Raw genomic sequence first — 111,107 nt, forward strand, 5'->3', positions numbered from 1 at the left:
GAGCTGGCGACGGCCGATCTCGACGCGCCGGTCGAGCGGCTCCGGGAGCCGATCGATCGCTACAACGAGGCCGTCCGCGAGGCCTTTCGGGAGTACCGGCTCGCCGCCAGCGCGCGCGAGGTGTTCGACCTGCTCGAGCGGAGCGCGTGGTATCCGTTCGTGACCTACGAGCAGCCGCCCGACGATCTGCTGGGGTACGTCCGCGAGAATCCGGCGGGCGAGTACACGATTCCGGAATTGCTCGATTATGCGGACTACTCCCGGTCGAAGCTCTCTCACTACGTCGACAGCGCGGACGAACTCAAGCGCAACGTCGCGACCCAGCAGACGTACCTCGACGGCATCGACGCCGAACCGCTGACGATCGACTGGCCGCCGGAGCCGGCCGGCGCGCTCCGCCGTCGGCTCCGAGAGTACCGCCCGTTCGTCGCCCGAATCGCCGACGAAGCCGTCGTTTCGGCCCTTCGCGAGGCCCGCCTGCTCGCGACCGATCCCGACTACGACCGGCTCCAGACCGCGGCCCAGGCGGTCGCTCAGCTCACGCCCGCCGAACGCGAGCGACTGACCGACGGTCGCGTCGAGGACGAACTCGAGGAGTTACGGGCCGAGCGGGAGCGACTTGAGGACGCGCTCGAAGTCGACGATCCGGTCTGAGCGCCGATCGGCCTCGAATCCGAATTCTCACTGCACCGTCGCCCCCGTACTTTAGCCGACGCCGGCCGAAGGTCGCGTATGACCAGACACGTTCTCGTCCCGATGGACGGCTCCGACCCGGCGCGAGCGGCCCTCGAGCACGCCCTCGAGTGGGTTCCCGCCGATCGACTGACGGTCGTCTTCGCGGTCGACGACCTCGAGGCGGACTACGGCAGCGTCGTCTCGGGTGACGACGAGCCCGACTTCTTCGCCGACGTCCACGAAATCGCCGACGAGTACGACAGATCGGTCGAGACGACCGTCGCCGAAGGGTCGGGGGTGGCGGACGCGATTCTCGAGTACGCGACCGAATCGGATGTCGATGCGATCGTCATGGGCAGTGAGGGAAAAGCCGGCGTCTCGAGGATGCTGCTCGGCAGCGTCGCGGAGGCGGTCACGCGGCGCGCGGAGATTCCGGTCACGATCGTTCCGTGACGGATAGCCGTAGCCGTTTAAGAGAGATGGTTGTCGAAGGAGTGTCCTGCTATCGTGGCAACACGGGATCGCCACGCCCTCCCCAGCCGATTTCTCCTCACGGGCGCGCAGCGCCCGTTCGGATGGTTCGCGGGACCTCCGGTCCCGCGCTAACGCTCGTTCGCTACGCTCACTCGCTCATCCAATGGAAGACGCATACGCGTCTTCCGAGCCTTTGCTCACTCCGTTCGCAAAGACCTCACACAGCATCGTGCCGCGGTTCATTGGCATTCACCGCGGCCCAGCGTGCGCCACCGCACGCTGGTCGACCAGTGAGGGAAAGACGAAGGTTTCCGTCTCGAGCCTTCGAGCGGCGGTAAAAACGATTTTAGACGTCGGCTTTCGCATCGGCCAGCGCGTCGTACATGTCGTCGACGAGTTCCTCGGCGCGGTCGCCGTCGCGGGCCTCGGCGTAAATCCGGACGAGCGGTTCGGTGCCCGATGGGCGGGCGAGTACCCACGCGTCGCCGTGATCCAGCCGATACCCGTCGCGGGTGTTGAGTTCGGCGTCGGACGACTGCGCGTGGTTGGCCGCCGCGTCGAGCATCGCGTCGCGCTCGGCCGTCGACTCGTACGCGACGTTGCGCCGCACGTTGACGTAGCCGTCGAAGGGCGCGACGATCTCGCTGACCGGTCGCTCGGCGACCAACTCGAGGAAGCGCGCGGCCGTGTAGGCACCATCGCGCGAGAGCCGGTAGTGCGGGAAGAAGATCCCGCCGTTGCCCTCGCCCGCGACCGGCACGCGCTCGCCGTTGGCCTCGAGTTCCTCGATGCGGGTGATGATGTTCGTCGACCCGATCGGGGTCAACTCGAGTTCGGCCCCGGCCTGGGTGACCACGTCGACGAGCCGCTGGGAGACGTTGACCGCGGAGACGGTGGTGTCGCCGGCCTCGAGCTCGGCGGCGGCGAGCGCGGCGAGCGTGGCGTCGCCCTCGACGTAGTCGCCGTTCTCGTCGAAGAAGATCGCGCGGTCGGCGTCGCCGTCGTGGGCGATGCCGACGTCGGCGTCGGTCGCGCGGACGAGTCGGCCGAGGTCCGCGAGGTTGTTCGGAACCGGTTCGGGGTCGCGGCCGGGGAAGTGACCGTCGGGCTGGGCGTTGACGGTGACGACGCGACAGCCGAGTTTCCGGAAGAACTCGGGACTGGTCAGCGATCCCGCACCGTGGCCCGGATCCAGTGCGACGGTGAGGTCCGCGTCGGCGATCGACTCCTGATCGGACGCCGCGAGCAGTTCATCGACGTACTCCCGTCTGACGCCGTCGATCTCGCGGACGCGTCCCGTCTCGTCCCAGGAGGCGACGGCGAACGACTCCGTGAGCAGCGTCTCCTCGATCGTCTCGAGATCGGTGACTGAGAGTTCGACGCCGTCGCTCCCGATGAGTTTGACGCCGTTGTACGGCGGCGGGTTGTGCGAGGCCGTGATGACCACGACCGGCACCCCTTCGCGTTCGGCGTACGCCTGTGCCCCTGGTGTGGGAACGATTCCGAGACGATCGACATCGATTCCCGTACTCGCCAGCCCGCTGGCGGCCGCGTCGGCCAGCATCCGGCCGGTGTGACGAGTGTCGCGGGCGATGGCAACTCGGTCCCCACCGTGACCGTCGCCCCAGGTCGTCCCTGCCGCTTTCGCGACGCGCAGGACGAACGCGGGCGTCAACTCCTCGTTTGCGACGCCCCGCGTCCCACTCGATCCGAAGACTTGCATCACGTGCTACTCTAACCGGACTCCTCAAAGGGATTCCGCAAACGAACGCCGACGCAGCGGTCGCTGTCCGCTCTCGGCCGCACGTGACGGAACGTTTTCGGCCCACCCCCACTACGTTCCCGTATGGATTCGATCGAGGAAAAACGCGTCTACGGCGACCGCGACGGGGCGATCACCGCCTACGTCGCCAGCGCGATGGGTATCGTCCGCGTCCGCGTCGCCGGCGACACCGTCGGCGAGTTCGGCCTCTGCGAACGCTGTTCGGCCCATGATATCGCAGCGGGCCGCGACGCGGTGGCCATCGCGACCGACGAGGACGTCCGCGTGCTCGCGCTCGAGGACGAAGCGGGAACAGACCGCGACGATGACGCGCCGGTCGCGTCCGAGGAGGCGGCGTTCGTCGAGACGGGGTTCGGCCCGGCGGTCGCCGTCGGCTACGACGAGGACGGCGACCTGCTCGCGGCCGATTCGGACGGCCGTGTCGCGTGTCGAGCCGCCGGATCAAATGAGTGGACCACGCTCGCGGACGAAACCGTCGCGGCGGTGCGGGCGATCGACGGCGGCCTCGTCGGGACCGAGGACGGGGTCTACCGCGTACAGGACGGTGAACTCGATCACGCCGGGCTGACGGACGTGCGCGACGTCTCGGCTTCCGGCGCGCCGCTCGCCGCCACCGCGGACGGGCTCTACAAGCTCGGTAACGGCTGGATGGCGGTTCTCGAGGGGGCGTTCGAGACCGTAGACGCCGATCCGCGCTCGGAGCCGGGACGGCTCGTCCGCGCCAATGCGGTCACGGACGAGTCGATCTATGAGTACGCGGCCGACGACGACGCGTGGCGCGAATTCGATCGCTCGAACGAACCCGTGGTCGGATTCGGCTACGCCGGGACGACCTACGCCGTCACGGAACATGGGACGTTCCTCGCGGCGAGCGGCGGAACGTGGCGAACGCGAACGCTCGGTGTCAGAGACGTGACGGGGATCGCGGTTCCGCGACGGGAGTGAGATCGCCCGTCCGGGATGTCGGCGAGTGAGAAACGCTAAGACCGCCGGATCGGGTGCGATGTCTGACGGACGTTTAACTATACGGGATTATTCTCTCTGGATATATGATCAAGCTACCACGACGACGACTGCTGGCCGCGACCGGCACCGTACTCACGGGTGCGGTCGCCGGCTGTATGGGCAGTGACGAGGACACGGGGAACGAGAATGGAAACGGAAACGGGGACGACGATGGGGACGGATCCACTGCTCCCGAAACCAAATCAACCGACGCGACGAGCGGCACGCTCCTCGGGGAAATCTCCGTCGAGAATCTCAACAACGAGCCACACACCGTCGACGTCATCGTCGAGTTCGACGACGATCCCGAACACTGGTCGACCCACGAACTCGCGGCCGACAGCGGCGCGGAGCTCGAGCGAAACTGGTCGACCGAACCGGGAGCGTTCAACGTCATGTTTCGTCTCGACGGCGGAGAGCCGGTTCAGGTCACGCCGGCGAAGTGGAACGATCCGACCTGCATCAACGTCTTCGCGCTGGTCACTCGCAACGGCGAACTGAAGATACTGAGCGACACCGACGGCGGCGCGTGCGGCGACGGCGATGCGACGGTCGACGACGCCGAAGCGTGATTCGATCGGTACGTCGGCGGGTGATCGGCGTCCGACTCGCGATCCGAGAACGAAAACTGGTTTAGCCCCCGGGCTGTCCCACCGACTATGATCGTCAGCGGATCCGCGTCGCAGGCTCTCGCCGCGGCACTCGCCCGCGAACTCGAGGAACCACTCGCCGCCGTCGAATACGACCGCTTTCCCGACGGCGAACTGCTCGCGGCCGTTCCGGGGCTGGCCGACGCCGATCCGGATCGGGCGGTGATCGTCGCCTCGACCGTCTCGAGCGATGCCCACCTCGAGGTGCTCCAGTTACAGGACGCCGCCCGCGAGGCCGGCGTCGAGGAGGTCGTCACCGTCCTGCCGTACATGGGCTACGCTCGGCAGGACGAAGCCTTCGAGGCGGGCCATCCCGTCTCCGCACGAGCGGTTGCCCGCGCGATCTCGACCGGAACGGACCGCGTGCTCACCGTCAATCCCCACGAGGCCGGCATCTGCGAGTTCTTCGAACCGACGGCGACGGCTGTCGACGCGGCGGGCCGACTGGCCGAGCCGCTCCCCGACGACCTCGCGGATCCGGTCTTTCTCTCCCCCGACGCGGGGGCGATCGAGCTCGCCGAAACGGTGCGGGACGCCGCCGGCGCGGGCGAAACCGACTACTTCGAGAAGACCCGTCACTCCGGTACCGACGTCGAAATCTCACCGAGCGACGTCGACGTGGCCGGCCGCGACGTCGTCGTGGTCGACGACATCATCGCGACGGGGTCGACGATGAGCGAAGCCGTCGCCGTCCTCCGGGAGCGGGACGTCGGCCGGGTGTTCGTCACCTGCGTCCACCCGCTGCTGGCTTGCAACGCCGTCACGAAGCTCTCGCGGGCCGGCGTCGAAGCGATCTACGGCACCGACACCATCGAGCGCGGGGTCAGCACCGTCTCGGTCGCACCGACCATCGCGACACACCTGTAAGTAAACGGTTAAGTAGTCTCCAGCTAGTGGTTTAGTTGTTAGCGCGTGGCACGAGACGTCTCGACCGCGTGAGACGCCCGAATAACGGATTGAACTGCTAGATGCACGGAATCGTCCACAAAACCCTCAAAGAGTACGTCGTCGACCTGACCGACGACGAGACGTGGGATACGATCGTCGAGCGTGCCGGCCTCGAGCCGAAGCTATACCTTCCAGTCACGCACTACGAGGACAGCGAGATCGACGCCATCCTCGAGACGCTGAGCGCGATGGCCACCCAGAACAGACGCGCGATCGAACGCGACTTCGGGCGGACGCTCGCGCCCGAACTGTTGTCGACGTTCGGCGCACACTTCCGTCGCGACTGGGACCTGCCGGAACTACTCGACGCATTCGAGGATGTCTCCGGGAACGTCGAAGGCGCGACGGACGGCGCCTTGCTCCCCGATCTCTCCTGTCGCCACGAGTCGGACGCTGCCGCGATCGTCACGTACGAAACCGACCGCGACAACCGGTACTGCGGGCTGGCTCACGGAATTCTCGAGGGTATCGTCGCTTCGTTCGATGCCGATGCAACCGTCACGGAACCGACCTGCGTCACCGACGGTGCCGACGCGTGTCAGTTCCGCGTCGACCTCGAATCGTAACCGTTCTCCGACGAGTCAACCGTCGCCGAGAGTAACCACTGACAGCTGACAGTCAGTATCCAGTCGGTCGCACGGTAGCTGTGCGATCAGTGTGTGAATCGGTTCAGTTGGTGCGATCTCTCTCGAACCGAGTGCCAAGAGCTGAATCGACAATCGCTACTTCCGAACGAGTTCGTCGATAGCGAGGAGCGCACGGTGCGTGCGGTGATCGGGTGTAGCCGTAGACAACAGCTTCCCAGTCAGCTACTCGCGGTCAGCGACGATGAGCCAGTAACACCCCGGAAACGGCCAGTACGAGGGCGGCGAGGGCTGCCGAGACGCCGAATCCGGGGACCCCGTCGGGCGCCGCGGCCGGGCCACCACCGACGCGAACGGTGGCGGTCCGCTCACCGACGGCGATCTGGTACCGGCCCGCCTCGTCGAACTGGAGAGCCGCTTCGACCGTCTTCGACTCACCGGGACGGAGCGCAACGGGCCGCTCGGCGACGACGCCGTCGGCGGTCCGGAACTCGATGACGGCCGCCGCCGGTCGGTCGTCCGCGGAGTCGATCGTCGCGGTCGCCGTCACCGACTCGCCGGGATCGATCGTCTCGGACGAGAGCCGGAAATCGGAGACGGTCACGCTCGCGGCCGAACGGACGACGGCGGTCAGCCGTTCTGAACCGATTCGAACCGTGTACTCGCCGGGTTTCGACGGCGTCCACGAGAGGCGGTGACTCGTCCCCGCGCCGGGCGCGAGCCGTCCCTGCTCGTGATCGACTACCCGGCCGTCGACCTGCAGGGTCGCGTCGTAGGTCCCCTCGCGATCGCCGACGTTGTCGACCGCGACCGGAACCGAGACGGATTCGCCGGCCGGGACCGCAATCACGTTACCGCTCTCGCCGCCAGCCTCGCCCGTTTTCGACGATTTCCAGACCGGCCACTGCTGTCCCGCAACGTCGATCGACTCGCTTTCCAGCCCGTACTCGAAGTCCGCGACGGCCTGCTCGAAGGCCGCCCTGTGCTGGCTCCGACTCCACATTTCGGGGATTGACTCGGTTCGGGTGTACCGTTCGGCGGCGCTCCGAACGTCCGTCCCGCCGGCCTCCTCGAGGAGGCGGAGGAAGTCCGCCTCGGTGATCTCACCCTCGTGGGCGTTCAGCGAACGAAAGATATCTTCGAGGGTCCGATCGCCGTCGGTCGCGAGCCGCAGTCGGCGGTCGAGCTCGCCGTAGACGAGCGCCCCCCTCGCGTAGTGGGTGTCCGGGTCGTTCCACGTCGATCGATCGATCAGTACCCCGTCGGCGTACCGCGACCGCTCCCCCCGCTCGAGGAGGCCGCTGAAGTCCCCGAAATCGGTGCGGCCAGTCTCGAGGGCGAGCAAACCGGCGTAGTAGTCGGCTTGGGCCTCGACGAGCCACTCCACTTCGGCGGCGGTGTCGGCGTCCGAATGCGAGAAGTCCTGGCGAACGTGGACGTACTCGTGGAGCCAGACCGGGTTCGGTTCGTCGAGCGTGGCGTCGTCGACGACCCACGCGTCCGATCGGCCGTACTTGATCCCCCGCGGCCCCCAATCGACGTCGCTGGGCACCGCGACGACGAACACCTCGTCACTTCGCATTCCGACGTCGAGTCGGCTGCTCGCGTCCGTCAGCGCCGCCAGGACCGCTTCGGGAGACTCCCGCAGGTTCGTGGCGTCGGGGACGACCAGCCTGACCGTCTCTCCGTCGACGTCTCGCTGGTACTCCGCGACCTCGCCGAAGAAGGCGATGTCGCCGCCGGTCGCACCCGACCCGTCGACGCGGACCGACTTTTCGATGCCGACCGGCTGGGTGCGGCGCAGCGAGATGCTGACATCGGGCACCTGAACGACGCCCCAGTTACCGGTGTCGACGAACGTGTATCCGTCGCGGGCCGTTCCGACCCCTCGAGTGGCGTCCCCTCGCCGATCCGCCGGCATCGTGTACCGAATCGTCGGCGTATCTGTCGACTCGGTCCACTCGTAGGTCCGCTCGTCCGTCCGCTCGAATCCCGTCGCGGACTCGACGATCGCATCCTTCTGGAGTTGGATCTCGAGTTTCGTGACGGGGTCAGGGACGGTGAACGTCGTTTCCGCCTCGAACAGGTCGGGCTCCGCCGGACGGTGCCGAAGGACGGTCGTCCGGTGGAGGACGTCAGCGGAGTCGGCCGTCGCGGCCACCGATTCGGCGCTCGTTCCGGCCGAGACGAGCGACTCGCTGGGACCGCCCTCGAGACCAGACGTCGCCCCGGAATCCGCGGTTCGTGCCGGCTCGAGCGCACCGACGCCGGCCGGGAGACTTCCGACGAGCAAGGCGACGAACACCAGAACGGCGACCCGAGACTTCACTAGGCATTGCTGGTAAGTCAGCGCTCAATACGTTTATGGCAGTGACACTGTCACGTCTCTGAGAATCAGACGTAAACGAGAACGAACCTGAATGCAAAAACTTGGACCAAAAAGCAGAACGGTCGGCTTCGCCTCCCGTTCTGAGAAACGTCTCAAAACATCTAGTTGCGCTAATCCGACGCTTCCGCGGCCGCCAGCGGCTCGAGCGCGATCTCCATCGTCACACCTTCGACGTCCCACTCCTTCCGGTGACCGTCCTCGACCGCACGGCGTTCGTCGGCGCGAACCTCCTCGTTGATCAGGTCTTCGTGGTCCGCGACGAGATCGGCGATGCGGTCGTCGTCGATCTCGAGATCGAGGGCGATCCGCTCTTCGACGTCGAGATCGAGATCCTTGCGCATCTCCTGCACCCGGCGGATGACCTCGCGGGCGTAGCCCTCGCTCTCGATGTCGTCGGTCAGCGAGGCGTCGACGTAGGCCACGCCGCGGTCGTCGCCGTCGATGCCGAAGGCGGTTCCGGCGACGCCGTCGGGCGTCTGGGTGACGAACGAAACCATCTCGTCGGTGATCTCCTCGCCTTCTTCGAGGACGTCGTCGACGGCGTCCCCGATCGCCTCGAGGCTCGGCTCGTCGATGCGGGCCTCGTTGAGCGCGTTCATGACCCGCCCGGCGCGGTCGCCAAAGGCCGGCCCGAGTTCGCTCATGTCCGCTTCGGCGCTGTATGCGAGTTCGCCCCAGCGGTCGTCGGGTGAGACCAGTTCGATCTCTCGGGCGTTGAGCCGGTCCTCGAGGAGGCCGGTGTGGCGCTCGACGGCGTCGACGACCCGCTGGTCGTCGGCGGCGACGACGACGCGCGGCACGGGCCAGCGCAGCTTGCGGCCGGCCTGCTGGCGCGCGTTCGCGCCGGCTTCCTCGATTCCGCGGAGGATGGCGACGTCCTCCTCGAGCTGTTCGTCCTCCCAGTAGTCGTCGACTGCGGGCCAGTCTTCCATGTGGACGGTGTCGAACCCGTCGTCGTCGGTGAGCGTGCCGTAGATCTGCTCGCTGATGAACGGCGCGTACGGCGCGAGCAGCGCGACGCTCTCCCGGAGCACCCGATAGATCGTCGCGTAGGCCGCCGTCTTCGAGCCGCTGTCCGCTTCGTCCCACATCCGTTCGCGGACCGCCTGCACGTAGAATCGCGAGACGTCCTCAACGACGAACTCGATGAGCGCGTCGACCGCCCTGTCCTGGCGGAACTCCTCGAGGTGGTCGGTCATCTCGGCCTTCGTGGACTGCAGCCGGGCGAGCACCCACTCGTCGATGAGCTCGAGGTCGTCGTCGACTTCGTCCAGCGTCGTCTCCTGCGGGTCGAACTCGTCGAGGCGCATGTACGGCAGCGGGAACCGGAAGACGTTCCACAGCGTTCGGAGGTGGTTCTCCATCGTCTGCATGCCGTCCCAGGAGAAGCGCATGTCGTCGCCCTGGGGGTTGTTCGACAAGAGGAACAGCCGCATGGTGTCCCGTCCGTGGCGGTCGATCGCCTCGTGGGGATCGATCAGGATGTCCTTGGACTTGCTCATCGCGCGGCCGTCGGGCATCAGCGCGTGGCCGTGCATCAGGACCTCCTGATACGGGCTCTCGCCGAGCGCGGCGGTGCCCATCCCCAGCTGGGACCAGAACCAGCCCCGGGTCTGGTCGTGGGCCTCGAGGATGAGGTCGGCGGGCCAGAGTTCGTCGAACCGGCTGTCGTCCGCGGGGTAGTTCAGCGTCCCCCACGACGCGACGGAGGAGTCGAGCCAGACGTCGAACACGTCGGGGACGCGGGTGTAGGTGGTGTCCCCGTCGGTGATCGTCAGGTCGTCGACCGTGTCCTTATGGAGGTCGACCGCGTCGGGATCGACGTCCTGATCGACGCGCTCGGCGAGTTCCTCGCGCGTGGAGACGACGATCATATCTTCGTCGTCGTCCCGGTCTTCCGGCGTCCAGATCGGCAGCGGAATGCCCCAGTAGCGCTGTCGGGAGACGTTCCAGTCGGGAGCCTCCTCGACGAAGTCGCGGAACCGGTTGTCGCGAGCCCACTCGGGGTGCCACTCGCTGTCCTCGATGTTCTCGAGGAGGTCGTCTTTGATGTCCGTGATCGTGATGAACCACTGGTCGGTGACGATCTGGAGGATCCCCGTGTCACAGCGCCAGCAGTGGCCGTAACTGTGCCGGACGGTGCCGGAGGCGAGCAGCGCGCCGTTCTCGTCCAGATCGGCCGTGATCTCGTCGTCCGCGTCCTTGACGAACTGGCCCTCGTATTTGCCCGCTTCCGCGGTGTAAACGCCGTCGCCACCGACCGGACAGAAGATCGGGAAGCCGAGTTCGCGGCCGCGCTCGAAGTCCACCTCACCGTGGCCGGGCGCGGAGTGGACGAGCCCGGTTCCGTCGCCGTCGGTGTCGACGTAGTCGGCGGCGTAGACCTCGAGCGCACCCTCGTGGTCCGGATGATCGGGTACCTCGTCGTCCAGCGGGTGCTCGTAGGACCAACCGATCAGGTCCTCCCCGCTGACTTCTTCCTCAACCTCGTAGTCGTCGTAGCGGCCCTCCCGCAGGACCTCCTCGTGTTTCGCTTCGGCGAGATAGAGCAGTTCCTCCTCGCCGTCCTTTTCGGCGCGAACGCCGACGTAGTCGCCGTCCTCGTCGACCGCGACGAAGGTGTTCGCCGGGACCGTCCACGGGGTCGTCGTCCAGATGACGAGCGAGCCCTCGCGATCCTCGAGGTCGAATTTGACGTAAATCGAGGGGTCCTCGACGTCTTCGTACTCGACCTCGTTGTTCGCGATGGCGGTCTCACAGCGCGGACACTGCGAAATGGAGCGGTGGCCCTTCTCGACCAAGCCGCGGTCGGCGGCCTTCGAAAAGCCCCACCAGGCGGCCTCCATGTACTCCGGGCTGACCGTTCGGTAGGGGTCCTCCCAGTCCATCCAGACGCCGAAGTCCTGAAAGTCGGATTGGAGCCCCTCGAGTTGCTCGTCGGCGTAGTCCTTGCACTCCTGGATGAAGTTCTCCTCGCCGAACTCCTCGATGTCCTTCTTGTTCTCGAAGCCCAGTCGCTCCTCGACGCGGGTCTCGATCGGGAGCCCGTGCATGTCGTAGCCCGGCCGATCGGTGACATCGTACCCCTGCATCCGCAGGAAGCGGATGTAGACGTCCTTCAGCGACTTGTTCCAGGTGGTTCCCATGTGTGCCGATCCCGACGTGTACGGCGGGCCGTCGACGAAGAAGTAGGACTCACCGTCCGCTCGGTGCTCGACCGTCTGCTCGTAGGCGTCGACGTCGTCCCAGTACTCGAAGACCCACTGCTCGAGTTCGTGTGGGTCGTACTGGTCGTCGACCTCGCCGAACCTGCTCATACCTGATCTAATCGCCTCCGGCAGTAAAGAGGAATCGATATTGCAGGTCGCTCGCGTCGTCGGTACCTCGAGAAACCGAACGCTGTCAGTGGCTGCTCAGACGTACTTCGAGAGGACCTTCTGGTAGCCCAGTCCGTACGCGCCAGCATAGAGCATGACGCCGCCGAGAAGGGCCATCCACATCGCGATCATCGCCTCGCCGCCCCCGAGGTGCTGGAGGCTCGCCTGTTCGACGAGGATGCCGCCGACCGTCAACACGCCGGCGACGACGGTGTAGACGACCAGTAAGAGTGCTTCTACGAGTAGTTCCGGATCGAACGTTGGCATTAGCACTCTTCTACCCACCCGCTCAAGGTAAATCTGTCCCCTCGCGCGTGACGCGACCTGACCAACGCTGGGATGGCGCGGACCGACTCGCATATACCGTCTCGGACGTATCTCAGTATGTGCCTGCGACCGACCCCGATACCGACGCCGGGCCCGATTCGGCGACCGCAGAATCTCCGGCCTATCCGAGCGATCGAAACGTCCTCGAGTCCGATTGCACCCGCTGTCCGGCCCTCGCCGAGAGCCGCGAGTGCATTTCGTGGGGGACCGGCGACCTCGACGCTGACGTCGTGGTCGTCGGCGAGGCCCCGGGTCACGGCAACCCCGACGCCGACCCCTGGCGGGGCGGCAACTGGACCGGCAAGGCCTACACCTCGAGACACTCCGGCCGACGCATCCGTCGGATGGTCGAGAGGGTCGGCTACGGCGACGACGCCTACTATACGAACGCGGTGAAGTGTTTTCCCGCCGATCCCGACGATCAGTCAAGCAATCGCGAGCCCACCCCCGAGGAGCGCGCGAACTGCCGGACTCATCTCCTGACCGAACTCGAGGAGATCGATCCGACGGTCGTGCTCGCGACGGGAAAGCACGCGACGAAGACCGTACTCGCGGCCGAAGATCGGACGCTCGAGGGATTCATCGACACCGTGCTCGAGCCGGTGCGGTGCGAGCGACTCGATGTCTGGCTCGTTCCGATTCTGCACCCTTCATATCAGGACGTCTGGATCGGCCGGCTCGGATTCGAGCCCGAGGAGTACCTCGAGGCGATCGGCGAGACGCTGAACGAGCTGTGTGAACCTTCAAGCGAGCGATAGCAGGCTGCGGTGCGGTTAAAACAGGCTGCTGGGCAGCGGGTTCTATCCCTATCGCACTACCGCTTTCGCCGTCCGGCGCACGACCGAAACCGGCAATCGATTCGAGTAGTCGGGTAACCTTCATACGGCGAGCCGACACACACTCGCGTATGAGTACGATCTTCAGCCAGATCGTGGAGGGAGAGATTCCCGCCCGGATCGTGTACGAGGACGAGACGACGATCGCCTTCCTGGATGCCAATCCGCTGGCACCGGGCCACACGCTGGTGATCCCCAAAGACGAGTACGAGCGGCTGAACGACGTCCCCGAGGACGTCGCCGCGGACCTCTACGCGACGATTCATCGCATGGTTCCCGCCGTCGAGGAGGCTGTCGACGCCGACGCGACCACCGTCGCGTTCAACAACGGCGAGGAAGCCGGACAGGAAGTCCCCCACGTTCACTGCCACATCGTCCCCCGCTTCGAGGGCGACGGCGGCGGTCCCATTCACGCCATGTTCGGCGGCCCGGCCGATCTGGAGGACGACGAACTCGACGAGATCGCGGACGAAATCGAGTCTCGAGCCTGAGACGGTCTGCTGTAACGATTTACCGGAGCAACCGCAGGACGATTCGCGGTTGCTCCGGAAATGACTGACAGCAGTCCGTATGACTCGATCGGTGAACGACGCGGTCTCGACGGTGCCGTGACGTTTTTACTCTCCGCGCGTGAGCCTCGCGTATGACCCTCGCCGGCGTCGTCGCCCAGTTGCGCGCCCACCCCGTCGCCACGGTCCTCGAGCTGGGCAGCGTCCTCGTCTGTTGCCTGCTGTTCGCCGGAACGTTCGTCCTCCTCTCGAGTGGCGCGCCGATCGGCAGGGGCGATCCGTGGCTGGCGCTGATCGGTGTCGGTGTCGCGTTTGTCCTATTCTGGACGGTTCTGGTCCCGCTTTACGAGCGAACGTTATAGAGGGGTCAGTAGCAGTAGTCGCGACTGTGACTTCGGTCTCCGGAGAGCACTCCGCAGCCGAGTTGGTGGTCTATAAAGTACAATTGTTTGTTGAGCGGAATATCTTGATAGAGTCTGGTCAGAAAAAGCGTCCTGCTATCGTGGCAACACGGAGGAGCCACGCCCTCCCCAGCCGATTCACTCGGTCACTGCGTTCCCTCGTTCATCCCTCGCACGGCATCGAGCCGCGGTTCACCGATAGTTCACCGCGGCACAGCGCGCGCCACCGCACATCGAGTGGTTAGTTGGGAGCGAGACGGAGTCTTCCGTTAGAACAGCGTGCCCAACAACAAATCGCCGTAGACCAGCGCGATCACCAGCCCGGCGAACACCGGGACGAGGAACGGCGTTCCCGGCGAGATCCAGACCGTCTCTTCCGTCGCGAGCACCTCGAGTCCCTCACGGAGCGTCTCCGGCGTCGTTCCGTACGCCGAGCCGTCGATGTCCTCGAGGAAGGCGTCGGCACCCCACGGATCGTCGTACTCGGGCGCGTCCGAGTCCGCCGCGGGTTCAGGGACAGCGTCGTCGGCGTCCGACTCGAGCGTCCCACCGTCGCCGCGTGGCTGTACGGCCGCAGTCACCGCGCCGTCGGTCGGCGGATTCGGCTCGGCGGGCAGCGTCGTCGGATCGCGGTACCGCTCGGGATCCTCGCGTACGTCGGCCAGCGAGAGTCCGCGCCAGCGGAGGTACATCCGGAGCGCGTCGAGGTCGAGACCGCCTCGAGAGAGTCCCGCCGGCGTCTCGAGCAGGCGGCCGTGGGTCTTCGGAATCCGCTCCCAGGAGACGGGCCAGCCGACGAACATGACCGGGGCGATTCGTCCCGCGGCGGCGTTTCGAATCGCGAGGGCGAGCGGCAGCGCGATCCCCACCAGAACGGCGTTGGTCAGGATCGTAAACGAGAACGTGCCGATGTCGGTCGTCCCGGCGGTCGGGAACGACCACGATCCGAGCGCGTACTCGGGAAAGGTCGGAAAGAGAACGGCCAACACGAGTAGCGCTTTCGCGTCGGCCCCGCCGAAACCGCCGAACCACCAGAACAGGTAGGCGATCGGAACGACCAGTCCCAGACTGATCGCCGTCGGAATCAGAAACTCGTAGGTCCAGGCGTTCCCGCCGGCGCTCCAGGCGAGCCAGCCGTCCCAGCCCAACAACACGGCTCCGAGCAGAGAGAGCGGGATCCAGACGGTACTCGAGACGCGTCTGGTCTCGATATCGCGGTAGGCGGTCCAGGCGAAGACGGGAACGGCGACGAGTCGGAGCAGATCCGGCGCCGTCCCGATGGCACCAACGAGCGTCACGACCGTTTCTCCGAAGCGCGGTGCCGTTACGTTTTCGGCCCGTTCGGAACCGACTCTCGTTACTCGGTCCGCGCTTGAGCGCGTCGGACCGGAGCTGACGGTCGTCGCGGTCGTGTTCGAAACGGCCCTTCTGCGGGGGATAATCCGATGAAAAGTGAACGTCTATCCGTTTGCACTGATAAGCACCGCGCATGAGGGAAGGCGCGGCGTTTTCGACCCTGTACGTCGGCGTGCTGCTCGCGGTTCCGGGGCTACTCGCCTGGGTAACCGGGCAGGCGTTTATCTTTCCGAGTTTAGGGCCCTCCGCTTTTCTGTTAGCGACGGTTCGAGAGGGCGAGGTGACCGCGCCTCGACGAGTGATCGGCGGTCACTGTATCGGCGTCGTGGCCGGTCTGGTCGCATATCACGCGCTCGCACCGGATCTCGGCGTGAGCGTGACCACGGCCGCGCCGGTGCTCGCGACCGCACAGCTTCGGTTCGTCGCCAGCGGTGTGGTCGCCGTCGTCCTCACCTCGGGTGGGATGCTCGCGACCGAGACGGTCCACCCGCCCGCCTGTGCGACGACGCTGATCGTCTCGCTCGGACTCCTCTCCTCGATCGTCGACGGGGCGCTCATCGTATTCGCCGTCGTCGTCCTCGTCGCTGCGCACAAACTCGTGATGCACGGGCGGTCGTTCGGTGACTACGTTCCGCTCGGGCAGTAACCGCGGCAGTCCCGTCGAAAGTTGGCGGAGGCAAACAAATACCAGCGACAGGCTATGGTGCGTCGCTGAACTCGTCGAACAGCGCTGCGACCCGTCCTTCGATCTCGTCGCGGATCTCGCGGACTCGCTCGAGGTCGCGACCGTCGGGATCCTCGAGCGCCCAGTCGCGGATCGCCACGTCCGCGCCGACGTCGCCGACCTCGAGCGTCGAACAGCCCATCGTCGCGACGTAGTCACACGACCGAAGCTCCTCGAGCGTGATCTCTCGGGGCGTTCGGTCGGCGATATCGAACCCCGCCTCGTCCATCACTTCGATCACTTCCTCGTGAACCCCGTCGGCGGGATGGGTGCCGCCGGTCAGGATTTCGACGCGGTCCTCGAGGCCGCGTCGGGCGCGTTCGCGCTCGGCGAACGCGGTCGACAGCTGGGAGCGGCCGGCGTTCTGGACGCACATGAAGGCGATACGAATCGGCTCGTCCGGCGTAGAGGTTGGTGACATGATCGTGGTCGGGGTGGGTGTCAGTCGTCGGTGGGTCAGTCTGGTGTCAGTCGTCGGTGGGTCAGTCTGGTGTCAGTCGTCGGTGGCTCAGTCGTCGGTGGATGAGTCGTCGGTGGATGAGTCGGGCGTCGTCGTCCCGAGGCTACCGCTATCGGATCCGCTCCAGTCGAACCGGCGCCGGAAGAACAGCGCGACGTTGACCAGCGCGAGTAACACTGGAACTTCGATAAGCGGGCCGATGACGGTCGCGAAGGCGACGCCGGAACCGACGCCGAACACCGCCACGGCGACGGCGATGGCCAGTTCGAAGTTGTTCGACGCGGCGGTGAAGCCGATCGCGGTCGTCGTCGAGTAGTCGGCACCGATCCCGCGTCCCATGCCGAAGCTCACGAGGAACATGACGACGAAATAGATCGTCAGCGGGACGGCGATCAGGAGGACGTCCCCCGGCGCGGCGACGATGGTCTCGCCCTGCGTGGCGAACATCACGACGATGGTGAACAGGAGTGCGACGAGCGTCAGCGGGTCGATTGTGGGGACGAACGAGTCGTCGTACCACTCCTCGCCTCTGGTCCGAGTTCCGGCGTAACGGGTGAGAAAGCCGGCGGCGAAGGGAATCCCGAGGAAGATCACGATGGCCTCGAACACCTGCACGGGCGAGACGTCGAAGGTCGTGATCCCGGCGACGAGCGTCTCCATGCCCAGCAGCGGCGGGAGGAAGAGCCCGAAGAACCAGATGTAGACCCCGTAGGTAACAATCTGGAAGAGGCTGTTGAACGCGACCAGTCCGGTCACGTACTCGGTCGACCCCTCCGCGAGTTCATTCCAGACGAGCACCATCGCGATACACCGGGCCATCCCGATGAAGACGAGTCCGAGGAAGTACTCGGGACGAGCCGGGAGTCCGGGAACGAGCCCGCCGAAGAAAACGACCGCCAGCCCGAACATCAGCGTCGGGCCGATGAGCCAGTTCTGGAGCAGGCTCAGTCCGAGCACCCGCCAGTTGCCGAACACCGTCGGGAGCCGCGAGTAGTCCGCCTTCGCCAGCGGCGGATACATCATCGCCACGAGTCCGATCTCCACGAGGTGAAGGTCCCGAATCGGCTCGGTCACTGCCGGCGCGACGTATCCCAGCCCGACGCCGACGGCCATCGCCGCGAAGATCCACACGGTCAGATACTTGTCCAGGAAGTCCATCGACCGCGGATCGCCGCAGCTCTCACAGCCGCAGTTCGGTCCGTGCTCGTGGACTGCGTTACTCATCTCCCACGCTTCCCTCGAGGACGGTCACGAGGGCCACCGCCCGGTTCGTCGCCCGATACTTCTTCCAGCGGCCGTCCTTCCGGCCGTCGACGAGCCCCGCGTCGACGAGTTGGGAGAGGGCGTGGCTGAGTCCGCTCTCGGTCACGTCGACGACCGCGTTCAGTTCGCAGACGCAGAGCTCCTCCCCCGCCGCGACGAGGACCCGCACGAGCGTGTACCGCGTCTCGTTCGCCAGCGCCGAGAGTACCGCGAGTTCGGCGTCGATCTGGTCCGCACCGAGCGCCGCCTCGAGCGTCTCGAGTTCCCCGAGCCGCCGATTGACGTCCTCGTCGCGGCAGGCCTCGAGTTCGTCCTCGAGATATCGTTGTAGCCGTTCCGTCGCGTGTGCCATCAGCAGTTAGTTGAGAGACTGTTCAAGTAATAGTTTCGGTTAGAACCTGTATAGCCAGCTATATAGCGGTTGGTACCGCTTTTACGCAGAATTGTAAAATTGGTTGTTGAGTACTTTCGCAAGTGAAGATGGTGTGGCAACCCCATTCACGACAACCACCACGCAGCACTCGAATCGGGCCAAGGGGCGAGAAGAACTGCACAGTGACCGAGCGATGACTGGGAGTGAACGACTCTCTCAGTCTCACTCGAGCGTCACAAAAACGAACAGACGGCCGGATCACCGTCCATTCGATTCGGACGGCAGAACGGCGAACCGGGTGGTAGTCGGATGGTACGGTTTGGCGGAAGATGTGAAAATACGCCCCGGAGACGGGGGAAGACGATCGCACGTCGAACCCGCTGGTCGCGGTTTAAATGACGCGGTTCTGCAGGTAGTCGAGGTGCTTTGCGTTGTACACGATCTTGACCTCGTCGGTTTCGGCCGATCCGATACAGGTCAGGCGGACGTCCTTCTCCTCGACTTCTTCGTCGGAGAGGATCTGCTGCATGTCCATCTGGATCTCTCCCTCGAAGACGATCGCGGCACAGTTCGCACAGGCACCGGCGCGACACGAGAAGGGCCAGTCGTAGCCCTGTGCTTCGGCCGCCTCGAGGATGTATTCGCCCTCGGCGACGTCGAGCGTGCCGTAGTCCTCCTCGTCGAGGCCGGCATCAGCGGCCTCGCCGAAGAGGTCGTCGTCGTCCATGTCCCAGCCCTGGTCGTCCAGTACTTCGTAATTGAGGTATTCTACCGTGGGCATCACTCTGCGGTTCGTGGCCCGCATTGGTATAGCTTGCTGTTCAGTCCGCAATCAGCTTTGGAACAGAAGTGACCAATTCGAAGGAAAGAATGCGCCGATTCGGTACAAGATCGTGAATCGAACGGGAGAGAAAAAAGAAATGTTCGAACGTAGTCGCAGTACCGGGGCGTTTGTTGCCGGGTTCGGAACTGGTGTCGTGATTCTGACTGGCAGCACGGACACGGACGGAGTCTCACGGCTACCCACTACGCCGTTGTGACAGTCGAACGGGACCGAAAGCAGTCGGTTAGCGGCCCGTCAAAAGCCGAATATCGGCACGAATCGAAACGTGAGATAGGCACCGATCGTCGAGATCGCTGGCACGACGTTCTGCATGAGGATGACGCGGGCCGTCGTCGAGGGATCGAACAGGTCCGACGCCTGAGGGATATCTTCGGGCTCTTCCTCGCCGATCTGGGGGGAGCGTTCGCCCTCCTCCTCGGCGGTCAGCGCACCGACCGAAACGCGCGTTTCCTCGCCGGCTCTGACTCCCGACAGGGTCGTCGTTCGAGTGGCCCGTCCCCAGCCCAGCCCGACGATGCTCATCGTCGCGATGACGACGAAGCTCGCGGGGATACCGATCGACGAGAGCCCCACGACGATCCCCGAACTGATCACGGCGACCACGATCGCCGCCGTCAGCGGGAGGTTCGTGATGTCGTTCCCGAGCGTGTCGAGGGTGCGGCGAGCGATGGTAAAGCACCCGACCGCGACCGCCGCCGACCCGATCAGGATCAGCGGCACCATGTCGACGTCACCGGTGCCGTAGATCGGCGCGATCGCGTTGGCAATGTTACTCGTCCCCGATGCGAAACCCATCAAACAGCCGATACCGACGACGATCATCGCACCCGTGATTTCCCGACGAGTGGCGTCAGCGCCGAATCGGAGTCGCGGGGCGAGCCCCGATCGGTCGATCGTGACCATCGGCCGCCCCTCCTGCGTCCCTTCGATGGCGACCCACGCGTTGATTCGGGGGTAGAAGTACCGCCCGACGACGCCGGCGACCCAGAAGCCGGTGATCGGTGCCACGACCCACCAGATGACGATTTCGCCCAGTACCTCGAGGTCGAGTTCGCCGGTCGCAAAGCCCAGCGCGGCGATCGCTCCGACCGCGGTCATCGACGTCGAGGCGGGGACGCCGGCGTAGTTGCCGACGAACAGCGCGCCGCCGATGAAAAAGAGGACGGCGACGTTCGAGCGCAGCGTGAAGATCGAGGTGTCGGTGACGAGTTCTTCACCGAGCGTGGTGACGACCTGTGGGCCGATGGTGTAGGCCCCGACGAAGAAGAAAATCGACATCAGTCCGGCGGCCATCACCTTCGTGATCACGTTCGCGCCGACAGCCGGCCCGAAAGCGGGACCGGTCGTCGACCCACCGATGTTGTAGCCGACGAAGATCGCCGTGAGTATCCCTATGATAAGCAGTACTTCCGGCACGTTCAGTAGTCACGCGAGCCGACCCTAAAAACGCGACTATTCACGGTCGGTTCGTCGAGTTGTCAGTTGCCGGTACACCGACCGAAACTAGAGGGAAGTGACCCGCTCGAGCGTCGTATCGATGGCTCAGAAATACACCACTCGAACGGACACGAGCCAAAGCAATCGGGGCGAAAACGCCAGCGGCAACGCTCGGCTATGACCTGCGATCCCAAAGGGTTTCACCGAATCGGACCGTGTAGTATAACATCATGTTGTCATGCGTGCACGCAGTCGAGTCGGACGGCGATCCAAAGAACGAGTCTCTCGCCTCGAGGGCTGAGACCGCGCTGATCGAGACGGTCGCGACTGCTGGTCGGCTATGAGACCGGCGCGTATCGACGCGATCATCGATCTCGCGTACGGCGGATTGATTCTGCTCGCTGTCGTCCTCATCGCAACGCTCGATATTCGGGTCGGACTGACGTTTGGGCTCGGCGTGTTCGCTTCGTACGTGCTCCACGTCGTCTGGAAGATGGCCCGGTTCGATCCCGACTGGATGACGTCGACCGTGCAGGAAACCGTCGAGAAGTCGGTCGAGGAAACCGTCGGTGAGACCGTCGAGAAACAGGTCGAAGAAACGGTCGATAAGACCGTCGGAGAGACCGTCGAACAAACCGTCAGTGAGACCGTCGAGGAGACGGTGGACAAGACAGTCGGTGAAACGGTCGAGAAAACGGTGAGCGAGACCGTCGAAGAGACGGTGGATCAGACAGTCGGTGAAACGGTCGAGAAAACGGTGAGTGAGACGGTCGAAGAGACGGTTGGCGATCAACTCGAGGAGGTACAGGCGAAGGTCAACTCCGTCGACGAGCGCGTCGACCGCCGGCCGCGAGAGGATGAAGTCGAGGAACTGCTCGAGGAATCGGCCGACAGCGATCAGGACGACCGTACTGAGGACTGACCGGTTCCAAGGCTGTCATCGGAACGAGAATGCGGGCGATCAACGGCGACCGACGATCGAGAGCAGACTAACCGCTACGGGCCTCAGACGAACGGAACCGCGACGAAGAACCCGTAGGCGAGGATCGTCGACATCGACGGACCGATGATCCACATCGAGACGTACTTCATGATGGCCCGCGGGTTGAAGAGATCGCCCGCGTTCAAGACCTCTTCGGGCTCTTCCTCACCGATCCGCGTGATCGGGGCCTCGGGCTCTGTCTTCAGTGCGCCCATCGACATCTCCGCGTCCACCTGACCGCGAACGGCGTCTCGAGCCGTGACGGGACGGGTGGCTCGCCCCCAGCCGAGGCCGACGATCGTCATCACGGAGGCCATCACGAGGCTGATCGGAATCCCGGCCGCCGAGAGCAGGGTCGTGATCGTCGACGCGGTTATCATGACGACCAGTGCTGCCAGTAACGGGATATCGCTGAGTTCGCTGCCGACGGACTCCATCGTTCGGCGGGCGATAGTGAAACCGCCGATCCCGATCGCGATGGTTGCGATGATTATCGCACTGTCGGCCCCGAGCGCGCCGCTGCTGACCAGCGGCGCAACGGCGTTCGGGACGTTGCTCGCACCGGCGCTGAACGCCATGTAACAGCCGATGATGAGGACGACGATCGTCCCGACGAGTTCCTGACCGGTCGTGTTCGGTCCGAGGTCGATCGACGGAAACGATCCGGTCCGCTCGAGGGTGAGCAACGGCCCCTCGGTCGCCGAGATCTCGAACCGTCGGTTGAGTTCCGGGTAGATGTACCGGCCGACGAACGCGCCGATCCAGAGGGCGAGGATCGGCGTGACGATCCACCACGAGATGATCCAGCCGATGGTCTCGAAGTCGACCGTCCCCGTTGCCAGCCCCAGTCCAGCGATCGCGCCGACAGTTGTCATCGACGTCGGGACGGGGACGCCGAAGATGTTCGCGATGAGAATCCCCAGTCCGATAAAGAAGAGAACGGCGACGCCCGCCGCAAGCGAGATTTCGATCGTGATGATGTCGCCGCTGAGCGTGTCCATCACGTTTCGGCCGACGGTCCAGCCGCCGAGGAAGACGAAGAACGTCATCAGTCCGGCCGCGGACGCCTTGCTGAGGAGCCCGGCGCCCACAGCGGGTCCCCACGCGATCCCGGTCGATGAGCCGCCGATATTGAATCCGACGAAAATCGAGGCGACGATTCCCACCAGCAGAACGGTTTCGACCATTCATCGGTAGTACAGGGATGCTCCTGAAAGAAGTACTGAAAATCGATCCCAGCGAGAGCGCCGCGATACTGCACTCCAGCGACACTGTCGTGGACTATCGGCGCGAACCCCTCGGCCGACGGTTCGGCTGACAGCTCGCGTCACGGCAGTCTGCGGGTCCACTCACACTCCCCAGAAGATCGCGATTCCGAGGACGGTCACGAGAGAGAGCACTAGCTGGAGCGGCGCTCCGATCCGGGCGTAGTCGCCAAAGCGGTAGCCGCCGGGGCCGTAGACGAACAGATTCGTCTGGTAGCCGATCGGGCCCAGAAACGCGGTGCTCGCGGCGAAGGTCACCGCGAGCACGAACGCGAACGGATTCGCGCCGATCCCCGCGGCCGCCGCTGCCGCGACGGGAATCAGGAGGACGACGCTGGCGTTGTTGCTGATGACGTTGGTCAGCAGCGCTGTGAGCAGGTAGAACAACCAGAGAACCACGATTTCGGGAAGCGGTCCCGCGGCCTCGACGACCGCGAACGCGAGCAGCGCCGCTCCGCCGCTCTCCTCGAGGGCGATCCCCAGCGGGATCACGCCCGCCAGCAGGAAGATGATATCCCACTCGACGGCGTCGTAGAGCTCGTTGGGCTCGAGCACGCCCGTGACAACCATCGCGACGACGCCCGCGAGCGCAGAGATGAGGATGGGATATAGTTCGAGGGCGGCGACGACGACGACACCGAGCATGATGGCGACGGCGATCGGTGCCTTCTCCGTGCGGTAGTCGGGCCGGGGCGGTTCGCGGGCGACGATTACGTCGTCCCCGCGGGCGAGTCGGTCGAGCGCGTCCGGCGATGCCTGAACGAGTAGCGTGTCGCCGACGGCGAGGCGCTTGCCGACGATGCGCTCACCGACGAGTTCGCCCCGACTCCGCAACCCGAGCACGGCGGCGTCGAACTCCTCGCGAAACCACTCGAGGTCGAGATGCTCGCCCACGAGTTGCGAATCGAGCGAGACGACCAGTTCCGTGAGGACGCCGTCGGCCGCTGTCATAGCGGCCGTGGCTCCGTCCGGGCGGCCGACCAATTCGACACCGGTGGCGTCCTCGAGAGCCGTAATCGCGTTGCGGTCGGTCCGGACGACGAGGACGTCGCCCTCCTCGAGGGGTGTCCCCTGTCGCGGTGCGATCGACCGCTCCTCGTCGCAGACGACCTGCACCACGTCGATATCGGGGCCGAGCGCTGTGGTCGCATCGCGAACCGTTCCGCCCGCGAGCGGGGAGCCCGGCACGACCGCGACGTCGGCGATGTAGTCCTCGACCGCGTACTCCTCGAGGTAGTCGGTCCGCGGCGGGACTCGCTCGGGTAAGAGATAGTGACCGACGAAGATCAGGTACAGCGAGCCGACGACGACGACGATGGCCCCCAGCTGCGTGAACTCGAACATCGAAAACCGGTGGAGTTCGGGGTACTCGGAGCCGAGTCGTGCGCTGATATCGCTCGCGAGGATGTTCGTCGAGGTGCCGATGAGCGTGAGCATCCCGCCCAGCTGCGAGGCGTAGGAAAGCGGGATCAACAGCTTCGACGGCGACGTGTTCCCCCTGTTCGCGACATCGGTAACGACCGGTACCAGCAACGCGACGACCGGCGTATTGTTCAGAAAGCCGGAAACGGGGGCGGTCGCGGCGACGGTCGCGAACACCTGCTTTCGAGTGCTTTCGCCCGCGAACGCGGCCATCCGACGGCCCAGTTCCTGGACGACTCCGGTCCGGCTGATGCCGCCGCTCAGGATCAACATCGCCAGGACCGTGATCGTCGCCTCGTTCGCAAAGCCCGAGATGCCGGTCTCGGGATCGACGCCGGTCCAGGGCTCGAGCACGACCAGCACCACGATCAGCAAGATCGCGGTCACGTCAATCGGCAGGCGCTCGGTGAGAAAGAGGACGAGCGCGAGACCGACGACGCCGAACACGACGAGCATATCGGTCGTCACGTCGGATCGGGGTACAGTCGCCTGTGCGAGGAAATAGCACGCCGACAGCGGCATGAGACGGCCCACACCGACCATACATGTAATAATTCTGTTGAAAAGACGGACAGTATCGAGGCGATGGTCGTTCCGCGAAACCGTCGCCTTTACTCGCGCCGGCCTCGCGCACTCGAGTATGAGCGACGATACGAGCGGCGAGTTCGAGGGGTTCGAGGTGATTCCGGCGGTCGACATACAGGACGGCGAGGTCGTCCAGCTCGTTCAGGGGGAACGCGGCACGGAGAAGACCTACGGCGATCCCGTCGAGGCCGCTCGGCGGTGGATCGACGCTGGCGCGAGGACGCTGCACCTCGTCGACCTCGACGGCGCATTCGAGGGCGAACGGCGGAATGCGACCGCCATCGACGCGGTGATCGACGCCGTCGACGTCCCGACCCAGTTGGGCGGCGGGATCCGTACCGCCGAGGGCGCGATCGACGTGCTCGAGCGCGGCGTCGACCGCGTCATTCTCGGTACTGCGGCGGTCGAGAACCCAGACATTGTGGCCGAAATCAGCGAAGCACACCCCGATAGCGTGGTCGTCAGCCTCGACGCGAAGGACGGCGAGGTCGTCGTCGAAGGCTGGACCGAGGGTGCGGGAATCTCGCCCGTCGAGGCCGCACAGCGGTACGACGACCTCGGGGCCGCCGCGATCCTCTTTACGAACGTCGACGTCGAGGGGCAACTCGAGGGCGTGGCGACCGATCCCGTCCGCGAACTGGTCGACGCGACCGATATCCCCGTCATCGCCAGCGGCGGTGTGGCGACGCTCGAGGACGTCCGAGCGCTCGAAGCGGCCGGCGCGGCGGCGGTCGTCGTCGGCAGCGCGCTGTACGAGGGGAATTTCACGCTCGAGGAAGCGCAGGCTGCGGTCGACGCCGAATAGGACTGCTCGTTTCGGGCTATTTCCAGCGGCCGGGAGCACGGCTCGAGCAACGCGAGAGCCGTGTGACTCGGGGGAGGGCAGGCGGTTTCCCGATAGTCACCGCGAGCGAGGCCGCAGGCCGAGCGAGCGGGCCGACGACTGATTCGGAGCGAACGAAGTGAGCGGAGAGGAAGGAGGAGTGCTTTTATACTAAATTTTGCCGAGGGCCGCCGAAGGCGGCCCGCAGAGCAAAATTTAGGATCGCCAGAACTCCGGCGTCAACAGGACGAGCACCGGGAGGATCTCGATGCGGCCGATCCACATCATGACGATCATCACGGTGCGAGTGAGCGGCGAGAAGGCTAGGTAGTTGTCGAACGGGCCGGCGACGCCGAACGCGGGGCCGATGTTGAGGAAGATCGAGGCGGCCGCACCGAGGGCGTCGAACTCGTCGACGGGATTGCCGACGCGAGCGGCGTCGACGACGATGACGACCGTCAGCAGGAAGAAGATCACGAGCGCGAGCATAACGTACGTGAAGACGTCCCCGATGGTCTCCTCGTCGACCACCGTGTCGTCGAGACGGAGCGGCCGAACGGCGTCCGGGTGAACGGCGGTAAACAGGTTCCGGCGAAACGCCTTGAGGATGACCAGCCAGCGAAGCGACTTGATCGAGCACGTCGTCGACCCGGCCATCCCGCCGGTGAACATACAGAGGAACAGCATGTGCTTCGCGCCGGGCGACCAGAGATCGAAATTCGCCGAGGCGTAGCCCGTCGTCGTCACCATGGACACCACGTTGAAGAGTCCGTGGCGGATCGTCGGTTCGAGCCCCATCGCGAGATCGGGGTCGAGCACGAGCATGGCGATGACAATCGTCGTAATCGACGCGAGGATGCCGGCGTAAAAGCGAAACTCGGCGGACTCGAGCGGCCGTCGGAAGTCGCCCTGGGTGATGGCATAGAGCAGCACGAAGTTAGTCGCGCCGACGATCATCACCGGAATCAACGTCCACTGGATCGCCGGCGAGAACGCCCCGATGCTGTCGGGTTCGGGTGAGAAACCGGCCGTGGAGACGCTCGTCAGGGCGTGCGAAACGGCGTTGTAGAGGGTCATCTCGGGCGCGAGCCCGACGAGGTGGAGCGCGAAGAGAGCGCCCGTCGTGAGGACTGTCAGCCCGACGTACAGTCCCCAGATGAGGCGAGCGGTCTGGTCAAGGTGGGGATGGAGCTTGTGAACGTTCTGCGTCTGAGACTCGGTCTCCATCAGCTGGGCACCGCCGACGAGCAGATGCGAAAAGAGACCGATCGCGACGATCAGGATTCCGAGACCGCCGAGCCACTGGAGGATCGCCCGCCAGAGCATGATCGCCCGGGAGTGGACGCTGAAATCCGCGATCACGGTCGCGCCGGTCGTCGTCACGCCGCTCGTGCTTTCGAAAACGGCGTTGACCGGCCGCGCGAGCACGCCGTCGCCCGCGACGAGAAACGGAATCGCGCCGACCAGCGCGACGCCGAGCCACGTCAGTGCGACCATCAGGAACGCCTCCCGTTGTCCGATCTCGACGTCGTCGGTCAGCGCCTCGAGCCCGATGCCGAGGACGACGGTAACGACGATGGTGACGGCGAACGGGAGCAGGGCGTCGCCGTCCACCAGCGCGAGCGCGAGCGGCCCGCCTAGCGGAACGGCGAGCCACTTCAGGATCGTTCCGGTGAGGCTACAACTCGAGCGCCAATCGACGCGAAACGCCATCTAGTACCACCACGTTGTTCACGGAAGGGATAACGGTTCGGAACGGGACTGACGAAAACGCGTGGCAATCGGGGAAAACGTGACCGGTAACCGCGAACCGACTCTCAGTGCTGGTTGTAGCCGTGTCCCAGATAGAGCGCGAAGACGTTCGCCGTCAACAGAACGACGAACGCCAGCGTCACCGCCGGATCGCCGAGTCCCTGTGCGAGGAGAGGGAGGTGCACGAAGGGAAGTGCGATAGCGACCCAGAACGAGAGGAACTGGGCAGGACCTTTGACTGACCGGAGTATCCGACTTCGGTCGTGCTGGGGCTCCGACTCAGGGGCTGACGGAGCGAGCGATTCGTTTGAAACGGGGGAGTGATTGGACATCGAGACGAGACACCTTTTCGTATTCACGACATTCACTCTTCGGATCATATAATGGCACGAATATTGTCGTCGTTTCGGGCCGTTTTACCGCAATAGTGTGATCGTACTGTTGTTTTCAAACAGCGTCAGAAACCGTTAGACGTTTTACTATCCATTCTACGCCATTTTCCCGGGATTGCCTCTGAATTAGTCGGGCCCACCCTCAGAGCGGCGGCCGGCGGCCAGCGGGGAGACGAGCGGAATCCCCTTGTACCGGGGGCGGCATGAATTCGTCATGAGCGAGCGAACAGCGACCCGGACGCGCGAGACAGCCGAGACGACGATCGAGTGTACGCTCGAGCTCGACGGCAGCGGTTCGGCCGCGGTCGACACCGGCATTGGCTTCTTCGATCACATGCTGACATCGTTCGCCAAACACGGGCTGTTCAACCTCGAGATCGAGTGCGACGGCGACCTCGAGATCGACGATCACCACACGGTCGAGGACGTGGCGATCGTCCTCGGCGAGGCGTTCGACGAGGCGCTGGGCGACCGATCGGGGATCGTCCGATACGCCGACAGGAGGGTACCCCTGGACGAGGCCGTCGCGGGTGCCGTCGTCGACGTGAGCGGTCGACCGCGGTTTTACTTCGACGGGAGCTTCTCGCAGGCGGAAATCGGCGAGTTCACCAGCGATATGGCGCGGCACTTCGGCGAATCGCTGGCGATGAACGCCGGACTGACGCTCCACCTCGAGGTCACCGGCGAGAACGCCCACCACGAGGTCGAGGCGCTGTTCAAGGCGCTGACCCGAACGCTCGACGACGCGACGCGGATCGACGACCGCCGAGAGGGGACGCCCAGCACGAAGGGCACGCTCTAGTCGGCCGGGTCGCTACGGACGCCGAAGCGCCCCCCGCTTTTCGACGAACTCTCCGTCCTCGATGGCGTAGTCGATGATCGCCTCGACCTCGTGAGCCTCGAGATCGTAGGCTCCGGCAGCGAGCGCCTCGACGTCGCTCCGTTCCATGGGGAACTCGCGGTTCCGAAGGAGCCGGATGACCTTGTTGTAGGTCGCCGGTGGGCGGGTCGACGCGGACGTCGAGTCTCCGTCGTCGGAGTCGGATACCGACTCCGATTGGTCGTCAGCGTCGGCTGCGTCCGCAGTCCCGGTTGCGCCCGTCGAATCGGTAGCAACCGTTTCGGCGTCGGCCGTTTCGGCAGCAGTCGCTGTTTCGGTACCAGCCGCCGGCTCAGCGTCGGCTGCCGGCTCTTCGTCGGGCGCATGCTCGTCGCGCTCGAACGTGATTCCCTCCTCGAGACTCGAGGCGGCGTCCGACTCGTCTTCGGTGCGGGTCGGCTCCGCTTCGTCGGCGTTTGAATCGGCGCTATGGCTGGCAGCACCGTCGGAGACAGTCGCGTTCGAACCGGCGGTTCGAGATCGAGTCGCCGTCGAGTCGTCGACGGTGGCGAGAACCGACTCATCAACAGTGGGTTCCTCGTCGGTCGCATCGAGAGCCTCGGCGTCTGTCATATCGGGCTCGACGTCAGCCGTATTAGTTTCGGCGTCAGCGTCGACGTCGGTCTCGGCACCGGCGCGGGCGAGCAGCGGTTCGAGTAGCGTCTCGAGTCGGTCCCTGCAGTCGGGACAGCAGACGACGCGTCGCTGTTCGGCCTCCGTTGGCTCGAGTTCGGGCGGGACGATTTCGAACGCGCCGACGGCATCGTCGGCGCAGAAATCACAGCTTCGGAGTGCGCGCATAGTATCGGCTCTCGCGGAGACGGTAAAAAAGCATCTGTCAGACGGACGGTCACGCTATCGTTTCATTTCCGCCGCTCGAGATGCGATGGACGACAGCGTGCGAGATCGATCACCGGGCATTATACTGACGGGTGCGTACACCCGACAACGAATGTTCGACGAGATTATGGAGAAGTTCGAGGGGTCGCCGAGTCAGCAGGCCGTAATCCGCCTGCTGCTCGAGCGGGGGTTCTCCGTCAACGACGACGGACGGGTCGTCTCGGGCGGCATCGAAATTCCGAATACAGGAATCGCTCGCGAGATCGGCGTCGACCGACGCGTCGTCGACTCGACGACCGACGTCATCCTCGAGGATCCCGAACTCCGGCGCATCTTCCAGAACATCTCGCAGGTACCGAGCCTGATGGACCTCGCGCCGGTGTTGGATCTGACGGTGCTGTCGATCGCCGTCGACGACGCCGAACAGGAGGGAATCGTCGCGCGGGTCACGGGAACACTCGCGGACAACGGCATCTCGATCCGCCAGACCATCAGCGAGGACCCCGAGTTCACCGACGAGCCCCGACTCTACCTGATCACCGACGAAACGCTTCCGGGCGAGGCGATCACCGAGATCCGCGACCTCGAGTTCGTCCGAAAGATCGAACTCCAGTAGCCCGCGCGGTTCAGTCGTCGGCCTCGCCCATGTCGGGAGCGGTGTCGACGGCGTCCGCGAACTCGTCGAGCACCGACGCGAGCGCGGTCGTGAGTTCCTCGAAGCGCTCGATCGACATGTCGTCCGTCGTCACCCAGATGCCGTGGGGACCCCGGATCACTCGCGAGAGAAAGCCGTTCTCGAACATGCGGATCGTCGCCTCGTACTCGCCGAGTTGCGTGTTTCGGTAGGCCGACTGCGAGTGAAAGCCCAGCCGCTCGTGGTCAGCGAAACCGATGAGATCGGCGGTCTGCTCGAGATCGGATCGGAGGTAGAGCTGTTCGACCTCGTCCTCCGTGAAGTAGGTGATACTCCGTAGTTCGTCTCCGACCGCCGTCCGACAGACGCTGTGAAGTTCCTCCGCGAGCTCGGAATCGATTGCATCGCCATCCATGTGTGCACACATAGCATCCGAGACTAATAGCGTATGGGTGCCAGCGAAACTAACGGAGGGGTGCCGGGGCCGGCGTAGACGGGGATCAACGGGCTCTTTTTGCCGGCAGGCGAATCACCGCCATGCGCAGCGTCGAAACCGAATGGCTCCGAGGGCTCCGCGGTGATCGGTTGTGAGTCGCGCCTACCGGACCGTCGCGACCGCCGCCAGCGCGGAGTTCGTCGTCCAGGGTTCGGAGTTCATCGGCCACGTCCGCCCCGTCGAGTCCGTCGACGCGGCCGAGGCGTTCGTCGACGCCGTTCGCGAGGAGTACGCCGATGCAACCCACAACGTCCCCGCGTATCGCGTGCGAGTCGGCGACGACGAGACCGACGGCCACTTTCTCCGGGAGTACTCGAGCGACGACGGCGAACCCTCCGGCTCGGCCGGCAAACCGGCGCTGAACGTCCTCGCACAGCAGAACCTCGAGAACTGCGCGGTCGTCGTTACGCGCTACTATGGCGGCACGAACCTCGGCGGCGGCGGCCTCGTCCGGGCCTACTCCCGCGCGGTGAAAGCGGCCGTCGAAGCGGCGGAGATCGTCGAGGAACGACCGCACGAACGGGTCTCGATTACCGTCGCGTACGACGACTCGGGGACCGTCCGCTCGATTCTCGAGAGCGAGGGCTACGAGTTCGAGGCCGACTACGAGGTGGACGTCAGCTTCGACGTTCGCGTCCCGATCGCCGACGGCGAGGCGCTACGGGATCGCCTTCGGAGCGCGACGAGCGGTCGAGCCGACCTCGAGTGACTGGAAACAGAACCGGTGATCGATACCGACCGGTTCGAGGCCGCGTTACGGCGTTCCGGGTGCGCCGTTTCCGAGGGACTGACGGTGACGTTCGATCTCCGTCCGTGCGGCCTCGAGGTCGGCGAGTTGGTCGCGCCCGAAGCGCACGTCGAAGAGGCCGCGATCGAGAACGAGTTCGTCCTCGCGCAGTCGGACGTGCGAGATTTCGGACCACCGCACGAGCGACCGCGTGTACGGTCGTTGCTCGACGAGTCCGGCTTCGTGGACGCGGAGTTCGGGCGCGTCGCCCAGCGATCCGACCCGCCACCGCCCCTCGGCGAGGCTGGTAGCCGCCCAGAACAGTGCGAGTCCCGTCCACGTGATCGACAGCAGCCAGTCAGCGGTGACGGCATTGACCGCACCCAGGAGCAGCCACGTGGCGAGAACGATCGCGTCCAGTTTCGGGGTCCCCGGCGGCTCCCACTGCCACGTCGCAGCGGGCTTGTCGTCGGTGAGCGAATCGACGTAGCAGGTCTCTGCCAGCCGCATGACGACGTAACCGGTGACCGCCACGGCGACACCAAGCGCCGCGACGACGATCCGGAGCTCGAGCCAGCCGAGGAGCGCAGCGCCGACAGCGACGCCGAACGGTGTCGCCGAGACGGGAAGGGCAGTCCGTCGAAGCCGGCTTCGGCCGAGGTGCGTCGGGAGCTCGCGGTGACGTCTCGCGAGGACGATGCCCACGAGCGCGCCGCCCAAGAGACCGACCGCGGCCGCCCCGGTGACAGCGATCCGAGTCGGCTCCGTGAGTGTCGTGGCGATCGCGACAAGCCCGGCAACGAGCGTGCCGACGTAGCCGGCGAACGCGAGTCGAAACGCCGCTTTCGCCGTTCCGGTGTGCCGGTCGCCAGTCATAGACGGCCCTACGTCCGTTCGTGTTAAAATGGTATGGTTACTATCGTGGATAGTACTGCTGTGACCGTCCGTTCGATGACCGGTTCGTCTGGATCGATCGACGAGAGATCCCGCAGACTGCGGTGGGGTTCGACCGGAAACGAAGGGGTTGCAAGGGTCATCGATATCCGCGTCTCGCTCCTTCGCCGAAACATGGACAGAAACGTGGGTGGATTCGACCGCCTCGGCCGCGTCATCCTCGCAGCGATACTCCTCGCGGTCGGCTACCAAAACCGAAATCGGACGCTCGGTTCGCTCGTATTCATCGCCGGAAGCGACCTCCTCGCGACCGCAGTCATCCAGCGCTGCCCGGTGAATTCGTTTCTCGGTATCGACACCTGTGGGACCGAGTGACGGCAGCGCAGAGAGCCGAACACGCCGCTCGAGAACGCGCGCTTGCTACCCGCTTACTCGTCAGGGTCGTACGCCACGGCGTCATCGTCGGCCGGCGGAGCACCGATGGCGACGACAGAGACCGAGCCGTCGGCGTCTTCGGGGTTGTAGGCCCGGTGCGGTGCCTCGGGTTCGGCCGCGAACATCGAACCCGCCGGGACCTCGAGTTCGCCCTCGGGGGTCTCGACGTGCAGCGTGCCCGAGAGCACGACGAACGCCTCTTCCTGCGTTTCGTGATAGTGGTAGGCCAGCGGCAGCTGTTCGCCCGGCTCCGCGTCGAAGCGGTTGATCGCGACGTTGTCCATCCCGGCGGCCTCGCTCAGTCGGCGGAGATCGCAGGGTCGTTCATCGACGTGCTCGAGGTCGTCCGGATCGACGACGCTGTAGTTCATGCGGTTCGATTCGGGCCGATCCGCAAAAGTCCGTCGGGGCTCGTCGAGCGGCCCCATGGTAGCCAATTGGTGGGCGATCCGTCAGGTCGTCCGGAACGCCCGGTCGCCGGCGTCGCCGAGGCCGGGGACGATGAAGCCGTCCTCGTCGAGGCGGTCGTCGATCGACACCGTCAGCAGGTCGGCCTCACCGAACTCCTCGTTGACGCGGAGCAGTCCCTCGGGCGCCGAAACCGCCGAGAGGACGATCAGGTTCTCCGGCTGGACCGCGTTGTCGACGATGTGCTCGAGGACGGTACACATCGTACTCCCCGTCGCGAGCATCGGATCGGCGATGATAACCGTGTCCTCCTCGTGGATCTCGGGCAGCTTCACGTAGTCGACCGAGATGGGGAACGAGCCGTCCTCGGCGCGGCCGGCCTCTTCGTTCCGACTCGCGCTGATGACACCCTGTCGCGCTCGCGGGAAGGCCTTCAACAGCCCCTCGACGAACGGCGTCGCGGCGCGCAGGACGTTGATGATCACGACGTCGTCGAGGCCGCGGACGCGCTCGCCCATGGTGGCCTCGAGGGGCGTCTCGATCTCGACGTACTCGGTCTCCATCCGGCCGTCGATGATTTCGTAGCCACAGATTCGGCCGAGCTTGACCAGCCCCTTGCGGAAGCTGACCTGCTCGGTTTCGACGTCGCGCAGGCGCGAGAGCGTGTCCTTCGCCAGTGCGTGCGTGATGAGGTGGGCGTTATCCCGGTCTTCGATCGTCATATTCCAACAGCCACTCGCCGGGTAGTTCACAGTATCGATCAGCCGTGGTCGGGGACCAGTGCGCCGTCTCGAGACACCGCTTGGATATGAGCGGGGCGTTACCACAGTCCAAATACAGGCCGATCGATCGGTTCCACCAGTACAGGCGGGTGACGGCAGAGAAGTTTATACCTGTCCGCACGCTATCAGTCGGCCAGCCGAATGGAAGAGAGCATCTCGGGGTTCAAGGTTCGCGGTGACTGGGGCGACATCGTCGAACACGGCGAGCGGATTACGCGCGCGCTTCGAGACGCCGGCGTCCACGATCCGGATCGGGACGCCGACGCGCGCTACACCGACGCGTTCGACGAATGGGACGAGTGGCGCCCCAAGGCTCACGAAACCCTCGATTCCGACGTCAGCGAAAAGACCGCCGATCAGGCCAGCGTCGAGGAGGGCAAAGGCGAAAAAGCCGGCAAGGAGCCGGACGAAGACATCAAGACCGCCGGCGAGAAACTCTCGGAGTCGTACGAACAACTCGAGGAGGACGACGCTGAGGGCGCGATGGACAACTGGAAGGAGTCGATCGATTACGTCGCGCGGGCGGCCGACTCCGCGAGCCGCAAGGCCCTGCGCCGGGTCGAGGACACGGTTTACCAGAACGTGATGACCCAGCTCGCGCCCTACTACTTCGACAACGAACTCGTCAGCGCCAACGTCCAGCAGTCGACGCGCAACGGCGGCAACGGCGAGCAGTTCGTCTTCGAGGTCAACGTCAACGACGACGAACTCAAGGAGGCGGTCTCCGACCGGCTCGCCGAGTACGAAGACGAGGTCGACCGCTGGCACGTCGAAGTCGAGAAGGACACCGACGCCGCCGAAGCGATCGAGGGCGCGGAGCCGCCACCTGAACCCGATGACAACTCGAGGTCGACGACGAACTGAGCGAGCCGACCGTTGCACGCTGCCAGCGTCCGTTACTGTCGGCCGACAGTCGGCACACACTTGTAGGGGCCGCTAATAGGGACCGGGTAGATGGTCGATATCGCCACGTTCGGTACCTTCGCTGTGGCCGCAGTCGCGAGTCTGTTTATGGCCTGGGCGATCGGTGCCGGCTCGAGCGGGTCCACCCCGTTCGCGCCGGCCGTCGGTGCGAACGCGATTTCGGTAATGCGAGCCGGCTTTCTCGTCGGACTGCTCGGCTTCGCCGGCGCGGTGCTGCAGGGTGCGAACGTCTCCGAGGCGGTCGGGACCGGACTGATCGGTGGCGTGACGCTGTCGTCGCTCGCCGCGACGATCGCCCTGCTCATCGCGGCCGGACTGGTGGCGATCGGGATCTTCACGGGGTATCCGATAGCGACGGCGTTTACGGTCACAGGGGCGGTGATCGGAACCGGGCTTGCCATGGGTGGTGACCCGGCGTGGGCGAAGTACACCGAGATCGCCACGCTGTGGGTGCTGACGCCGTTCGTCGGCGGCGGCATCGCCTACGCGGTTGCCCGGGCCCTCCGCGCCGAAGTGGTCGCCGAGGAGTACCTCATCGTCGTGCTGGCCGCCGTCGTCGGCGCGATCGTCGCTAACATCGAGTTCGCGATTCTCGGCTCGCCGGGCGCCGGTGGAGCATCGATCGCACAGGTTGCGGGCGGTTCGCTCCCTGGCCCGGCGATCGCCGGGACCGCCGCCGCGACGCTTGTCATCGCGGCGGCCTGGGCGGGGGCGATCGCGCTGGATCTCAACAACGGGACCGAACGCGGCGAGCGACACTTCCTGCTCATCCTCGGCGGACTCGTCGCGTTCTCCGCCGGCGGCAGTCAGGTCGGGCTGGCGATCGGTCCGCTGATCCCCCTCTCGGGCGAGCTCGAGCTACCGCTGATCGCGATGCTCGTCGGCGGCGGCTTCGGGCTCCTGATCGGGTCGTGGACCGGCGCACCGCGGATGATCAAGGCGATCTCGCAGGACTACTCCTCGCTCGGGCCGCGGCGCTCGATCGCCGCGCTCATCCCCTCCTTTATCATCGCACAGGCCGCGGTCTTCTACGGCATCCCGGTCTCGTTCAACGAGATCATCGTCAGCGCGATCATCGGCAGCGGCTACGCCGCGGCCGGCGCGGGCGGCGGCGTCAGCCCTCGCAAGATGGGCTTTACCGTGCTCGCGTGGGTCGGCTCGCTTGCCGGCTCGATCGTCGTCTCCTACGTCGGCTACGCTGCAGTCGCTGCGATCTTGCTCTGAGACGGACGACTATAATCAGTTCGGCGCACCCGCGGCCCGCTATGCGAATGCGTCGGTACAGGGACAGCAGACCGTACGAGTCGAGCGACATCGAACGGTCTTTACACGACGGGTCGCGAGTGCGAGTATGGACGAGGACGCCGTCGACGTCACCGAAACCCCCGACGAGACGACGCAGTGGCGACGCGACGCGAGCACCTCGCGCGCTATTCGACTCTGCTGGAGCTTCGGCGTCGGCACCTTCTTCGCCGCGATCGGTACCGTCATCTGCTGGCGACTGTACAGAGTCGCCGGCGAGGTCGGTGGCGGAGCCGTCGTTATCGCCTTCATCGCCGCGCTGGCCGCGACGGTCCTCGCCCTCGCCGCGGCGGACGACACCGAACGCCACCTCGAGCGGCTCACCCGCAGACTCCCCGTTGCCGTCCCGTCGGGGACGAAACTGGATCGTGCGATGGACGCCGCCGTCGGTGCGGTCGTCATGGGAGCGGTCATCGGCGCGCTGATGGGAGTCGGTCGGTACGTCTCGCAAAACGAGCTGCTGGCCGTCGGTGCCGGCCCCTTCACCGGGCTGGCCGCACTGTTGATTCCGTTCGCGCTCGCCGCGCTCGTGCTGGCCTCGTTCCTCCAGTCAGTCGGCACGCTCGACCGAAAAGACCGAACGATCTACCTCTACGAACCCGAGCAGGCGATCGACCTCGCAGTGATCGACGCCGTCTCGATCCGGCCGATCGGAGACGGTGCCGTGCTGACGCTCACGTACGCCCAGCCGGACGGCCAGTACGTCCAGGGGCCGCGACGAATCGTCGTCCCCCTCGCCGTCGCACGCGACGTCGCGGCGCTCGTCGACTCGCAGCACTGATCGGTCACTCGTCGTTCTCGTCGACTTCGAGCGGGGCGGCCCCCGGTTCCTCGTCCGCTTCCGGTTCCGCGTCCGCGATCTCGAGTTTCTTGAGGCGGGCTTTCATGATGCGCGTATTCTCGACGGACTCGACCGTAATGCGGACGCCGTCGTAGGTGATCTCCTCGCCCTCCTCGACGAGTCGCCCCGCGCGGTTGAAGATGAAGCCAGCGATGGTCTCGAACTCCTGGCCCTCGGGGAGGTCGATCTCGAGGGACTCGTTGACGTCCTCGATGTTGACCTCGCCCCGGACGAGGACGGTATCGGCGTCGATCTCCTCGATCGGCTGGTCCTCCCCGCCCTCGAGGATCTCGCCGATGATCTCCTCGATCATGTCCTCCATCGTCACCAGCCCCTCGGTGGTACCGAACTCGTCGATGACGATCGCCATGTGCATCCGGTTTTCGCGCATCTCGGTCAGCAACTCGTCGACGTTCTTCGACTCGGGGACGTGCAGCGTCGGCTGGATGAGATCCGCGAGCTCGAGTTCGTCGTTCTTCGACTCGCCGTAGTTGAGATCGCGGACGAGATCGCGGATGTGGACGACTCCCTGGACGTTGTCGAGACTCCCCTCGTAGACCGGCACGCGGGCGTGGCCGCTCTGGATGCAGGTTTCGATGGCCTCGTCGATCTCGGCGTTTTTCGGGACCGCCGTCATGTCCAGTCGCGGAGTCATCACTTCCTTGACGATCGTGTTGTTGAAGCGGAATATCCGCTGGAGCATCTCGTGTTCTTCCTCCTCGAGGACCCCCTCGCGCTCGCCGGACTCGATCATCTCCTGAATCTCGTTGCGCGTGACGTACGGCGACTCGATCGCGCCCGTCGAGCCGATGAGCCTGTTGATCTGTCGAGTGAGGTAGTCGAAGATGGCGATCAGCGGAAACAGCAGATACTCCGTGGCTTTCAGCGGCTTCGCGATGCGGATCGACCACGTCTCGGTGTTCTCGACGGCGTAGGACTTGGGAACGCTCTCGCCGAACAGCAAGACGAGGGCGGTGATCCCGAACGTCGCCAGTAAGACCCCGACCAGTCCCCCGAAGTGGATCGACAGGATCGCCGTCGCGATCGAAGACATCGCGATGTTGACGATGTTGTTGCCGACCAGAATCGTCACGAGCAGCCGGTGGGGGTCGTCCTTGAGCCCTTTGACCAGATCCGCGCCGGGGATATCGTTCTCGATCATCCCCTCGAGGCGATGTTTCGGCAGGTTGAACATCGCGATCTCCGACGAGGAAAAGAATCCGGAGAGTGCGATGAGGACGGCGATAGCGACCGCCCCGAGAATCGTTACTGTCGACTGATCGAACCCGACACCTACGACTGGGACCTCATAGGCGGCCAACGGAACCACAAACAGCGGAGACAACGCCATTGATGTACAGGCTTATAGCCGGATCGGTTAACCGTTTCCCATTTTACGATCGGTTACGGATATCGCCGCCGGCGACGACACGTTTACCCGGCCCTTTGCCCTAACATTCGTCTATGAGCGAGACCGCCGAGCCACCGATCACGTTCTACCGGCTCCAAGGCTGTCCGTACTGTGAGCGGGTCACCCGGCTGTTGAACGAGTACGACCTCTCGTACCGATCGCGGTTCGTCGAACCGATGCACTCCGAACGGAACGTCGTCAAACGCGTCGCCGGCGTTCGGACCGTTCCCGTCATCGTCGACCAGAATACGGGTGTCACGATGGCGGAGAGCGCCAACATCGTCGGCTACCTTGAGTCGACCTACGGCGAGGGCGACCGCCCCGACGCGGCTGCGGCAGACACCGGAGGTGACGACTGATGCCGGACTTCGAGGTCGTCGAACTCGGCCCGGCGGACCACCCCGAACCCGGCGAGGAAGCCCCCGAATTCACCCGGCCGCTTGTCACCGACGAGTTCTGGGAGGACCGCACGCTGTCGGACCTGGTCGGCGAGGGCGACGGTCGAACGATCCTCGTCTTCACGCCGATGACCGGCTCCTTCGTCGCGAAATACGTCTGGGACGAGATCGCCGAACGCGACTGGGACGAGCGCGCGGGCCAGGTCGTCGGCGTCACGGCATCGACTCCCTACGGTGTCAAGCGCTTTCTGGGGGACAACGACTACCCCTACACCTTCTTCAGCGATCCCGGGAACGAGGTCGCGGCGTCGTACGGGATCGACCACAACCTCGACGGAATGACCGGCGTCAGCGAACCGCGAGTCGCCTTCTTCGCGCTCGACGCGGATCGCACCGTCGAGGGCGCGTGGGTCGCCACCGACTGGCCCGACTTCCCCGACTACGACGCCCTCGAGGACGAACTCGGACTCGAGTAGCGACCGTCTCGCCCGCAGTTCCCGATACCTTTTTGCCCGACATCCGCCGATTTCGAACCGAATGAGCGAACTGGACCGCGCGGCCGACGCGATCGATTCGGGGGCACTCGTCGTCTATCCGACCGAGACCGTCTACGGCCTCGCCGCGGACGCGCTCGAGCCCGAGGCCGTCGAGCGCGTCTTCGAGGTGAAAGGACGCGATCGGTCGAAGCCGCTCTCCTTTGCGGTGCCGTCGGTCCCGTCGGCGCTCCGGTACGTCCGCGCGACCGATCGAGAGCGGCGGTTCATGGCGACGTTTCTCCCCGGCCCCGTGACGGTCCTCTGTCGGCGACGCGAGGCCGTCCCGGACGAGCTCACTGCGGGCCGCGACCGCGTCGGCGTCCGCGTTCCCGACCACGACCTCGCGCTCGCGCTCTGCGAACGGGCCGGGACGCCGATCACCGCGACGAGCGCGAACGTCAGCGGCCGGGAAAGCGTCCGAAAGCTTGCGGATCTCGATCCCGAGATCCGGGAGGCCGCAGCAGTCGTCCTCGACGGGGGCGAAACCGCCGGCACCGAAAGCACCGTCGTCGACGTCTCGAGCGAGACGATCCACCGACGCGGGGCGCAGGCCGCCGAGATTGAAGCATGGCTCGAGGAGGCATAACGGTTTGAAGGGAATGTGGAGATCCCTGTATCGCACAGTCTGATCACCTGTCATGCGGTGGCGCGCGCTGTCGGCTGGCCGAACGAGAGTGAGGCCAGCCGACGATATTGCGCGAGGGATGAGCGAACGAACGTATGTGAGTGAGTGAATCGGCTGGGGAGGGTGTGGCCTCTCCATGTTGCCACGATAGCAGGAAACCCTCTTTTCCTCCCAATTATCCTCGAGCGAACCGTTCTATTTACGCGCCTATCGAGTGGCTCGCCTTGAGCCGTCTTCATCGTTCGAAACCGTACCACGTCACTGTCCGAAATCGTCTATCCAAAACCGAGAAGCGACCGCAACGTCCGCGTCTTGACCCCGCATTCAGCCGCGAACTCGCAGGACTCGCACTTCGAGCGATTGTTCGTCCGCGCTGGCGGGCCGTCCAACTCGCGAACCGCCCGGAGCGCGCTCCGATACTGCGCCTTCCGTCGCGTCGTCAGATCGATCGATCGGATCACGCCGTAGGCCGGATACTCGAGCCAGGCCCGCTCTACCGACACCTGTTGCTCCCAGGCCAGCGCCTTCGCGGCCGCGACCGCATGGACCGACTGGGACTTCCAGACGCCGTTTTCGGGCGGTTTCCCCGACGAAATCAGCGCCGGCTCGAGCGGGTCCGCGAGCACTTTGTGGACGATGCCCCGACAGTGCCGGCCGGTCGCGAACACCGCCCGATCGACGGGCTCACAGAGGCGTTCCCACTGGCCCCTCCCCTCGAGTCGATCCCGGGTCGCCGCCAGCCGATCGCGGTAGCGAACGGACGGGACGGCGATCGGTTCGGATTCGAGGACTCCCGGCGGGGCCTCGAGTAACTCGTCGTACCGAGTGGCGAGCGCTCGAATCGACTCGACCTCGGGCGGCGGCCCGCGGTCCTCGTCCGGCAGTCGCTGCTGATAGTAACACTTGCGGGGGCAGTAGGCGGCAGTCCGCAGGTCGCTGAACGAGACGAGGGCTCGAGTCATAGGCCGTCTGGCCGCGCGTTCGTATAAGAAGTCTCGTCCAAAATGGCGGTGCAGTCAGTTGCACCGAGCGCGCCGTCAACGCGCTTGGCCTGTTTGCATCGAGGTTGTTGGCAGTGCGGGACCAGCGGTTCGCGTGACGTGCGGACGGACGCATAGCGCCCGTGAGAAGCCCGGTATCTCGATCGCTGTGCTCGCTCGAACCCGGTCAAAACCGTCGGTCGTTAGAACTCGACTTCGGTCTCCATTCCCTCCGTCGCGTCCTCGAGACCGTCCTCGCGGAGATCGGATGTCAGCTGCTCAGTGAGATCGGCGTCGGCGAGAATGCTGTCGAACTCGTCGCGGTAGCGGTCGTTCGCCGCACGGGACTGGTCCTTCGCTTCGGCGACGCGGCGGTAGCGGCGGATCCGATCCTCGCTCACCTCGTACTCCTCGGCCAGCGTCGCGTCGTCCTCCTCGCGGTCACGGATCGCCGCGAGGTCGACTTCGTCCGCATCGTCCTTGCCGACGAGGTGCAACGAGAGTCGGGCCTCGAAGACCTCCTCAGCGTCGACGCCCAGCTCCTCGGCGATCTCCTCGTCGCTTTTCTCGTCGTAGAAGCCCCTGGCGACCGTGATCAGGTCGTCGTCCGATAACCCCGTCTCGAACTCATATCGCTCGCGCATCTGCTGGACGACGCTCTCGAGGCGCTCCTCGTCCGATCGCTCGTCTCGCTCGAGAGAGCCGCGAGTGTTTTCCTGTGATTCGGTTACGGTTTCCTCGCCATCGGTGACGTCCGTGAAGAGATCCCGGAGTTCTTCGGTTTTTTCGTTCATGGATGCACACTCCAGACGGGAGTCTATTTAAGCCTGTTGCCAGATCACGTTGGGCCGAAACGCCGAGCAGAGACGGCGTTATAAACTCGAAATAAAGGGAAAATTTCCGCAACACGGCGGCGGGGTTGTATTGCATCCGGTGGGCAAGAATTAAGTTAGAGCCCTGCCCGTCAATGGATATGAACACCATCGCACAGACGAGGGAGACGTACTGGGGGATCACCAGCGTCGAATACGCGGTGTTCTACCTCCTCGCAGCTATTGCTGTCATCGTTCTAGCATACGGCGTCTACCAGCGATTCGCTCGCTACGCCGAGGGGGATGACGATTCGTTCGCTCGAGTCGACGACCTGCAGAACCGTATCCTGAACGCGTCGAAGATCGTGCTCTCGAACGAGAAGCAGTTCAACAGGGACCTCTACGGCGGACTGATGCACTCGTTTATCATGTGGGGATTCCTGACGCTGCTGATCGCGACCCTGATTATCATGGCCGACGAGTACGCTGCCCAGAAGATCTTCCAGATGACGTTCTGGGAGGGCGACTTCTACCTCGCCTACTCGTTCATCGTCGATGCGATGGGGCTGCTGTTCGTCGTCGGACTCGGGATGGCGATCTACCGTCGCTACTGGGTTCGCAACCACCGCCTCTGGGATCGCCACACCTCTGCCGAGGACGACGTCTTCATCTGGACGCTGTTCGCGCTCGGAATTGGCGGCTTCCTCCTTGAGGGACTTCGAATCTACAGCGCCGGCATGCCCGACCACGAGATCGTCAGCTTCGTCGGCTACGGACTGGCGCTCGGCTTCAACGGGATCGGCCTCGCGACGCTGGGTACCGAGCAGGCCGGGCTCAACGGAGCCGGCCTCAACGTCGAGAACCTCCACTGGCTCGCGTGGTGGTCCCACTCGCTGCTCGCCTTCTTCTTCATCGCGTGGATCCCCTACGCCAAGCCGTTCCACATGCTCTCCTCCTTTGCAAACGTCGTCACCCGCGACGAGAAAGCGGGTCAGCGGCTTCCGAACGTCCCCTCGGATCTGGACGCGACCAACGCGGAGTCCATCGACGACTTCACCTGGAAAGAAATCCTCGATCAGGACGCCTGTACCAAGTGCGGCCGGTGTTCCTCCGTCTGTCCCGCCAAAGCGTCCGATCGCCCGCTCGACCCGCGCAACGTCATCCTCGACCTGAAGTCCTATCGCGAGGATCTCGACGCCGGCGGTGAGGAACAACCGATTATCGCGGACGGTGGCACTTCAGTGATCAACGCGGAGACGATGGAGTCCTGCATGGCCTGTATGGCCTGCATGGACGCCTGCCCCGTCGAGATCGAGCACCTCAAGAGCTTCACCCGGCTCAACCGCCAGATGACTGACCAGGGCGACGTCGCCCCCAGCATGCAGGACGTCTTCCAGAACGTGATGCAAAACGGCAACACGTTCGGCGACTCGCCGCGCAACCGGGCTGACTGGAGCGAGGACCTCGAGTTCGACGTCACAGACGCCCGCGAGGAGAAAGTCGACTACCTCTGGTACGTCGGGGACTTCCCGAGCTACGACGAGCGCAACAAGCAGGTCGCGCGCTCGCTAGCGACCATCCTCAAAGAAGCGGACGTCAGCTTCGGGATCCTCTTCGACGATGAGAAGTTCGACGGCAACGACATCCGCCGCGTCGGCGAAGAGTTGCTCTACGTCGAACTGGCCGGCCACCACGTCGAGACCTGGGAGGACTGCGAGTTCGACAAAATCGTCTGTACGGACCCCCACTCCTACAACACGTTCAAAAACGAGTACCCCGAGGTCAACTTCGACGAGTTCGCGGACGATCCGATGATGCCATTCGACTACGACGAGCAGTGGAACGAAGACGGCGAGATCGACGTCTACCACTGGACGCAGGCGGTCGAAGAGCTCGTTGCTGACGGGAAACTCGACCTGACCGGCACTGAACTCGACTACACGGTCACCTACCACGACCCCTGCCATCTGGGCCGGTACAACGACGAGTACGAGGCTCCGCGCGAACTCATCAAAGCCACGGGTTGTACGCTCGACGAGATGCCCCGCAACCGCAGCAACTCCTTCTGCTGTGGCGGCGGTGGTGGCGGCCTCTGGATGGACTTCGAGGAAGAACCGAAGCCCAGCGAAGAACGGATTCGGGAAGCGCTCGAGGACACGGACGCCGGCAGCGGCGTCGAGAAGTTCGTCGTCGCCTGTCCGATGTGCATGACGATGTACGAGGACGGCCGCAAGACCGGCGGCTACGAGGACGAGATCGAGGTCGTCGACGTCGCCGAACTCATCGTTGAGGCGATCGGGAAAGCCGACGAAGCACAGGTAGAAGTCGCCGCGGACTGATCGACTCGCAGTCAGTTCGATCCCGGTGATGCGCGCGTTTCGGTCGCGTTCTCCTGCGGACTGACGTGCTTGTTACGGAGCCGTGCACTCACTGTCCGGTTACGACTCCAAATCGTCACGAACAGCTCGATCGCCTCGTCTTTCGACTCGGAGGCATCCCGAATTATCTGTTCGAATACCATCGATTTGGGGACGGTCCGTCCGGTTTCGCGGCGGATCTCCGCCTGAAGCTCCTCGAGCCGGCCGTTCGTGGTTTCCGTGAGCTCGACCGATGGAGCCATATGTCCTTATTTTGACTTCTCTCGGGAGAATATTTTTGCTGGGTTCCTTTCCGAACCGTCAGTAGCCGGCAGAAGACACCGGACGGAACGGAACACCGCTTCAGTCGGAACGACTGACCGAAGCCGATGCGTCGGCAGTGGTATCGATACGCTTGACCTCGCGAACGAACTCGAGGAAGTTGTCGAACACTATTTTTGCCTCGCAGGCCCGTTGATAGTTTTCTTCGGTGATTTCGCCGAGGATCGACTCGAGGCGTTCGTCGGAGAGTTCCTTTCGATGAACGAGTTCGCGGGCGGTCTTCGTATCGTACTCGGGGTGGAATTGGACGCCGAAAACGCGATCCTTGCGGAAGCCGTGGTTGGAGTAGTCGTTCTCGGCGAGGGGCTCGGCACCGGGCGGTAGCTCCGCGACCTCGTCGGAGTGGCTGGTGAAGGCGGTGAACGTCTCGTCGATGCCGTCGAACAGTCGCGACTCCGCATCCGCGACCTGCTCGATCTCGCTGTAGCCGACCTCGTAGACGCCCATGTCCGCGACGGTGCCGTCGAGGACGTCGGCGAGCAGTTGGTGGCCCCAACAGACCCCGAAGAAGGGGATTCCGCGATCGATCGCTTCGCCGACCCACTCCTTGACCGGCTGCATCCACTCGTCATCCCAGTACACCGACGCTCGAGAGCCGGTGACCACAGCACCGTCGTAGTCGAAGTCGTCGGGGACCGTGCCATCGGTGGCGTCGAACTCCGCTAGCGAGGCGTCGAGTTCGCGTCGGAAGTTCCGCGTCGTGTTCTCGTCCTGATGAGCCGCGTTCAGAACGGCGATTCGGAGCTGACTCATTGGGCACTAGTGGCAACTCGACGGGAATAGGCCTTCCGCCCAGTGCCGACGTTGCCGCGACCGCTGACGGCTCGCTTGTCCCGGGCTCGAGTCCGAATCGAGGGAACGGAAACCGGTCGCGGTCGACGGACGAAATTTCACTGCAGATAGTAGCTCCCGGACGCGTCGCGGCGGAATCGCTCGCCGGAATCGAACCAGCCGTCCGTGAACCGACCGCGATCGCCGCTCTCGTCGTACTCTCGGCTCTCGATTTCGGCGGGTTCGTACCAGTTCTCGTCGTTGGTCCCGGCAGCGTCGACGTAGCCGTCGGCGACCATCGGCCCGGAGAGCTGAAGGGTCCCGTCAGCCGCGCCCTCGAAAACCGCGCCGTCGTCGTCGACCAACCGGGCACGGCAGTCCGGTACCGGTCGACCGACACCGGATTCGTCGTCGGCACTGGACGAATCGTCCGCGAACCGCTGGCTCAGCGCGGTCGGGCACTCGAGGCGGCCGTAGACCCGCGCGACCGGCACGCCGCAATCTCGGTAGGCCGCGACCACGTCGTCACCGACTGGGGCTCCGCAGATCGCTCGCTCGAGCGACCCGACGGCGTCCTCGAAGCCGGATTCGGCCGCGAGATCTCGGAGGACGGTCTCCCGACCCGGCAACAGCGTTGCTCCTTCCTGTTCGATCGCGGTCAGCGCATCGCCGGGGTCGAATGCCCGATCGAGCAGGAGCGTGCCGCCGGCGTACAGCACCGACAGCGCGACGCGAACGAGGCCGGCCGGGGTCGACAGCGGCGCGGTGAGGGGGACGACGTCGTTCGCGGCGAGTCCCCAGGCCGCGACGCCGGTGGTGCAGTTGTGCTCGATGGCGTCGGGCGAGTAGCCGGCGACCGGACGCCCCGTCTCGCCGTGGAGGGCGAGCAGCGGGTTTTCCATCGACGGTCGCTCCTCGGTATCGACATCGTCGCGGTCCGTTTCGGATAGTTCCTCGAGCGTCACCGACCGATCGAACGGGATCGACCTGACAAGATCCCGTTGAGCGGCCTCCGAGACGACCAGTTCGGGCTCGAGGACATCGAACGGGCGCTCGACGGAGGCCGGTGTCAAGAGGTGAGAAATCGGCGCGAAGGTCGCACCGAGCCGCCGACAGGCGAAAAACAGCGCGAGCGCGGCGACCCGGTTTCGCGTGAGGAGACAGACGGTGTCCCCGGGGCCGACGTCCAGGGTCGAGAGCCGCTCGGTCGTCCGCTCTGCGATCGTCGATAGCTCGCCGTAGGAGACCCGTTCCTCGTGAATCGTCTCCGCGGGGGCGTACAGCCGCTGCTCCGAGATATCGACGACCGCCGTCCGATCCGGAAAGCGCTCGGCTCGGCGAGCCAGCGAGAGAGTCACGGCGGGAACTTCCACGCTCGAGTACGTAGTAGATGGGGGGTCAAGCGCAAGCACGGAAGGCGATGGGCGGCGAGGATCGAGGACACCCCCCGTGAGACGGTCGAGCTACCGCAGTCACCGTCTCGGCGCGCTGTGCAGCGATGAGCGACCAGCGAATCGCTGCTCGAAGCGCGAGGGATGAGTGAGCGACCGACGGGAGCAAACGAATCGGTTGGGGAGGACGTGGCGATCCCTAGTTGCCACGATACGTCGGTAGTGATGTGAGAGGTGAAATCAATACTCGGACTGATCTACAAATCCGACTGCTGTATTACATCGAATCGTCCGTCTGTGCCTCGAGAAAGCCCAACAACAGGTCGTTGACCGTCCGCGAGCGCTCGACGAAAGCCAGATGGCCGGCCCCCTCGAGTTCCAGAAACTCTCCGCGCGGAAGTCCACGAGCGAGCCCCTCCCCAGCAGCGGGCGAAACCAGTTCGTCCGCACCGCCGTGAATCACCCGCGTCGGCTGGGTCACCTCGACCAGCCACTCCGTCGCGTCGAAGCCCTCGAGCGCCGCGACCTGGGCGTCCCACCCCTCGCGGTCGGCGTCGCCGTCCGCCCGCCAGTCCGCGATCCCGTCCAGCACGTCGGGCTGGTCCTCGAGAAAGTCATTGGAGAGTCCCGCCGCGATCGATCGGCGAAGTGCGTCCCGATCGTCCGGCGGGGCAAAGAGCGGCTCGAGGTCGTACTCGTCCCCTCGAGCGGCGGTTCCAAAGAGCGTCAGCGTCGCCACGCGACTCGAGGTCCGGGCCGCCGCGAGCGCGATCACACCGCCGAGTCCGCAGCCGACGAGGTGCGCGTTGCGGATCTCGCACTCCGCGAGGACCGCCTCGAGATCGGCGACGAGCGTCTCGAGGGAGTACGGTCCGGGCGGTGCGTCCGAGCGGCCCGTCCCCCGGAGGTCCCAGACGATGGCCTCGTGAGGGCCGGCGACGGCGGCGTGTTGCCAGCCCCAGAGCCAGCCGCCGAGGCCGGCTTCGGGGACGAAGACGACGGGTTCGCCCTCACCGGCGCGGTCGTAGTACAGCGAGACCGATCTGTTCGATGCGGTCGGCATGGGTCGATCGTCGTGACGCGGACCGAAAGAAGGGGTGGATTTCGACTCGAGTCAGAATGTCAGGCGTTCAAGACCTGCCGCAACACGTCGGGCGCGTCCTCGAGCGCCTCATCGAGATCCGCGACGTTGGGGCCGCCGCCCTGCGCGAAGTCCGGCGGGCCGCCGCCGCCGCCGCCGACTCTCGAGGCGAGTTCGCCGACGACCTCGCCCGCGTTGACGCCGACGCCGTCCGGGACGGCGACGACGAACTGGGCGCCGCTCTCGCCGCTGCCCAGCACGGCGATCGTCCCCTCCTCGACGAGGGCGTTTGCGGTCGCTCGTAGTTCGCCCATATCTGCGTCGAGGCGCTGGACGACGGCCGTCGTATCGCCGACCTCGACCTCCTCGCCGCCGCCTCCGCCGCCGGCGCGGGCCGCGGCGAGCTGTTCCTTCAGGTCCTCGATTTCCTTGCCTCGGCCCTTCCACTCCTCGAAGAACCGTTCGGCCGTCTCGGGGACGTTCTCGGGCGAGACGTCGAGAATCTCGGCGGCCTCGTAGAGCGCGTCCTCTTTGACCTGCGTCGCCTTGATGGCGGCCTCGCCGGCCGCGAACGTGATCCGTTCGACGCCGTCCTGCACGCGTTCCGTGTTGAGCACTTTGATCGTGCCGATCTCGCCGGTTCGGGCGACGTGGGTGCCACCGCAGGCCTGGACGTCGTCCTCGACGTGGATCAGGCGGATCTGCTCGCCCGGCGGGATCCCGCCCTGATAGAGGTCGAACCCGTGTTCGGCCTCCGCGTCGTGGCGGTCGGGCCACTCCTGGGAGACCGCGGTGTTGTCCATCACGATCTCGTTGGCGCGGTTCTCGATCCGCTTGACGTCCTCGCGGGAGATCCGATCGTAGTGGCGAACGTCGATCCGCGAGCTCTCGACGCCCTTCTGGGCCCCGGCCTGTCGGATGTGCTCGCCAAGCACCTGCCGCGCGGCGTGAATGACGATGTGGGTCGCCGTGTGGTGGCGCATGAGCTGTCGACGGCGGCTCCCGTCGATCTGGCCGTTGACCAGTTCGCCCTTGCCGGGGTCCTCGTCGGTCCGGTGGAGGATGACGCCGTCTGTGATCTGGACGTCCTCGACCTCGACGGTGGTGTCGTCGGTCGAGAGCGTCCCCGTGTCCGCGGGCTGGCCACCGCCCTCGGGGTAGAACATCGTCTGGTCGAGCACGACATCGTAGCCGTCCTCGCGCTCGAAGACGTCCAGCACGACCGCCTCGAACTGGGTTCGTTGCTGGTCGTCGTAGTAGAGCTTCTCCGTCTCGGGGAGGTCCTCGAAGCGCTCGTCTTCGTCCTCGGTGGTCTCCGCGACCCCCTCCGGCGTGTCGTGGCGCTTCGCGACGAGGCTGTAGAAGTCGTCGGGGATGTCGACGGTCGCACCCGTCTCCTCGGCGATCTCCGCGACCATATCCGGCTGAATGCCGTGAGAGTCGTAGAGCTCGATCAGTTCCTCGGTCGGGATCGGCTCGCCCTTCTTCGCGTACTCCTCGGCGAGCGTCTCAACCCGGCGACCGCCCCGCTCGAGCGTCTCGCGGTACTTCTCGACCTCGGTGCGGACGATGTCGCGGATCGTATCGCGGTTCTCGTACTCGAGGCGTTCGGCCTGCATGTCGACGAGTTCGTCCAGCGGCGCGTCGACGCCGACCGTGTCACAGAGCCGTTTGGTCCGGCGGAGCACCATCCGCGTGAGATAGCCCGTGCCGACGTTCGAGGGGACGATGCCGTCGCCCAGCATATAGGCCAGCGTGCGGCAGTGGTCCGCGATCGCGTAGATGTCCTCGAGGGGTTCCATGAGTTCCTCGAGTTCCGCGGCGTCGACGCCGAGTTCGGCGGCGATCTCGCCGCGAGCGGTCTCCATATCCTCGGCCTCGTCGATGTCCATGTGGCCCGCGAGCTTCGCGGTGCGGTGGATCAGTTCCTCCTGTTCCTCGGTGTGGTCGAGCCCCGCGTTCTCTTTGAGGAACGCGATCATGTCGGGGTAGACCGCCTCGTAGACCGTCGGGGTGCCCTGAGAGACCCACGTCCAGCGCTCGAGCCCGTAGCCCGTGTCGACGATGTAGGTGTCCATTGGGCTGTAGCGGTTCCCGTCTTTCATCTCGTACTCGCCGTCGGGATCCTGCTCCATCGACATGAAGACCAGTGTGGCGAGTTCGACGCCGCGGTAGATGACCTCGATGGCGGGGCCGGCGTTGCCGCCGCCGACCCACGGATCCTCGATGTAGATGACTTCCTCTAAGTCGACGCCCATCGACTCGAAGAAGCCGTCGCAGAGTTCGACGGTGTGGTCCTTCCAGTAGACCTCGCCGTAGTAGGCGTACTCGTCTTCCTCGACGTCCTCGCGCGTGTTGAACGCGTGATGGGCCATCATTTCGAAGGCCATCGTGTGTCGGCCCGTCTTGCCGACGTTGTCGATGTCCTGCATCCGGATGCAGGGCTGGGAGACACACAGCGGGTTCGCCGGCGGCGGCGTCTGGCCGCTCGTCACCAGCGGCTGGAAGTCGTAGATCGACGCCTGGGTCAACAGGACGTCGTCGCGCCAGCGGTTCGCCGCGACCGGGTAGGGATCGATTCGCTCGTGGTCGTTGGCCTCGAAGTAAGAGAGAAAGGCCTCGCGCATCTCCGCCAGATCGTACGACCCGTCGAACCCCGAGTTGTCGATGAAGCCGTACTCCTCACAGGGCGGCTCGCCGCAGGTTACCCTGTCGTGGTCGCGCGTCCAGAAGTGAGCGCCACACTCCGGACACTCCTTGCGCTCGAATCCTTCCTCCTCGAAGTACTCGAGGCGGTATTCGTCCGCGAGTTCGCTCATTACGCGTCTATTGGCCCTGCAGCGCGTAAAACAGTTCCGCAACCGCCGTCGCGAACCGATCGCCCACGGCGAACGGGTCCGGTTTGTGAGATGAGCTGGGGGCTCTAGCGATACCCAGACACAGTCACGACGGGCTGGGCTCTCGAGGAGTTCAGTGAGCGACGATCGATGCGTGATTACCGAGGGACTTGATAGGAAATTAATAAGTATCTCTCGAGAAGAGAGACTACTAATGGAGGGAAGAGAACGGAACCGAACGAATGCACAGATGACGCGATCCGATCGGAGAAGTCTGTCGACCTCGAATCTCCTTGCCGATGGGGATAGGAAGAGGAAGGGAACCGAGACCGAGGTCAGCGACTGACAATGTCGACACGACGATCGTTGCTCCGGAAAGCCGGCCTGACGGGTATCGGAACGGTTGCCGGCATCACCCTCCTTCCGTCGCCGCCCGACGCAACGGATCCGACCGGGACGGTCGAGGCAGCCGAACCGCCCGCAGCGGTCTCCGAGTGGATCGACGAACCGATCACCGACGAAGACGACACGCCGATCGGCCGCTACCACTACGAGCCGACGAGCAACGGGTTCCGCGCGACCGCCCCGTTCAACGTCGTCTTGCTCCCCGACGCTGACGGCGCTCGAGGCCTCGAGCGCGTCATGTCCGTCCTCGACGACGAAGGATGGATCCGCAACCCCGAGGAGTACACACGGTTCGCCTGGGATCGGGAAGCCGAGGCATACGTTCGCCAGCAGACGACGGCCGCCCAGGCCTACTACGGCGCCAACGGCCGGCGTCACGTCCGGTGTTGGTCGTTCGAGAACGTCGTCTCGATGCAGGCCCACGAGGATACCCCCGCTCGCCCGAAACACGGGGTTACCTCCTACCAGCGCGGGCGAGACACCATCGAGGCGATCTTCGCCGGGGAGGGCTGGCAGGTCTCCCCCAGTGCGATCGATCTGGCAAACGAGACGGGGCCCGACCACGACGGGTTCGCGACGGTCATCGCGGAGGAGCCATGAGTACCGAGACGGACGACCACCGATGGAGCGGGTCACGGGCGGCCGTTAGTACTGTCCTCGAGCATCCCCTGCTCGGACTCGATCGTCGACGGACGGCGCTCATGGTCGCCTATCTTCTGGGGCTCACCGCGATGTTTCTCGCCAGCTACATCGGGATGCGGATAACGATCAACGACCCCCTTCGCAGTCTACTGACGGTCGGATTGGATACGCTCAGCCTGCTCTTCATCGCGCTGGTGACGGCGACGATTCTGGTCGTGCCGCTGTGGTATGCGGTCTGGAACGGCGGGCCACTGCTCTCGTTCGCTCTCCCCCTTGCCCCGGTCGCCGTCGGCGATATCATGGCCGGCGCGTACGTGCTCGATCTCGACGTCGCGGTCGCATTGACAGTCGGCGCGATTGCAGCGGCGCTCGCGCTCGTCTCCGCCGACGTTCGGCGGGCTGATTCCGTTCGATTCTGGCAGGCCGGCATCGACGAGGATCAGTTGTTGTTCGTCACCGCGATCACGATTATCGCCGCCGTCGGCGTCGGTCGGTTCGTCGACACCGCCCCGTCCTACATGCTCGAGTGGTACGCGTCGATGGGCCCCGTCTGGTTCGTGACCGCCGCTGTCGTCGGAAGCTACTGGCTACGCTGGGCCCGATCGGCGTGGCGCACTCGTGGTGACCGGCCTACCGGACGATTGTAGCGGTCCATCGACCCTGCCGATCACCCGCTTACGCCTCGTTCTCGAGCGCCAGCGACGCCAGCATCGCCTCGAGTTGCAGGCGCTCGTTCGCGCCCTCCGTGATCCGGTAGTCGACTTCGCCCAGACGCTCGAGCAGGCGGACCGTCGCCCCCTCCGGAATGTCGAACTCCCAGGCGGAGCGGTGGAGCTGGTCGATGACGTCGCCGCCGGCGAGCCCGCGCTCGGTCAGCAGGTCCTCGAGGGCGGCTCGAGCGGCCGTGAAGTCGCCGTCGATGGCGTGTTCGACCATCGCCTCGACTTCCTCGGGGCGAGCCGTCGCGGTAATCGCGAAGACGGTCTCCTCGTCGACGGTCTCGCCCATCACGGCCGCGGCCTGCAAGGCGTTGATCGCCTTCCGCATGTCGCCGTCGGCCGCGTAGACGAGCGCGTCGACGCCGTCGTCGGTCACCGCGATGTCCTCGTTCGCAGCGATTTCCCGGACCTGTGCCTCGATGGCGTCCTCGGAGAGTTCGGTGAACCGGAAGACTGCACACCGCGACTGGATGGGGTCGATGATCTGGCTCGAGTAGTTACACGAGAGGATGAAGCGGGTGTTGTTCGAGAACTGCTCCATCGTCCGGCGCAGCGCGGACTGGGCGTCGGAGGTCAGCGCGTCGGCCTCGTCGAGGAAGATGATGCGGTGGGAGTAGCCGCCGAACGAGGAGCGCGCGAAGTCCTTGATCCGGTCGCGGACGACGTCGATCCCGCGCTGGTCGGAGGCGTTGAGCTCGAGGAAGTTCTCCTTCCAATCACCGCCATATACCTCCCTAGCGATGCTTTTGGCAGCTGTCGTCTTTCCTGTACCGGCTGGCCCTGCGAAAAGGAGATGGGGGAGATCGTCCTGCTCGACGTAATTCTCGAGGCGCGGGATGATGTTTTCGTGGCCCTTGATGTCGTCGAGTCGCTCCGGGCGGTACTTTTCGATCCAGACTTCGGTCTTGCCGGGGGTGGGCTCCGCCGCCTCGGCGTCGGCCTCGCTCATACCGGTCGAAGGGGTGGCCCGAAGATAAAACGACCGAAGGTCGTTCTCGAATCCGGTCGCGGAATCGACCGGCCGACCACCGGATCACGCTCGGCACGCACCCGACGAGGAACGGCTCGAGCCGCCGCCCGCGACCGACTCCGAACCGGTCCGGTTCCTGATACCAGCGTAACACGTTTTTCGTCCTCCTCGTGGAAGGTGGGCACATGGGACGGGAGAACCGACGATCACGACACCTCGTCGCGATACTGGTCGTCCTCGTCGTCTGCGGCACCGTTCCGGCGACGGTGGCCGCCCAGTCCGACGCCCGGACCGGCGGGACGATCGTCGTCGAGGAAGACGAGACGGTCGACAGCCTCGAGGCCTTCGGCGGGAGCGTCGTCGTCCGGGGTACCGTCACCGGCGACGTCAGCGCCGTCGGGGGCGACGTTCGAATCGAAGACACGGGCCAGGTCGACGGCGACCTCGAGGCCGCCGGCGGGAGCGTGACCATCGCCGGAACCGTCGACGGCGACGTCGATGTCGGCGCGGGGAGCTTCACGGTCACCGAGAGCGGGACCGTCGGCGGCACCGTGACGGCCGGAGTCGGGAGCGCGACGATCGACGGCACGCTCGAGAGCGACGCCGAAATCGGGGCCGAGACGATCCGACTGGGCGAGAGCGCCTCGATCGCGGGCGATCTGCGATACGGCGGTGACCTCGAGGGGAACACCGACGCGGTCGCGGGCGAGATTCAGGAGGACGGCTCGCTCGGGGTCGATGTCGCGCCGCCGATTCAGCCGTTCGCGTCGTGGCTGTTCACCGCCTACGCCTTCGCGGTGAATCTACTGCTCGGTGCCGTACTGCTCGCGCTGTTCCCGCGGTTCTCCGACGCCGTCGCCGACCACGTTGCAACGGGCCCCCTCCGCTCCGGGCTGGTCGGCCTAGGGGTGCTCGTGGGGATTCCCCTCCTCCTGATCGCGCTCGCGATCACCGTGGTCGGCATCCCGCTGTCGGTAGTCGGCGGCTTCGCGTTCGCCCTGCTGCTCTGGATCGGCGTCATCTACGGCCGCTTCGCGGTCGCTGCATGGCTCCTCTCGCTGGTCGGCCTCGGCAACCGCTGGCTCGCGCTCGTCGTCGGCCTGCTCGCCGGTGCCCTCCTCACGCGGCTGCCCGTCCCCGTCGTCGGCGAGGCGATCAATCTGATCGTCCTCCTGCTCGGACTGGGTGCGATCGCTCGCGCGCTACTCGGCCACCGGCGGAACGCTCGAGAGCGAGAGCGGGAGCGAGAACGGCGTGTCGGTTCCGGTCCGGACGAGCCGACGACGGACTGACGGCGAGCAGCGGACAGCCACGGAGCGACGCGCTCAAGGCCGCCGCCCCGTAACGCGGCGTATGCACGTCACCGTCGACGTCAAGGGCGAGGACACCTACGAACTCGAGCTCGAGGCGGTGGCGGGAACCGCGGAGGGTCCCGACGCGGACGCGACGCCGACCTACGCGGACCTGCTCCGCGAGGTCGACCTGAGTCCCCACGAGGTGAGCGTCCTCGTCGACGGTCGCCCGGTCCCCGAGGATCAGCCAGTCGAGAGCGACCACGTGACGGTGTTACGGCTGATCAAGGGCGGTAACATCGAGTGACGCACACGACTACTCGAGCGTCGCGATAGCCTCGATCTCGAGGGGAGCACCCTTCGGGACGCGACCGACCTCGACGGCGCTTCGTTCAGGAAGGGGGTAGTCTTCAGGACGTTCTCGAGGCTCGGCCCTCGGCCTCGAGAATGGCAACGACGTTGTCGAGACACCGGCGAGTCCGGTCGATTTCGACTATCGCTCGCGGCGCATCGGCCGCTTTTGAACGGGTCGATCACCTGCGATCAAGATACTTGGGAAGATTCGCCGATTGGTGTGGTATGCCAGACCCTATCAGAGATGCCGATCCGACGATCGCTGCTGCCGTCGAGAGCGAGCGCGAGCGCCAGGAATCGACCCTCGGAATGATCGCCTCGGAGAACCACGTGTCCGAAGCCGTGCTGACCGCCCAGGGAACCGCGCTGACCAACAAGTACGCGGAGGGGTACCCCGGTGCGCGCTACTACGGCGGCTGCGAGCACGTCGACGAGGTCGAGCGAACGGCCATCGAGCGGGCGAAGTCACTGTGGGGTGCCGACCACGTCAACGTCCAGCCCCACTCGGGAACCCAGGCGAACATGGGCGTCTACTTCGCCGCCCTCGAGCCGGGCGAGACGATCCTCTCGCTGGATCTCACCCACGGCGGGCACCTCAGCCACGGCCACCACGTCAACTTCTCCGGACAGCTCTACGAGGTCGAACAGTACGAAGTCGATCCGAAAACGGGGTACATCGACTACGACGCGCTCGCCGAGCGGGCTCGCGCGGTCGACCCGGCGATGATCGTCAGCGGCTCCTCGGCGTACCCGCGCGAGTTCGACTGGGAGCGCATCGGCGAGATCGCCGACGCCGTCGACGCGTTCCACCTCGCCGACATCGCCCACATCACCGGGCTCGTCGCGGCGGGCGTTCACTCGAGTCCGGCCGAGCACGCCGACTTCGTCACCGGGAGCACGCACAAGACCATTCGCTCGGGTCGCGGCGGCATCATCATGTGCGACGAGGCGTACGCCGACGACGTCGACAGTGCGGTCTTCCCGGGGAGTCAGGGCGGGCCGCTCATGCACAACGTCGCCGGCAAGGCCGTCGGCTTCGGGGAAGCGCTCGAGCCCGCATTCGAGGAGTACGCCTCCCGGACCGTCGAGAACGCGTCGGCGCTCGCGGCCGTCCTCCGCGACCGGGGGCTGTCGCTGGTCTCCGGCGGCACCGACAAGCACCTCGTACTTGTCGACCTGCGGGAGTCCCATCCCGATCTCACCGGTGACGACGCCGAAGCGGCCCTCTCGGACGTCGGCATCGTCCTCAACAAGAACACCGTCCCGGGGGAGACTCGATCGCCCTTCGTCACCAGCGGGATCCGGATCGGTACGTCCGCGCTGACGACCCGCGGATTCGGCCCCGAAGAAATCGAGACGGTCGCCCACCACATCGCCGACGTGCTCGACGCGCCCGACGACGACGCGACGCTCGAGCGAGTCTCGGAGTCGGTCGACGACCTCTGCGAATCGTTCCCCGTGTACGGGTAGCGCCATCGTGGCCGCGTCCGCACGAACCCGGCCGTCTTACTCCTTCGTGCTCACGACATCGATCCCGTCGTCCGTCACGCGGACGTACAGGAGGACATCGTCGGGATCCGGATCGATCACGTCGTCGAGTTCGGGAGCGCATCCCATCATTCCGATCTCGTTGAAGCCGCACGCGTCACAGACCGCCGCGTCGGCCAGTGGCTCGTACGCACCGTCGCGTTCGGTGGCCGGGAGGTACCCCGCGTCCGCGATCTCCGCATCGCACTCCGAACAGTACAGCGTGGGTGTCGAGGCGAGCTCCATGTGTCGACTGTAGCGGAGCACCGGCATAGAATTGTGCGGTGACGACCGTCCGCGGGCTGATCGGGTGCCTCCGAATCCGTAAGCACTGAGTCGATCACTGCTGGCCGAACCGAACGTACCCGGAATCGCACAAGAGAGAGCACGTCGCGGGAAATCGGAGGGAGTTCTCAGCCGTCGGCTCGAGCCGTCCACCTCTCATACGGACTGCTGTCAGTCATTTCCGGAGCGACCGCGAACCGTCCTGCGGTTGCTCCGGTAAATCGTTACAGCAGACCGTCTCAGTCGTCGTCGGAGGCCGCCGACCCGGTCGGGGCGGTGGAACGGTCCTCTTCGCGTAAGAAGACCGCCCGACGGCTGCCGAAGACCCAGATCATGACGCCGACGGCGATCAAGGTGATGATCGCGAAGGGGCCGCCGGCGATGATCGCGGCCTGCTGTAACGCTGTGGTGCCGCCGGCGACCATCAACAGCGAGGCCAGCGCGCCCATGAGGCCGCCCCAGATAACGCGGTTGATCGTCGACGGCTTCTGCTTGCCGCCGGTGGTGAGCATCCCCAGCGCGAGCGTCGAGGAGTCCGCCGACGTGACGAAGAACGTCGTCACCAGCACCAGGAAGAGGACGGTGAGCAACTCGCCGGCCGGCAGCGCCTCGAACAGCGGGTAGCCGGCGACCGCCTCGTTGAACCCCCAGGCCTCGAGCGTCCCGAGGATGTCGGCCTGGCCGTTCGACTGCATGAAGATGGACGTTCCGCCCATCGTCGCGAACCAGGGGATCGTGATGGCCGTGGACGCGACGACGCCGGTCGCGGCGACCTGTCGGACGGTCCGCCCGCGAGAGATGCGGGCGATGAATAGCCCGACGAACGGCGCCCAGGAGAACCACCACGCCCAATAGAAGACGGTCCAGGCGCCGACGAAACCGGAGTCGGCACCCTGCCCGCCGGTCTCGCCCGCGCCCATGAAGAAGCTCATCGAGATGAATTCGTTGATGTACGCCCCCAGCGCTTGGGTCCCGACGGTCATGATGTACACCGTCGGCCCGAGGATGAACGCCGCGGCCGTCAGGATGGCGAACAGCGCCATGTTGAAGTACGAGATACGGCGGATCCCGCGCTCGACGCCGAGCGCGACCGAGATGGTAAATGCCACGGTCAGTCCCGTGATCACGAGGACGGTCCCCGCGTCGCCGAACTCGACGCCGCCGGCGTACTCGAGGCCGACGAGGAACTGGTTCCCGACCAGCCCGAGCGTCGTCGCGATGCCGCCGATGGTCGCGAAGACGGCGAGGATATCCACGAGCTTCGCCCAGGGACTGTCGAGGTTGTCGAACCCGATGATTGGCCCGATGATCGTCGAGATGCGCATCGGCGCGTCCCGGCGGTAGGCGAAGTAAGCGATCGGGATCGCGACGATCACGTACGCCGACCACGCCGAGAGCCCCCAGTGGAAGAACGTGTACTGGAGCGCGCTGACGGCGGCGCCCGTCGACTCCGCTTCGACCCCCGAGAAGGGCGAGGGCGTCGAGTAGTGGAAGATCGCCTCCGCCGGGCCCCAGAAGACGATGCCGGCGGCGATTCCCGCGGAGTACAACATCGCGAAGTACGCGAGAAAGCTGAACTCGGGATCCTCGTCCTCCTCCCCCAGCTTGATGTTCCCCCACGGACCGAAGATGAGGTACAAGACGAACGCCACGAGGGCGAACATCGAGACGAGATACGCCCAGCCGAAACTCGTCCAGAGGAACTCGTTGGTTCCCTCCATGATCTCGAGCGTTCGGCTCTCGCGGAAGAGGAACGCCGCGACCACCAGCACGGCGACGACGAAGCCGATCCCGAAGACGGTGGGGTCGAGTTCGTCGAGGAACGTTCGGACCGCGCCGTCCCCATCCCGTTGGCGGTCACTCATCGCGGATCACACGCCACCGGCGTCCGGTAACTCGCTCGCTCGGTCGGTTCGTCTCGAGTTCGCTCACGAGCGACTCGACGAGCGCACCCTCCTTCCGCACCGGCACAGCTTTTGTGCCATTACGTACCATGATCTCATGCACCGTGGTGAAGAATACCAAGCTCCCCAATCAAGATTCATCTTAATAACCGGCGTCGCTTTTATACCGTCGATCGAACCCGTTAGCGGGCGAGCCGGGGATAGTCACGCGTTGACGTGCCGAACCTCGTAGCCGTGATCCCGGAGCGACCGGACGATCGTCCGCGATTGGCCCGAGCCGCTCGTCTCGATCTGGAAGACGAGGTGCGCCTCGCCCACGTCGAGTTCGGGTGCCGAGCGGTCGTGGCGGACGGTCTGGATGTTGGCACCGTGTTCGGCGATGATCCCCGAAACGTCCTCCATCTTGCCGGGTCGGTCGTCGATCCGGACGCGCAGTCGCAGCAGTTGCTCGCGGTCGGTCAGCGCGTGAACGAGCACGGTCTGTAACATCGTCATATCGAGGTTGCCGCCGCCCAGCAGCGGCATCACCGTCTCGCCGCGCACGTCGAGTTCGTCGCTGATGATCGCGGCGACCGACGCCGCGCCGGCGCCCTCGACGACCTGTTTGGCGCGCTCGAGCAAGAGGAGAACCGCTCGAGCGATCTCCCCGTCCGTGACGGTGACGACCTCGTCGACGTGCTCGTCGATCAGCGAGAGCGTCAGCTCCGAGATACCGCCGGTCGCGATGCCGTCCGCGATCGTATCCACGGAGTCGAGCGCGACGGGCGTTCCCTTCCGGAGACTCTCGGAAACGGTCGCCGCACCGCTGGCCTGCACACCGACGATTCGCGTCTCCGGTGAGCGCTCGGCGAAGGCCGTCGCGATCCCCGAGATGAGACCCCCGCCGCCGATCGGGACGACGACGGTCTCCACCGACGGGAGATCGTCGGCCATCTCGAGGCCGAGCGTCCCCTGGCCGGCGACGATCGCGGGGTCGTCGTAGGCGTGAACGAACTCCGTGACGTCGTCGTCGACGAGCCCCTTCGCGTGCGCCATCGCCTCGCGAAAGTCGTCCCCAACGAGTTCGACGTCGGCGCCGTAGCTCCGGGTGGCGTCGACCTTCGCCTGGGGCGCCCCTCTGGGCATGACGATCGTCGAGTCGACGCCGAGTTTCGTCGCCGCGAGCGCGACGCCCTGTGCGTGATTGCCGGCGCTGGCCGCGACGACCCGCTCCGTTCCGCCCTCGGCGACGCACTGTGCGATCTTGTTGTACGCGCCGCGGGTCTTGAACGAGCCCGTCCACTGGAGGTGCTCCATCTTGAGGTGGACCTCGCCGCCGGTCAGATCGTCCAGCGACGTGCTCCGTTCGACCGGGGTGTGCTTGACGACCGACTCGTCGTCCAGCCGGTCGCGGGCCGCTTCGATGTCGGCGAACTCGACGATTCCGTCGTTTCGGCTCATGGCCATCACCGAATCATCTTCTCGCGGTCGGGATCGAACAGCGGTTCGTCCCGGACCGTCGCGGCGTGGCGTTCGTTCTCGTAGCTGATTTCGACGTTGCGGCCCGCCTCGGCGTCGGCCGCCGGCAGATAGGCGTACGCGATCCCGGCGTCGATCGTGTAGCCGTAATCCGCGCGGGCGACGTCACCGAGCACCTCGCCGTTGTCGGGATCGAGCACCGGGTGTCCGGCGTCGACGACCGTCCCGGGCTCGTCGAGCGTGATCGGGGCGATCTTCCGGTCGATCCCGCCGTCGCGAGCCTCGAGCAGCGCCTCCTTGCCGACGAAATCGGTCTCGAGGTCGACCGCGAAGCCGATCCCCGCTTCGTACGGGTTGTACTCGGGGGTAACGTCGGTCCCCCACAGCCGGAACCCCTTCTCCATGCTCGTCGAGTCCAGGGCCTCCCAGCCCATCGGGACGATGCCGTACTCCTCGCCGGCGTCCTCGATTCGCTCCCAGAGCTGCGCGCCGTACTCCATCGGTGCGTACAACTCCCAGCCTAACTCGCCGGCGTAGGAGAGCCGGAGCATCGTGACGGGGATGCTCTCGAGGTAGCTCTCCCGTGCGGTGTAGAACGGGAACGCGTCGTTCGAGAGATCGGCCGCGACGAGCGACGACAGGACGTTGCGCGCCTCTGGACCGAAGACGCCGATCCCGCACATGCTCGAGTCGTGGGTCGTTATCGACACGGAGCCGTCGTCGGGCGCGTGCTCGCGGATCCACCGGGAGTGCAGCGTCGCGGAGTTGCCCCCGCCGGTGAACACCACGTACCGATCGTCCGCGAACCGGGCGACCGTCACGTCGGCGAGGATCCCGCCGTCCTCGTTGCACATCGCCGCGTAGCGGATCCGGCCCGGCGAGACGTCGATATCGTTCGTCAGGAGTCCCTGAAGCAGGGCCGTCGCGCCGTCGCCGGTCACCTCGATCCCGGTGTAGGTGGTCATGTCGACCATCCCGACGCGGTCGCGGACCGCCTGGTGCTCCACGCCCTGTGCCTTCGACCAGTTGCGGTCGAGCCAGTCGGGCCTGTCCGGGACGTCGTACTCCTCGAGCAGGGACTCGTTGGTCTCGTACCACTGCGGCGTCTCCCAGCCGCCCGAGTCGTAGAACTCGGCGCCGAGTTCCCGCTGGCGCTGGTAGAACGGACTCCGGCGGAGCCCGCGCTGTCCCCGGGGCTGTTCGCGCGGGTGGATCAGCTGGTAGACCTCCTGGTACTGCTGTGCGCCGCGGCCCCGCGTATACTCCCGCGAGCCGGCGTGGGGCTGGAACCGCGAGATGTGTGCCCCCGTGGCGTCGACGCGCTCGCCGTCGAGGCGGGGGACGCCGTCTTCCATCCAGTGGGCGACGATGCTCCCCGCGCCGCCCGACTGGGTGACCCAGATCGCGAGCGCCCACCAGAGCCCGTCGATTTCTTCCGTCGGTCCGAGGATCGGCATCCCGTCGGGGGTGAAACAGAACATCCCGTTGATCCCGGACTCGAACTCGGCGTCGCGCAGCGACGGAACGAGTTCGCAGGCCGCGTCGTAGGCCGTCTGTTCGTGATCCGGGTGGGTGTTCTCGGAGAAGTGCTCCGCGGTGAACTCCCGCAGCGACGGGTACTCGAGGCCCAGGTCCTCGAGTTTCTCCGGGCCGTAGATGTCCGCGGGGTCGACCAGCAGCGGTTCGTGGTTGTACGAGCCGACGCCGTAGCGCTCGCCGTGCTGGCGGAAGTACAGCGACCGGTCCTGATGGCGGAGCAGCGGCTGTTCGATCTCACGGCTGGCGCCCGCGAGCTCCGGCAGGTCGTCGGAGACGAGGTACTGGTGGGCGCAGGGGATCAGCGGGATATCGACGTCGACCATGTCGCCGAACAGCGGGCCCCAGATGTTCGTCGCGAGGAGGACCTCGTCGGCCTCGATGCGCCCGCGGTCGGTGACGACCGCCCGGATTTCGCCACCTTCGACCTCGAGATCGGTCACCGTCGTCTCGCCGTAGAACTCGGCGCCCGCCGCTCGAGCCGACTCGGCCATCGTCGCCGAAGCGTCGACAGCGTGGGCCTTCCCGTCCGTCGGCACGTAGTAGCCCCCGTGGATGACCGACTCGTCGATCTGCGGGACGCGGTCGGCAACCTCGGCGGGCGAGAGGAGTTCCCCGTTCTCGATGCCGTAGGCCTGCCCCCGTTCGCGCTTTCGTTTCAGGTAGTCCCAGCGGTCCTCAGTGTACGCGACCTCGATGCCGCCGCTCGTCCGGAAGCTCTCGAGGTCCTCGTACAACTCGCGCGTGTACGACGCCATCCGGGTCATCAGCTTGTTGCCGCCCGTCTGGAAGACCAGTCCGGGGGCGTGGGAGGTGGAGCCGCCGGTCTCGAACAGCGGTCCCTGATCGACGACTACCACGTCCTCTCGGCCCAAGTGAGTGAGATGGTAGGCGGCGCTACAGCCGACGCAGCCGGCGCCGACGATGACGGTTCCCGCGTCGTCGGGAAGTGTGGTCCCTGTACTCATGTGTCATGGATACTGCCAGACGGTCGAGCATAGCTATCCGGGTGGATAATCTGTGGCCTATAACAGTCGGGAGGAACGACGTCGGGCGCTAACGCTCAGTGGGATCGGGCCGACGAATTGACCAGTCAAAACGCGGCCGTGAGCGACGGACCGAATACACTGCGTACTCGGGGTCGCCGACGCCCGGTCGAGGCGGCAAAATAGCTCAGCAAACGGTTCACAAAGACATCAGTGAATTTATAAATTTTTGGGAGGGACTGATGGGCATGACGCCCCCTCATCGGTCTCAGGAGTACGATATAGCGATAACCGCTGGCACAGGGCTCGCGCTGGCCGCGTACGTCACCCTCGGTGGACTACTCGCGTTCGGACTCGGCTGTCTCCCGATCGCCCTCGGATTGTACCGCTACGTTCCCGAAGAGGAGCACGTTCTGCAAGGTCTCCTCGGCCTGCTGGCGGTTCTCCTCGGTGGGATGGCACCGCCGTCCGTCCTGATCGGAACGCCGTTTGGCCACTGGTTAGTCGACGACAGTCCCCTACCGCTCGCGCTCGGTATCGCGGTACTCGTCCTCGTATTCGTGCTGGTCCTCCGACGCAGCCTCCCGAAACTCGTCGCACCGTCCGACGCCGTCGACCCGTCTACTCAGTGACGGAAACCGACTCGCCGATGCGTCGCTCGAGTCGACCGGACCACTGTCAGCCGATCTGTTGACCGCCGGAACGGAGCGAAGCGTCAGCCGGATCAGTCGTCGAACCGATCCAATCGAAACATATCGATCGGATGGTCCGTCTCCCCATCGACCGCGAGGTCGGCGAGGATCTCGCCGATGACGCTGGCGAACTTGAAGCCGTGGCCCGAGAAGCCCGCGCCGACGGCCACCTGCGGGTGGTCGGGGAGGGTGTCGAGGATGAAGTGCTCGTCGGGGGAGTTCGTAAACATGCAGGTCGCGAGGCGCATCGTCGGCCCGGCGGCCTCGGGGAAGTAGTTCGCCGTGACCTCCCGGAGCAGGCGCTCGTCCTCGAGCCCGGGTTCGGTGTCGTAGTCGTCCGGATCGACCCGCTCGTCGCGGTGGTGGTACTTGCCGATCTTGAACCCCGGTACGTCGTAGATCGGCAGCCCGTAGAAGCGGCCCTCGGGAACCTTGAGGTTCCAGACGGGGAAGTTCTCGGGTTCGAACGTCGACGGTCGCTCGGGCTGGAACCAGCCGAGCACCTGCCGTTCGGGGACCGCGAGCCCCTCGAGCGCGTCGGCGAACTTCCCATTCCAGGCACCGGCGGCGAGCACCATCTTCTCGGCGTCGTACGTGCCGCGGTCAGTCTCGACGCGGACGCCGCCATCGGGCGTCGGCTCCCACTCGAGGACCCGTTCGCGGGCGCGGACCTCCGCACCCGCTGCCTGTGCCGTCTCGACGTGGCCGACGATCGCCTGTTCGGGGACGACGAAGCCGCCGTCGGGCTGGTACAATGCTCTGTACCCCTCCGGAAGATCGTAGCCGGGGAACCGCTCGGTGACCTCCTCGCTCGTGAGCACCTCGTGGGGAATGTCGTGTTCCTCGCAGGAGCGCAGCGATCCCTCGAAGACGATGTTGTCCTCCGGGCCGGCGTCGATCGACCCCGTCCGGTGAATCACCCCGCGACCGGTCTCGTCCGCGAGGTCGTCCCAGAGGTCGTAGGCCCGTTCGATGAGCGGGATGTAGGAGGGATGTTCGTAGTACGCGCGACGGATGATCCGCGTGATGCCGTGTGACGATCCCATCGTGTGGGGCACGTCGTAGCGCTCGAGTCCCAGCACGTCGAGCCCGCGGTCGGCGAGGTGGAAGGCCGTCGCGCTGCCCATCCCGCCGACGCCGATCACGACGACGTCGTATCGGTCTCCTGTCGGAGGCATATTGCCGACCGATTCGACGACGTACCCCTTGATTGTTAGTCCGTCTCACATCGTCCCTTTTTGAACCGTCGGCGGGCGACTGTCATCGGAACCGTCGGCCGACCGTCAGCACGGTTCGGGCCAACCGTTCGGTCCCGGCTATCCGGTCGACTGCCGCTCGAGGCCCTCGGCGGATACAGCGCCCGGCATCACTTATACGTACGAACTACCTGCGATCAAGCCTTATTGAGAGATGAGACATGAGATAGCACACAACATGGCCCGGTGGAACAACGGACGCGACGAGGTCGAACCGGTCAGCCCCGACATCACCGACGAGACGAATGCCCTGCCAGCGCGGTACTTCACCGATCCGGACGTCCACGAGATGGAGAAGGAGACCGTGTTCGGTCGGTACTGGGTGTACGCGGGACACGCGAACTGCATTCCGGAGCCGGGGGATCACTTCACCCGGAACATCGGCGACCGAGAGATCATCGTCGTTCGGACCCACGACGGCGATATCGAGGCGTTCTACAACGTCTGCGCGCATCGCGGGTCGGCGATGGTCGAGGAGACACCGATGACCGATCCCGGCAACGCGAACCGGATCCAGTGTCCGTACCACCTCTGGACGTACGACCTCGACGGGGAGCTCGCGAGCACGCCGAAGAGCTTCGAGGACGCGCGACTGAACCCCGACCTCGCAGACGAGGACGTCTCCCCGGTCGACCCCGACGAGAACGGTCTCATGTCGGTCCACACCGATCGAATCGGCCCGTTCGTCTTCGTCAACTTCGACGAGGAGCCGATGAGCCTCGCGGAGCAGGCCGGGACGATGAAGACCGAACTCGAGTCGCTCCCGCTCGAGGAGTACCAGCTCGCCCGGCGCATCGTCTCGGAGGTCGAGTGCAACTGGAAGGTCTTCGCCGGCAACTACTCCGAGTGCGACCACTGCCAGGCCAACCACCAGGACTGGGTCAAGGATCTCGAACTCCTCGACTCCGAACTCGAGGTCAACGACTATCACTGGATCCTCCACTACAAGCACAGGGAAGACGTCGAGGACGAGATGCGCATCCACGAGGAACACGAGGCGAAGTTCTACTACTTCTGGCCGAACTTCACGGTCAACATGTACGGGACCGCCGACGGCTACGGCACTTACATCATCGACCCCATCGACGAGGGGCGCTTCCAGCTCGTCGCGGACTACTACTTCAGGGATCCCGATCTGACCGAGGAGGAGGAGACGTTCATCCGAACCAGCAGGCAGCTCCAGGAGGAGGACTTCGAACTCGTCGAGCGCCAGCAACGCGGCCTCGATTCGGGTGCGATCGCGCAGGCGCGGCTCGGACCGAACGAGCACACCGTCCACAGGCTCCACCGCCTCGCACAGGAGGCCTACGAGGCCTAATCGCCCCGTTCTATCCGCCTTCGCTCATGACTCACCAACACCAGTCCGCGTTCGCGGTCGCGTGTCAGGAGTGCGGCGTCAGCGTGGAACCCGACTCGGCGAACGAAATCGTCGACTTCTACCGCCGACACCGTCGGCAGACCGGCCACGACGTGGTCCTCACGCATGCCGACCTCGAGTTCGAGCCCCCGGCCGCCGACGACCTCGTGACCGTTATCGCCGGCCTCGAGAATCACTACGAGAACGGCGTCCCGATCGGCATCGTCGCGGCGGCGATGAGCGAGCGGGGGCTCTCCGTCGGCGAAACGCTCGAGGAGATTTACGAGGTGCGGATGACCGGAGCGCTATACGAGCCCCGCGACGATCACCTCGCCGCGTTCTGAGACGACCCTCCCGTCCGACTCGCCGATTCTGCCGCGGCCCCGTGAGTCACTCCTCGAGGAGCGTCGTCTCGACGAGTTGCCCGGTCCCGCGACGGATGCGGCCGCCGACGGCCGTCGGAGAGATGTCGAGGTGTTCGGCGAGTTCCTCGAGCGAAGTTTCGCGGGGCTCTTCGAAGTAGCCCTCCTCATGGGCGCGTACCAGCGCGACGCGCTGTTCGTCGGTCAGCTCCGGGACCGTCTCGCCGGTCCACTCGTCCTGCCGAAACATCCGGTGCAGTTCACACGAGATGTCCGTCTCCTCACAGCGTTCCCAGAGCGCGGCGAGCGCTTCCCGATCGGGGAGGTGGAGACGATTGGTCCAGCCCCGATCGTTGGTCTCTGCCTTCAACAGCAGCCCGCCGAGTTCGGTCGCTATCGGCGAGATGAGCGCGGCGTCCTCGGTGTGCTGGAGCCGATAGACGCGCGTCGAGCCGTGCTCGTCGACGAGCATCCAGTCCGCGACCGTGTGATCGCGCTCGAGTACGTCCTCGAACGTCTCGTCCGCACCTTCGACGAGGTAGAAGAACAGGCCGGTCTCCGGATCCGTCGTGGAGTGAGGGACGACCTCGATGGACGCGTCCGGACAATCACGGATCGTGGGCGTCAGCGCCAGATCCGGGTGCGCGATATCGAGAATTGCGATCAGGCTCACGGCTTTTCACATCGGCGGCTGTCTCGTCGCCGCTCAGTTCGGGACTCGCCTCCCGATCGGGTTTTTTTCGACCGTACGTTAACGGGAACGCCATATTCGCACCCCATCTCGCCAGTAGTTACCACGCACCACCACTTAATCGTTTTCTCGAACCCGGAACGAGAGTTGTAACCGGTACCAGTTCATCACGAGGTCCCCGGAGTGCGCGAACCGCGTCCAGCGAAAACGTATCTACTACCGACTGATGACCCACCCGACGGCGGTCACTCGATCGGTGAAAGCCCAGCCGCTTTCCCGACCGACGCGCTACGTCTCGTATGATCGACCCCGCGCTCGAGATGGCCCTGCCGAACGTCGGTCCGGGACCGGATCCGCTCGCGCTCACGGACCTCGTAGCCCCGGTCGCGCCGGCGGATCCGACGACGGCCGAGGAGTCGGATCCCGCCTACGAATCGATCGTCCTGTTGCTCCACCGGGATCACCACGCCGGGCAGTGCCGCCGGCAGGTCCGGGCCGTCGCCGACCGCTACGACGAGTTCCGCGAACGGGGCTGTGCGGTCGTCTCCGTCGTCCCGGAGCCCCGCGAGCGCGTCCGAGAGTGGCAAGAGCGGTACGATCTCCCCTATCCGATCTGTGCGGATCCGGACGCGACGCTCGGCGACACGCTCGATCAGCCCGTCCGCCTCGGACCGGTCGGCCGCCGCTTCGACCTCGTTGGCCGGATGCCCGCCGCGATCGTGTTCGACGTGGGAGATCCCGCGGCCGACGACCTCGAGATCGTCGCGGCCCACCGCAGTCGGACGATATTCGATCGACCAGAAATCGACGCGTTGTTGGCCTGCGCCGACCGACGATCCTGACGGATGTTCGTCCGCACGGCTACCCCCAACGACACGCTCGAGGTCCGGCGCATCCTCGACGGCGCAATGCTCGAGCCGGGCAATGTCGAGAGCCGGATCGACGCCGGCGACGTCTTCGTCGCGGGAGATCGGCAGGGCGGAACGGCGACCACCGCCGGTGGCGATAGTGCCGCTCCCGCAGACGACCGGGGCGGAACCGAACGAATCCTCGGCACGGCCGTTCTCGAACCGCTCGAGACCGAGCCCGGCGCTCACGTGGGGGCAATCGGCGTCCGACGTCGCCATCGGGGCCGTGGCATCGGGCGGGCGCTGATCGAAAGGGCCCTCGAGCGCGAAGGCCGGCTGACGGCGCAGTTCGACGACGGCGTCCGGCCCTTCTACGAACGTCTCGGGTTTTCGATCGAGCCGATCGACGAGCAGCGTCACTCCGGTGTCGTGGTCGCGACCGACCGCGTCTGACCGCTGGCTGCGTCTGACCGCGGGCCGCACCGAGACATCTGTCCCCACTCTGCGTCGTGACCCGTCTCCTGCCGGCGGAGTTTTATCCGAGAGAACGTGGTAGTCACCTCCGCATGGCGCTCCAACGGATGCTCAGCGGCGATCCGTCGAAGAGTTCGAAGGTCTATCTGGCGATCGGTGCACTCTCGCTGATCAAAGCGATCGCGGTCCGGAAGGATCGAGAGCGGTTTCGGCGCGAGTTGACTGACGCCGGACTGTTCCTCGGCGTCGGGTTCGTACTGCACCGGTTCAGCCGGATGAAAGCGCAGAAACGACAGGAACTCGAGTCCCAAGTTCCGGACTGGGCGGCCGACGTGATGACCTCGGAATCCACCTCGAGAGTCCTCCGATCCCTCGCGAAGCAGCAACTCGGCGGCCGGTCGGAGCCCGAACCGGAACCGACGCTGCGCGACCGCGCTCGCGGCGTCTTCTCGAGTCGATAGCGATCCGCTCCGTCGATCCTTCTCTCACAGTCAGTCGGTGTTTGTCTCGCGGTCAGTCGGTGTTCGTCTCGCGGTCAGTCGGTATTCGTGTCAGTCACAGTCGCGGGCTCGGCGGACAGCGGCTCGAGCGCCGCCGAGAAGTGACGGAGCTCCGGGACTGCGGGGTTGGAGACGATCTCGAGTCCGGAAACTTCGTCGCGCTTCTCGAGGACGGCTTCGGCCGTCTCGACGACGTGATCGAAGTGCTCACGGTGGTAGGTCCGGCGCGGGACCGCGAGCCGAACCAGTTCCGGCCGGTCGGTCTCGGGAAACGCAAAGCTCCCGAGTTCGACCCCTCGAACCCCGCCCTCTCGATACAGTTCACAGACCAGCGCTTGCCCCGGAAACTCGTCAGGCGGAATTTCCGGAAACGTCGCTCCCGCGTCGATATAGACCGCGTGCCCGCTGGTTGGCGTGTACACCGGGAGTCCGATCTCCTCGAGCATCGCACCGAACTCGCGAACCTGTTCGACTCGGTCTTCGACGTACGATTCCTCGACGGCCTCGCGCAGGCCGACGGCCATCGCGGCGACGTCCCGGCCGGCCATCCCGCCGTACGTCGGGAACCCCTCGTAGAGGATCGCGCGCTGTTTGCACCGCTCGAAGAGCGACTCGTCGTCGGTCGCGACGAAGCCACCGACGTTCACTAACCCGTCTTTCTTCCCGCTCATGACGAGCGCGTCGGCGTGCCCGAGTTGCTCGCGAGCTACCTCGGCCACCGTCGCGTCGGCGAACTCGTCCTCGCGTCGGGTCACGAAGTAGGCGTTCTCCGCGAATCGGCAGGCGTCGATCACGAACGTCGCGTCGATCTCGTCGGCGAACGCCCGAACGCGACGGGTGTTCGCGACGCTGACCGGCTGGCCCGCCGCCGAGTTGTTCGTGATCGTCAGGATCACCAGCGGGACGCGCTCCGGACCGACCTCGTCGACGACCGCTCGCGCCTCCTCGAGCGAGAAGTTCCCCTTGAACGGCTCGTCCGTCTCCGGGTTATGAGCGCCCGACACGGGACAGTCGACCGGATCGGCACCCTGATTCGAGACGTGCGCTCGCGTCGTGTCGAAGTGGGTGTTGTTGAGCGCGACGTCGCCCTCGGAGAGCAGGGTGCCGTAGAGGACGTTTTCCGCGCCGCGACCCTGGTGAGTCGGCACCACGTGCTCAAATCCCATCACGTCCGCGACCGCGGACTCGAGGCGATCGAAGCTCGCCGATCCAGCGTACGATTCGTCGCCCCGGAGCAGCGCAGCCCACTGATCGTCGCTCATCGCGCCCGTCCCGCTGTCGGTCAGGAGATCGATAAAGACGTTGTCAGCGGAGAGATTGAACGCGTTGTACCCGGCTTCCTCGAGCGCTCGCGACCGCTGTTCTCTCGATGGGAGGCGGATCCGCTCAACCACTTTCGACTTGTAGGCGACCATAGCCGTTCGACACCGCCGCGCGTGTTCAGTCTAGGTGGAGTCTTGTGACCGTTGACGGCTCGAGACGGTCCCTTCCGGACGGATCGGCGCATCGATGGACGGAACCGGCGAGACCACCGCGGACGGAATCGATGGCAGCGGAGTTTTCGCGGGCGTGACCGATGACGGAGGGGTCATCGCTGGCGGGAGCGGTGAGGGTGGGACGGCCGGGAACGCCCCCTCTATCGGAGGGTCACCAATCGTCGATCCCGGCGCTGTCGAAGGCGTCGTCGGTGAGCCGTGTCGGCGTCGGATCGGGGCCGACGAGTTCCAGGTCGTCGGTCCCACCGTCGCGAATGGTGAGCGTACTCGACGAGGCGACCGCGGTATCGGCCGAGTCGGCATTCGTGGATGCGGTCGTTTCGACACCCTCGTCGGAGTCGGTCGTCCGGACGGGGGTCGAGTCGGTCGCGGTGAGCGCGCCGAGTTCAGCCGCCGTCGCGTCGACCACGGCGCCGTCGTCCCGCACGATCACGTCCGAGTCGCCGATGAATTCGAACTCGAGGTCCGCTCGCATCGCGGATTCGTCGTCCTCGGTGGTCCGACCCGTCTCGCCGGGATCGGTATCCCGGGAGTTCGAATCAGTCGTTTCAATGGCCTCGAGGTCGGCGAACAGTTCGGTCGCCGTCGTGTCGACGACATTGTCGGACTGCGGTTCGTGCTTTCCGCCGCTCTCGACGAGTTCGGTCGGTGTCTGTGCATCACACGCCTCGAGGATCGCGTCGGGATCGGGCTCGATTTCCTCGAAGACCTCCCTGGCCGTCGAATCGGTGCTCATGGTTCCCGCTCCACCGCGTTCCCCCTTCGTTACGATGGCGTTACTCCTGTATTACCGACCGGATACTCTCGAACTAGTGATTTTCACGAGTATCTACTGGTCGGGTTCGACGGGATGCAAAGAGAACGACGGTGGTCTCGAGACGAGGGATCGAAAGCGCTCGAGCGGATTAGAACAGGTCCTGGGTCAGCTCGAGGGTCTCCTCGCGGTCCTCCCAGTCGACGAAGAGGGCGACGCTGGTCGCGCTGGTGATGATGTCGTTGAGGTGGATCCGAGCCTCGGCGAGGGGGTTGACGATCTCGCTGATGATTCCCGGCTGGTTCGGGAGTTCGCCGCCGGTCACCCGGACGACGGCGACCGGCGAGTCGACGGTGACGCTCGAGAGTTCGTCGCTGGCGATGACCTCTCGGTGGAGGATGTTCTCGGCGCGTTCGGCCTCCTCCTCGTCGATGTAGAAGGTGATGGTGTCCATTCCGCTCGCGACGGCGTCGATGTTGACGTCGCTCTCGTCCAGGGCGGCCGAGAGGTGATGGAAGACGCCGGGCTGGTTGCGGATCGCGCGGCCGGCGACGGTCAGGCAGGCCAGCGGTCGCTCGCGCAGGTCGACCAGGCTCCTGAACTCGCCTTCGATACTCGTCCCGCCCGAGAGGAGGTCTCCGTGTTGGTAATGGACGACGCGCACGTCGAGGGTGCCGTCCTTGTACGACAGCGCGGAGGGCGCGACGACCTCGGCCCCGCGGAACGAGAGGTTCCGGAGTTCGTCGACGGAGATCTCGCCGACGTTGCGAGCCCCTTCCACGACGTGTGGATCGCCGGTCATGACGCCCTCGACGTCCGTGACGATGACGACCTCGTCGGCGTCCATGTACTTGCCCATCATGACCGCCGAGGTGTCGCTACCCCCGCGGCCGAGCGTCGTGATCGAGCCGTCCGGCCCCTCCGCGAGGAAGCCGGTCAGGACCGGCACCGTCTCGTCGAGTTTCGACGCGAGCTCGCGGCCGCGGCGCTGGGTCTCCTCGACGTTGACCTCGCCGTACTCGTCGGTGATGACGGGCCACTGGTCGCTGCCGGGCTCGAGGAAGATCGAATCGATGCCCCGGGCCGCCAGCGCGGCTTTGAGCATGCGAACCGACGTTCGCTCGCCCATACTGACGATCTGGGCGCGGTCGGCTTCGTCGGTTTCGAAGGTGATCTCGTCGAGCAGGTCGTCGGTCGTCGATCCCATCGCGCTGGCGACGATGGCGATCTCGTGGCCGTCCTCGACGGCCGCGGCGATCGAGTCCGCGGCGCGATTGATCCGGTCGCCGCTGCCGAGGCTCGTCCCGCCGAATTTCGCTACAACGCGCATCCTGCCACCTCACGAGAGAACCGCTTTGCGATACTGTGACTCATACTCGATCCGTTACCAGAGCGGGCAGATAACTGTGTCCCATCGATCTCACTTTTGCATGTGAAAACTGACAGCTGCTGGACCAGTCATGAGGTTCATTCGCGACTGGGATTTATTGTCGTGCGCGGCATTACCACACGCCAATGAACGTACGGGATGCACTCGAGGCCGACGCGGATGCGCTCGCGTCAATCGCGGACTCCCCAACGGACGTGATGCGGAATCTCGTCCACGATCGGACGGTGCGCGTCGCCGAAGACGGGAGTCACGATCCGAACGCCGACGTCTCGGGTTCGCAGTACAACGGCTCCAATCCGGAGGACCTGCTCGGATTCATTAGCTTCGACGCGCGCGAGGACACCGTCCACGTCACGCAACTCGACGGGACCGACGAGGCCTGCGAGCGGCTGCTGGCCGAGCCGGTTCGGTTCGCCGAGCGCGAGTCGATGGCCGTCGAAGTGCTCGCCGCACGGGATGCAACCCCGATCGAGAACGCCGCCGAAGCGCTCGGCTTCGAACGACGCGGTCGCGGTCCGCGGTTCAACGGGGCCCCGACGGTTCGCTTTCGACTCGAGCCCTGATCGACGACGAACGACCTGCGCTGTGGTCCGCGCCTCGAGTACTGGTCAGCCGTGCTACCCCGATACTATCGACGCCTGCAGCCACAGCGAGATTCTCGTCCATACAGACGATCGATGTGTCATTTCGGACCGGTCAACCGGCGTGCGGTGGCGCGCGCTGTTGGCCGACCGAACGCCAGTGAGGGCGGCCGACGACACTGTGCGAGGTCGTCGCGAGTGGAACGAGCGACTGCTTGGAAGACGCAAGCGTCTTCCAATGGATGAAAGAGCGAACGAAGTGAGCGAATGAATCGGCTGGGGAGGGTGTGGCCTCTCCATGTTGCCACGATAGCAGGACACTTCCTCTCACTCGTTCCCAGTGAAACTCACTTCTCCATTTACACGACTTATCGAACAGGTGATTCGAGAGAGCAGCGGAGAATCCGCCCGGAGAAAAATACGTCGACCTCGAGAGGAGACGCGATAACGGAACCTGAACGGAACGATCAACTGAACTTCTGCACCGTCACGTCGAGCGTATCCAGATCGACGATCGGGGCGAAACCGGCGTCGGGGTCGATGTTGACGCTCTTCTGGAAGTCGGTCTGGGCCTGCCAGCAGCCGGAGTTGATCGCGAGCACGTTGTGGTACTTCCCGAAGCCGAGTTTGTGGACGTGGCCGGTGTGGAAGATGTCGGGGACGTCCTCCATGATGAGGTAGTCCTTCTCCTCGGGCGCGAGTCGCGTGTGGCCGCCGAACTGCGGGGCGACGTGGCGTTTCTTGAGGAGGTGGTACATCGCCTTGTGGGGCTCGTCGTAGCTGGCCTTTTCCTCGGGGAGCTCCGCGATCACCTCGTCCAGCGAGACGCCGTGGTACATCAGCACGGAGACTCCCTCGAGGGTCACCGTCGACGGGTTGCTCACGATCTGTGGGTCGTGGGCGGACATGATCCCCCGAAGCTCCTCGTCGAACCCGGGCTGGGGCTCCGCGAGTCGAACCGCGTCGTGGTTGCCGGGGATCATGACAATCTCGATGTCCCCCGGCACCTTCTTGAGGTGCTCGCTGAACGCCTCGTACTGTTCGTAGATGTCGACGATGTCGAGTTCCTCGTCCTGATCGGGGTAGACGCCGACGCCCTCGACCATATCGCCCGCGAGCAGCATGTACTCGACGTGCTGGGCCTGCTCGGTGTGAAGCCAATCGGCGAAGGCGTTCCAGGCGTCGGCCATGAACTCCTGGCTGCCGACGTGGACGTCGCTGATCAGCGCCGCCTGGACGTGGCGATCCGCGGTCGAGGGCTCGTACGTTCGGGGCACGTCGGGGAAGGACAGCGAGTCGACGAACGCGATCCCCGAATCGTCCGCCAGCGTGCCCTCCATCGCCAGCACCTCGTCGCAGAGCAACTCGTCGACGAGGTCGACGTATTCGCGGTCCTTCATTACCAGCCACGGGAAGGTCCCGGTCGCGTCCTCGAGTTCGATCAGCCAGTGGCCGCTGGCGGTCGATCGGATGTCGTTGACCAGGCCGACCATCGCGACGTCGCTCCCGCCCGGCATCCCCTGAATGGCCGTTGCCGGACGGTGGTTGACCCGACCCCGCAGTTTCGTTCCGAGCCGTTCGAGCCGGTCCCGGAAGACGGAGACGAAGTCGCTGTACTCGCCGGTTCCCGTACTCTCGCCCGTCATATCGCCGGTTATCTCGAGCGACCGGATCGCGGGGTCGGCGGCGCGATCGGCCGGTGAAGACCCCTCCGTTTCAACTGGAGACGGGTCGGGCGAATCGCGTCCCTCGGTCGGCCCAGTTCCAGTTGAAGCGGAGGGGGGAGAACCAGCGGACGAGGCATCGGTTCGGGTGGCGTCGCGTCCCGCCGTTCCGCCATCGGCGCTGGCGGCTTCCGATTCGGTGGCACCAGCAGCGTTGGAACCGTCGGTTCGAGGCGAACCGGTGGTGTCGGGCCGCGAGAGGACCGACTCTACGTGATCGGCCTGGACGACGAGCGCATCGTTCGGGACTTCCTCGAGAACGCGCTCGAGTGCTGCGTTCGGATCCTCGGCCGCCGCGAGCCGCGTTACCGCTTCGCGTTCGGCGTTGTAGCCGCGGCTCGTGAGTTCGCTAACGAGTCGAGCGGCGGCCTCGAGTGGCACATACTCCGCATTCGCGAGGGACGGCAAAAGGATAGCGGATCCCCGATTTCTCGGCGTCGGTCGCCGATTGATGCGGAGTCAGTACGCGGTTGGTGCTAGCAGTAGATAGTAGCACGATTTCTTTATTCAGAATTATACGTGAAACTGAATTGGGCAGTTCGGTAACTACGTGTGCTTACTTATCGTCGTCAAGTTCCTCAGCAGTGAGTTTATGGCCAGTTTCCCGTCCATGTTTAATAATCACGTCTGAGGACTTTTGCCCTTCCTTTGTTACCAGCTTTGAAAAGGCACATTCAGTACACACGATGTGGACTTTCTGTGAGATCTGCGCGGTTCCGTCTGTCGAGATATTCTTGTTTTTGGACATATATATTAGGTATGGGGAATCCGTCTCTACTACAATGTGTCACACGTAACAGCGACGTGGAGAGAACAAGGTGCGTTCCGTGACAGAACGAGAATCTGGTTCCAGCGGCTCCTTCATCATTGGAGCACAAACACACGATATGAATCGTTATTCCGTATGAGATATATTCCTTATACGGTTAAAGGTTCCTATATGAATAGCACATGTCATCTTCTCTCTTCGAGTGATGTGTGCGCACCCTATACTGACCGCGAGTTTCACGACTCACTCTGAATAAAAAACCGTATTATCAACTACTGCTAGGGAAGCGTGCTGTCGATGTGAAGAGGGGAGGAAGGGGGGTTTCATTCCTGCCTTCTCACGGAGCCTTTCCTTCCCGCCATCTCACGGGATCAATAGATTCCTGCCGCGCGTCCATGAAAACGGTACTCCTCCCGCCGGAAGGTTGATGCCGGGTTCGGAGAAACGGATCGGCAATGGACGGCCCCGACGCCGACGACCGGAACCGCGATCGACCCGGTGATCGCGATCCGCCCTCGAGACCGGAGCGGGGCCCACAGTCAGGGACCGGCGACCGCGGTGGGACAGCCGGTTCGCGGCCGCGAGCGGAGCGCGATGACGCAGTCACGATCGAAGACGACGGCATCGTCCGCTGGTTCCTCGAGACCGACGATCGAGCTGGCACTGCGATCCGGGACGTCGCGACGATCATCGGGATCATCGCGGCCGTCAGCATCCTCCTGTTCGGGATCAGCGGCACCTGGCCGCCGCTGGTCGCCGTCGAGAGCGGCAGCATGGAACCCCACTTCGAACGAGGGGATCTCGTCTTCGTCGCCGACGAGGAGCGCTTCGCCGGCGATGGGGCCGTCGCGGGAACGGGAATCGTTACGTTTCAGAGCGCTCGAGACAGCGGATACGAGCAATTCGGGAGCCCGGGCGACGTGATCATCTTCGTTCCGAACGGCAATTCGACGCAGACGCCGACGATCCATCGTGCCCAGTTTCGGGTCGAACGAGGTGAGCGATGGGTCGAGACGAAAGCCGATCCTGCGTTTCTGAACGGTGCGACCTGCCACGATATCGCATCGTGTCCGGCCCCCCACGACGGATTTATTACGAAAGGCGACGCCAACCCGGCGTACGACCAGTTGGCTGGATCGGGTGCGAAGACGACCGTCGTCAGCCCGGAGTGGGTTACCGGGAAGGCGATGGTTCGGGTCCCGTGGGTCGGACAGGTTCGGCTGGCGGTCGATTCGATAGGCTCGACCGTTGGTAGCGGTCCGATCGTCGTCGCCACCATTGGAATTACGATCGCACTCGTCTGGCTCGGAGCAGCTGCCGGAGCGCGCGATCCGTAGAGGAGCCAGAATCCACAGCGTGGAATGTTGGAAGAGGAATCACCGTCGAACGGGGAACGATAACTCACGCGAACAGAAGGTTGATTTTCGGGCCCGATGAATCGGGTGACAATGAGCGGCTCTAGCTCCGGGAAGCCACCCGACGATTCCGGCGACGACGACCGTGCCCGGTCGACCTCAGATGCCGGACGTCCCCAGTCCCCGCCACAGGAACGAGACCCGTCACAGCCCAATCCTGATTCCGACGCCGTTTCAATCGAGGATGACGGGTACGTCCGCTGGTTCCTCAAAACCAACGACGAGAACGTTGTGATAGCGCGGGATATCCTGAGCAGCGTCGCTATCGTCGGAGTCGTCGCCCTCCTGTTGTTCGGAATCAGCGGTATCTGGCCGCCGCTCGTCGCCGTCGAGAGCGGTAGCATGCAGCCGAACATGCAGAAAGGAGATCTCATCTTCGTCGTCGAGGAAGACCGATTTAGCGGCGACGGAGCCGTCGAGGGGACCAGCATCGTCACCCACCGAAGCGGCCAGGAGAGCGGGTATAGTACGTTCGGCAATCCCGGCGACGTGATCGTCTTCAGGCCCGACGGTGATCGGGCGCAGACACCAGTGATCCATCGTGCCCACTTCTGGGTCGACAACGGCGAACACTGGGTCGATGAGAAGGCCAGCGAGGAAATCGTCGGCGACGCGAGCTGCGAGGAAGTCCCTAACTGTCCCGCGCCGTACGCAGGCTTCGTCACGAAAGGCGACGCCAACCCAGCGTACGACCAGATAGGCGGCGGTGCGAATTCCGGTATCGTCAAACCGGAGTGGATCACCGGCAAGGCGCAGTACCGGATCCCGTGGCTCGGATGGGTTCGACTCACCTTCGACAACCTCCTCGGTGGCATGCTCGTCCCCGCGTCACCCTCGAGCCCGTCCCCGTACGCGCAGCCGGACCCGGCGACGGCCGCAAACCCAGCCACAGCCGGGCTCGGACCGGATGGTGAACTCGCCGGCATCGCCGGCGGCGCCGGTGCCGGGATCGCGCTGGCCGCGGGCCGGTATCGATCCTAATTCTCGGTCGCGAACCGGCCGTTTCGAACGACCGTTCTGAATTTGTTCATCGAGGTCTCGAGTCGAAACGAGGGGGCTGAACGACGGCAGTCAACCCTACTGTTGCGTACTATCGCGGGTAGAGGGAGCCATGAATCTCACGAACGGTAACTAGCAATCGCAGCATCTGCTCGAAAACGAGATGGCAATCAAGCGCGATCGGAAACTGAGCAGCGTCGGATGAAATCGATCAGTGTCGGGCGATACCGACCACGATGCCAAAAGCGGCGTCGTGTCGAACGGAGCTGTCCGTCAGCGCACTCAGTTCTCGAACCGGGCCTGAACGAACGGCTGGACATCGTCGATATCGCTCAGACGGGAGTCGGAGAGCAACACGGCCTCCGTCTCTTCGAGTGGAACGGAGAGGCTGATTTCTTTCGTCCGGCCGTACCGGCCCTTCGAGACGACGACGGCGTTGACGATGCCGAGCATGTCGAGTTCGCTGATGAGGTCCGTTACCCGACGCTGAGTCAGAATGTCCGCGTCGAGCTCCTCGCAAAGGCGCTTGTAGATGTTGAACACCTCGCCCGTATTGATGCTGTGGACACCGTTTTTCTCGAGCAGGATGATCGAGAAGAGCACGAGTTTGCTCTGCGTGGGGAGCGTGCGGACGACCTCGACGACGCGATCGAGTTCGATCTTGTCCTGGGCCTGCCGGACGTGGTCCTCCACGATCGTCTCGGCCTGGGATCGCTCGGCCAGCTCGCCGGCCGTTCGAAGGAGGTCGAGCGCGCGGCGCGCGTCACCGTGTTCCTGCGCGGCGAAAGCTGCACAGAGCGGGATCACGTCCTCCGAAAGCGCGCCGCCCTGAAACGCGACATCCGAACGGTGTTCCAGGATATCCCGCAGCTGATTCGCGTCGTACGGCGGGAAGACGATCTCCTCTTCTCCCAGTGAGGATTTCACTCGGGGATCGAGAAAGTCGGTGAACTTCAGGTCGTTCGAAATGCCAATGATCGAGACCCGCGAGTTCTCGAGTTCGGAGTTCATCCGCGAGAGATTGTAGAGCGTGTCGTCGCCGCTCTTCTCGACGAGTTTGTCGATCTCGTCAAGCATGATGACGACGACCCGCTCGTCGTAATCGACGGCGTCGAAGAAGACGCTGTAGACCCGATCGGTTGGCCAGCCAGTCATCGGCACCTCCTCGAAGGATTCCTTGTCCGCCTCGAGTTCGTCGATCCGGGCTTCGACGGCTTCGCGGCTCTCGAACGACGTCGATTCGAGGGGGTGGTCCGGCAGGGCCGTGGCCGAATCGCCGGCCGTCGCGTTGCCGGTGCTGTCTGCGTTGTCGCCGTCTGACGGATCGGATCCGTCAGCAGTGGTCGACGGATCTCTCCCGTCCGAAGACCCCCCATTTTCGGGTGGAGAACCGTCGGAGTGAGGGGAACTGTCGTCTCTGGGGGAACCGCCTGTTGCCGTTTCGGACGACCCGTCATTTCGTGACTCCATCGTGTCGTCCGAAACGAAATCGAACGGATCCGATGCCGTCTGATCGTCCGTCTGTTCGGCCGAGTCGGCCGCGTCGCGTTCGCGGGCCTCCCGGTCAGCGTCGTACTCGTCGAGGGCCTCGAGCAGCGCCTCGAGGTCCGCGATTCGCACGTCGATCCGCTCTTCGTTCTTCTCGATGAACTTGTTCGCGAGTTGTGCGAGCACGCGATACTGCGTATCGGTGACCTCACAGTTGATGTACTCGACGTCGCAGGGGACGCTGTACTTCTGGGAGGTGCTCTCGAGTTCCTTGCTGACGAATTTTGCGCTGGCGGTTTTACCGGTCCCTGTCTTCCCGTAGATGAGGATGTTCGACGGCGTTTCGCCCCGAAGGGCGGCGACGAGGATCGTCGCCATCTTATTGATCTGATCCTTTCGGTGGGGCAGTTCGTGTGGCGTATAGGACGGACGGAGAACCTCCTTGTTCTCGAAGATAGGTTCGCCGCTAAGCAGATCGTCGAACAACCCCTGGTTCGACTCTTCGTCATCGAGATCCGTCTTCTCGAAGTTCGTCGAAAATCCAGTTGTTCCGTCGACCTCGACGTCGTCTGACCCTGCGATCTCTGAGTTGTCGTCTGACATTCGTCGTATCCAAACCCCCTTATTTCGAGTGGAGTCCTGAACCGGCAAGCGGGAATATCATCGTATCACGGCCTCCGTAGGCGGATTCATCGTTCCAGTAGCCTGACCCGGGTCCAGTTGATGCAAACGAAACAGAGGGAAACCACGCTAATAAATTCTTCCCTTCCCGCCGACCTATGCCGGGACATCGCTGCTGATCGAAAGCCATCGATCCAAAACGAGGAAATAATATTATCTAGTTTGCGTATGCGTGAACGTTGCCGCATATGCGTGAAATATGCGTGAAAGGTAATGCGTGAAAGGTAAAATTCCGTTTGAGCGGATTCGCCCGATCGACAGCTCGTGAGCTGAGCATGACGAGCCAAATGATCCGTGACGCTTTTCGCGATCTGCTACTCGGGAAGCGAGTGTACGGATAGAAAGCGTGGAAGAAATGGAGGAAAGGTGTTTGCAGAAACTATGACGTGTTGACGTGTGAGATTGGTGTGCTGAGAGATACCATCTCCCACGAGGGAGCGGGCTGACCCCCCACCCCTTCGTTTCGGGTGGAACAGTCAGAAGGAGGGGAGGGGGTGAAACGGAGTTTTATTATAGGAATCTTTATGTAGGTAGGTGAAAAACCACATCCGTAGAACTAGCAGATCAAACTATTTTACTAGGCTATTTGCCTGTATTACTAGAGTCAACTAGAATCTTTCCGTAGCGCTTCACATACTACTAGATCGCAGCTCTCGTTACTAGAACGGTCCTGAGCCATCAATTCAACCGAATCCACCCGTAGTGGCCCGTCTCGAGTCGAATCAAGGGGTCAACAGACGGATTCCTTCACCGATCGTCGACTCACACCCCTGTCCGTCTCCACTCGAAACGAAGGGGTGGGGGGCTCGAATCACCCAACGTCTCTCCCATTCAAGTCAACTTCCCAATCTTTCTGCAGGTGATGTGTCACCCTCCACCGTGGAATGTACCATCTTTTACCGTGATATGTAATTACACACCACTCGCCAACACACAAATCCGCTAACTAATTCACAGCTCTCACATCTCGGATCCCGAATCTCTACTGCTATTAATCGATTCGGAAGCGATCGTTTCGTCTCCAGCTGTCGCTCGAGCAATCCGACGCTTCCCGTCACTCGAGCAGTCCGTTTCGACTCAAGCAGTTCGTTTCGTGTTGATTTCTGACACTCCCTTCGACCGAATTGTCAACACGTCTGACGTAGGCTTAAGTGAGTTCGCTCAGTAGTACGCGCAGATGCACCCCGCGGTGCTGGAGGCCCCCACAGATGGGACTATTCACAGAACTCAAAGATAGTATCTCTCGGGCTGCGGATCGCCTGTTTTCGGAACAGGAGCCCAAACGAATCGGTATCTACGGTCCGCCCAACGCCGGCAAGACGACGCTCGCAAATCGTATCGCGCGTGACTGGACCGGTGACGCAGTCGGCACGGAGAGTCACGTCCCTCACGAGACGCGTCGCGCACGCCGGAAGGAAAACGTCGAGATTGAACGAGACGGAAAGACGGTGACCATCGATATCGTCGACACGCCCGGCGTGACGACGAAGGTCGATTACGAGGAGTTCACCGACGAGATGGACGAAGACGACGCCATTCGACGCTCCCGCGAAGCGACGGAGGGTGTCGCCGAGGCGATGCACTGGCTCCGTGAAGACGTCGATGGCGTTATCTATGTCCTGGACAGTGCGGAGGATCCGATCACGCAGGTCAACACGATGTTGATCGGTATCGTCGAATCCCGTGATCTCCCGGTTCTCATCTTCGCGAATAAGACCGACCTCGAGGAATCGAGCGTCAAGCGGATCGAGGACGCCTTCCCGCAGCATACGACCGTTCCCCTTTCTGCGAAGGAAGGCGAGAACATGGACGAAGTGTACGGGAAGATCGCGGAGTACTTCGGGTGATATCGAATGCCGAAAGCAACTAACGCAGACGATTCGGAGCCGGGCGACGGCGTACAGATCGACCTGATCAGCGGCGAGCGCATGGACGGGATGGCGACGATGGAGAAGATCAGAATGATCTTGGACGGCGTCCACGACGGCAACATCGTCATCCTCGAGGAGGGGTTGACGCCCGACGAGGAGAGTCGACTCATCGAGGTGACAATGGCAGAGATCAGCCCCGACGAGTTCAACGGGATCGAGATCGAGACCTATCCGAAGTCCGAGACCCGCGACTCGTCACTGCTCGGCCGAATTATGGGCAGTAACGAGGTCGAGGCGAAGCTGACGGTGATCGGACCCGCAAATCAGATCGAGACGCTCCACAAGGACGAAACGCTCATCAGCGCACTCGTGTCCCGTAACTAATGCCACATCAGTGCACGAACTGCGGCCGGACGTTTGCTGACGGCTCCAAGGAGATGCTGTCGGGATGTCCCGACTGCGGTGGGAACAAGTTCCAGTTCGCACCGTCCACCGCGGCCGCAGCTGAATCGTTCGACGGGGATGCCAGCGCTGGCACAGCCGAGTCCGTCACCGGTGGCGAACCCGCCGGTGTTACCGATTCGGCCACCGGTTCCAGCAACACGGACCCGTCCACCGAATCGGACAGCGTCACGACCCGAGCCGCGGAGACGGTTCGCGATTGGATGCCGGGTAGCTCCTCGGACTCGTCGACGGTGGCAGACGCTAGCTCCGACGACCCTTCTTCAGCCGACACACCGTCGTCGCCATCCGACACACCACCGTCGCCATCTGAGACACCTCCATCTTCAGCTGAGACGCCAGCGTCACCAGTCGAGACACCAGCGGACGCTCTCCCTGATGAACCGGCTCCATCCGAACGATCCGGGTCGGACAAATCCTGGCCCTCGGACGGGCGAGCGGACGCCACCGACGCAGAGACGGAGACATCGAGGGACGAAGAGTTCACCGAGTGGCCCGAAACGGCGCGACGACCCGAGGACCGACCCGGTGCCTCGAGTGAAAGGCTGGACGAGTCGAGTGAAACACCGGACGGCGAGTCAGTCGATGCCGAGCCGTCGACCCAACGATCGGATGGCCCGACGACGACGATGGCTGACGACGAGGGCTCGGCACAGGCCGACGCACGCAGCGAGATCGTTCCCCCGAGTGATCTTCCCGCTCACTCGGACGGGTTCGATCCGGCTGAGACGGAGCACGACACTGATGCGGACGGCGCAGCTGACGCCCCGGCAACGGCCGGAACCGACGACGCTCCGCCGGAACACGGCCGCGTCGTCAGCGAACCGAGCGGCGATCGCCCGTCGATCGAAGATCTCCGGGACGAACTCAACGAACAGTTCGAGAGCATCAAGATCGTCCGTCCGGGCCAGTACGAACTCAACCTGATGGAACTCTACAACCGCGACGAGTACATTATTTCCCTACAGGAGGACGGCCGATACGTTATCGACGTCCCGGATTCGTGGCGCGAGGGCAACGATAGCGACGACTGATTCGGTCGAACGCTGACCCAGTTGCGACGTTCTTGATCGGTGGGTCGCCGGCCACGCAGTCGATCGAAATCACCTCCGAACAGACACCGGACCGTTTCTACTGCAGTACGGTCATAAGTTCCAACAAAAATGATTATACTGCCGATTCCCTGTCCACTCGAAATACTGGTGCTGTCTCTGAAACGGATTTGATAGATGGGTATTCGATAGACGGGTGCTCGAGTCACGCAGCTCTGATATTGAGCGACGGAATCACTGTTACGTCGGTTCGATCATTGCCACGTCGGTTCGACGAGAACCCGCGAGCGTCGTTCGACATGATCGTCATTTCTCGTCGCGTTGTCTCGGATTACGTGCACATATTTGGGGACAAACACCGTGACGCGAGCGCGGTCGAAGCAACGACCAGCGTCTCCAGACAGATGGATTTAAGCGAGACGGAGACGACGCCACGAGTATGAGCACCGCAACCAAGGTCGTTCTCACGACGGTCGCTGCATCGGCGCTGCTGTCGATCCTGCTCGTCTTCCAGAACGCACTCGCCTGATGTTCGAGGCCCGTCCGCTCTCGAATCGAGTCGAAGCCGTTCGCCAGAGCCACGCACCCGACGTGCAGGTCCTCGACTGCGAGCGTGACTTCGAAACGCTGAACCCGGCACTTGCCGAGGACCTCGGTTTAGTCGTCGACGCGCTCGAGCCCGCGAGCTATCCCGCAGCGTGGCTTCCCGACGACGCGCCAACCTTGCTCGCCCGCTACGTGAGTTCGGATCTCACGATCGGGATGCCGGGCGACGGCAGCGTCGTCTGGACTCGCCAGACCGAGCCACCGATCGTCCTCGTCAAACCACGAGTCGAGGGCTCGCCCGAGTCCTTCGTCGATTTCTTGATCGCCGAAGCGCTCGTCCAGGTCGACCTCGAGGTCCCCGAACACTTCATCGAATTCTTCGCGGAGTCGTATCGCGACCTCGACCAGGCAGTCGCGCTCGATCCGAACGACACCTACCAGGTCGCCGCGGCACTGTACGACGGCTGGGTCGGACTGCAGACTCGCGATGTCTTCGCGGACTGGCACGACGAGCATCCCGAACTCGCCGATGCCTGGCAGGACGCAGGCTCGCGACTCGAGGGCCGCGTTTCCGAACTCCCGCGGGCGGTCGCACGCGGTGACACCGACTTCGCGGATGCGACGGAACTCGCGTGTGCGGCGATCAAGCACGCGATCGAACTGCCGGCCCCCTTCGCCGCGCTCGATACCGAGGCGTATCTGGACCACGGGCCGGAGTACGCGATCCAGTGGGCCGAGAAGACGTTCGACTCGCTCGAGGAATAGATCGCTCGCCGCGGTTTCGCTCGCCGCTGCTCTTTCGTTTCGATTTCCGTAACTCGATAGTGCGCTCCCAACCGCTGCTCAGAACTCGGCGTCGACGCTGCCGTCCTCGTCGAGGTCGACGACACCGTCAAACAGCCCGCGGAACTCGTCGACGAGCGCGTCGTCGTGGGGGTCCTCCGAGAGATGGAAGAGCCCGACTGCGTCGTGTTCCTCGAGCAGTTCGAGGATCCGTTCGACCGCCTCGAGGGCCTGCTCGTCGCCGGCGTAGTAGGCGAGTTCGGTGACGGAGTCGAAGCTGATGCGGAGTTTGCCGTCGTGGTCGGCGAGGAAGCCGTCGATGTGCTCGACGATCCCGTCGATGTCGTCGGGGGCGGCGACGTAGTGGACGGTGTCGGACGCGCGCCGGGAGTAGCCGTGTTCGATGCTCAGCGTGTCCAGGATCTCGGCGCGTTCCTCGTCGACGTCGTAGTACTCGAGTTTCTGCCTGACCTCGCGGGCAGTGGTTCGAGTGGAGATGACGAGGAAATTGTCGGTATCGGTCTTGAGGAAATCGGTGTCGATGCGGTCGGTTTCGCCGGTGCTCGGATGCAAAAGGAGTACGCCGGTCCCACCCGGGACCGTCTCCGGTGTCCCGTCTATTTCGAGCGTGTAATCCATATTGACGTGAACAACTTTCGGCACTCCCTTAAGATTGCGGATGTATCTCTCAGCACTACACTGCTGCTGAAAACGGCGGAAGGGTCTCGCAAACTGGCGAGGGTGGGACAGAGCGACTCACCAAGCGTCGTCCTCGAAATCCGGATGCCCACGGATTTCGGTCATCGTCGACCCTTCACTTACAATATTTTAGGCCGACCTAAAGTATCTGTCGGTGGTTCCCGCACCGATGAGAATGGTCGAGTCGCTCCCGCTCGAGGATTGCTTCCTGAACGGCTGTAGCTCGTTCTCGAACGAGTTTACCTGACGCGTTGAACGAATTCTCCCGACGCCACCGCACCGTATAGTCGAACGCGTTTAGGCTCGTGAGGTCTATGGCTTTCTCATGAGCGTACGCGAGGAGTTCGACGAGTGGGCGGCGAGCGGTCGCGATAAGGGGATGGAGGAGCGCCACTGGCACACCGCCAAGCACGCGCTCGCGCGGATGCCAATCGAACCCGGCGATACCGTTCTCGATCTCGGCTGCGGAAGCGGCTACGCCGGTCGGGCGCTCCGAGATACCAAAGACGCCGGCCGAGTCTACGGGCTCGACGGCGCGCCCGAGATGGCCCGCAACGCGGCCGGCTACACGGACGACTCGGACGTCGGCTACGTCGTCGGAGACTTCGACGCGCTCCCCTTCGCCGACGACTCGATCGACCACATCTGGAGTATGGAAGCCTTCTATTACGCGGCGGATCCCCACCACACGCTCGAGGAAATCGCCCGCGTCCTCCGACCCGGTGGCACCGTCTACTGCGCCGTGAATTACTACGAGGAGAACGTCCACTCCCACGAGTGGCAGGAGTTCATCGCCATCGAGATGACGCGCTGGGATCGCGACCAGTACCGCGAGGCCTTTCGCGACGCCGGATTGTTCGTCGCCGAACAAGACACGATCCCCGACCGCGAGATCGAGATCCCCGGCGAGAGCGAGTTCCCGCTCGAGGACTGGGACACCCGCGAGGAGATGGTCGAGCGCTACCGCGAGTTCGGCACGCTGCTGACCGTCGGTGTCGCTCCCTGACAGATCGAACCGCCTGCTGACGCCCGATCTGTCAACGAAAACCCCCTGATTTCCACTCGAGTCTTCGATTTACTCGCTACAACCCGTGAGGCGACCCCTGACTCGAGTCGAAACACTCCTGTCTCGTCGGTGATACTCTCCTGCGCTGCCACTTCGACTGCAGCAGTTTCATCCTGACTGTGCCAGTCACACCCTGGCCGTACAATCGTGACGAGAGTTGGACTGGGACTGGCGCTACTCGTGTCGTTCGCCGGCCGGAATCGTCACCTCGAGCCAGTTTTCTTCCGGCGGCAGCGGGCAGTCGAAGGTGTCGCTGTAGGCACAAAACGGCGAGTACGCGATATTGAAGTCGACGATAATCTCGTCGCCGTCCGCGAGATCATGTTCCGGCTCGAGTTCCATGTACCGACCGCCGTCGTAGGTCTGCTGGCCGGTCGTCTTGTCGCGGAACGGGACGAACAGCGGTTCCTCGTTCGGACTCTCCTGCTGGTAGGCCGCGAGTTCGAACGTGCCGTCTTCTAAGTCTTCATCCTCCCGATCGAGTTCGAACTCGAGGGTCGCAACGCGGAGGTAGCGCATCTCGCGGCCCGCGGTGGTGTCCATCAGCACGACCTCGGGGTCGTCGTGAACTGTCGCAGTGGCGCTCACGCGGTAGGTCGGGTCCGGATCGAAGTAGTCGAGTCCGTTGAAGTCGTCTCGCTCCGCCGGCGGAATCGGCGACTGGGGATGGTCGGCGAAGAACTCGTCTTTTTCGGCTCGTTTCGACTCGAGTTCGTCCCGATAGCGGTCGACGTCGATAGAGTCGCTCATGGCCGGTATAGGTGGTCGGGACTGGAAGGCGTTACGTTCCGCTCGGCTACCCGCTCCGACACGGATGCGTCCGAATGGACTCGAGGAAGAGAACGGATAGATACCATGGAGTAGAAACGATTCCCGCTCCACCTGATATTTATATACCATCGCGCGGCCAATCCAGTCCGTCAACGCTATGCACGACCGACGATGAGTACGGCAAGAATGACGAATTGGCGGACGGTGTTCGGGCACTCCCAGCCCTACGAGCCGCAGGTCGACGGTATCGAGACGGCCATCGAGACCGGACGGGACGGCGGCTATTCCGTCATCGAAGGGGCCTGTGGTACCGGGAAGACGATGATCGCGCTCACCGCGGGGATCGACCTCGTACGCGACCCGGACACCGACTACGAACGCGTGCTCGTGCTCACGAGCGTCAAACAGCAACTGCGCCAGTTCGAAGCAGACCTCGAGACGATCAACGAGAACCTGCCGGCCGACTGGGACCCGATTTCGGGACTCACACTGGTCGGGAAGGCCGACGTCTGTCCGTACAACCGCGAGTCTGCGGCGGGGTTCGACGACGGCAACGTCTACGACCGCTGTGAGACCCTGCGGGACCGCACTCGCGACCTCACCGGCGAGGGCGGCGACACGACCGCACAGAACCTGGCCGCTCGCGCCCGAAGCCAGCAGATCGGACTGGCAGACAGCGGGAGCCAGTCCAAGAATACGTTCCTCGAGACCGCGGGCGAATCGACGTCGTACCCGCCGGAACTCCCCGAGTACGGCGATGGCGGGCCCGTAGGCGCAGAAACCGAGTACTGTCCGTTCTACGCGCAGTATCTCGACGATTTGCCGGACGAGGAGGAAGAGGGGTCGACCGCGGAGGCGGTCCCGTACGATATCACAGATGCAGGGATGGTCACTCCGGAAGACCTGGTCGCCCGCTCCGTGAAACACGGCACCTGCCCGCACTCCGTGATGGGGGCCGCTCTCGGCGAGGTTGAGGTCGTGATCGGCAACTACTACCACGCCTTCGACCCCCGAACGGTCGGCTCCTTTACCGGCGCACTGTTGGACGAGTCGACGTACGTCGTCTGCGACGAGGCACATATGTTAGAGCCCCGCGTCCGCGACCTAGTCAGCGAGGGCGCGGCAGACAGCACGCTCCGGGACGCCGAGACGGAGCTCTCGCGGGTCATCCAGCCAGTCAAGTTCGAGCGGGAGGGCCGGCAGGCCGAAGGCGGCTCCAAGACCGCCGACGCGGATCTCGTTCGCGCCGAACTCGACGACAGCGACGTCTCCTACGAGGAACTCAATCGGACCCTCGAGTTCGTCCGGGACCTCCGGGAGGAACTCGACCGTCGAGTCACAGCCCATCTCGACCGGAACCACCGGGGCTGGCAGTCGGACCTGAATGATCTCTCCGACGAGGAGATTCCCCTCCGCGATCCGGGCGAGCCCGCCGAAGACGAACTCAGCGAGTGGGCGATCGAGGCGGGGTACGGCGACGCCGACTGGGTCCGCGCCGAGTCCGTCGGTGCGGTCGTCGCGCGGATCCTCGACGAAGCCGAAGACGAGGATCGAACCCGCGCCGCACCCGCGGTCGGTCGCGTCCTCGGCGAGTGGTACCGGCAGGGACACACCGATTACTTCCGGGAGATCGAACTCGAGCGAACCTGGGACGACACCGAGCCCGCGGACTCGTGGCGGCGAGCCTACAACGCCCGGCTGGCTCTGCACAACTGCGTCCCCAGTGACGCCATCGGCGACCGCCTCGCCATGTTCGGCGGCGGGATTCTGATGAGTGCGACCCTCGAGCCGATGGACGCCTTCACCGAAGTAACGGGGCTTCAGTACCTCGAGCGCGAGGAAGACAGGCCGGTCGTCGAGCGGCGATACGGACTCCACTTTCCCAGAGAAAACCGCGAGAGCTTCGCGGTCGCCGCACCGAAGTACACCTACGATAATCGAGGGAGTCCGGGAGAAGACAATCCGACGCGGCGGTCCTACGCGAGCGCCATCGCGAAAGTCGCGGAACTTCCCGGCAACATCCTCGTCGGGATGCCCAGTTACGCCGAAGCCGAGTGGACCGCCGGCGTCCTCGAGGACCGGATCGAGAAACCCGTCCTGGTAGACGTTGCGAGCGACGACGAGACGACCCAGTCGCTCAAAGACGAGTTCTTCGCCGGCGAGGGGAAGGTGCTCGTGACCAGTCTGCGGGGGACGTTAACCGAGGGCGTCGACTACAGCGGCGATCGTCTCGCCGCGGCGGTCGTCTGCGGCGTTCCGATCGTCAACACCTCGAGCCCGCGGACGAAAGCCGTCCGCCGGGCGTACGACGACGAGTTCGGCGACGGCTTCACCTACGCACTCACCATTCCCGCAGTGCGAAAGGCCCGGCAGGCGATCGGCCGCGTCATCCGCAGCCCCGAAGACGTCGGCGTGCGCGTCCTGCTCGACGAGCGCTATGCCCGCGACAGCTGGGATTCGGTCAGGCCGTACCTGCCCGACGACGGCGAGTTTCAGACGGTGAGTCCGGACATGCTCGACGTGGGTCTCGAGCGATTTCGGTCGCGCCTCGCCCCGCAGTAACGGGTGATCGACTCGATCGGGCGTCAGTATCGACCTCGAGCGAGTTCGCACCGAATCGGGGCCTTCAAGCGGCACCGCCAGAGAATTCGTACCGTCAACTGTGTCCGGATTGCTTTCGATAGAGACTGGCATTGCCCCGCTGGCTGCCGACTCCAGTTCGCTCGCAGTGACGCCCCAGATGCTAGCCGTGTTCGGGGTCATCGTCATCGCGCTCGTGTTGTTCATCACCGAACTGCTCCCCATCGACGTGACTGCCATCCTGATTATGGTGTTGTTGATGGTGCTGGGAGCCGACGGCGTGGTGAACCTCACCGAAATTTCGACGGCCGAGGGGACCTCGGGCTTTTCGAATTCGGCGACGATTACCGTGCTGGCGATGCTCATTCTCAGTTCGGGGATCAGCCAGACGGGGGTCGTCCAGATACTCGGGCGGAAGATGTCCGCCTTCGCGGGCGACGACCTCGACAAACAGCTCCTCGCGACGATCGGCGTCAGCGGCCCGATCTCCGGCTTCATCAACAACACGCCGGTCGTCGCCATCCTCGTTCCCGTCATCTCTGACATCGCCCACAAGGGGAAGACCTCGCCCTCGAAACTCCTGATCCCTCTCTCGTACGCCTCGATGTTCGGCGGGATGCTCACGCTCATCGGCACCTCGACGAATATCCTCGCGAGCGATGTCTCCGAACGCCTGCTCGGGCAGCCGTTTTCGATGTTCGAGTTCACCAAGCTCGGGATCATTGTCCTGATCGTCGGGAGTATCTATCTCCTCACCATCGGCCACCGACTGCTGCCCGAACGCGTCCCCGTCGAGGAGGACTACGTTCAGGACTACGCTATCGAGGAGTACCTGACCGAAGTCGTCGTCGACGAGGACTCGCCGCTGATCGGGACGACCGTTGCCAACGCCATCGACCACGTCGAGTTCGACGCCGACATTCTGCAGGTCGTCCGCGACGACGAGGAGTTCATCGAACCCATCGGTCAGAAGACGCTTCGAGCGGGCGACCTGCTCCGGCTGCGGGCCGACCGACCGACCGTCCAGCAACTCGTCGACCGGGGGACGCTGACCCTCGCCGGTAGCCCCGAGACCGCCGACGACTTGGAGCCCAAGGAAGTCCCCGACCGGACCCTCGTCGAAATCGTCGTCCCGCGGGGCTCGTTCCTCGTCGGCGAATCGCTCGAAACCTCGACGTTTCGACAGCGCTACGACGCGACCGTGCTGGCATTCCGCAGCCGAGGCGAGACGGTTCGGAGCGACATGGACGAGCGCCGGATCCGCGTGGGCGATACGCTGCTGGTCCAGGCGGCTCCGGACAGCATCGACCGACTGTCACAGAACGACGACTTCATCGTCGCACACGAACCCGAGGAACCCGATTACCGGACCGAGAAGATTCCCCACGCGGCGGCGATCATGGCGGGCGTCGTCGGCTTCGTCGCCGTCCCGTGGGGGACGGTCGGTTCGACGCTCGCCGGCGCGACCGGCGTCGGCGCGTTCGAGGGACTCGCCGCCTTTTCCCTGCCGATCCTCGTGACCGCGCTCGCGGGGGTCGTCGCGATGGTCGCGACGGGCGTCCTCAAACCGACCGAGATCTACGACGCCGTGGAGTGGGACGTGATCTTCCTCCTGGCCGGCATCATCCCGCTCGGGATCGCCTTAGAGCAGACCGGCGGGGCGGATCTCCTGGGCACCCTCGTCGCCTCGACCGGAACGTACCTCCCCGTGATCGGCGTCCTGTGGGTATTCTATCTCGCGACGGGGCTCATCACGGGCGTCATCTCCAACAACGCGAGCGTCGTGTTGATGCTCCCCGTGGCCGTCGAGACCGCGACCCAGATCGGTGCGAACCCGTTCGCGTTCGTGCTTGCGGTGACGTTCGCGGCCTCGACCGCCTTCCTCACGCCCGTCGGCTATCAGACGAACCTCTTCGTCTACGGGCCGGGCGGCTACAAATTCATGGATTTCGTCCGGGTCGGCGCACCGCTGCAGTTGCTGCTCTCCGTCGTGACCGTCCTCGGAATCGCGTTCTTCTGGGGCCTCACGTAACGGGCCTCACTCCTCCGTTTCGTCGCTCTCCTCGGTCGACGCTTCCTCGTCCAGTTCGGCTTCGTCCTCGTCGTCAAGCGACGGTTCGTCCTCGTCGTTTCGTTCGAGTGCTTCGTCCAGTTCCCGTTCGCGCTGGCGCTTCTCCGTGTCGTCGGCCTGCTTGTCTCGACTGTCTTTGGAGTCTGCCATCGGTTCGGATACGGTCGCTGGCGGGATAACGCTGTGGCAGTCAATATCGTCCGTCTACAGACGGGACCGTTCATGGGGCCGTTTTCGAGGCTGAATCCGACCGCCGACTCGCCGCTCTCGAGGCGACTGAACGCCTCGGAAACGCCCCGGAAACGTCCCGCGCCCGGCTGTGATGGTAACGGGTGCCGTTATCGAGTGTTCATGGGACGATACGGACGGAGTGCGGCCGCGTTCGGCACCACTCGAACGAGCGCCGAGGCCCGCTTGTACGCCACGCGCTCGCTCGGCGATTTCGCCGCGGTGAGCTTCCAGAACCCCGGCGAGTCGAACCGCAGTCGACACAGCCCCCGTTCGTCCGTCCGCACCGATTTCGTTTCGGTCGAAACGACGGCTCCCTCGACGGGGTATCGTCGATTATCGCGGACGCGGACGGTAATCTCTGTCCCGACCGCTACCTCTCTCCGCTCGAGGTCGATCCGGAGCTTTCGGGTAACTCTCATGCGGGGTGCTACCACGCCTGTAGTGAAAGACATCTACTTGCACATCCCGGGACGGTCGAGACAGCCGGCCAAGACGGCTTGTGGTGGCCCTCAGTGCGGACCGACGACGTGTGCGTCGTCGGGGTCGAACCCGACCGTCAGTTCGTCGCGTTCGGGAACCTCGGGGAGCTGGAGGACGATCCGTGCACCGTTCCACCGACCGTTGACGCGGACGGTTTCGCCGAGGAACTCGCTGGTCTCGACGTTCACCGTCAGCCGGTTGCGCTCCACGGACTGTGAGAGCGCGCCCGGCCGAACGCAGAACGTGAGCCGATCGGTTCCGTCGGAGGCGGACAGCGTGAACCGCTCGCCGTCGATCTCGACCTGCGCGTACTCGCCGTCACGGCTCCGAACCTCGCCGTCGAAGACGTTGTTGTCGCCGACGAACTCGGCCACGAACCGCGTCGCGGGTTCGCGATAGATCTCCTGCGGGCGACCGACCTGCTCGACGCGGCCGCCGTTCATGACCGCGAGCCGATCCGAGATTGCCAGCGCCTCCGCCTGATCGTGGGTGACGTAGACGGTCGTGATCTCGAGTTCGGACTGAATCCGTTTGAGCTGTCTGCGCAGCGACTCCCGGAGCTGTGCGTCGAGCGCGCTCATTGGCTCGTCGAGCAAGAGCAGGTCCGGCGCCGGTGCGAGCGCTCGAGCCAGCGCCACCCGCTGTTGCTGGCCGCCCGACAGCGCTTCGGGACTGCGGTCGTCCATTCCCTCGAGATCGACCAGCTCGAGCAGGTCGGCGACGCGTTCGTCGACCGACAGTCCCTCCGGCGGCTCCCGAAACTGGAGGCCGTAACCGACGTTCTCGGCGATGCTCATGTGCGGGAACAGCGCGTAGCTCTGGAAGACGACGCCGATGTCCCGCCGCTCGGGTGGGACGCCAGCCATCTCCCGACCGTCGTACCGAACGGTTCCCTCGGTCGTCTCCTCGAATCCAGCGATGGTCCGCAACGTGGTCGTCTTTCCGCACCCGGAGGGGCCGACGAGGGTGAAGAACTCCCCGTCGCGGACGGCGATGTCGATGCCCTCGAGCGCGACCGTGTCGGTGGCGGTGCCGGTCTCACCGTAGACTTTCGAGACGCCCTCGAGGCGAAGGTCGGTCACTGCTCGAACCTCCCGCCGACGCGGTCGACGACGACGAAACTCGCGGCCGTGACGAACAACAGCACCGTTCCCATGGCGATCGCGGGACCGGAGCGGCGACCGAGATAGCGCTCGACGGCGACGGGCATGGTGTACGTCTGACTGCCGCTGGCCAAAATCACCGTCGAAGAGAACTCGCCGATCGAGATGGCGAAGGCGAAGGCGGCTCCGGCGACGATGCCGCTGGCCACCAGCGGAAGTTCCACGTCGCGGAGAGCCCGGTACCGAGAGGCCCCCAGCGCTCGAGCGGATTCGACCATCGCCGGATCGAGGTTCGCGAGCAGCGGCGAGACGTTGCGCGTGACGAAGGGGTAGGCCGCGACGGCGTGGGCGGCGACGATCGCGACCGCGCCCGTCACCTGGAATCGCCAGCCGCCGGGCAGCGAGATGCCGAAGACGAGTCCCTGCAGCAAGCCGATTCCGAAGACGACACCGCTGACCGCGAGCGGCAACATCGCGAGCGTATCAACGACGGCCCCGCCCCGACCCGCTCGGACCGTCACCACCGAGACGATCACGCCCATCGGTACCGCGACGACCAGCGTCGCGACCCCGAACAGCACCGAATTCCGAATCGCGATCCACGGCAGCGTCTGGTAGTCGGCCCCCTCGAGCTGGCGCTCGAGCAGGAACGCGTAGTGGCGCAGCGTGAACCCGCTTCCGTCGGTCACGCTGCCGACGACGAGACTCGCCATCGGGCCGACGAAGACGACGACGGTGACGAGTCCGTAGCCGACGATCGCCAGTCTGCGCGGCGAGAGCGCCGTCCGGAGATCGGGAAAGAGCGGGGTTCGGGACGGTGCAGTAGCCCCTCGAGCCAGCCCGGACTGGGCGGACTCGTACCGGAGGTAGGCGTAGGTCAGGGCGAGCGAGAGGATCGTCTCGAGGATCGCGAGCGTCGCGGCCTCGGCGTAGGCGAGCTGTCGAACGCGATCGTAGATCCAGACCTCGACGGTCGCGAGCTGCAGGCCGCCCAGCGCGAGCACGATGGGGAAGGTCATGAAGGTGAAGATGAAGGTCAACAGCGCGCCGGTCAGGACGGCCGGCAGGAGCTGCGGAACGACCACGTCGTGGAACGCGCGGCGCGGGCTCGCTCCAAGGCTTCGAGCGGTTTCGACGGCCCGTACGTCGACGGACTCCCAGGCGGCGACGGTGACGCGAGCCACCAGCGGCGCGTTGTAGAACGCGTGGGCGACGATCACGATCGCGAGCGGATTCCACTCGATGAACGGGAACGGCCCGAGTCCGCCGATCGCGAGGAGCTGGTTGAGCGTTCCCGCCCGCCCGAACATCGCGTAGAAGCCGACAGCGACCATGATTCCCGGCAGGACGAAGGGCAGGATCGTCAGCGACCGCAACGTCCGCCGACCACGGAACTCGTAGTTCGCGAGCACGTACGCGGCGGGGAGCCCCAGCGCGACGCTCGCGACCGTCGACAGCGCGGCCTGATAGGCCGTAAATCCGAACAGGCCCTTGCGGACGGCGGGCGCGTCGACCTGCGGCCACGGAACGGGAAGATCGAGGCCCGGGAGCGGATACTCGAGCGAGACCGAGAGCGAGATAGCCGCGAGCCAGCCGACGAGCGACTCGAGGTGGCCGCGAACCGCCAGCGGCTCCGCGAAGATGTCCGCGAGCACCCCGAAATAGAACGGGTCGGTGAGGACCGCGCGGAAGAACGCGAGCGTGGCCGCGCCGTCGTCGAAGACGGCGTTGACGAAGACGACGCCGACCGGCAGATAGAGCATGACAGCGAGGATGGCAGCCGTCGCCAGCGCCGTCAGGGCGAGCGCGTGGCGCTCGAGCCAGCGGCGAGCGGCGGCTGATCGATGCCAGCGTCGGCCGAAACGGCTGGAGCCTCCCGGTCGGGACACGGACCTACTGGCTGGCGAATTCGCGCGCCCAGTCTTCGACCCAGCCGTCGAGGTTGCCCCGGAGATCGTCGTAGCCGATCGTCACCGCTTCCGGCGGCACGTGTGCATACCGGTCGAACTCATTGTCGAGGTCGACGTACTCCGATTCGACGGCCGGGAACTGGACGTTGCGCTGGGCGATGACTGCCTGGGCCTCGCTCGAGAGGGCGAAATCGAGGAACTCGTAGGCGAGATCGAGTTCGGCCGCTCCCTCGAAGATTCCCATCCCCTCGGGGTTCGCGTACCCCTGATCGTTCGGGAACGCAACCTGATGGCGACTCATATCGTAGTTATAGTCGTTGGCGAACACCTGATCGGTCGAGTAAGAGACGACCATCGGCCGTTCTTCGTTCATGTACGCCGCGCTGTACGACTGGTCCCAGCTCTCGAGGATACGGACGCCGTTGTCGTCGAGTGAACGCCAGTAGTCGAGATACCCGTCCTCGCCGTAGGCGTCGATCGTCCACAACAGGAAGGCCTGTCCCGAGTCCGAACTCTGGGCGCTCTGGGCGAGCAGCGCGTCCTCGTAGGCCGGTTCGGTCAGGTCGTCGAGCGTCTCGGGTTCGTCGACGACGGTTTCGTCGTACACGAGGCAGATGTACCCCGTGTCGTAGGCGAGCACTCGGCCGTGGGGATCGCCCATGTCGAGTCCGTCGCGGATCCGCCGGGAGTTGTCGATCCGGTCGACGTTGAGTTCCCGAAGGAGCCCGCCCTCGTCGAGGGTGTCGTCGATGCGGACGAGGTCGTCGATATTCGCCCCGAGATAGACGTCGGCATCGATGTCAGCGTTTTGCTGTTCGCGATCGATGTAGTCGTTGATCGCGTTGTTCGGAGTGGTCCACTCCAGTGTGGCGTCGGAATATTCCTCCTCGAACGCCTCCTTGAGCCACGGGCCGGCTGTGCCCTCGCCGTCGACCATCGTCTCGTAGGTCGCGACCCGAAGCTCTCCCGTGAGGTCCGGATCGTCCGGTTCGGGATCGCCGTCGTCGTCGGAACTATCGTTCTCGTCGCGAGTCAAGCAGCCGGCGATGCCGGCGACGGCACTCCCACCGACTGCGCCGACGAACGCTCGTCGTTTCATTACCCGGTGGTTGCACTGAGTTGTCTTAAGACTCTTGATCGGTCGACGCTCCGTTTCGACGGTGTCACTCGAGCCGAAAGACTTTGTCCGCCGGGTGATAGTCACGGCTGTGACAGGAATTTCGACAGGGAACGCACGCGCGGACAGACGCCGTCGGTACGTCCTCGCGGGAATCGTCGTCTCGATCGGCGTCGTGACCGGGGCAATTTTGCTCGAGGTGCTCGGAACGATCCTCTTCGCGCTCACCGTGGCGTACGTCCTCATGCCGGTCCAGCGGTGGCTCGTCAGGCGCGGGCTCACCGAGTGGACCGGCGCGCTCGCGGCGACCCTGATCGGCTTCGTGAGTGCAGTCGCCGTCTTCTCGCCGCTGATCATCGCGCTCTACTTTCGGCTCGAGCAGGTCGTCGACCTCGTCGCGTCGCTGCCGCCGGAGCTATCGATCTCGGTCTTTGGAATGACGTATTCGGTCGAAGCCGGTCAAGTACAGGCCTCCATTCTCGACTTCCTCAGCGGGGCCGCGACCTCGTTCGCGCTGGAACTGCCGGTGCTCGCGATCAAGTTCGCGCTGTTCGTCGTTCTTCTGTTCGGGCTGCTACTCAAGGGCAGTGAGGCGGGCCGGGCCGCCATCGCACCGATTCCACACGACTATCGAGACATCGTCTACGCGCTCGCCCGACGGGCCCGCGAGACGCTGTACGCCATCTACGTCCTGCAGCTGGCAACGTCGCTTGCGACGCTGGCCGTCGCATACCCGTTGTTCTGGGCGCTGGGCTACGAGGCGGCGATGACACTGGCGATCGCCGCCGCGGTCTTGCAGTTCGTCCCGATCATCGGGCCGAGCATGCTCGTCGTTCCGATCACGCTCTATCACGTCGCCGTCGGCGACCTCGTCGCAGCGACGCTGATCGGCGTGCTCGGCCTCGGCCTCATCGCTTGGCTGCCCGACATCGCCGTCCGCCCGCGACTCGCCAGACGATCGGCCGGCTTTTCCGGCAGCCTCTACTTCGTCGGGTTCACCGGCGGGCTCTTCACCCTCGGTGCAATCGGTGTCGTCGTCGGCCCGCTGATCGTCGCCGTCTTCGTGGAAGCCGTCGACCTGCTCGCCGACGAGGTCAACAGCGACGCCACGTTCACCGAACTCGTCGACGACCCCGAGGAGCCGCCGACCGATCTCGGCGAGACGGAGACGACATTCGAAGAGTCGAGTTCGCACGGCGACGACTGAGGCCGTCAGACAGTCCGATTCACGCGCCGACGACGGACTCCCTCGGACCACCGATACTTTTCTCCCTCCCGCCCCTTGGTTCGGTATGGTTCGGGGTCGAACGATCGTCAACGCGGGCATCGGCGCTGTCATCGGCGTCGTCCTCGGTTTCATTCCGTTCTCGCCGGTCCTCGGCGGTGTCGTGGCGGGATTTCTCGAGGGACCGGACGAACGAGCAGGCGCGGTCGCGGGCGCCCTGTCCGGGGCGATCGCGTTCGTTCCCCTCGCAGGGATCGGGTTCCTCCTCTTCGGGTTCCTCAGTCTCGGACTGGCCGGTGGCGTCCCCATCGAAGGTGTCGCCCTGTTTGCGCTCGTGATCCTCGGCGTCGGGGCCTTCGTTCTGCTCTACACCGTCGGCCTGTCGCTGCTCGGTGGCTATCTGGGTGCGTACCTCGCACGCGAATACCCCGCCCAACACCGACGAACGCGGGAGACGGTGGGGTTCGAGACGGGCTCGACGGAACCGTCTCGCACAGCCGACGTCACGTCGAGATCGGACCGCGAGTTCGGTCGTGAATCGGATTCAATGCTCGAGGACAGGGACTCGAGCGGACGAGCGGACGATCGATACGTAGAGAGGGAGCGTGACCGCGACCGCGGATCGGATCAGGAGCGGTGAGCAGGCCGAGACGATAGCAGCATACCAGCGACCGAACGAATCGGCTTGGGAGGTGTGGCTTTTCCTTGCCGCTCCGGTAGCAGCACACGCCTCTCTGAATTCTCATCCGGCGCTCCATTCACAGCTACTTCCGATGAATGCCGATCACCTCATTCGTACCTGAGCGCGTCGATCGGATCCGTCCGCGCGGCCCGCCAGGCCGGATACAGCCCCGCGAGAATCCCGACGAGTATCCCCACGGCGATGGCGATCGCGACGTACTCGAGGGGGTAGACCAGCGGGAGATCGACGTACTGCGCCCCGAGATAGCCCCCGATGAGCCCGAGTGCCGTTCCCAGGACTGCACCGATCACACCCAGAATCACCGATTCGGTCAGGAACAGCCCGAGCACGTCGCGGTTCTGCGCGCCGACGGCTTTCATGATGCCGATCTCGCGGGTCCGCTCGGTGACGCTGACGAGCATGATGTTCGCGATCCCGATCGAGCCGACGAGCAGGGAGATGGCCGCGATGCCGACGATGAAGTTCCGCAGGAGATCCAGCACGTCCTGGAGCTGACCGAGCAGTTCGGTACTCGTCTGAAACTGCACCTCGAGGTCGTCGCTCAGGAACTCGCTCGCATCGGAGGCGTCGCTCTCGAGGTAGTCGGTCGCGCTCTCGCGGGCCGCGTCGATGTCGGACTGGTCGGCGGATTCGGCCTCCACGATGATCGCCAGAAACCGTGCGTCACTGCTCGTGTCGCCCCCGCTGCCACCGCTCCCGTCACCGGCGCTTCCGTTACCGGTGCTTTCGTTGCTGGAACTCTCGTTTCCACCGCTTCCGTTGCCGTCGCTCTCGGTTCCGCCGCCGTTACTCTCATCGTCACCCCCGAATCCCAGCCCGACTGCCTGTTCGGCGTAGTAGGGATCAGTCGGCACGTAGACCCGCGGCGAGGACTCGAACCCCTCGAACGGACTCAGTCCCTCGCTGGTATCGGTGATACCGACCACCTCGAGCGTCGTCTCTTGGCCGCCGAGGATCGTCACCGTCAGTTCGTCACCGACGCTGACGTTCTCCTCGAACTGGCCCGCCGCTGCGGGGTTGATCACCGCCTCGTGCTCGCCCGTTTCGAACTGCCTGCCCTCGGTCAGCCGCTCCTCGCGGATGTACGACGGCCCCGACGCGATCAGCCCGTTGCCCTGTGCGACCTGCTCCTCGCCGTTCGAGATCGCCTGCGTCTGGATCGTCGCGTAGCCGTAGGCCGCCTCGACCTCCTCGAGGTCCTCGACCGCCGCGAGGTCGTCCGGTGTGAAGACGGGCTGGGCGCCCGCCAGCGGGCCGCCCTCGGTATCGGGTTCGGCGGCCCAGCCGTAGACGTTGCGCTGGTCGTCAGGGCTGATGTCGCCGATCACGCCGGCCTGCAGGCTCGCGCCCAGCGTGACGAACGTGATCACCGCCGCGATGCCGATCACGATTCCCAGCGTCGTCAGCGCCGACCGAAGCCGGTGGCCGCGGATCGACCGCCACGCGAGCCGTAGGCTCTCGAGCGGGTTCATTCGGCGTCGCCTCCGCCGTTCCGCCTTCCCTCGCGTCCCGTTCCCCGACCCGCCGCCGATCCCGCCCGCGACTCGCTGCTCCCCTCAAGGTCCTCGATCCGTTCGATTTTCCCGTCGAGCAGGTGGACGATTCGGTCGGCCCGCTCGGCGACGTGGCGCTCGTGGGTGACGACGAGCATCGTGGTCCCGCCACCGTGGAACTCGTCGAAGAGGTCCAGAATATCCGCCTCGGTGTCGGTGTCGAGGTTCCCCGACGGCTCGTCGGCCAGCACGATCGCCGGGTCGTTGACCAGCGCCCGGGCGAGCGCCACCCGCTGGCGCTGGCCGCCCGAGAGTTCGTTGGGTTGGTGATCCGCTCGATCGGCCAGGCCGACGCGCTCGAGCAGGGCACGCGCACGCTCGCGGCGCTCGGATCGACCCACGTTCTGAAACAGCTGCGGTAACGCCACGTTCTCGACGGCGTTCAGTCGCGGCATCAGGTTGAACGTCTGGAAGACGAACCCCACTTCGGTCCCCCGCAGGCGGGTCCGTTCGCGGTCCCCGAGCGCCCCGACCTCGCGACCCCCGACGACGACCGTGCCCTCGGTCGGCGTATCGAGACAGCCCACGAGATTCATCAGCGTCGATTTGCCGGAGCCGCTCGGTCCCATGATCGCGGTGTAGGATCCCTGTGGGACCTCGAGGGAGACGCCATCGAGTGCGTGGACCGGTTCGCCGATGCGGTAGGTTTTGCGGACGTTCGAGAGGGAGACGGCCGTGTCCGAAGTCGCCATGCGCGTTCGACCACGGACGATTCAAAAAAGGTTCGGCGCGGCGGCAGCCCGCAAGCGGTCACGGACCACGAACTGCCGGTGGCTTCGCTACCACTCGCTACTGACCGTTCCGTCCTGTGTCGGATCTCCACTCGTCACGTCGTTACGGACAATGACGTAGACGATGAGGGCGACGACTCCCACGGGGAGAAGCAGAAACAGTAATGCGGCGATGCCGATCGACCACAAGAGTTCGTTGTTTTCGCGCTTTGAAGCGTCCTTATACACCCAGTAGCCGCCGATGGCGGCGATGATAATCCCGATTACCGTTCCGATGAGGATGATCGTCGGGTCGAGGGCGGGCGCTTCGCCGCCGGACTGCAGCGGAAGGAAGGCGAATTGCAACATTATCTCACCCGCCTTGAGCGGTCGATCGTTCGGACACGGGACCATCGGTGTCGGTCGATACCGGCTCGACCGACGGGACGTGGAGTACGTTCGTTCATTGTGTCACTCTCCAATTGATATACAATAAACACTAACTAAAGATCTTTCCATTGACAGCATGCCGGGTCGCCACGATATTAGTGGCGAGTACGGCCGGTCGTCCGTCGCATCACCGTTTACTGAAGGCCGAGGGTACAGGTGTCGTTACGTTTCCCTCGTGTCGCTGCTTCCCTAGCCGATGAGGTAACATATTTGTACCTAGAAAAACTATCTTACTTGAACAGTGCCCTCCATAGACATCTCAGACGTGACGAAGCGATACGGTACCGAAACGGCCCTCGAGGGATTGGACCTCACCGTCGAACAGGGCGAAATATACGGTTTTCTCGGTCCGAACGGCGCGGGAAAGTCGACGACGATTAATCTCGTGCTGGATTTCATTCGGCCGACCCGGGGTGAGGTGCGCGTCTTCGACCTGGACGCCCAGTCCGACAGCCTCGAGATCCGCAAGCGGACCGGCATCCTCCCCGAAGGTGCCGAACTGTACGACCGCCTGACCGGCCGTCAGCACGTCAAATTCGCGATCGAATCGAAACGAGCCGACGACGATCCCGACGAACTCCTCGAACGGGTCGGGCTCTCGGCCGCCGACGCCGACCGGAAGGCCGGCGGCTACTCGAAAGGGATGGCCCAGCGACTCATGCTCGCGACGGCGCTGGTCGGCGAGCCCGACCTGCTGATCCTCGACGAACCCTCGACGGGTCTCGATCCGAACGGTGCCCGCGAGATGCGCGAGATCATTCGCGAGGAGAACGCCCGCGGCGCGACCGTCTTCTTCTCCTCGCACGTCCTCGGCCAGGTCGAAGCGGTCTGCGACCGCGTCGGCATCCTCCGGGACGGCGACCTGATCGCCGAAGACACCGTCGAAGGGCTCCGCGACGCCACGCCGGACCAGACCCGGCTTCGCGTGACCCTCGACCGCGTCCCGGACGACTCCTCGGCCGCGCTCAAGGCGGTCGAATCGGTCGACGGCGTCTCGTCGGTGACGCCCGAGGGCCGAACCATCGTCGTCGCCTGCGAGGACCGGGCGAAGACGACCGTGTTGCACACCATCGAGGAGTACGGCGTGACCGTCGAGGACTTCGAAACCGACGAGTCCTCGCTCGAGGACCTGTTCATGGCCTACACGTCCGATTCGGCCGATAGTACGGGGGTGGTACAATGAGTTCGATCGTCGTCGCGAAGAAGGATTTCCGGGACGCCATGCGATCCCGCGTGCTGCTCGGTCTCATCGCCGTCTTCTCCCTGTTTACCGTTGGCGGGGCGTTCCTCGCGTCGCGGCTATCGGAGCTGTTCGACTCGGGTGGCGGCGACACGACGATGGATCTGATCCTCGCGTTGCAGACGCCGGCGGGCTTTCTCGTTCCAGTTATCGCCCTGGTCGTCGGCTACGGTGCGATCGCCGGCGAGCGAGAGAGCGGAAGCCTGAAGTTCCTCCTCGGACTGCCACACCGCCGCCGTGACGTCGTCTTGGGGAAGGTGCTCGGCCGAACGGCGGTGGTGGCCGTCTCGATCCTGATCGGCTTCGGTGTCGGCCTGATCGGACTCGTCGCCTTCATCGGTGAGGTCTCGATCGTCGACTACGTCACATTCACACTGGTGACGGTGCTGTTCGGGTTCGTCTACGTCTGTATCGGCGTCGGCATCTCCTCGATGACGCGATCGACGACAAAAGCCGCGATCGGCGCGTTCGGACTGGTCGTGCTGTTCTGGTTCCTCTGGAGCTTCCTCGCGCAAGCGCTGCTCTACGTCGTCGAAGGCGAGTTCTTCCCCGACACGTTCCCCGACTGGTTCCTCGCCATGAACTCGTTGACGCCCGACGCTGCGTACGGCTCCGCGATCGCTGCCGTGCTCAGTGACAATCAGTTCACGGTTGCCAGCACCTACGAGACTGCGGGATTGACCGACGGAACGCTCCCGGTCGTCGCGGAGCCGTGGTTCGGCTTCGTTCTGCTGGCGATCTGGGCGCTCGTCCCGCTCGGATTCGGGCTCTGGCGGTTCGATCGCGTCGACCTCTGATTGCGTCGCCGAGCTACAACGTTTTTCCCGTCGCCGCCCGCTTTGACACGCATGAAGACGGAGGGTGGCTCCACCGACGCGAAACGAGACGCCGGCGAACGCGCGGCCGAGGAGGCCGAAGACGGATTCGTCGTCGGCCTCGGTACCGGTTCGACGACCGCTCACGCGATACGGGCACTCGGCCGCGCCGTCGACGATGGCCTCGAGATCCGCGGGATTCCGACCTCGTTCCAGTCCCGGGAACTGGCCCTCGAGGTCGGAGTTCCACTGACGGAACTCGACGCGGTCGACGGCGTCGACCTCGCGATCGACGGCGCGGATCAGGTAGTCGACGACCCCGATGTGACGGCCCACGGCGCGCTCATCAAGGGCGGCGGTGGGGCACACGCGCGCGAGAAACTCGTCGATGCGGCCGCGGACCGGTTCATCGTCGTCGCGGATCCCTCGAAGCTGAGCGATCGCCTCGAGCGCCCGGTCCCGCTCGAAGTCCGCCCCGACGCCCACACGGTCGTCGCCGAGCGGATTCGGGAACTGGACGGCGAGCCGACGCTCCGGGACGCCGAGCGAAAGGACGGTCCGGTCGTGACCGACAACGGGAATCTGATACTCGACTGCGCGTTCGGCCCGATCGACGACCCCGACGCGCTGGCGACGCGGCTCTCGGGGATTCCAGGCGTCGTGGAACACGGCCTGTTCGTCGGACTGGCCGACGCGACCTACGTCGGCACCGAGGGGAGCGTCGAGGTGCGGCGCTACTGACGCGGGGCTACTGAACTATCTCTCACTCCGTCGTCTCCCGGCGGTTACCCGCCGCGTTGCGTGGCGCATCGACCGGCCGCGAGAACAGCCCGGCGATCAGATAGACGGCCCCGAGCAAGCGAGTTGCGGGTATCACCCATCCCTTTAGCTCGAGGTCGTCGGGGTTCTCGTAGGCCGCTCCGAGACCCCAGTCGACGACCGTTCGCGGGAGCAACGCCATGAGACAGCCGCCGATGACGATCCCCGTCTCGATACCCGCCGGCACCCCATCGTCACGGGAAAGCAGCCAGACGAACACCAGCCCCTCGAGTCGCGCGATCGGGACCGTCCACGGTCGTAATCTGCCCTGATCGGGGGTCTCGAACGCGAGTCGTTCGCCGAATTCGATGACCCGGTCGGGGGCGATCACCTCGAGCAGGGCGAACCCAATTGCCAGTGTTCATTTCGTGGCTCGCATCGTTTCTGTATCGGCGTTTCAATTTCAACTCGAGCGGAGACGAAGCCGGGACGACGACTGGTCCGATTCGTCATGCGTCTGGTCAGTCGTCGTCTCCGTGTCGGTACTTCGGGAGAGCAGCGTGACGGTCAGGTAGAGCACACCCAGCAGGCGCGCCGCGGGCTCCACCCACGGGCGTAACTCGAGGTCGTCGGTGTTGACGTACACGAGGTGCTGACTGAGCCTGATGATCGGCCGCGGGACGAGCACGAGCGCCAGCCCGGCGAGTCCGAGACCAGCGGTGACCAGTGTCGATCCCTCGCGGCCACGGACGAGCAACCAGACGAAGAGCAACCCCTCGACTCGAGCGCCCGTTAGCGCCAACGGTCGTCGCTGGGTCGCGGCGGGGTTTCGCAGGCCGATTCGCTCGCACAACCTGATGATTGGCTCCGGTGTGATGATCTCGATGAGTCCGAAGGCGATCAGGAGTCTCCGTAGCATCTCCTGGACGTATCACGGCGTGGGACAAAAAACTCGAGCCGGCAAGCAGGGGGTGATCACTGAACGCGAACCGGCTCGGCGCTCGCTACCGGTTGCCTGCGACAAGCATCGCTAGTCGACTTGTGTCCCTAAAAAACCGCTCAGATAGCGTGCTTTACAGGTCGCGGGGCTGGACCGTCTTCCGGTCGTTAGCCTCTGCGCGTCGGGCGGCGTCGTCGAGCAGCTCCGAGACTTCTTCGTCGAGTGCGTCGTAGAAATCCGAGGCGACGTTTTTGTCATCGAGCGCTTCCTTTACGGCGGCTTTGACGATAAGGTCTGCCATACGATGTATCCGTTTCGCGTTACCCCATATAAGATTTCTGCTTAGAGATGGAAATACGGGGGTTGCAGCGGTTGATTCGCCCGTTTCGACGACCCAAACCACCGGAAAGTATATGTCTGATGAATGGCGGACACGATTTCCGACGCTATCGAACCGGTGGATCCGGCTCGCGCGCGGTCCTCCGGGGCTCGCGCGCACGTTCTGCGATCGGGGGATCGGCGGTTCCGGTTCGTCTCGAAATCGGGTCGACGGATTCGAGTACGTCGGTCGCGGAGGACGAGTATGCGCGAACTGCTCGAGGCCGTCGCCGACGGCTCGCTGTCGCCGACGGCAGCCGAAGCTGAGCTCAGGGGATACGTCACCGAGGAGGCGGGTCGATTCGACGCGACCCGCGACCGGCGTCGGGGCATTCCGGAAGGGATCTTCGCCGAAGGAAAGTCAGCTTCACAGGTCATTGCGCTGGCTGAAACCGCCCTCGAGACGACGGGTCGAGCGTTGCTCACCCGCGTTTCCGACTCGCAGTTCAACGCGCTCGAGGCCCATCTCGACGAGACGGTTCCGGAGGCGACGATCGACCGCCGAAGCACGACTGTCCGCGTGACAACGTCGTCGTCCGATTCGCCGTCCCTCGACGCGACCGTGGGAATCGCCACCGGTGGGACGGTCGACGGACCGGTCGCCGACGAGGCGGAACTCGTCTGTGTGGACGCCGGCGCGACGGTCGATCGAGTCGACGATATCGGCGTCGCGGCGCTGTCTCGGACCCTCGATCAGCTCGATCGATTCCGCGAGGCGGACGTACTGATCGTTGTCGCCGGCCGAGAGGGGGCGCTGCCGACCGTCATCGCAGGCCTCGTCGACACGCCGGTCATCGGCGTTCCCGTCTCGAGCGGCTACGGTCACGCCGGGAACGGCGAGGCGGCACTCGCCGGGATGCTCCAATCCTGTACCGTGCTGTCGGTCGTCAACATCGACGCGGGGTTCGTCGCCGGTGCCCAGGCGACCCTGATTGCGCGGGCGATCGACACCGCTCGTGACTGACACGCACACCTAGTTACGGAAAAATAGTTTCCACTATCGAAAACTCACACAGCGTTTGGGGAAGGATATTTAACCGTTCACCCGGTACGTTCGAGTACCGGCTTCGGCCGGTGTGACCAATGCCCAAGTGTGACCACTGCGGCGCGCACGTCTCCGAACGGTTCGCACGCGTCTTCGCCGACGAATACGGTGAGATCCACGCCTGCGTCAGCTGTTCGGCCAACGCCGGAATCGCGGAGGCCGCGAAAGAGCGCGCTCGCGGAACCTGACGATCGCGACCAACACATGACCAACAACCACGCGTCCCACCGGACCTGACGCTTTTTACGCGTCCCCGCCTGACCACGAGCGATGGCCGATCACGTCGTTTACGTCCTCGAGTGCGCCGACGGCTCGCTCTACACCGGCTACACGACCGACCTCGAGCGACGCGTCGCCGAACACGACGCCGGCGAGGGCGCGAAGTACACGCGCGGGCGAACGCCGGTCGAACTCCAATACCACGAGCGGTTCGACTCGAAGTCGGCCGCGATGTCCCGCGAGTACGAGATCAAGCAGTTGCGTCGCACGGAGAAAGAACGGCTCGTTGGCCTCGAGTGAGCGCCGCTTTCCCAGTTCCACGTGGTCGCAGGTCGGCGATCCGCTCTCAGCGCTATTATCTCTGTTGTCTTGTCCGAAAAATAGATATGTCGATAGAATAATAGTCATCTCGAGATGCAAATCGATGTCGTCGACGATCTCAGACAGCCCGAATACATCGGTGAGAACCGCTGTGAACCGTGTACCGTCCTCAATCTCATCATCGCGGCGGTACTCGGCTCCATTATCGCACGGAAATCCCGCCTCGGCGGGCTCCTCGCCGTCGGACTCTCGGTCGCGCTGATCTACCTCCGGGGATATCTCGTCCCCGGAACGCCGACGCTGACCAAGCGATACCTCCCGCCCGCAGTCCTGCGCTGGTTCGGCAAGGACCCCGAGCCCGCGGTTGCCAGCGGTCTCGGTGGCGCCGCATCTGCGGCGCCGACCGACATCGCTGACGGGGACCGTGGCCGGTTCAACGCCGACTCGAGCGCGGACAGCGACGTGGGTGTCACCAGTTACGACGAGGGCGAGCCGCTCGAGACCGACGGCAGTGAGAGCGCCAGCGATTCGACCGAGGCCCACACCGAGCCGACTGTGGCCGACGAGCCGGCTCCCGTCGACCTCGAGACGCTGTTTCTCGAGCACGATATCCTCGAGCCCTGTGCCGATCGGGACGATCTCTGTCTCACCGCGGACTTCGAGGCCGACTGGTTCGACGAGATTAGCGACCTCAACGAGTCGGGTATCGACGTCGCGGCGGCCGTCGACGCGTTCGGATTCGATGCTGACCCCGACGAGTTCGACCTCGTCGAACGGGACGAGGCCCGGCGGCTACTCTCACCGTCCGGTGCTGCGGGGAACTGGCCGTCCCGGGCCGCCCTGCTCGCCGACATCGCGGCCAGCCGGTCCCTCAAGTCGTGGCTCGCCGAGTGGACGGCGTACCCCCCGGAGACGAAAGGCGAGGTGCTCAACGGCCTCCGGATGTTCCTCGAGACCTGTCCGTCCGGCGGCGACGTGCGGATGGGCGAGGAGGTCGTCGAATCCTGCTGTACGTCTCACGAGGTTGTCGCGGTCACCTGCGAGGAGACGGGTGAACGGCTCTTCGAACAGCGACTCGACGGCGTCGATGTCTGAGTCCGTCGGCGTCCGGCACCGCCGCTCGACTCGGCAGTTCAGTCGTCAGCCGCCGCAGATTGCGACGACGTGACGTTGGGGTCGATGAACGCGTATTCGACGAGCATCCGGCCGAGTTTCTCCACGCGGTCTCGGAGGGCGGGGTCGCGGAACCGACGGTCGTCGATCGCGTCGGGATCGGTTTCGAACTTTTCGGACGCGTTTCGAAGCCCGACCTGATGCGGGAGGACCCAGCCGTGGACGCCGCGAACGGTGATCCGCAGGTGATCGAGCGTTGAGCCGTAGCTCCCGCCGCCGGCGGTCGCGAGCAGGCCGACGGTGGTGTCCTCGTACTCGTCGAACCCGCAGTAGTCGTGGAAGTTCTTCAGCGCTCCCGAGTACGAGCCGTGATAGACCGGAGTTCCGAGGACGACGGCGTCGGCCTCGCGGACCGGCCGCGTCGCGGCCTCGGCGTCGCCCTGATCGCGATCGTTGACGTCGGGGTCGTAGACGGGGAGGTCGTACTCCCGCAGGTCGAGCAGCGTCGTCTCGGCGCCGGCCTGGTCGGCCGCCCGGAGGATGTACTTCAGCGCCGTCCGCGTGTAACTCTCCTCGCGAAGGCTGCCGCTGACGGCGACGACGGAGGGGGAGCGCGTCATACCCCGGCGTACGCGACTGATTCGGAAAACGCCGTTGCAGTCGAACCGACGGCCGACTCGAGTCACTTCGCCGCCACTGCTTTTCCGCCGCTAGCGTCGCTTTTTTCGCGACCGCCGATGACCACCGCGTATGGAGACGATCAGTTTCGGTACCGACGGCTGGCGGGCGACGCTCGAGGAGTTCACGACCCCGCGGGTTCGAATGGTGGGGCAGGCGGTCGCCACCTATCTGGCCGACCAGGGGCTCGAAGGACCGGTCGCGGTCGGGTACGACGCCCGGGAGACCTCGCGCGGGTTCGCCGAGGAACTGTCGCGCACGCTGTGTGCGAACGGATTCGACGTGTTGCTCGCCGATCGGGACCGGCCGACGCCGCTGGTCGCCTACGCCATCGCCGATCGCGACCTCGCGGGCGGACTCGTCATTACGGCCTCGCACAATCCGCCGGAGTACAACGGCGTCAAGTTCATTCCCGAGGACGGTGCGCCGGCCCTGCCCGCCGTCACCGACGCCATCGCGGAGCGACTCGCCGAGCCCGAGCCGCTCCCCGAGGACGAACACGGAACCACTCGAGAGGTCGACTTCGCCGAGCCACATGCCGACGCCGCCATCGAACTGGTCGAGTCGATCACCGGTAGTACCGACCTCTCGGCGCTGACCGCCGCCTACGACGCGATGCACGGCAGCGGTCGCGACACGACCGATACCCTGCTCGAGCGCGCCGGCGCCACGCTCGAGCGCTATCGCTGCGAGCGCGACCCCGAATTCGGCGGCGGCTCGCCCGAACCCGCCGCGGAGAACCTCGGGGATCTAATCGCGGCCGTGACGGACGACGAGAGCGACGTCGACCTCGGGATCGCCAACGACGGCGACGCCGACCGAATCGCCGTCGTCACGCCCGAACGCGGCTATATCGACGAGAACCTGTTTTTCGCCGCGCTCTACGACTACCTGCTCGAGACGGAGTCGGGCGCGGCAGTCCGGACCGTTTCCACGACGTATCTGATCGACCGGGTCGCGGAGGCCCACGGCGAGTCCGTCCGCGAAGTCCCCGTCGGCTTCAAGTGGGTCGCGGAAGCGATGGCCGAGGGCGACGCGCTCGTCGGCGGCGAGGAGTCCGGCGGGTTCACCGTCCGGGGCCACGTCCGCGAGAAGGACGGCGTCCTGATGGCGCTGCTCGCGAGTGCGATGCACGCCGCGGAACCGCTGGACGATCGCGTCGATCGGCTGCTCTCCGAACACGGCACCGTCGTTCAGGACAAGATCAGCGTCGACTGTCCCGACAGCGAGAAGCAGCGGGTGTTGACGGAGCTCGAGGACGAGATCCCCGAGACCGTGGCGGGAACCGCGGTCGAGGATATCAACACCGCTGACGGCTTCAAACTCCTGCTGGCCGACGGTTCGTGGTTGCTGGTCCGTCCGAGCGGAACCGAGCCAGTGTTGCGGGTCTACGCCGAGGCTACAGACGAGGATCGAGTTCGGGAATTGCTCGAGGCGGGTGAAGGGTTGCTCGAGCCGCTCGTGTAAGTCTCTGAGTACGTAGAATCCGTCCTATCGTCTCGATTACGACCGATAGAATGCAACTTAACTGCCTCGTAGACGTGAATGGTGCATCCGGTCTGAGAGTAGAACGATAACAGAGAGCGGTCGGCTATCGTGGCAACAGGGAATAGCCACGCCCTCCCCAGCCGATTCGCTCGTTCGCTATGCTCACTCGCTCATCCCTCGCACGGCTTCGAGCCGCGGCTCATTGGCATTCACCACGGCCCAGCGCGCGCCACCGCACGCCGGTTGGTCAATTCGGAGTGACAGTCGATAAACTGTACTGAGCGTTCAGCGGGTATTGAAGGAGTCTAAACGGTTCTCTGTACTCCGTCGTCCCTAGTCCACTCGCTCCGCCGGCACGCCGACGACGGTCGCACCCGGTTCGACGTCTTCGGTGACGACCGAGCCAGCGCCGACGGCCGCGTCCTCGCCAATCGTAATGTCGCCCAGCAGCGTCGCGTTCGCGCCCAACTGTGCGCCGTCTTCGATCGTGGGATGGCGCTTGACGGGTTCGTTGGTGTCGCCGCCGAGCGTAACGCCGTGATACATGTGGACGTCGTCGCCGATTTCGGCCGTCTCGCCGATGACAACGCCCATTCCGTGATCGATCGTGACTCGGCGGCCGATCTCCGCGCCCGGATGGATCTCGACGCCCGTCAGCAGGCGCACGAGGTGGGAGAACAACCGCGCGAGAAGGCGGCAGCCACTGCCGCCAGCCCAGCACCGGTGAGCGAGGCGATGTCCCCAGACCGCGTGGAGCCCCGGATAACAGAGCAAGACCTCGAGCCACCCCTTCGAGGCGGGGTCGCGCTCGTGCATCGCTCGCACGTCCTCGC

The 111,107-nt window shown here is 64.8% G+C and carries 109 protein-coding genes and 1 pseudogene (2 of these 110 running past the window's edge); 54 read left to right on the top strand and 56 right to left on the bottom strand.

Annotation, left to right across the window (positions count from 1 at the left end):
* Positions 1–654 carry the 3' portion of a DUF7118 family protein gene (locus HYG81_RS28995; RefSeq protein WP_180839578.1) on the top strand. It extends 525 nt beyond the left edge of the window, so the window shows 654 of its 1,179 coding nt (coding positions 526–1,179); the start codon falls outside the window, past its left edge; the stop codon is at positions 652–654.
* A gap of 78 nt (positions 655–732) precedes the next feature.
* Complete coding sequence (locus HYG81_RS29000) at positions 733–1,128, top strand: universal stress protein (protein WP_180839579.1); 396 nt, start codon at positions 733–735, stop codon at positions 1,126–1,128.
* A 367-nt stretch (positions 1,129–1,495) separates the two neighbouring features.
* Here HYG81_RS29000 and glmM read toward each other — a convergent pair whose 3' ends face one another.
* Entirely contained in the window at positions 1,496–2,872 is a 1,377-nt protein-coding gene (gene glmM, locus HYG81_RS29005; RefSeq protein WP_180839580.1) for a phosphoglucosamine mutase, read from the bottom strand.
* Between the two features lie 123 nt (positions 2,873–2,995).
* On the opposite strand from glmM, the gene HYG81_RS29010 reads away from it, so the two are divergent.
* From HYG81_RS29010 to HYG81_RS29025, 4 genes are all read left to right on the top strand, one after another.
* Complete coding sequence (locus tag HYG81_RS29010; RefSeq protein ID WP_180839581.1) at positions 2,996–3,877, top strand: HVO_0234 family beta-propeller protein; 882 nt, start codon at positions 2,996–2,998, stop codon at positions 3,875–3,877.
* A 104-nt stretch (positions 3,878–3,981) separates the two neighbouring features.
* Positions 3,982–4,509, top strand: a complete 528-nt coding sequence (locus HYG81_RS29015; RefSeq protein WP_180839582.1) for a hypothetical protein — start codon at positions 3,982–3,984, stop codon at positions 4,507–4,509.
* An 87-nt stretch (positions 4,510–4,596) separates the two neighbouring features.
* Positions 4,597–5,454 carry a ribose-phosphate diphosphokinase gene (locus HYG81_RS29020; protein WP_180839583.1) on the top strand — a complete coding sequence of 286 codons (858 nt, stop codon included), beginning with the start codon at positions 4,597–4,599 and terminating at the stop codon, positions 5,452–5,454.
* Positions 5,455–5,555: 101 nt separating this feature from the next.
* Positions 5,556–6,101, top strand: coding sequence for a heme NO-binding domain-containing protein (locus HYG81_RS29025; RefSeq protein ID WP_180839584.1), 546 nt, complete (start codon positions 5,556–5,558; stop codon positions 6,099–6,101).
* Between the two features lie 253 nt (positions 6,102–6,354).
* Here the strand turns inward: HYG81_RS29025 and HYG81_RS29030 are convergent, their stop codons facing one another.
* From HYG81_RS29030 to HYG81_RS29040, 3 genes are all read right to left on the bottom strand, one after another.
* Positions 6,355–8,448 carry a hypothetical protein gene (locus HYG81_RS29030; protein WP_180839585.1) on the bottom strand — a complete coding sequence of 698 codons (2,094 nt, stop codon included), beginning with the start codon at positions 8,446–8,448 and terminating at the stop codon, positions 6,355–6,357.
* 170 nt (positions 8,449–8,618) lie between these two features.
* Positions 8,619–11,825, bottom strand: a complete 3,207-nt coding sequence (gene ileS / locus HYG81_RS29035) for an isoleucine--tRNA ligase (RefSeq protein WP_180839586.1) — start codon at positions 11,823–11,825, stop codon at positions 8,619–8,621.
* 96 nt (positions 11,826–11,921) lie between these two features.
* Positions 11,922–12,152 (bottom strand): DUF8151 family protein, encoded by a 231-nt coding sequence (locus HYG81_RS29040; protein ID WP_180839587.1) that lies wholly within the window; start codon positions 12,150–12,152, stop codon positions 11,922–11,924.
* 119 nt (positions 12,153–12,271) lie between these two features.
* On the opposite strand from HYG81_RS29040, the gene HYG81_RS29045 reads away from it, so the two are divergent.
* The 3 genes from HYG81_RS29045 (at position 12,272) to HYG81_RS29055 (ending at position 13,919) form a co-directional block, all read left to right on the top strand.
* The gene (locus HYG81_RS29045; RefSeq protein WP_180839588.1) at positions 12,272–12,970 is read left to right on the top strand and encodes a uracil-DNA glycosylase; all 699 of its coding nucleotides are present in this window, start codon (positions 12,272–12,274) and stop codon (positions 12,968–12,970) included.
* 149 nt (positions 12,971–13,119) lie between these two features.
* Positions 13,120–13,539 carry an HIT family protein gene (locus tag HYG81_RS29050; RefSeq protein ID WP_180839589.1) on the top strand — a complete coding sequence of 140 codons (420 nt, stop codon included), beginning with the start codon at positions 13,120–13,122 and terminating at the stop codon, positions 13,537–13,539.
* A gap of 152 nt (positions 13,540–13,691) precedes the next feature.
* The gene (locus tag HYG81_RS29055) at positions 13,692–13,919 is read left to right on the top strand and encodes a hypothetical protein (protein WP_180839590.1); all 228 of its coding nucleotides are present in this window, start codon (positions 13,692–13,694) and stop codon (positions 13,917–13,919) included.
* A gap of 308 nt (positions 13,920–14,227) precedes the next feature.
* Here HYG81_RS29055 and HYG81_RS29060 read toward each other — a convergent pair whose 3' ends face one another.
* Complete coding sequence (locus tag HYG81_RS29060) at positions 14,228–15,256, bottom strand: A24 family peptidase (protein WP_180839591.1); 1,029 nt, start codon at positions 15,254–15,256, stop codon at positions 14,228–14,230.
* A 191-nt stretch (positions 15,257–15,447) separates the two neighbouring features.
* Between HYG81_RS29060 and HYG81_RS29065 the strand changes: the two genes are divergently transcribed.
* A complete protein-coding gene (locus tag HYG81_RS29065; protein ID WP_180839592.1) occupies positions 15,448–15,960 on the top strand; it encodes an HPP family protein in 513 nt (170 codons plus the stop codon).
* A gap of 52 nt (positions 15,961–16,012) precedes the next feature.
* Here HYG81_RS29065 and HYG81_RS29070 read toward each other — a convergent pair whose 3' ends face one another.
* From HYG81_RS29070 to HYG81_RS29090, 5 genes are all read right to left on the bottom strand, one after another.
* Positions 16,013–16,459 (bottom strand): low molecular weight phosphatase family protein, encoded by a 447-nt coding sequence (locus HYG81_RS29070; RefSeq protein ID WP_180839593.1) that lies wholly within the window; start codon positions 16,457–16,459, stop codon positions 16,013–16,015.
* An 87-nt stretch (positions 16,460–16,546) separates the two neighbouring features.
* On the bottom strand, positions 16,547–17,722 hold the full coding sequence (gene arsB / locus HYG81_RS29075) for an ACR3 family arsenite efflux transporter (RefSeq protein ID WP_180839594.1): 1,176 nt from the start codon (positions 17,720–17,722) through the stop codon (positions 16,547–16,549).
* Complete coding sequence (locus HYG81_RS29080; protein WP_180839595.1) at positions 17,715–18,113, bottom strand: ArsR/SmtB family transcription factor; 399 nt, start codon at positions 18,111–18,113, stop codon at positions 17,715–17,717. Before HYG81_RS29080 ends, arsB begins: the two co-directional genes overlap by 8 nt.
* Before the next feature lie 412 nt (positions 18,114–18,525).
* Complete coding sequence (fer, locus tag HYG81_RS29085) at positions 18,526–18,915, bottom strand: ferredoxin Fer (protein ID WP_180839596.1); 390 nt, start codon at positions 18,913–18,915, stop codon at positions 18,526–18,528.
* A 297-nt stretch (positions 18,916–19,212) separates the two neighbouring features.
* A complete protein-coding gene (locus HYG81_RS29090; RefSeq protein ID WP_180839597.1) occupies positions 19,213–20,394 on the bottom strand; it encodes an inorganic phosphate transporter in 1,182 nt (393 codons plus the stop codon).
* 361 nt (positions 20,395–20,755) lie between these two features.
* Between HYG81_RS29090 and HYG81_RS29095 the strand changes: the two genes are divergently transcribed.
* Positions 20,756–21,337 (top strand): hypothetical protein, encoded by a 582-nt coding sequence (locus HYG81_RS29095; RefSeq protein WP_180839598.1) that lies wholly within the window; start codon positions 20,756–20,758, stop codon positions 21,335–21,337.
* An 83-nt stretch (positions 21,338–21,420) separates the two neighbouring features.
* Here HYG81_RS29095 and HYG81_RS29100 read toward each other — a convergent pair whose 3' ends face one another.
* Both HYG81_RS29100 and HYG81_RS29105 read right to left on the bottom strand, forming a co-directional pair.
* Positions 21,421–22,584 (bottom strand): inorganic phosphate transporter, encoded by a 1,164-nt coding sequence (locus tag HYG81_RS29100; protein ID WP_180839599.1) that lies wholly within the window; start codon positions 22,582–22,584, stop codon positions 21,421–21,423.
* A gap of 162 nt (positions 22,585–22,746) precedes the next feature.
* The gene (locus HYG81_RS29105; protein WP_180839600.1) at positions 22,747–24,606 is read right to left on the bottom strand and encodes an SLC13 family permease; all 1,860 of its coding nucleotides are present in this window, start codon (positions 24,604–24,606) and stop codon (positions 22,747–22,749) included.
* Positions 24,607–24,724: 118 nt separating this feature from the next.
* Here HYG81_RS29105 and hisA point away from each other — a divergent pair, with 118 nt between their 5' ends.
* On the top strand, positions 24,725–25,474 hold the full coding sequence (hisA, locus tag HYG81_RS29110; protein WP_180839601.1) for a 1-(5-phosphoribosyl)-5-[(5-phosphoribosylamino)methylideneamino]imidazole-4-carboxamide isomerase: 750 nt from the start codon (positions 24,725–24,727) through the stop codon (positions 25,472–25,474).
* Between the two features lie 234 nt (positions 25,475–25,708).
* Here the strand turns inward: hisA and HYG81_RS29115 are convergent, their stop codons facing one another.
* Together HYG81_RS29115 and HYG81_RS29120 are read right to left on the bottom strand one after the other, a co-directional pair.
* Positions 25,709–27,205 (bottom strand): TrkH family potassium uptake protein, encoded by a 1,497-nt coding sequence (locus HYG81_RS29115; protein ID WP_180839602.1) that lies wholly within the window; start codon positions 27,203–27,205, stop codon positions 25,709–25,711.
* A gap of 104 nt (positions 27,206–27,309) precedes the next feature.
* Positions 27,310–27,576 carry a DUF8028 family protein gene (locus tag HYG81_RS29120; RefSeq protein ID WP_180839603.1) on the bottom strand — a complete coding sequence of 89 codons (267 nt, stop codon included), beginning with the start codon at positions 27,574–27,576 and terminating at the stop codon, positions 27,310–27,312.
* Positions 27,577–27,850: 274 nt separating this feature from the next.
* Between HYG81_RS29120 and hisB the strand changes: the two genes are divergently transcribed.
* On the top strand, positions 27,851–28,438 hold the full coding sequence (gene hisB / locus HYG81_RS29125) for an imidazoleglycerol-phosphate dehydratase HisB (protein WP_180839604.1): 588 nt from the start codon (positions 27,851–27,853) through the stop codon (positions 28,436–28,438).
* 12 nt (positions 28,439–28,450) lie between these two features.
* Here hisB and HYG81_RS29130 read toward each other — a convergent pair whose 3' ends face one another.
* Positions 28,451–29,317, bottom strand: a complete 867-nt coding sequence (locus tag HYG81_RS29130; RefSeq protein WP_180839605.1) for a hypothetical protein — start codon at positions 29,315–29,317, stop codon at positions 28,451–28,453.
* Between the two features lie 151 nt (positions 29,318–29,468).
* Here HYG81_RS29130 and trpY point away from each other — a divergent pair, with 151 nt between their 5' ends.
* A complete protein-coding gene (gene trpY / locus HYG81_RS29135) occupies positions 29,469–29,972 on the top strand; it encodes a TrpY family transcription regulator (protein ID WP_180839606.1) in 504 nt (167 codons plus the stop codon).
* Between the two features lie 10 nt (positions 29,973–29,982).
* Here trpY and HYG81_RS29140 read toward each other — a convergent pair whose 3' ends face one another.
* On the bottom strand, positions 29,983–30,405 hold the full coding sequence (locus HYG81_RS29140) for a DUF7522 family protein (RefSeq protein ID WP_180839607.1): 423 nt from the start codon (positions 30,403–30,405) through the stop codon (positions 29,983–29,985).
* A gap of 172 nt (positions 30,406–30,577) precedes the next feature.
* On the opposite strand from HYG81_RS29140, the gene HYG81_RS29145 reads away from it, so the two are divergent.
* Positions 30,578–31,195 carry an IMPACT family protein gene (locus HYG81_RS29145; protein WP_180839608.1) on the top strand — a complete coding sequence of 206 codons (618 nt, stop codon included), beginning with the start codon at positions 30,578–30,580 and terminating at the stop codon, positions 31,193–31,195.
* A gap of 45 nt (positions 31,196–31,240) precedes the next feature.
* Here the strand turns inward: HYG81_RS29145 and HYG81_RS29150 are convergent, their stop codons facing one another.
* Positions 31,241–32,089, bottom strand: a complete 849-nt coding sequence (locus HYG81_RS29150; protein WP_180839609.1) for a hypothetical protein — start codon at positions 32,087–32,089, stop codon at positions 31,241–31,243.
* A 192-nt stretch (positions 32,090–32,281) separates the two neighbouring features.
* Between HYG81_RS29150 and HYG81_RS29155 the strand changes: the two genes are divergently transcribed.
* A complete protein-coding gene (locus HYG81_RS29155) occupies positions 32,282–32,482 on the top strand; it encodes a YgaP family membrane protein (protein WP_180839610.1) in 201 nt (66 codons plus the stop codon).
* Positions 32,483–32,535: 53 nt separating this feature from the next.
* Here HYG81_RS29155 and HYG81_RS29160 read toward each other — a convergent pair whose 3' ends face one another.
* Entirely contained in the window at positions 32,536–32,913 is a 378-nt protein-coding gene (locus HYG81_RS29160) for a cupin domain-containing protein (protein WP_180839611.1), read from the bottom strand.
* A gap of 81 nt (positions 32,914–32,994) precedes the next feature.
* Positions 32,995–33,672 (bottom strand): uracil phosphoribosyltransferase, encoded by a 678-nt coding sequence (gene upp, locus HYG81_RS29165; RefSeq protein ID WP_180839612.1) that lies wholly within the window; start codon positions 33,670–33,672, stop codon positions 32,995–32,997.
* A gap of 201 nt (positions 33,673–33,873) precedes the next feature.
* Here upp and HYG81_RS29170 point away from each other — a divergent pair, with 201 nt between their 5' ends.
* The 3 genes from HYG81_RS29170 (at position 33,874) to HYG81_RS29180 (ending at position 36,739) form a co-directional block, all read left to right on the top strand.
* Complete coding sequence (locus HYG81_RS29170) at positions 33,874–34,596, top strand: DUF5828 family protein (RefSeq protein ID WP_180839613.1); 723 nt, start codon at positions 33,874–33,876, stop codon at positions 34,594–34,596.
* A gap of 90 nt (positions 34,597–34,686) precedes the next feature.
* Positions 34,687–35,880 carry an inorganic phosphate transporter gene (locus tag HYG81_RS29175; protein WP_180839614.1) on the top strand — a complete coding sequence of 398 codons (1,194 nt, stop codon included), beginning with the start codon at positions 34,687–34,689 and terminating at the stop codon, positions 35,878–35,880.
* Between the two features lie 127 nt (positions 35,881–36,007).
* The gene (locus tag HYG81_RS29180) at positions 36,008–36,739 is read left to right on the top strand and encodes a hypothetical protein (protein ID WP_180839615.1); all 732 of its coding nucleotides are present in this window, start codon (positions 36,008–36,010) and stop codon (positions 36,737–36,739) included.
* Positions 36,740–36,743: 4 nt separating this feature from the next.
* Here the strand turns inward: HYG81_RS29180 and HYG81_RS29185 are convergent, their stop codons facing one another.
* Complete coding sequence (locus HYG81_RS29185; RefSeq protein ID WP_180839616.1) at positions 36,744–38,150, bottom strand: hemolysin family protein; 1,407 nt, start codon at positions 38,148–38,150, stop codon at positions 36,744–36,746.
* Between the two features lie 113 nt (positions 38,151–38,263).
* Here HYG81_RS29185 and HYG81_RS29190 point away from each other — a divergent pair, with 113 nt between their 5' ends.
* From HYG81_RS29190 to HYG81_RS29200, 3 genes are all read left to right on the top strand, one after another.
* Positions 38,264–38,569, top strand: a complete 306-nt coding sequence (locus HYG81_RS29190) for a glutathione S-transferase N-terminal domain-containing protein (RefSeq protein ID WP_180839617.1) — start codon at positions 38,264–38,266, stop codon at positions 38,567–38,569.
* The gene (locus tag HYG81_RS29195) at positions 38,569–39,084 is read left to right on the top strand and encodes a redoxin domain-containing protein (RefSeq protein ID WP_180839618.1); all 516 of its coding nucleotides are present in this window, start codon (positions 38,569–38,571) and stop codon (positions 39,082–39,084) included. Before HYG81_RS29190 ends, HYG81_RS29195 begins: the two co-directional genes overlap by 1 nt.
* A 61-nt stretch (positions 39,085–39,145) precedes the next feature.
* Complete coding sequence (locus tag HYG81_RS29200) at positions 39,146–39,730, top strand: L-threonylcarbamoyladenylate synthase (RefSeq protein ID WP_180839619.1); 585 nt, start codon at positions 39,146–39,148, stop codon at positions 39,728–39,730.
* Between the two features lie 314 nt (positions 39,731–40,044).
* Here the strand turns inward: HYG81_RS29200 and HYG81_RS29205 are convergent, their stop codons facing one another.
* On the bottom strand, positions 40,045–40,731 hold the full coding sequence (locus HYG81_RS29205; protein WP_180839620.1) for a CRISPR-associated protein Cas4: 687 nt from the start codon (positions 40,729–40,731) through the stop codon (positions 40,045–40,047).
* Positions 40,732–40,952: 221 nt separating this feature from the next.
* Positions 40,953–41,543: a conditioned medium-induced protein 4 gene (locus HYG81_RS29210; RefSeq protein ID WP_180839621.1), complete on the bottom strand. Its 591-nt coding sequence runs from the start codon at positions 41,541–41,543 to the stop codon at positions 40,953–40,955.
* A 179-nt stretch (positions 41,544–41,722) separates the two neighbouring features.
* Between HYG81_RS29210 and HYG81_RS29215 the strand changes: the two genes are divergently transcribed.
* On the top strand, positions 41,723–43,900 hold the full coding sequence (locus HYG81_RS29215; RefSeq protein ID WP_180839622.1) for a (Fe-S)-binding protein: 2,178 nt from the start codon (positions 41,723–41,725) through the stop codon (positions 43,898–43,900).
* An 11-nt stretch (positions 43,901–43,911) separates the two neighbouring features.
* Here HYG81_RS29215 and HYG81_RS29220 read toward each other — a convergent pair whose 3' ends face one another.
* The 5 genes from HYG81_RS29220 to alaS all read right to left on the bottom strand — a co-directional run bounded on the left by HYG81_RS29220 (position 43,912) and on the right by alaS (position 50,322).
* Positions 43,912–44,181, bottom strand: coding sequence for a hypothetical protein (locus HYG81_RS29220; RefSeq protein WP_180843066.1), 270 nt, complete (start codon positions 44,179–44,181; stop codon positions 43,912–43,914).
* 100 nt (positions 44,182–44,281) lie between these two features.
* On the bottom strand, positions 44,282–45,013 hold the full coding sequence (locus tag HYG81_RS29225; protein WP_180839623.1) for a type 1 glutamine amidotransferase: 732 nt from the start codon (positions 45,011–45,013) through the stop codon (positions 44,282–44,284).
* Between the two features lie 137 nt (positions 45,014–45,150).
* On the bottom strand, positions 45,151–46,404 hold the full coding sequence (locus tag HYG81_RS29230) for a class I adenylate-forming enzyme family protein (RefSeq protein WP_180839624.1): 1,254 nt from the start codon (positions 46,402–46,404) through the stop codon (positions 45,151–45,153).
* Positions 46,405–46,699: 295 nt separating this feature from the next.
* On the bottom strand, positions 46,700–47,485 hold the full coding sequence (locus HYG81_RS29235) for an alpha/beta fold hydrolase (protein ID WP_180839625.1): 786 nt from the start codon (positions 47,483–47,485) through the stop codon (positions 46,700–46,702).
* Between the two features lie 59 nt (positions 47,486–47,544).
* Positions 47,545–50,322 (bottom strand): alanine--tRNA ligase, encoded by a 2,778-nt coding sequence (gene alaS / locus HYG81_RS29240; RefSeq protein ID WP_180839626.1) that lies wholly within the window; start codon positions 50,320–50,322, stop codon positions 47,545–47,547.
* A gap of 366 nt (positions 50,323–50,688) precedes the next feature.
* Between alaS and HYG81_RS29245 the strand changes: the two genes are divergently transcribed.
* Both HYG81_RS29245 and HYG81_RS29250 read left to right on the top strand, forming a co-directional pair.
* Positions 50,689–51,345 (top strand): hypothetical protein, encoded by a 657-nt coding sequence (locus tag HYG81_RS29245; protein WP_180839627.1) that lies wholly within the window; start codon positions 50,689–50,691, stop codon positions 51,343–51,345.
* On the top strand, positions 51,342–52,034 hold the full coding sequence (locus HYG81_RS29250; protein WP_180839628.1) for a hypothetical protein: 693 nt from the start codon (positions 51,342–51,344) through the stop codon (positions 52,032–52,034). The genes HYG81_RS29245 and HYG81_RS29250 overlap by 4 nt, the downstream gene beginning before the upstream one ends.
* Positions 52,035–52,062: 28 nt before the next feature.
* On the opposite strand, the gene HYG81_RS29255 is transcribed toward HYG81_RS29250, so the two are convergent.
* Positions 52,063–53,055, bottom strand: a complete 993-nt coding sequence (locus HYG81_RS29255; protein ID WP_180839629.1) for a replication factor C small subunit — start codon at positions 53,053–53,055, stop codon at positions 52,063–52,065.
* 206 nt (positions 53,056–53,261) lie between these two features.
* Here HYG81_RS29255 and HYG81_RS29260 point away from each other — a divergent pair, with 206 nt between their 5' ends.
* Together HYG81_RS29260 and samp2 are read left to right on the top strand one after the other, a co-directional pair.
* Complete coding sequence (locus HYG81_RS29260) at positions 53,262–54,368, top strand: bactofilin family protein (protein WP_180839630.1); 1,107 nt, start codon at positions 53,262–53,264, stop codon at positions 54,366–54,368.
* 61 nt (positions 54,369–54,429) lie between these two features.
* Positions 54,430–54,675: a ubiquitin-like small modifier protein SAMP2 gene (gene samp2 / locus HYG81_RS29265; RefSeq protein ID WP_180839631.1), complete on the top strand. Its 246-nt coding sequence runs from the start codon at positions 54,430–54,432 to the stop codon at positions 54,673–54,675.
* 9 nt (positions 54,676–54,684) lie between these two features.
* On the opposite strand, the pseudogene HYG81_RS45695 reads toward samp2, so the two are convergent.
* Positions 54,685–54,853 (bottom strand): annotated as a pseudogene (locus HYG81_RS45695) (RidA family protein); the annotation flags it as partial.
* 94 nt (positions 54,854–54,947) lie between these two features.
* Here HYG81_RS45695 and glyA point away from each other — a divergent pair.
* Positions 54,948–56,192, top strand: a complete 1,245-nt coding sequence (glyA, locus tag HYG81_RS29270) for a serine hydroxymethyltransferase (protein WP_180839632.1) — start codon at positions 54,948–54,950, stop codon at positions 56,190–56,192.
* Positions 56,193–56,228: 36 nt separating this feature from the next.
* Here the strand turns inward: glyA and HYG81_RS29275 are convergent, their stop codons facing one another.
* The 5 genes from HYG81_RS29275 to HYG81_RS29295 form a co-directional block, all read right to left on the bottom strand.
* Positions 56,229–56,495: a hypothetical protein gene (locus HYG81_RS29275; protein WP_180839633.1), complete on the bottom strand. Its 267-nt coding sequence runs from the start codon at positions 56,493–56,495 to the stop codon at positions 56,229–56,231.
* A 278-nt stretch (positions 56,496–56,773) separates the two neighbouring features.
* Entirely contained in the window at positions 56,774–58,399 is a 1,626-nt protein-coding gene (locus HYG81_RS29280) for a BCCT family transporter (RefSeq protein WP_180839634.1), read from the bottom strand.
* Complete coding sequence (locus HYG81_RS29285) at positions 58,392–58,529, bottom strand: hypothetical protein (RefSeq protein WP_226777483.1); 138 nt, start codon at positions 58,527–58,529, stop codon at positions 58,392–58,394. Before HYG81_RS29285 ends, HYG81_RS29280 begins: the two co-directional genes overlap by 8 nt.
* A gap of 113 nt (positions 58,530–58,642) precedes the next feature.
* Positions 58,643–59,878 (bottom strand): threonine ammonia-lyase, encoded by a 1,236-nt coding sequence (gene ilvA, locus HYG81_RS29290; RefSeq protein ID WP_180839635.1) that lies wholly within the window; start codon positions 59,876–59,878, stop codon positions 58,643–58,645.
* 5 nt (positions 59,879–59,883) lie between these two features.
* A complete protein-coding gene (locus HYG81_RS29295) occupies positions 59,884–62,400 on the bottom strand; it encodes a GcvT family protein (protein WP_180839636.1) in 2,517 nt (838 codons plus the stop codon).
* Between the two features lie 266 nt (positions 62,401–62,666).
* Between HYG81_RS29295 and HYG81_RS29300 the strand changes: the two genes are divergently transcribed.
* Entirely contained in the window at positions 62,667–63,050 is a 384-nt protein-coding gene (locus HYG81_RS29300) for a hypothetical protein (RefSeq protein WP_180839637.1), read from the top strand.
* Positions 63,051–63,142: 92 nt separating this feature from the next.
* Here the strand turns inward: HYG81_RS29300 and solA are convergent, their stop codons facing one another.
* Complete coding sequence (gene solA / locus HYG81_RS29305) at positions 63,143–64,288, bottom strand: N-methyl-L-tryptophan oxidase (RefSeq protein ID WP_180839638.1); 1,146 nt, start codon at positions 64,286–64,288, stop codon at positions 63,143–63,145.
* Positions 64,289–64,544: 256 nt separating this feature from the next.
* Between solA and HYG81_RS29310 the strand changes: the two genes are divergently transcribed.
* Complete coding sequence (locus tag HYG81_RS29310; protein WP_180839639.1) at positions 64,545–65,684, top strand: aromatic ring-hydroxylating oxygenase subunit alpha; 1,140 nt, start codon at positions 64,545–64,547, stop codon at positions 65,682–65,684.
* A 26-nt stretch (positions 65,685–65,710) separates the two neighbouring features.
* On the top strand, positions 65,711–66,067 hold the full coding sequence (locus HYG81_RS29315; protein ID WP_180839640.1) for a hypothetical protein: 357 nt from the start codon (positions 65,711–65,713) through the stop codon (positions 66,065–66,067).
* A 46-nt stretch (positions 66,068–66,113) separates the two neighbouring features.
* On the opposite strand, the gene HYG81_RS29320 is transcribed toward HYG81_RS29315, so the two are convergent.
* Positions 66,114–66,758: a helix-turn-helix domain-containing protein gene (locus HYG81_RS29320; protein ID WP_180839641.1), complete on the bottom strand. Its 645-nt coding sequence runs from the start codon at positions 66,756–66,758 to the stop codon at positions 66,114–66,116.
* A 317-nt stretch (positions 66,759–67,075) separates the two neighbouring features.
* On the opposite strand from HYG81_RS29320, the gene HYG81_RS29325 reads away from it, so the two are divergent.
* The 3 genes from HYG81_RS29325 to HYG81_RS29335 all read left to right on the top strand — a co-directional run bounded on the left by HYG81_RS29325 (position 67,076) and on the right by HYG81_RS29335 (position 68,559).
* The gene (locus tag HYG81_RS29325) at positions 67,076–67,618 is read left to right on the top strand and encodes a redoxin domain-containing protein (protein ID WP_180839642.1); all 543 of its coding nucleotides are present in this window, start codon (positions 67,076–67,078) and stop codon (positions 67,616–67,618) included.
* A 3-nt stretch (positions 67,619–67,621) separates the two neighbouring features.
* Positions 67,622–68,077, top strand: a complete 456-nt coding sequence (locus tag HYG81_RS29330; protein WP_180839643.1) for a GNAT family N-acetyltransferase — start codon at positions 67,622–67,624, stop codon at positions 68,075–68,077.
* Positions 68,078–68,190: 113 nt separating this feature from the next.
* A complete protein-coding gene (locus tag HYG81_RS29335) occupies positions 68,191–68,559 on the top strand; it encodes a hypothetical protein (protein ID WP_180839644.1) in 369 nt (122 codons plus the stop codon).
* Positions 68,560–68,633: 74 nt separating this feature from the next.
* On the opposite strand, the gene HYG81_RS29340 is transcribed toward HYG81_RS29335, so the two are convergent.
* The 3 genes from HYG81_RS29340 to HYG81_RS29350 form a co-directional block, all read right to left on the bottom strand.
* Positions 68,634–70,013 (bottom strand): tryptophanase, encoded by a 1,380-nt coding sequence (locus HYG81_RS29340; protein WP_180839645.1) that lies wholly within the window; start codon positions 70,011–70,013, stop codon positions 68,634–68,636.
* 232 nt (positions 70,014–70,245) lie between these two features.
* Positions 70,246–70,830 (bottom strand): hypothetical protein, encoded by a 585-nt coding sequence (locus HYG81_RS29345; protein ID WP_180839646.1) that lies wholly within the window; start codon positions 70,828–70,830, stop codon positions 70,246–70,248.
* A gap of 169 nt (positions 70,831–70,999) precedes the next feature.
* A complete protein-coding gene (locus HYG81_RS29350; RefSeq protein ID WP_180839647.1) occupies positions 71,000–72,178 on the bottom strand; it encodes an aspartate kinase in 1,179 nt (392 codons plus the stop codon).
* 185 nt (positions 72,179–72,363) lie between these two features.
* Here HYG81_RS29350 and HYG81_RS29355 point away from each other — a divergent pair, with 185 nt between their 5' ends.
* Positions 72,364–72,801 carry a hypothetical protein gene (locus HYG81_RS29355; RefSeq protein ID WP_180839648.1) on the top strand — a complete coding sequence of 146 codons (438 nt, stop codon included), beginning with the start codon at positions 72,364–72,366 and terminating at the stop codon, positions 72,799–72,801.
* Between the two features lie 485 nt (positions 72,802–73,286).
* Here HYG81_RS29355 and HYG81_RS29360 read toward each other — a convergent pair whose 3' ends face one another.
* Complete coding sequence (locus HYG81_RS29360; protein WP_180839649.1) at positions 73,287–74,924, bottom strand: DNA-directed DNA polymerase II small subunit; 1,638 nt, start codon at positions 74,922–74,924, stop codon at positions 73,287–73,289.
* 843 nt (positions 74,925–75,767) lie between these two features.
* On the opposite strand from HYG81_RS29360, the gene HYG81_RS29365 reads away from it, so the two are divergent.
* Both HYG81_RS29365 and HYG81_RS29370 read left to right on the top strand, forming a co-directional pair.
* A complete protein-coding gene (locus HYG81_RS29365; RefSeq protein ID WP_180839650.1) occupies positions 75,768–76,649 on the top strand; it encodes a S24/S26 family peptidase in 882 nt (293 codons plus the stop codon).
* A gap of 111 nt (positions 76,650–76,760) precedes the next feature.
* Complete coding sequence (locus HYG81_RS29370) at positions 76,761–77,708, top strand: S24/S26 family peptidase (protein ID WP_180839651.1); 948 nt, start codon at positions 76,761–76,763, stop codon at positions 77,706–77,708.
* A 300-nt stretch (positions 77,709–78,008) separates the two neighbouring features.
* On the opposite strand, the gene HYG81_RS29375 is transcribed toward HYG81_RS29370, so the two are convergent.
* Complete coding sequence (locus HYG81_RS29375) at positions 78,009–79,817, bottom strand: AAA family ATPase (protein WP_180839652.1); 1,809 nt, start codon at positions 79,815–79,817, stop codon at positions 78,009–78,011.
* Between the two features lie 1,286 nt (positions 79,818–81,103).
* Here HYG81_RS29375 and HYG81_RS29380 point away from each other — a divergent pair.
* The 4 genes from HYG81_RS29380 to HYG81_RS29395 all read left to right on the top strand — a co-directional run bounded on the left by HYG81_RS29380 (position 81,104) and on the right by HYG81_RS29395 (position 84,591).
* Positions 81,104–81,742 carry an Era-like GTP-binding protein gene (locus HYG81_RS29380; RefSeq protein ID WP_180839653.1) on the top strand — a complete coding sequence of 213 codons (639 nt, stop codon included), beginning with the start codon at positions 81,104–81,106 and terminating at the stop codon, positions 81,740–81,742.
* A gap of 6 nt (positions 81,743–81,748) precedes the next feature.
* A complete protein-coding gene (locus tag HYG81_RS29385) occupies positions 81,749–82,150 on the top strand; it encodes a DUF2073 domain-containing protein (protein WP_180839654.1) in 402 nt (133 codons plus the stop codon).
* Positions 82,150–83,262, top strand: coding sequence for an OapC/ArvC family zinc-ribbon domain-containing protein (locus HYG81_RS29390; RefSeq protein ID WP_180839655.1), 1,113 nt, complete (start codon positions 82,150–82,152; stop codon positions 83,260–83,262). The genes HYG81_RS29385 and HYG81_RS29390 overlap by 1 nt, the downstream gene beginning before the upstream one ends.
* A 546-nt stretch (positions 83,263–83,808) precedes the next feature.
* On the top strand, positions 83,809–84,591 hold the full coding sequence (locus HYG81_RS29395) for a DUF7089 family protein (protein ID WP_180839656.1): 783 nt from the start codon (positions 83,809–83,811) through the stop codon (positions 84,589–84,591).
* Between the two features lie 78 nt (positions 84,592–84,669).
* Here HYG81_RS29395 and HYG81_RS29400 read toward each other — a convergent pair whose 3' ends face one another.
* Complete coding sequence (locus HYG81_RS29400; RefSeq protein ID WP_180839657.1) at positions 84,670–85,248, bottom strand: DUF7090 family protein; 579 nt, start codon at positions 85,246–85,248, stop codon at positions 84,670–84,672.
* Between the two features lie 385 nt (positions 85,249–85,633).
* Between HYG81_RS29400 and HYG81_RS29405 the strand changes: the two genes are divergently transcribed.
* Positions 85,634–86,314, top strand: a complete 681-nt coding sequence (locus HYG81_RS29405; RefSeq protein ID WP_180839658.1) for a class I SAM-dependent methyltransferase — start codon at positions 85,634–85,636, stop codon at positions 86,312–86,314.
* A 234-nt stretch (positions 86,315–86,548) separates the two neighbouring features.
* Here HYG81_RS29405 and HYG81_RS29410 read toward each other — a convergent pair whose 3' ends face one another.
* Complete coding sequence (locus HYG81_RS29410; protein WP_180839659.1) at positions 86,549–87,124, bottom strand: DUF1684 domain-containing protein; 576 nt, start codon at positions 87,122–87,124, stop codon at positions 86,549–86,551.
* A gap of 207 nt (positions 87,125–87,331) precedes the next feature.
* On the opposite strand from HYG81_RS29410, the gene HYG81_RS29415 reads away from it, so the two are divergent.
* Positions 87,332–89,707 (top strand): ATP-dependent DNA helicase, encoded by a 2,376-nt coding sequence (locus HYG81_RS29415; RefSeq protein WP_180839660.1) that lies wholly within the window; start codon positions 87,332–87,334, stop codon positions 89,705–89,707.
* A gap of 178 nt (positions 89,708–89,885) precedes the next feature.
* On the top strand, positions 89,886–91,757 hold the full coding sequence (locus HYG81_RS29420) for an SLC13 family permease (RefSeq protein ID WP_180839661.1): 1,872 nt from the start codon (positions 89,886–89,888) through the stop codon (positions 91,755–91,757).
* Positions 91,758–91,763: 6 nt separating this feature from the next.
* Here HYG81_RS29420 and HYG81_RS29425 read toward each other — a convergent pair whose 3' ends face one another.
* From HYG81_RS29425 to HYG81_RS29445, 5 genes are all read right to left on the bottom strand, one after another.
* Positions 91,764–91,946, bottom strand: coding sequence for a hypothetical protein (locus tag HYG81_RS29425; RefSeq protein ID WP_180839662.1), 183 nt, complete (start codon positions 91,944–91,946; stop codon positions 91,764–91,766).
* A gap of 188 nt (positions 91,947–92,134) precedes the next feature.
* Positions 92,135–92,446 (bottom strand): carboxypeptidase regulatory-like domain-containing protein, encoded by a 312-nt coding sequence (locus HYG81_RS29430; RefSeq protein WP_180839663.1) that lies wholly within the window; start codon positions 92,444–92,446, stop codon positions 92,135–92,137.
* A gap of 90 nt (positions 92,447–92,536) precedes the next feature.
* A complete protein-coding gene (locus HYG81_RS29435) occupies positions 92,537–93,589 on the bottom strand; it encodes an ABC transporter ATP-binding protein (protein ID WP_180839664.1) in 1,053 nt (350 codons plus the stop codon).
* Positions 93,586–95,499: an ABC transporter permease gene (locus HYG81_RS29440; RefSeq protein WP_180839665.1), complete on the bottom strand. Its 1,914-nt coding sequence runs from the start codon at positions 95,497–95,499 to the stop codon at positions 93,586–93,588. Before HYG81_RS29440 ends, HYG81_RS29435 begins: the two co-directional genes overlap by 4 nt.
* A gap of 4 nt (positions 95,500–95,503) precedes the next feature.
* Positions 95,504–96,619, bottom strand: coding sequence for a thiamine ABC transporter substrate-binding protein (locus tag HYG81_RS29445; RefSeq protein ID WP_180839666.1), 1,116 nt, complete (start codon positions 96,617–96,619; stop codon positions 95,504–95,506).
* 109 nt (positions 96,620–96,728) lie between these two features.
* Here HYG81_RS29445 and HYG81_RS29450 point away from each other — a divergent pair, with 109 nt between their 5' ends.
* Both HYG81_RS29450 and HYG81_RS29455 read left to right on the top strand, forming a co-directional pair.
* Positions 96,729–97,844, top strand: coding sequence for an AI-2E family transporter (locus tag HYG81_RS29450; protein ID WP_180839667.1), 1,116 nt, complete (start codon positions 96,729–96,731; stop codon positions 97,842–97,844).
* Positions 97,845–97,929: 85 nt separating this feature from the next.
* Entirely contained in the window at positions 97,930–98,502 is a 573-nt protein-coding gene (locus tag HYG81_RS29455) for a DUF5518 domain-containing protein (RefSeq protein WP_180839668.1), read from the top strand.
* Between the two features lie 149 nt (positions 98,503–98,651).
* On the opposite strand, the gene HYG81_RS29460 is transcribed toward HYG81_RS29455, so the two are convergent.
* From HYG81_RS29460 to HYG81_RS29470, 3 genes are all read right to left on the bottom strand, one after another.
* Positions 98,652–100,037: an ABC transporter permease gene (locus HYG81_RS29460; RefSeq protein ID WP_180839669.1), complete on the bottom strand. Its 1,386-nt coding sequence runs from the start codon at positions 100,035–100,037 to the stop codon at positions 98,652–98,654.
* Positions 100,034–100,810, bottom strand: coding sequence for an ABC transporter ATP-binding protein (locus HYG81_RS29465; RefSeq protein ID WP_180839670.1), 777 nt, complete (start codon positions 100,808–100,810; stop codon positions 100,034–100,036). The genes HYG81_RS29460 and HYG81_RS29465 overlap by 4 nt, the downstream gene beginning before the upstream one ends.
* A gap of 87 nt (positions 100,811–100,897) precedes the next feature.
* The gene (locus HYG81_RS29470; RefSeq protein WP_180839671.1) at positions 100,898–101,197 is read right to left on the bottom strand and encodes a hypothetical protein; all 300 of its coding nucleotides are present in this window, start codon (positions 101,195–101,197) and stop codon (positions 100,898–100,900) included.
* Between the two features lie 322 nt (positions 101,198–101,519).
* Between HYG81_RS29470 and HYG81_RS29475 the strand changes: the two genes are divergently transcribed.
* The 3 genes from HYG81_RS29475 to rpiA are packed head-to-tail and all read left to right on the top strand — an operon-like array spanning position 101,520 to position 104,074.
* The gene (locus HYG81_RS29475; protein ID WP_180839672.1) at positions 101,520–102,461 is read left to right on the top strand and encodes an ABC transporter ATP-binding protein; all 942 of its coding nucleotides are present in this window, start codon (positions 101,520–101,522) and stop codon (positions 102,459–102,461) included.
* A complete protein-coding gene (locus HYG81_RS29480; protein WP_180839673.1) occupies positions 102,458–103,315 on the top strand; it encodes an ABC transporter permease in 858 nt (285 codons plus the stop codon). The genes HYG81_RS29475 and HYG81_RS29480 overlap by 4 nt, the downstream gene beginning before the upstream one ends.
* Positions 103,316–103,366: 51 nt before the next feature.
* Positions 103,367–104,074: a ribose-5-phosphate isomerase RpiA gene (rpiA, locus tag HYG81_RS29485; protein ID WP_180839674.1), complete on the top strand. Its 708-nt coding sequence runs from the start codon at positions 103,367–103,369 to the stop codon at positions 104,072–104,074.
* A gap of 22 nt (positions 104,075–104,096) precedes the next feature.
* Here the strand turns inward: rpiA and HYG81_RS29490 are convergent, their stop codons facing one another.
* The 3 genes from HYG81_RS29490 to HYG81_RS29500 form a co-directional block, all read right to left on the bottom strand.
* The gene (locus HYG81_RS29490; protein WP_226375933.1) at positions 104,097–104,483 is read right to left on the bottom strand and encodes a hypothetical protein; all 387 of its coding nucleotides are present in this window, start codon (positions 104,481–104,483) and stop codon (positions 104,097–104,099) included.
* Between the two features lie 72 nt (positions 104,484–104,555).
* Positions 104,556–105,011, bottom strand: coding sequence for a hypothetical protein (locus HYG81_RS29495; RefSeq protein ID WP_180839675.1), 456 nt, complete (start codon positions 105,009–105,011; stop codon positions 104,556–104,558).
* A 154-nt stretch (positions 105,012–105,165) separates the two neighbouring features.
* Positions 105,166–105,333, bottom strand: coding sequence for a DUF1931 family protein (locus HYG81_RS29500; protein ID WP_008013450.1), 168 nt, complete (start codon positions 105,331–105,333; stop codon positions 105,166–105,168).
* Between the two features lie 282 nt (positions 105,334–105,615).
* Between HYG81_RS29500 and larB the strand changes: the two genes are divergently transcribed.
* The 4 genes from larB to HYG81_RS29520 all read left to right on the top strand — a co-directional run bounded on the left by larB (position 105,616) and on the right by HYG81_RS29520 (position 108,090).
* Complete coding sequence (larB, locus tag HYG81_RS29505) at positions 105,616–106,374, top strand: nickel pincer cofactor biosynthesis protein LarB (protein WP_180839676.1); 759 nt, start codon at positions 105,616–105,618, stop codon at positions 106,372–106,374.
* A gap of 119 nt (positions 106,375–106,493) precedes the next feature.
* The gene (locus HYG81_RS29510; RefSeq protein WP_180839677.1) at positions 106,494–106,643 is read left to right on the top strand and encodes a DUF7563 family protein; all 150 of its coding nucleotides are present in this window, start codon (positions 106,494–106,496) and stop codon (positions 106,641–106,643) included.
* A gap of 82 nt (positions 106,644–106,725) precedes the next feature.
* Positions 106,726–106,974 (top strand): GIY-YIG nuclease family protein, encoded by a 249-nt coding sequence (locus HYG81_RS29515; protein ID WP_180839678.1) that lies wholly within the window; start codon positions 106,726–106,728, stop codon positions 106,972–106,974.
* A gap of 114 nt (positions 106,975–107,088) precedes the next feature.
* On the top strand, positions 107,089–108,090 hold the full coding sequence (locus HYG81_RS29520; protein ID WP_180839679.1) for a DUF8054 domain-containing protein: 1,002 nt from the start codon (positions 107,089–107,091) through the stop codon (positions 108,088–108,090).
* A gap of 38 nt (positions 108,091–108,128) precedes the next feature.
* Here the strand turns inward: HYG81_RS29520 and HYG81_RS29525 are convergent, their stop codons facing one another.
* Entirely contained in the window at positions 108,129–108,728 is a 600-nt protein-coding gene (locus tag HYG81_RS29525) for an NADPH-dependent FMN reductase (RefSeq protein WP_180839680.1), read from the bottom strand.
* Between the two features lie 130 nt (positions 108,729–108,858).
* On the opposite strand from HYG81_RS29525, the gene HYG81_RS29530 reads away from it, so the two are divergent.
* A complete protein-coding gene (locus HYG81_RS29530; RefSeq protein ID WP_180839681.1) occupies positions 108,859–110,253 on the top strand; it encodes a phosphoglucomutase/phosphomannomutase family protein in 1,395 nt (464 codons plus the stop codon).
* A 354-nt stretch (positions 110,254–110,607) separates the two neighbouring features.
* Here the strand turns inward: HYG81_RS29530 and cysE are convergent, their stop codons facing one another.
* On the bottom strand, positions 110,608–111,107 hold the 3' portion of the coding sequence (gene cysE, locus HYG81_RS29535; RefSeq protein WP_180839682.1) for a serine O-acetyltransferase. Its footprint extends 16 nt past the window's final position; only the last 500 of its 516 coding nucleotides appear in the window; its start codon lies beyond the right edge, outside the window; it ends in the stop codon at positions 110,608–110,610.

Origin of the sequence: Natrinema zhouii (genome assembly GCF_013456555.2) — an archaeon.
In the GTDB taxonomy this organism is placed as follows: Archaea; Halobacteriota; Halobacteria; order Halobacteriales; family Natrialbaceae; genus Natrinema; species Natrinema zhouii.

What these genes read in the sequence shown, in the direction of transcription:
- HYG81_RS29000 (WP_180839579.1), top strand. Translation starts at nt 733, where the DNA reads ATGACCAGACACGTTCTCGTCCCGATGGACGGCTCCGACCCGGCGCGA.
- glmM (WP_180839580.1), bottom strand. Translation starts at nt 2,872, where the DNA reads ATGCAAGTCTTCGGATCGAGTGGGACGCGGGGCGTCGCAAACGAGGAG.
- HYG81_RS29010 (WP_180839581.1), top strand. Translation starts at nt 2,996, where the DNA reads ATGGATTCGATCGAGGAAAAACGCGTCTACGGCGACCGCGACGGGGCG.
- HYG81_RS29015 (WP_180839582.1), top strand. Translation starts at nt 3,982, where the DNA reads ATGATCAAGCTACCACGACGACGACTGCTGGCCGCGACCGGCACCGTA.
- HYG81_RS29020 (WP_180839583.1), top strand. Translation starts at nt 4,597, where the DNA reads ATGATCGTCAGCGGATCCGCGTCGCAGGCTCTCGCCGCGGCACTCGCC.
- HYG81_RS29025 (WP_180839584.1), top strand. Translation starts at nt 5,556, where the DNA reads ATGCACGGAATCGTCCACAAAACCCTCAAAGAGTACGTCGTCGACCTG.
- ileS (WP_180839586.1), bottom strand. Translation starts at nt 11,825, where the DNA reads ATGAGCAGGTTCGGCGAGGTCGACGACCAGTACGACCCACACGAACTC.
- HYG81_RS29040 (WP_180839587.1), bottom strand. Translation starts at nt 12,152, where the DNA reads ATGCCAACGTTCGATCCGGAACTACTCGTAGAAGCACTCTTACTGGTC.
- HYG81_RS29050 (WP_180839589.1), top strand. Translation starts at nt 13,120, where the DNA reads ATGAGTACGATCTTCAGCCAGATCGTGGAGGGAGAGATTCCCGCCCGG.
- HYG81_RS29055 (WP_180839590.1), top strand. Translation starts at nt 13,692, where the DNA reads ATGACCCTCGCCGGCGTCGTCGCCCAGTTGCGCGCCCACCCCGTCGCC.
- HYG81_RS29065 (WP_180839592.1), top strand. Translation starts at nt 15,448, where the DNA reads ATGAGGGAAGGCGCGGCGTTTTCGACCCTGTACGTCGGCGTGCTGCTC.
- HYG81_RS29070 (WP_180839593.1), bottom strand. Translation starts at nt 16,459, where the DNA reads ATGTCACCAACCTCTACGCCGGACGAGCCGATTCGTATCGCCTTCATG.
- arsB (WP_180839594.1), bottom strand. Translation starts at nt 17,722, where the DNA reads ATGAGTAACGCAGTCCACGAGCACGGACCGAACTGCGGCTGTGAGAGC.
- HYG81_RS29080 (WP_180839595.1), bottom strand. Translation starts at nt 18,113, where the DNA reads ATGGCACACGCGACGGAACGGCTACAACGATATCTCGAGGACGAACTC.
- fer (WP_180839596.1), bottom strand. Translation starts at nt 18,915, where the DNA reads ATGCCCACGGTAGAATACCTCAATTACGAAGTACTGGACGACCAGGGC.
- HYG81_RS29095 (WP_180839598.1), top strand. Translation starts at nt 20,756, where the DNA reads ATGAGACCGGCGCGTATCGACGCGATCATCGATCTCGCGTACGGCGGA.
- HYG81_RS29100 (WP_180839599.1), bottom strand. Translation starts at nt 22,584, where the DNA reads ATGGTCGAAACCGTTCTGCTGGTGGGAATCGTCGCCTCGATTTTCGTC.
- HYG81_RS29105 (WP_180839600.1), bottom strand. Translation starts at nt 24,606, where the DNA reads ATGCCGCTGTCGGCGTGCTATTTCCTCGCACAGGCGACTGTACCCCGA.
- hisA (WP_180839601.1), top strand. Translation starts at nt 24,725, where the DNA reads ATGAGCGACGATACGAGCGGCGAGTTCGAGGGGTTCGAGGTGATTCCG.
- HYG81_RS29115 (WP_180839602.1), bottom strand. Translation starts at nt 27,205, where the DNA reads ATGGCGTTTCGCGTCGATTGGCGCTCGAGTTGTAGCCTCACCGGAACG.
- HYG81_RS29120 (WP_180839603.1), bottom strand. Translation starts at nt 27,576, where the DNA reads ATGTCCAATCACTCCCCCGTTTCAAACGAATCGCTCGCTCCGTCAGCC.
- hisB (WP_180839604.1), top strand. Translation starts at nt 27,851, where the DNA reads ATGAGCGAGCGAACAGCGACCCGGACGCGCGAGACAGCCGAGACGACG.
- HYG81_RS29130 (WP_180839605.1), bottom strand. Translation starts at nt 29,317, where the DNA reads ATGCGCGCACTCCGAAGCTGTGATTTCTGCGCCGACGATGCCGTCGGC.
- trpY (WP_180839606.1), top strand. Translation starts at nt 29,469, where the DNA reads ATGTTCGACGAGATTATGGAGAAGTTCGAGGGGTCGCCGAGTCAGCAG.
- HYG81_RS29140 (WP_180839607.1), bottom strand. Translation starts at nt 30,405, where the DNA reads ATGGATGGCGATGCAATCGATTCCGAGCTCGCGGAGGAACTTCACAGC.
- HYG81_RS29150 (WP_180839609.1), bottom strand. Translation starts at nt 32,089, where the DNA reads ATGACTGGCGACCGGCACACCGGAACGGCGAAAGCGGCGTTTCGACTC.
- HYG81_RS29155 (WP_180839610.1), top strand. Translation starts at nt 32,282, where the DNA reads ATGGACAGAAACGTGGGTGGATTCGACCGCCTCGGCCGCGTCATCCTC.
- HYG81_RS29160 (WP_180839611.1), bottom strand. Translation starts at nt 32,913, where the DNA reads ATGAACTACAGCGTCGTCGATCCGGACGACCTCGAGCACGTCGATGAA.
- upp (WP_180839612.1), bottom strand. Translation starts at nt 33,672, where the DNA reads ATGACGATCGAAGACCGGGATAACGCCCACCTCATCACGCACGCACTG.
- HYG81_RS29170 (WP_180839613.1), top strand. Translation starts at nt 33,874, where the DNA reads ATGGAAGAGAGCATCTCGGGGTTCAAGGTTCGCGGTGACTGGGGCGAC.
- HYG81_RS29175 (WP_180839614.1), top strand. Translation starts at nt 34,687, where the DNA reads ATGGTCGATATCGCCACGTTCGGTACCTTCGCTGTGGCCGCAGTCGCG.
- HYG81_RS29180 (WP_180839615.1), top strand. Translation starts at nt 36,008, where the DNA reads ATGGACGAGGACGCCGTCGACGTCACCGAAACCCCCGACGAGACGACG.
- HYG81_RS29185 (WP_180839616.1), bottom strand. Translation starts at nt 38,150, where the DNA reads ATGGCGTTGTCTCCGCTGTTTGTGGTTCCGTTGGCCGCCTATGAGGTC.
- HYG81_RS29190 (WP_180839617.1), top strand. Translation starts at nt 38,264, where the DNA reads ATGAGCGAGACCGCCGAGCCACCGATCACGTTCTACCGGCTCCAAGGC.
- HYG81_RS29195 (WP_180839618.1), top strand. Translation starts at nt 38,569, where the DNA reads ATGCCGGACTTCGAGGTCGTCGAACTCGGCCCGGCGGACCACCCCGAA.
- HYG81_RS29200 (WP_180839619.1), top strand. Translation starts at nt 39,146, where the DNA reads ATGAGCGAACTGGACCGCGCGGCCGACGCGATCGATTCGGGGGCACTC.
- HYG81_RS29205 (WP_180839620.1), bottom strand. Translation starts at nt 40,731, where the DNA reads ATGACTCGAGCCCTCGTCTCGTTCAGCGACCTGCGGACTGCCGCCTAC.
- HYG81_RS29210 (WP_180839621.1), bottom strand. Translation starts at nt 41,543, where the DNA reads ATGAACGAAAAAACCGAAGAACTCCGGGATCTCTTCACGGACGTCACC.
- HYG81_RS29215 (WP_180839622.1), top strand. Translation starts at nt 41,723, where the DNA reads ATGAACACCATCGCACAGACGAGGGAGACGTACTGGGGGATCACCAGC.
- HYG81_RS29220 (WP_180843066.1), bottom strand. Translation starts at nt 44,181, where the DNA reads ATGGCTCCATCGGTCGAGCTCACGGAAACCACGAACGGCCGGCTCGAG.
- HYG81_RS29225 (WP_180839623.1), bottom strand. Translation starts at nt 45,013, where the DNA reads ATGAGTCAGCTCCGAATCGCCGTTCTGAACGCGGCTCATCAGGACGAG.
- HYG81_RS29235 (WP_180839625.1), bottom strand. Translation starts at nt 47,485, where the DNA reads ATGCCGACCGCATCGAACAGATCGGTCTCGCTGTACTACGACCGCGCC.
- alaS (WP_180839626.1), bottom strand. Translation starts at nt 50,322, where the DNA reads ATGAGCGAACTCGCGGACGAATACCGCCTCGAGTACTTCGAGGAGGAA.
- HYG81_RS29245 (WP_180839627.1), top strand. Translation starts at nt 50,689, where the DNA reads ATGTCGACACGACGATCGTTGCTCCGGAAAGCCGGCCTGACGGGTATC.
- HYG81_RS29250 (WP_180839628.1), top strand. Translation starts at nt 51,342, where the DNA reads ATGAGTACCGAGACGGACGACCACCGATGGAGCGGGTCACGGGCGGCC.
- HYG81_RS29255 (WP_180839629.1), bottom strand. Translation starts at nt 53,055, where the DNA reads ATGAGCGAGGCCGACGCCGAGGCGGCGGAGCCCACCCCCGGCAAGACC.
- HYG81_RS29260 (WP_180839630.1), top strand. Translation starts at nt 53,262, where the DNA reads ATGGGACGGGAGAACCGACGATCACGACACCTCGTCGCGATACTGGTC.
- samp2 (WP_180839631.1), top strand. Translation starts at nt 54,430, where the DNA reads ATGCACGTCACCGTCGACGTCAAGGGCGAGGACACCTACGAACTCGAG.
- glyA (WP_180839632.1), top strand. Translation starts at nt 54,948, where the DNA reads ATGCCAGACCCTATCAGAGATGCCGATCCGACGATCGCTGCTGCCGTC.
- HYG81_RS29275 (WP_180839633.1), bottom strand. Translation starts at nt 56,495, where the DNA reads ATGGAGCTCGCCTCGACACCCACGCTGTACTGTTCGGAGTGCGATGCG.
- HYG81_RS29280 (WP_180839634.1), bottom strand. Translation starts at nt 58,399, where the DNA reads ATGAGTGACCGCCAACGGGATGGGGACGGCGCGGTCCGAACGTTCCTC.
- HYG81_RS29285 (WP_226777483.1), bottom strand. Translation starts at nt 58,529, where the DNA reads ATGGTACGTAATGGCACAAAAGCTGTGCCGGTGCGGAAGGAGGGTGCG.
- ilvA (WP_180839635.1), bottom strand. Translation starts at nt 59,878, where the DNA reads ATGAGCCGAAACGACGGAATCGTCGAGTTCGCCGACATCGAAGCGGCC.
- HYG81_RS29295 (WP_180839636.1), bottom strand. Translation starts at nt 62,400, where the DNA reads ATGAGTACAGGGACCACACTTCCCGACGACGCGGGAACCGTCATCGTC.
- HYG81_RS29300 (WP_180839637.1), top strand. Translation starts at nt 62,667, where the DNA reads ATGACGCCCCCTCATCGGTCTCAGGAGTACGATATAGCGATAACCGCT.
- solA (WP_180839638.1), bottom strand. Translation starts at nt 64,288, where the DNA reads ATGCCTCCGACAGGAGACCGATACGACGTCGTCGTGATCGGCGTCGGC.
- HYG81_RS29310 (WP_180839639.1), top strand. Translation starts at nt 64,545, where the DNA reads ATGGCCCGGTGGAACAACGGACGCGACGAGGTCGAACCGGTCAGCCCC.
- HYG81_RS29315 (WP_180839640.1), top strand. Translation starts at nt 65,711, where the DNA reads ATGACTCACCAACACCAGTCCGCGTTCGCGGTCGCGTGTCAGGAGTGC.
- HYG81_RS29325 (WP_180839642.1), top strand. Translation starts at nt 67,076, where the DNA reads ATGATCGACCCCGCGCTCGAGATGGCCCTGCCGAACGTCGGTCCGGGA.
- HYG81_RS29330 (WP_180839643.1), top strand. Translation starts at nt 67,622, where the DNA reads ATGTTCGTCCGCACGGCTACCCCCAACGACACGCTCGAGGTCCGGCGC.
- HYG81_RS29335 (WP_180839644.1), top strand. Translation starts at nt 68,191, where the DNA reads ATGGCGCTCCAACGGATGCTCAGCGGCGATCCGTCGAAGAGTTCGAAG.
- HYG81_RS29340 (WP_180839645.1), bottom strand. Translation starts at nt 70,013, where the DNA reads ATGGTCGCCTACAAGTCGAAAGTGGTTGAGCGGATCCGCCTCCCATCG.
- HYG81_RS29345 (WP_180839646.1), bottom strand. Translation starts at nt 70,830, where the DNA reads ATGAGCACCGATTCGACGGCCAGGGAGGTCTTCGAGGAAATCGAGCCC.
- HYG81_RS29350 (WP_180839647.1), bottom strand. Translation starts at nt 72,178, where the DNA reads ATGCGCGTTGTAGCGAAATTCGGCGGGACGAGCCTCGGCAGCGGCGAC.
- HYG81_RS29355 (WP_180839648.1), top strand. Translation starts at nt 72,364, where the DNA reads ATGAACGTACGGGATGCACTCGAGGCCGACGCGGATGCGCTCGCGTCA.
- HYG81_RS29365 (WP_180839650.1), top strand. Translation starts at nt 75,768, where the DNA reads ATGGACGGCCCCGACGCCGACGACCGGAACCGCGATCGACCCGGTGAT.
- HYG81_RS29370 (WP_180839651.1), top strand. Translation starts at nt 76,761, where the DNA reads ATGAGCGGCTCTAGCTCCGGGAAGCCACCCGACGATTCCGGCGACGAC.
- HYG81_RS29375 (WP_180839652.1), bottom strand. Translation starts at nt 79,817, where the DNA reads ATGTCAGACGACAACTCAGAGATCGCAGGGTCAGACGACGTCGAGGTC.
- HYG81_RS29380 (WP_180839653.1), top strand. Translation starts at nt 81,104, where the DNA reads ATGGGACTATTCACAGAACTCAAAGATAGTATCTCTCGGGCTGCGGAT.
- HYG81_RS29385 (WP_180839654.1), top strand. Translation starts at nt 81,749, where the DNA reads ATGCCGAAAGCAACTAACGCAGACGATTCGGAGCCGGGCGACGGCGTA.
- HYG81_RS29390 (WP_180839655.1), top strand. Translation starts at nt 82,150, where the DNA reads ATGCCACATCAGTGCACGAACTGCGGCCGGACGTTTGCTGACGGCTCC.
- HYG81_RS29395 (WP_180839656.1), top strand. Translation starts at nt 83,809, where the DNA reads ATGTTCGAGGCCCGTCCGCTCTCGAATCGAGTCGAAGCCGTTCGCCAG.
- HYG81_RS29400 (WP_180839657.1), bottom strand. Translation starts at nt 85,248, where the DNA reads ATGGATTACACGCTCGAAATAGACGGGACACCGGAGACGGTCCCGGGT.
- HYG81_RS29405 (WP_180839658.1), top strand. Translation starts at nt 85,634, where the DNA reads ATGAGCGTACGCGAGGAGTTCGACGAGTGGGCGGCGAGCGGTCGCGAT.
- HYG81_RS29410 (WP_180839659.1), bottom strand. Translation starts at nt 87,124, where the DNA reads ATGAGCGACTCTATCGACGTCGACCGCTATCGGGACGAACTCGAGTCG.
- HYG81_RS29415 (WP_180839660.1), top strand. Translation starts at nt 87,332, where the DNA reads ATGACGAATTGGCGGACGGTGTTCGGGCACTCCCAGCCCTACGAGCCG.
- HYG81_RS29420 (WP_180839661.1), top strand. Translation starts at nt 89,886, where the DNA reads ATGCTAGCCGTGTTCGGGGTCATCGTCATCGCGCTCGTGTTGTTCATC.
- HYG81_RS29425 (WP_180839662.1), bottom strand. Translation starts at nt 91,946, where the DNA reads ATGGCAGACTCCAAAGACAGTCGAGACAAGCAGGCCGACGACACGGAG.
- HYG81_RS29430 (WP_180839663.1), bottom strand. Translation starts at nt 92,446, where the DNA reads ATGAGAGTTACCCGAAAGCTCCGGATCGACCTCGAGCGGAGAGAGGTA.
- HYG81_RS29445 (WP_180839666.1), bottom strand. Translation starts at nt 96,619, where the DNA reads ATGAAACGACGAGCGTTCGTCGGCGCAGTCGGTGGGAGTGCCGTCGCC.
- HYG81_RS29455 (WP_180839668.1), top strand. Translation starts at nt 97,930, where the DNA reads ATGGTTCGGGGTCGAACGATCGTCAACGCGGGCATCGGCGCTGTCATC.
- HYG81_RS29460 (WP_180839669.1), bottom strand. Translation starts at nt 100,037, where the DNA reads ATGAACCCGCTCGAGAGCCTACGGCTCGCGTGGCGGTCGATCCGCGGC.
- HYG81_RS29465 (WP_180839670.1), bottom strand. Translation starts at nt 100,810, where the DNA reads ATGGCGACTTCGGACACGGCCGTCTCCCTCTCGAACGTCCGCAAAACC.
- HYG81_RS29470 (WP_180839671.1), bottom strand. Translation starts at nt 101,197, where the DNA reads ATGTTGCAATTCGCCTTCCTTCCGCTGCAGTCCGGCGGCGAAGCGCCC.
- HYG81_RS29480 (WP_180839673.1), top strand. Translation starts at nt 102,458, where the DNA reads ATGAGTTCGATCGTCGTCGCGAAGAAGGATTTCCGGGACGCCATGCGA.
- rpiA (WP_180839674.1), top strand. Translation starts at nt 103,367, where the DNA reads ATGAAGACGGAGGGTGGCTCCACCGACGCGAAACGAGACGCCGGCGAA.
- HYG81_RS29495 (WP_180839675.1), bottom strand. Translation starts at nt 105,011, where the DNA reads ATGCTACGGAGACTCCTGATCGCCTTCGGACTCATCGAGATCATCACA.
- HYG81_RS29500 (WP_008013450.1), bottom strand. Translation starts at nt 105,333, where the DNA reads ATGGCAGACCTTATCGTCAAAGCCGCCGTAAAGGAAGCGCTCGATGAC.
- larB (WP_180839676.1), top strand. Translation starts at nt 105,616, where the DNA reads ATGCGCGAACTGCTCGAGGCCGTCGCCGACGGCTCGCTGTCGCCGACG.
- HYG81_RS29510 (WP_180839677.1), top strand. Translation starts at nt 106,494, where the DNA reads ATGCCCAAGTGTGACCACTGCGGCGCGCACGTCTCCGAACGGTTCGCA.
- HYG81_RS29515 (WP_180839678.1), top strand. Translation starts at nt 106,726, where the DNA reads ATGGCCGATCACGTCGTTTACGTCCTCGAGTGCGCCGACGGCTCGCTC.
- HYG81_RS29520 (WP_180839679.1), top strand. Translation starts at nt 107,089, where the DNA reads ATGCAAATCGATGTCGTCGACGATCTCAGACAGCCCGAATACATCGGT.
- HYG81_RS29525 (WP_180839680.1), bottom strand. Translation starts at nt 108,728, where the DNA reads ATGACGCGCTCCCCCTCCGTCGTCGCCGTCAGCGGCAGCCTTCGCGAG.
- HYG81_RS29530 (WP_180839681.1), top strand. Translation starts at nt 108,859, where the DNA reads ATGGAGACGATCAGTTTCGGTACCGACGGCTGGCGGGCGACGCTCGAG.